Raw genomic sequence first — 115,343 nt, forward strand, 5'->3', positions numbered from 1 at the left:
TTGGCTAAGAAAATTTAACTCAAACAGCTTCTAAATTATTCTGGGGCGGCAGACAGGACCCGATACGGTTAAAAAATATTCTTAATGAAAATAAGAAAAGTGAAGCCCAAAACTTCACTTTTTTTGTAACATCTTCCCGAATTTTACAACTTATCGGTAAATCTCAGAAGTATGTTGAAAAAGTTACTTTTTCTTTCTGCCGTCGAAATTTCCACTGAAACCTATTTTCCATAGGACTTCAAATTTGAGTCGGCAAATATTACCGTTAAGTTCCTTTCTGAGAAAAAACATTTTATCATTGCGCAGGATAATTCAAAAGAGACTTTTATAAAAGAATAATACAATGAAATATTTAAAAATAAATACCGTGCAGGATGCCGATATGGAAGCACTGAAAAATGCCATCCTCCAGATGAAAGGCGTAGACTCTGTAGAAATAATCGACGACGAAAATCCGGAAAGCGAACTGAAAAAAGCTTTTGCCAAAACAAAGGAACAGTTTAAAAAAGGGGATTATGAAACATTGGTCAACGATATATTTGATATTCTAACAAAAAAATAAATTATAAAGTACATGAAAAAAGCCATTTTATCGATTGCTTTATTGGTTGGTATTTTCTTTTCCACAAATGCAGCGGCCCAAACCGAAACCTCAGGCAGGGAAAAAGTCTACCGGGCAACCCACACTAAAGTCACGGAGCTGAAGCATACAAAACTCAAGGTGAATTTCGACTATCAGAAAGAACAGATGAACGGGGAAGAGTGGCTTACGGCAGCTCCTTTCTTCTATCCGACCAACGAACTCACGCTGGATGCCAAAGGCATGCTGATTCACGAAGTGGCATTGGAGGCGAACGGTAAAAAATCGCCTTTAAAATATGATTATAAAGATGATGTTTTAAAAATTACACTGGATAAAACTTACCAGAAAAATCAGGACTATACGGTTTACATCAAATATACGGCGCGTCCCAACGAAGTAAAGCAGGAGGGGAGTGCAGCCATCAGCGATGCGAAAGGTCTTTATTTCATCAATGCGCAGGGAACGGATCCCGATAAGCCGACCCAGATCTGGACCCAGGGCGAAACGGAATCCTCATCTGCCTGGTTTCCGACCATCGATAAATCCAACCAGAAAACTACGGAAGAGATCTATATGACGGTTCCTGATAAATACGTTACCCTTTCCAACGGAATTTTAAAAGATTCCCAAAAAGAGGCAAACGGCCTGAGAACGGATCACTGGGTGATGGATAAAAGGCATTCCACATATCTTTTCTTCATGGGCGTAGGCGAATATGCCATTGTGAAAGACAAATGGAGAAATATTCCGGTGGATTATTATATGGAGAAGGAATATGAGCCGTATGCTAAGCAGATCTACGGAAATACGCCTGAAATGATCGAATTTTTCTCTAAAAAGCTGGGCTACGACTATCCGTGGGCAAAATATGCGCAGATCTCAGGAAGAGATTATGTGAGTGGTGCGATGGAAAATACAACGGCCACGCTTCACGGAAGCGGCGTTCTGCAGAAGCCGGGACAGCTTGTTGATGAAAATGCATGGGAAGATACCATTGCTCACGAGCTTTTCCACCACTGGTTCGGAGATCTCGTAACGGCAGAAAGCTGGAGCAATCTTACTGTAAACGAATCTTTTGCCAATTATTCCGAATACCTGTGGAACGAATATAAATACGGAAAAGACCAGGCTGATTACCATTTGATGAAAGATGTAAACATGTACCTCACAACACCCGGTAATTTCAGTAAAGACCTTGTAAGATTTAATTACGATTCCCGTGAGGATGTTTTCGACCTGGTAACCTATCAGAAAGGAGGCGGAATTCTTCACATGCTGAGAAACTATCTGGGCGATGATGCTTTTTTTGCCGGAATGAATGACTATCTGAAAACCTACGAATACGGAAATGCAGAAGCCCATCAGCTGAGGTTGTCGTTCGAGAAAGTTTCCGGAAAAGATTTAAACTGGTTTTTCAACCAATGGTATTTCGGAAGCGGTAACCCGAAGCTGAAATATTCCTACACCTTCGAGCCTGTAAAAAAACAGGTAGCTGTTATTATCGAGCAGACCCAGGAGCAGCCGTTCCAGTTTCCGCTGGCCATCGATGTATACGAAAACGGCAAGCCGAAAAGATACAACGTCTGGGTAAATGCGGAAGCGAAAAATACGTTTAATTTCGATGCTTCCAAAAATGCGGATCTGGTGAACATCAATGCAGACGGTGTTTTACTGGCTGAGATTACCGATGCTAAAACTCCTGAACAGAATCTGACGCAGTTTACAGGGTCAAAAGAATTCAAAGGCAGATATGAAGCATTAAACGGAATTAAAGATCAGGTAGGAAAAAATCCGGCAGCTACCAAACTTTTAGCAGCTGCTCTTAAAGATCCTTTCTTCAGAATAAGAATCAGGGCTTTAAAGCTGATGGACCTCTCCAACGCCGAACAGTTCAAGGCGATGGGAGCAGAGGTTGAAAAACTGGCAGCCAATGATCCTAAAACACTCGTGCAGGCAGCAGCTATTTCAGCTTTGGCAAAGACCAAAGACAGAAAATATCTCCCTATTTTTGAAAAAGGCATGAATGCGGTTTCTAATTCGGTAAGAGGAAGCTCCGTAAGTGCCATTATCGAAATTGATCCTTCAAAAGCGGCTTCGCTGGCAGAAAAAATCGACCTGAAAAATGCTTCGGAGGAACTTATGGGCAAATTACTTCCGGTAATTGTGAAGAATAAGGTGACTTCACAGATGGAGAATATTACCCAGCTGGTTGCTTTTTATCCTTTTATCAAATTTCAGAATCCCGAGTTGGGCAAGTCGGCAGAAGAGGGATATAACTGGATAATGAGTTCCGATAACCTGAAGGCCACGGAAAATATTACCAAAATGCTGGGCCAGGCAAAAGGGGAGATCGGAAATAACCCTCAGGTTAAAATGATGATAAGCCAGATGCTGAAAGAGGGGCTGAACAAAAAAATGGAACTGCTGAAACAGAATCCTCAAAGTGCAGCCAGCATCAATAAACAGATCGATGCTATTAATAAAGCCATCGAAGATTTTAAATAATAATATAAGATCGTACTATTTCAGTAAATATGATAACCGCTGTTCTCGGATAGCGGTTATTTTTATTTTTAGAGATTGTATTAAAATTAATTTAAATTTTTAACAAAATATTTCATTTATCTGTTTTTTTACCGTAGTTTTGCTGTCAAATTAATACCGATAATCATTGAAGTTAATACAGTGTGTCTGAGGACAGGATAAATTGATAATAATTTCAGTTTAAACGTATGAAAATCAATGATAATCATTATTCAGGATACACCACACAAATTACCTTATTACATTTAATTTTTATAGCTGCTGACCGGAATAATCATTAAATATTATAAGTTCAGGAAGGGTTATGGAAATAATAAATATTTTTATTTATAGCTGAACACAAATTTAATTAATAATTTACACCTTGGACATTTCCGTATGGAGATGTCCTTTTCATTAGCTGGAATATCCAATGGAAAATTCCTTCATTAGTTCCTCATCTGATAGAACGTATATTCAACAAAAATGAACAATCCGATAAAAATCATATATGATTAAACGTTTACATTTTTTAAATTCGTAGTAAAATAAATCATATGACTGTTGGAATTGAGGCGGCAAGCTACCATGTGCCTTCATTATATCTGGAAATTAGAGAACTCGCAGAAAAAAGGGGAATTGAACCTGCAAAACTGGAAAAAGGCCTTGGTCTTCACAAAATGGGCTTTCCCGATGTGCACGAAGATGCGGCTACGTTCGCGGCGGAAGCGTTGCTTAAACTGATCAGGGATTATGATCTTGATCCGAAAGAAATAGCAAGAATCTATCTCGGTACGGAAAGTGCCCTTGATGCGGCTAAACCTACTGCTTCATACGCCATGCAGATGGTGGAAGAAGTCCTGGAACCTGAATTCGGCGCAAGGGTGTTCAGAAACTGTGATGTGGTGGATATGACCTTTGCCTGTATCGGTGCTGTGGATGCGCTTCATAATTCACTGGATTTCGTACGCGTAAACCCTGATAAAAAAGCAGTAGTGATTGCCAGCGATTACGCAAAATATGAACTGGCTTCGTCCGGGGAATATACCCAGGGCGGTGGGGCAGTAGCCGTATTGGTTTCTTCAACACCGGACCTAATGGTAATTGAAAACAACTGGGGCGTTGCTACCGAAAGTGTCTTTGATTTCTTCAAACCGCGGCGGCATTTTCAAAAGAATGATTTAGCCGGTGCTCCCGAAAGTTTCCCCGATAAAATCGAAGTCTTTACCGACGAGCCGGTGTTCGACGGACAGTATTCCAATCAATGCTATCAGGACAGGATCAGGGAGGCCTACCAGCAGTACAAGGAAATCACAGGTCAGGAAAAACCTTATGAAAACTGGAAATATCTTATTTTCCACCTTCCGTATGCATTTCATGGAAAGCGGGTCTTTACCGAAATTTACAGCCTGGAAAACGGATTGCCTTACAATACACCCGAAGAACAGAAAGCAGTAGCAAAATCGGAGGAATATCTCCAGTTTATCAACGAAAAAATTGAGACCTCCCAAAGAGCTTCTTCACAAATCGGAAATATGTATACGGCTTCTATTTTTATGGCTTTGCTTTCCGCTTTGCAGACGGCATTTGACGAAAATGTAGAATTGGCCGGTCAGGAAATCGGATTTTTGGGATACGGAAGCGGCTCGAAATCCAAAGTGTTTGCCGGAAGAATTTCAGAAAACTGGAAAAAGGCCGCCGAAAAATGGAATATTTTTGAAGAGTTGAAAAAACGTTCACCTATAGACTTTGATACTTATGAAAAACTTCACCGGAAGCAAATGGAAGCATCCGTCAACACGAACTACCAAGGTTTCGGACTGAAATCCGTAGAACTTGAAAATCCGGTGCTGAAAGGAGCAAGATATTACGGTTTTCAGAAATAAAATTCAGCTTTAATACAGCCTCAACCGGAATTTCAATAAGTTCCGGTTTTTTTATTCAAACCAACTCTAACTTTATAATGAAGAATTACCGTCATTGTCATCGCCGGGTAAATTTTGAAATTAAATTTTTAAACCACATTTATACCGATTATACCATGGCTTAGAGAACCTCAGTCTGACACCGCATATATGCAATTTGATCTGAATTAAAATAGTTTTTTAAAGTGATATATAATTCCGTTTAGTATTAGCGCGATTTGATCCTGAGGCTCTCGAAGGATTTTATACGCCATCAGCCACCGGGAAAGATTCGTGTTTGGACTATTAAAACCACAAATCTGAACAGATTTTCACTGATGTTTGCGCATTTTTTTGTTTAAACCACTGTAAAATGACATTTAATTGTCCATCCCGTAGGGATCTCAACATAGTATTAGATAGTCCCAGGTAAAATTCGCGTTTACATGAAAATCTAGATTTTCTCTAATGTATTCTAAACTATTTTTAAATCTTTTCTCTGCCTCTCTGTGGCTTATGTGTAAAATCTCCCACAGATTACATAAGTTTTTTACAGATAGTTGTGTATGCTTTGTTTAGTAGGCTGGATGGGAGGAAGCTGGATATTTAGGAGCGCATATTTTTTTAACCACGGATTTGCACGGATGTATACAGATGATTATGCTTAAAATAATGCAGTGCAGATCCTTTTCAGGATGACAAACCGAGCGAATAAAGTAAGTACAGCCTCATGAAAATCTTTGATTTTCTTCTTCTGTGTTCTAAAATATGCACAATGTAAGCAACTAAAAATCTAATGTGCCTTACGTGTTAAAATCTTTTGCCTCTTTTCTGCCAGGAAAATGTAAATTGAATAACATTATTTTTTCCAGAATCCATTACGCTGTGCCCAGCTTTTAAATAATTGTGGCCATTGAGCAACCTCGTTTCCCGGTTTTCCCAACCCCCAGCCGTGGCCTCCGGTCCTGAAAATATGCATTTCAACAGGAACCCCGGCTGTTTCTAATGCAGCTTCCATAAGATAACTGTTGGCAACAGGGGAAATAGGATCATCTGCCGCCTGGGCCAGAAAAGTGGGCGGCGTATCTTGGGTAACCTGCTTTTCCACTGAAAAATCAGTTTCTTCTTTTATAGTCGGATTATTTCCTAAGATACTTTTCAGGGAGTGCGTTTTATTATTGGGGGGAAGCATGGAGATCACGGGATAAATCAGCCCTGTAAAATCCGGTCTTGACGATAATGAATCTATGGAATCCACCGGTTTATAAAATTTCTTATCGAAAAGAGTAGCGGTAATTCCTGCCAGATGTCCGCCTGCAGAAAAGCCTAAAACGCCGATTTTATGCGGATCTATTCCATATCTGCCGGCCCTGCTGCGGATGAGTCTTACCGCACGTTGCGCATCTTCAAAAGGGACATGGGTGGTGGGCCATCCTTCCTGCGGGAGTCTGTAAATCAATTCAAAAGCAGTGATCCCTTGGGATTGCAGCCAATCGGCAGCGGGCGTACTTTCTTTTCCCAGTTCGATATGGGCATAGCCACCGCCGCTTATGACCAGAATAGCCGTTCCGTTAGGATGTTCAGGCCGGTGGATGATGAGCCTTGGTGTTGAAATATGGATAACAGAACCTTTATCGCTGATGGTCTCAGATCCTGTTGATTCGCCTTCATCAGGCATCTTGTCGTTCCATATGTCGATCTGTTCCGAATCCTTGGGCGAAGTAAAGCTTTGTCCAAGGGAATGACTGACCGCCATAAAGGAAAACACGAAAATAAGAATAGGTTTCATTCAAAGAAAACCGTTTGGTCCTGATAGCTTTTCGGGGTAACGCCTACCAGCTGTTTAAAGACGCGCGTAAAATAATTCGTATCTGAAAATCCGGTCTGGAAAGCCGTTTCCTTAATGCTGTTCCTGCTGGCCAGCAGTTCCTTTGCCCTGCTGATTCTTTCCTGGAGAATGAAATCGTTCGGCGAAGTTCCCAGTTCTTCTTTAAACATTTTAAAGAAATTCGATTTGCTTACGTAAGCCATTTTAGCGATGCTCTCTACCGACAGCTTTTGATGCAGGTTTTTTTTGATGTAATCTGCGACGAATCCGATTCTGGATTTATTTTTGGCTATATTCTTTTCAACAATGCCTCTCGCCTGGGTCTGCATCAGCCGGATCAGCAGCTCTTTCAGTGCAAAATCCGCCATAATATCTTTCTGGGAATTATCATCCATGGCAATCCGCATAATATTATTCGTGGCGGAAGCAAGGGAAGTATTGTTGAAAAGGAAATATTCATCCAGTTCAATATTCCAGTGAGAAGTTTCATCCGCTTTCGGAAGGTGGTAATTCAGATAATTGAGAGAACTTTCTAAAAATTCGGGATTAAGGCTCAGCGAAATACACTGCGTAGGTGTTTCATCAGCTTCAGGAAAGTCGATGACCATGGTTTCTCCCGGTGATACAAGTACGCTTTCCCCGGGAAAATAATCGAAATAGCCCGTCTTGTCATCAAGCTTCATGTGCTTTTTTCCCCGAAGCATAGCCGTGAAAGCAATTGTTTCAAAATGCAGCTTTACTCCGAAAGCCGCCTGGTGCGTTTCATAGATGCTGAATTCGCAGTTGTTCAGATTGAAAGTAGTCCGATTTTCAACCAGGCTCAACAGCTGGTTTTCCCTTTGTAGTACAGGAGTTTCTAATAAAATCTTGTTACAGCTCATTTCTAAACGTTTTTCGGTGCCTGTTTACCCAAATATAGAAAATATCTGCACACCAATTTGTTAATGAAAGCATAAAAATAATTGTAGTGTACGATTTTGAAGTTTTTTTGTACGATTATGCTATCCGAATATCATGGGGAAGTGTAATTTGGTACACATAAAAATTAAAAATTGTACGAATTATGAGCACTACAACACAACAGCAATCCGGAACTTTATTGCAATGGCCGGAATTCAAAAGTAAATACGACAATTACATTAACGGCCAGTTTACCGCACCGGTGAACGGACAATATTTTGATGTGGTTTCTCCGGTAAACGGTAAAAATTTCACCCAGGCAGCGCATTCTTCCAAGGAAGACCTGGAACTTGCAGTCAATGCAGCAAACAAAGCTTTTGAAACATGGAAGGATACTTCTTCTACCGAGAGAAGCATCATTTTGAATAAAATAGCCGACCGGATCGAGCAGAATCTTGAATATATCGCCACTGTGGAAACCATCGATAATGGAAAGGCGGTACGGGAAACGTTGGCGGCAGATATTCCGCTGGCGATCGATCATTTCCGATATTTTGCCTCGGTAATCAGAGCAGAAGAAGGATCTCACAACGAACTGGATAAAGATACCGTTTCTCTTATTGTACACGAACCGCTGGGTGTGATCGCGCAGATCATCCCGTGGAATTTCCCGATCTTAATGGCCGTATGGAAACTGGCTCCGGCATTGGCAGCAGGAAACTGTGTTGTCTTGAAACCGGCAGAAAGCACGCCGATTTCCATTATGGTTTTAATGGAATTAATCGGTGACTTGCTTCCTCCGGGTGTTGTTAATATCGTAAACGGCTTCGGGGCAGAGCTGGGAAGAGCACTGGTAACCAATCCGAAAGTAGCGAAAGCTGCATTTACAGGATCTACGGCAACCGGTCGTCTCGTAATGCAGTATGCTACGGAAAACATCATTCCCGTAACCCTTGAGCTGGGTGGAAAATCACCGAATGTGTTCTTCAGTTCCGTGATGGATGCCGACGACGAATTTTTAGATAAAGCGATTGAGGGAGCTGTTCTTTTTGCCCTGAATCAGGGAGAAATCTGTACCTGTCCTTCAAGGCTGCTCGTGCAGGAAGATATTGCCGATGCTTTCATTGCTAAAGTCATTGAAAGGGTAAAAGCTATTAAAGTCGGAAATCCGCTGGACAAAACCGTAATGATGGGAGCGCAGGCTTCTCAGATTCAGAAAGATAAAATCCTTTCTTACATTAAATTAGGAAAAGAAGAAGGTGCGGAAGTATTGGTAGGTGGTGATGTGAATCATGTTGGGGAAGGCCTGGAAAACGGATATTACATTCAGCCGACGATCTTTAAAGGCTCCAACAGGATGAGAATTTTCCAGGAGGAAATCTTCGGCCCGGTACTGGCTTTCACCACGTTCAAAGATGAAGAAGAAGCCATAAAAATCGCTAACGATACCATTTATGGTTTAGGTGCAGGGGTCTGGACCAGGGATGCACACCAGCTGTACAATGTTCCGCGTCATATCCAAGCAGGAAGAGTGTGGGTAAACCAATACCATTCTTATCCTGCAGGTGCACCTTTCGGAGGATATAAGCAGTCCGGGATCGGGCGTGAAAACCATAAAATGATGCTCGACCATTACCGTCAGACCAAAAACATGCTGATTTCTTATAACAAGAACAAACTAGGTTTCTTTTAATTTTAATAAATGATGGCGTGCCCGTTTTCCCCGTCTTGCAACGGGGAAACGGTCGGGCTATCCAGGGCTCCACTTCGTTTCGGTGCTTTGCACGCCCGCCTTCGGCGTGCCCCCTTCCTATCCCTCACGCAATACGTTTTGTTCTGAAAAATACAGAGGTTTGGTATAAATCTCAGGCATATTTTGGTAAATGAAAAAGAAGATAATCCATTAGCCGACGAATGTAAGTTCGATGGAGTCAAACGTCTGCGAACTTGAAATATCCGGTGTTAATAAAAAACGGATGAGCCTCCTGCAAAAAAAACTAACTCAAACTAACTCAAATAATTTTATATGATCCCCAAAACAATGAAAGCGGCGGTGGTACAAGGGTACGGCCAGTCGTTAAAAATAGAAGAAGTTCCGGTAAGAGAACCCGGAAGATATGAAGTGCTGGTAAAAGTGATAGCCTGTGGTGTTTGCCATACGGACCTTCATGCGGTGGATGGCGACTGGCCTGCAAAACCCAAAATGCCGCTTATTCCGGGGCATGAAGGAGTGGGGATTGTAGTAGCCTGCGGACCTGAAGCTTATGTAAAAGAAGGAGATGCGGTAGGTGTACCGTGGCTGTATTCGGCCTGCGGATGCTGCGACTACTGTATTACCGGTTGGGAAACACTTTGTGAAGCTCAGAAAAATGGTGGTTACAGTGTAGACGGTGGCTTTGCAGAATATGTAATTGCAGATTCAAGATATGTGGGACACCTGAAAAATAATGTCAACTTTTTAGAAATTGCACCGATCCTTTGTGCTGGAGTTACCGTTTATAAAGGATTAAAAGAAACCGAAACAAAACCTGGAGAATGGGTGGCCATTTCTGGTATCGGCGGATTGGGGCATGTTGCGGTGCAGTATGCAAAAGCAATGGGAATGCATGTGGCAGCTATTGATGTTGCTGATGATAAGCTGGAACTCGCCAAGAAATTGGGTGCAGATTTGGTCGTCAATGCAAAAAATACTGATCCCGGGGAATACCTGCATAAAGAAGTTGGCGGGATGCACGGCGCCTTGATTACAGCTGTCTCTCCTATTGCTTTCAAACAGGGGATTGATGTTCTGAGGAGAAAAGGAACCATTGCACTAAACGGGCTTCCTCCTGGCTCATTTGAGCTTCCGATCTTCGAAACGGTACTTAAGCGGATTACAGTAAGAGGATCTATTGTAGGGACAAGAAAAGATCTTCAGGAAGCACTGGATTTTGCCAATGAAGGATTGGTGAAAGCAACGGTGACTGCTGCAAAATTAGAGGATATCAATGATGTTTTTGATAAAATGAAAAAAGGGCAGATCGATGGAAGGATTGTCCTGGATATTGCCGGAAGCGCAAAACAGTGATATAATATATGGTTCGGCAAATGAAATTTCGCCGAGCTTTTTTTTAATTTTATAAAGACTTATGAAACGAAGGTGTTAAAAAAATGATTTTAATGAACAAAAGGAAATTCTATTGTTTGTGTGCGACACAAATTTATTTGGAGTATCAATGCTCAATTCGCAAAGATTTTAGGATTTTTACAGAATAAAATTCATTTGTAGCCATAGTTTAAGGGTCTTCAACGTTTGTTTTTTGCCATAAAACAAAAGAATAGCAGAATATTAATACAAAAGAAATTATGAAAACTGAAATAGCAAGACTTTCCGTTACAGAAAAAGCATTGGAAGTAATCTGGGAACTCGAAAAAAAATATGGCGATCTGATGTTCTATCAGGCAGGAGGATGCTGTGAAGGGACCCAGCCGCAATGTTTTGAGAAAGGTGGCTTTTTCCCGAGAATGAACGATGCTATGATCGGAACGATCCATAACCACGAATTCTGGATCGACCGAGATCTCTTTGAATACTGGAAATATTCCCATTTTACCCTGGATGTGACCGACGGATTCGGACCCGGCGGATTTTCTCTTGAAACACCTCTTGGTAAAACATTTAAGGTTATTTACAGGCTCTTTACTCCCGAAGAACTCAAAAACCTGGAACCGGTGAAGCGGAGTGAATGATTTAAATGATTATTGGATACTCTTAAACTGATTGCTTTTCCGGGCAATGAAGTATAACTCCCTTTCAAAGTCATATTTGTCTTTTTTTATTGCTCTTTTTAATCCGAAATACTGAATTAATAAGAGAATAAATGGCAAAGCGGTAAGAATAAAATTTTCGTCCTCTTTAAAAAATTGTAGAGCAATAAAGATCATTGAAGGCATCATACAAATAAGCAAAAGAAAATAAGGCAGAAAAGGAACAAATTCTACAGTAATAACAGTTCTGTCATTTTCTTTTGATAGATTTCCTTTGATTACAGAATGAATTACATTAAAATCAAAAAAATAGACTCTTTTTTTAATCGTAAAATGATCCGGATTAACTATTCCACGGTATTCAAACCGTGTAGGAATTCCGTTATCCGAAATTAATGACAGGAAGGTCGTATTGGTTTTATAAGTGATTTTCCGAAGACTTTCTGTAAATTCAGATCCGTCCATCTCAATACTGAGATTTAAGCTGTCATAGAGTCCGATACTTTTGTAAAAAGAATTCATGGTAAATTAAATGAAATTAATATAAATAAGTAGATCACACCTCCACAAACCTACTCACAAACATCGAAGCGACCAATTGTCCCACCGCATTCAAAACTGTTGCTAAAGGATCTACCAATGTTCCGATGATCATCACGGCCGGAATGGCTTCCTGAGGCAGCTGGTACACCGAAATCATCAGCATCTCCCCGATGTAGCCGCCGTTCGGGATTCCACCTGCTACAATGCTTACAAAAACCGTAATCCCTAACGCAAGCAGCAAATTCATCGGATCAAAGAAATCCCTTCCAATAATCAGGAACGCAACATAAATTTTAATAATTGACGACATCGACGAACCGTTTTTATGCAAAGTCGTCCCGATCGGAATCACGATATTTGAAATCTGGCTCGGAATACCGATCTTTGAAGCAGCCTGTAAATTGGCGGGCATCGTCGCAAAGCTGCTGCAGGTACTCAAAGCGGTTAAAGTCGGAAACGGAGCGTTGGTCCAGAAGCTTTTTACTCCGTTTCTTCCATCGGCCAAAAACGCATACAGCGAAAAGAACACGAAGAAATAGACCACTCCCGCAATATAATACAGGCCAAGCGGTTTGGCATAAAACCCGAAAAGCTGAGGTCCCAGCGTAGCAACCTGATAGGCGAAATAAGCACCCAGCCCGATCGGAGCCACCTTCATAATCAGCAGGAGTAGCTCTTTCATAACTTCATATCCTGAAGCAATAAATGAACGGAAAACCTGGCCTTTTTCTCCCGCCTTGCGGGCAGAAAAACCTGTCATAAACGAAAAGATCAGTAATGCAAGCATATTTTGCCTGGAAAAAAGCTGCGTAAATTCGCCTACGGTAAAGAAACCGACAATCCTGCTGCCCCAACTCTCATCACGTACCGTTGCTTCTACAATCTCACTGCTGCCCATAATACCCGAAACCGGAAACAGATAGACGGCTCCAATCGTAAAAACAGCTGCGGTGAGAATGAAAAAAAGGAAAGTCAGTACCATCGTAAACATGATTTTTCCGAACTTTGATTGCTGCTCCAAAGAGGCAATCGAATTCGAAACGGCGAAAAATACCAGCGGGACAACGCTTACGAACAGCAGGTTCAGGAAAATATCGCCCAAAGGTTTCAGGTAAACCACAAGCCCGGGCGCAACGATTCCGATAATGCTGCCAATGGTAATTCCGAGAAGAAGAAATAAAATTCCGGAGTAATTTTTCAGAACATGGTTCATGGGTTGCTTTTTGATCAAAGATAGAAGTAATTTTTAATATTCCCGCAGCTGTTTTCGGTCTCAAATTTGTTAATTTTAAGAAAAAATTGTTTCTATGGCTTATATAGATTACTATAAAATTTTAGGCGTAGACAAGGGCGCAACACAGGAAGATATCAAGAAAGCATATCGCAAACTGGCGAGAAAACTCCATCCCGATCTTAATCCTGATGACAAGGAAGCGGAAAGAAAATTCAAGGAACTTAACGAGGCCAATGAAGTTCTCAGCAATCCCGAAAACCGGGCCAAGTACGATAAATACGGAGAGCACTGGAAGCATGGCGAGGAATATGAAAAAGCCCAGCAACAACAGCAGAGACAATATCAAAATCAGGGAGGAAACTTCGGAGGCGGATTTTCCGGTGCCGATTTTGGAGATGGAGAAGATTTTTCAGACTTTTTCCAAAGCATGTTTGGAGGAGCAGGCGGAGGTTTTGGACGAAGTTCACGGGGAAGCGCATCGGGGAAATTTAAAGGACAGGATGTTCAGGCGGAGCTGAATCTTAATTTAAGGGACGCAGCCACCACACATCCGCAGACCTTCGAGATCAACGGTAAAAAAGTAAGGATTACCATTCCGGCAGGTGTGTATGACGGTCAGCTGATCAAGCTGAAAGGCCATGGTGAACCTGGTTATAATGGAGGGCCAAATGGAGATTTGTATATTACTTTTAATATCCCGGCTGATCCGGATTTCGAAAGAATTGGTGATGATCTGAAAACAAAAGTTTCGATTGATCTCTACACAGCTGTTTTGGGGGGAGACGTAAAAGTGAATACCCTGAATGGAAGCGTCAACCTGAAAGTAAAACCGGAAACCCAGAACGGTATGACCGTACGGTTGAAAGGCAAAGGTTTCCCTGTATACAAGAAAGAAGGGCAGTCCGGTGATCTGTTCGTGACCTACGAAGTGAAATTGCCGACGAATCTTACGGATAAGCAGAAAGAACTTTTTGAACAACTTAAAAATTCCTAGGTTATGAATGAAAGAATATCACGGGAAGAACTCGTAAAAATATACAATATTGAAATCACTTTTTTTGATGAGCTGGTAGATTCCGGCCTGTTGAAGATACATACTGATAATGAGATCCGTTACCTGATGTATGAAGACCTTCCAGTCTTTGAAAAATTGACGAACTGGCATTACGATCTGGACATTAATCTTCCGGGACTGGAAGTGATCCACGGCATGCTTCAGAAAATGGAAGACCTGAGAAACAGGAACCGGGAGCTGATGAATAAGCTGTCTTTGATCAGCGGGAGATATGAGGAAGGGTAGTTTAAAGTTTAAAGTTTAAAGTTTAAGGTTTAGCGTTTAAAGTTTCTGTGTTTCATGAATTTATGGTAATCCTTTTGAATGGAAGAGGAAATTCTGAATTTTTCCGTTAGTTTTGTATTCAGAAATATCCATATGAGCGAAGAAAAAATAATTATTCTAAAACCGAAAAGACAGGATTTCGAGGAAATATATTTTAATGGTAACCAGGGAAGTTTATTTTTTTCGGCAACTACCAGGGGGAAAACCATTACAACCATTGTTATCGGAGCCATTTTGCTGATCGTATTTATTTTCAGGAACGATTTTACACAGGAAAAAGCAGGCATTTTATATTTTGTCAGCTTTCTGTTTTTATTGTGTGCCGTTTTCCTTTCGGTAAGCATCAATAAGGTGTCCCGGTGGAAAAAACAGGTAAACCATTATTTAACAAAGATTGAAAATTGTAACATCTACGAAATTTGTTTTGACGAAAATTTTTTCACGGTCAATATCGGCGGCGAAAAAGAAACCAGTGAATGGAAGGACTTTGAGTATTCCCAAAGCAATAATGAATGTATTATCCTTGAAGGAAAATACAGTTATATGTTTCCGAGGAAATCGATGAGCGAGAAAGATTACAGTTTTTTAAAGCAGATCCTAAAAAAGAATATAACTCAATAAAAAAACTCAGAGCAAATAGCTCTGAGTTTTTATGTATGATAGAATCTGATTAATTAATCCAGCCAGCCCATTTCCTTCATCCACTCGTCGTTGTAGATCTTTCCGACATAGCGGGAACCATGGTCGTGAAGGAGCACCACGATCACATCATCTTTGGTGAATTGGTCTTTCATCTGAACCATCGAAGCAATAGCACTTCCAGCTGAATACCCGCAGAAAATCCCTTCTTCCTTTGCCAGTTTTCTGGCGTAGATGGCACCGTCTTTATCCGTTACTTTTTCGAAATGATCGATCACCGACATATCGTAGTTTTCAGGAAGAATATCTTCTCCGATTCCTTCGGTAATATAGGTATAAGCGTTTTCTAATTTGATTTCCCCGGTTTCGTGAATCTCTTTCAGGATAGAGCCGTAAGTATCAACACCGATGATTTTGATGTTTTCATTTTTCTCCTTGAAAAATTTCCCGCAGCCTGTAATCGTACCTCCCGTACCGGCTCCGACTACAAAATGCGTTAGTTTCCCTTCCGTCTGTTCCCAGATTTCAGGAGCCGTAGATTCATAATGCGCTGCTCGGTTTGATAAATTGTCGTATTGATTCACATACCATCCGTTTTCGGTTTCTTTAGCCAGTCTTTTGGAAACGGAATAATAAGAACGGGGATCAGTAGGTTTTACATCTGTCGGACATACAATTACTTCAGCGCCTACGGCACGGAGTATATCACATTTTTCTTTTGACTGTTTCGAGTTGGTTACAAAGATACATTTGTAACCTTTGATGATTGCGGCCAGAGCCAACCCCATCCCTGTATTGCCGGATGTTCCTTCGATAATGGTTCCTCCGGGTTTCAATCTTCCATCTTTCTCGGCATCTTCGATCATTTTCAGGGCCATTCTGTCTTTCACAGAGTTCCCGGGATTGAACGTTTCCACCTTCGCCAAAACCAATGCAGGAAAATCTTCGCCTAAAACTTTATTAAGCTTTACCAATGGCGTATTTCCGATGGTTTCGAGGATGTTGTTTGCGTATTTCATAAATGTTTTTTAAAGCACATGCAAAGATACGGCTTTCGGATAATTAATCGTAACTGATATATCATTAAAAACACAAAGCAACTGTAAACCTGTAGGATAGATGCAAAACCTTCAGCGTATTATTTATGATAATGTTACGTAATTATGAGAGATAATGTAAGATTCATAATTTATTCCTTTTATTTCAATATCTCCATTCGAAAGTATCAATCAGCAAAAGTTAGCTTATTATCAATGGTCAATTTCTTCGGGTCAATAATCAATTTTTAATGACTCTAGAATTTAATTTTGGAGCAAAATTAACTATTCTCCTTTAATGTCATTAGTGAATTTCTTCGAATCAATGGCTAATTTTTCATGACTTTAAAATTAACTTGCGCATCAAAATTCACCATTGACGATTGATCATTAACTCTTCACCTTTAATTATATTTAATCGCTTTCACCGGAGATATCTTGCTGATCAGGTAGCTCGGAACTATGAGAGCAAGGCCGGAAATAAGAAGGATTCCGAGAGAAATGGAGATAATGGCAATCGGGTTGAGATCTACCGGAACGGTGCTGACATAATAATTTTCCGGATTCAGTTTGATGATTCCGAAAAACTTTTGGATCAGAATTAATCCTAAACCGATGGCATTTCCGTAGAGCAGTCCGGGAATCATGATAATCAGTGTATAATTAATAAATGTAGCTCTGATCTGTGCGTTGCTGGCACCCAGTGTTTTCAGTAAACCGATGGAATTTGTTCTTTCAATGATCAGGATTAAAAGAACCATAATAATATTGATGACAACCACAATCAGCATAATAATGATAATCAGGGCGATGTTGGTATCGAAAATGCTGATCCAGTCGGTAATCTGCGGGAATTTTTCCGTTGCTTTTTCCGCGTAGTTTTTATAGCCGATGAGTTTCTCGATTTCAGGCATATTGCGGTCGATATCGTTCACGTTTTTAAAGAAAATATCCAGTCCGCCGATCTCATCCGGCTTCATGTCCTGGATCTTCCGGACGTGGTTGATGCCGCCCAGTACAAACTGGTCATCGATCATTTTAATATCCGTTCTGTAAATCCCGACTACCTCAAACTTTCTGTAAATAGGTTTTTGATCGGCCTTTGAGAAAACGGTAACAATGCTGTCTTTTACTTTCAAATGAAGATCGTTGGCAATCTTCTGGGAAATGGTCACACCGTTATAATAGCCTTTTTCGGTAACTTTCGGTGAAGTTCCTGTTACTAAAAATTTCTTAAATCTCAGGCTGTCGAAATCTTTTCCGACACCTTTGAAGATAATGCCGGCGAAATTATGCTCATTTCTCATAATTCCCGTTACCGTAGCGTATTTCTGAACACTTTCCACATCCGGAAGTTCCTTGATTTTTTTCAGATCCAGCCCTTGGTTATCAAGGACGGAAGTGTTGTAGGAGGAATTGGATCGGGTAGAGCGGACGGTGATATGTCCGCTGAAATCTGCCAGTCTTTCCTTGATCGCCTTCTTGGATCCGAATCCGGTAGAAACGGTAATCAGTGAAACGATGATTCCCAGTGCCACGGAAAGCCTGCCGATGAAGATAATCACCCTTGACAGGTTATTTTTGTTATCTTTGGAAAACGCTATTTTTCTGGAAAAATATAAAGGAAAGTTCAAGACTATGAATTTAGATTTCAAAATTAAAAATTTACTTCTGATTTGCCTAATTTTTTTAGGAGTATTCAGCCAATATTATTCTCAGACACAGCATACGGCTGATTTTAAGACTGGCGCAGATCAGCCTGCGCTGTACCTGCCCCTTCTGAAAGGAAAAACAATCGGTGTGGTGACCAACCAGACCGGACTGATGAGCGACAGAACCCACGTTGTGGATTTCCTGGTGAAAAACGGTATTAAAATCAAATCTATTTTTGCTCCCGAGCATGGTTTCAGGGGAGATGCGGATGCCGGGGAAAAAGTAAAAAACGGAATGGATGTAAAAACCGGAATTCCTATTGTTTCCCTTTACGGTAACAACAAGAAGCCAAGCGCCGAACAGCTGAAAGGAATTGATGTAATACTTTTTGATATTCAGGATGTCGGGGTCCGTTTTTATACCTATATTTCTACATTGACGTATGTGATAGAAGCCGGGGCGGAAAATAAGGTGGAAGTCATAGTGCTGGATCGTCCGAATCCGCATGATGGATATACAGACGGACCTGTTTTAAAGAAGAACTGGACCAGCTTTGTCGGGATGCATGAAGTTCCGGTGGTGTATGGTTTAACGATCGGCGAATACGGAAAAATGGTAAACGGTGAAAGATGGCTTAAAAATAAAGTGCAGGTAAAATATACGTTAATTCCCATGAAAGATTATCATAAAACCAGGCGTTACCCTATGCTGGACCGCCCTTCGCCCAATCTGCCGAATGATAAATCAATCAATTTATATCCAAGCCTATGCTTTTTTGAAGGAACCCAGGTGTCGGTAGGACGCGGAACGGATCTTCCGTTTCAGGTTTACGGTTCTCCGTGGACGAAAAGCCTGCCTTACCAGTTTACGCCAAAGCCTACAGCGGGAGCAAAAGATCCATTCTTAAACGGAAAACTGTGCTACGGTGAAAATCTTTCGGGATACTCTGCTGATCTGATGAAGCTGAATCTGGAATGGCTGATCAAAGCCTACAAAAATTACACAAATCCGGAACTGGATTTTTTCCTGAAGCCGGCAGCCGGGAAAAATTTCTGGTTTGATACGTTGGCAGGAAGTGACCAATTGAGAAAACAAATCGTTGGAGGGAAGTCAATCTCCGAAATCAAAGCATCATGGAAATCCGATCTGGATCAGTTTGAAAAGATCCGGAAAAAGTATGTTGTTTACGAACAGTAAAAAGATGAATGGTCAATAGTTAATTTGGTATCGCCAGTCAATTTTAAGAAATTCACAAGCATTGGCAAATTCACCATTGACCATTCACTATATATCAGTCAAAATTCTGCGGCGGGGTCTTATCGTCTTTTCCTTTGTTCATAATGACCAGCCCGATGGAAAGTCCGATAACACCGGCACCGGCGATCATTAAAGCTCTTTCAAGTTTATCTGCCTGGTCGTTTCCAAGATAGTTCATGAGAAAAAGAATAACAAACGTAATAACGCAGATAATGATATGGTTCTTTCCTAATAATTTCATGAGATTATTTTAATTTGTAGGAGATCATGATACCGCCTCTGTAAGGTATGATTTCGCCGCTTTTGTTGAATTTTTCAGCTTTATCATAACGGTCGCCTCTCGTGCGGTCATACCCTTTATAAAAGTCCTGTGATGTTCCCACGGTTCCATAAATATCGACGTTCCAGCGATCCGAAACTTTAAATTGGTATCCTGCAGTAACACCGAGTATCACCGAATATCCTTTTTGGTAAAGATCAGATGTTTTTCGCGTAATTCCTGTTTCTTCATCGGTAACGAGGCCATCGTTCCAATAATTCCATTTTTGTAAGGTGAAGCGGGAGCCTGCAATATTGGCTCCAACGTACCAGTGCTTAAAAGCTTCGTTGAAATAATATCTACCTTCTAAAGAAATAGAATAGTACTGCAGCTCGTGTCCTGCAAAAGATTTCCATGGAGAGATCAGAACATCGCCCTGCACGGTAATTTTTTTGCTTATCTGATGTTCCAGTCCAAGGTTTACAATTCCAATGGGGATAAATAAAGCGTTTCCTTTTACATATACGCTTTTTTCAGAAGATAGCTCCTGTTCCTGAGCATGTAAATTTCCTAATAAAAACAGGGTAAGAAATCCTGTAATAAATTTAATTTTTGACATTCGTTATTTCAGTTGTTTCAGTAATTCATTAGCTAAGGTGGAATCTTTTTGTGACTGGGTGGCTATATTTTTAGACATTTCTGCATAGGTTTTTGCCATCTCTTTATTTCCTGTCAAAAAATAAAGTTTGGCAAGGATGTACGTGTTTTCGGAAGTTTCGCCACGCATAACAGATTTTTCTGCCCATTCCGCTGCTTTTTTTAGTGATGACGGGGTTTTGATGTGTTCGGAGAATATCCATGCAGCCTTCAAAAGCTCGTTGGGTTCAAAAGCTTCTGAATTTTTATAGTAGGAGAGAGCTACTTTTTCATATTCGGGGAAATTAGCGTTCTGTTCGTAGTAGCTTAATTTAGTCTGATTAAGTTTTATTTCTGCATCATGCTTCCCTACGAGAGGCCCCGCATTTTTCATGAAATATTCGTCATTGATTTTCTTATTTTGAGAATCGATAGATTGCTCCACAATTTTTCCCAATTTGATCTGGCTGTCGAATTCTTTATAGGTTTCTTCCGGTAGAAATTTAATGATATCAACTTTTCTGTCAACGAACGTCTGATAGTTTTTATCTTCTGTGGATTTTAGAAAGAATAACAGGAATCCAACCTCATCTTTTGTAAACTCCTCGGTTTTTTTCTTATTCTCGAAATATCTTTCGGAGGCCTGCTTGGCAAAAGGATAATCCGTGGAAGAATTCAGTTTCATGATGTTGATCAGAAATTCAGGATTTTTTTCACCTTGGGCAAAACGTTCCTTCAGTGAACCTTTTTTATTTTTGGGAGAATTCACGTCCTGTGCCATGGTAAGAAACATACTCTCTTCCATGTAGCCAAAATTCTGCGAAACCAGTTCGCCGTCGCCGTTCAGGAATAAATAGGTAGGATAGGAGCGGACCCCGTATTTTGCAGCAATATCCCTGCCTTCGCCCTTTTCCATATCGAATCTCGCGTTCACGAAGTTGGTGTTGAAATAATCCCCTACCGATTTCTGGGTGAAAACATTTCTTTCCATCATCTTGCATGGGCCGCACCATGAAGCATAAGCATCCAGGAAAACTATTTTCTTTTCCTTTTTTGCTTTGGCAATAAGATCTTTAAAGGGCAAGTCCTGAAATTGGATGGCTTCCTGGGCAAATGCTGCTATTGCAGAAAATAGAAATAAACCGGAGACAATCTTCTTCATTTTCAAATAAAAATTTCAAAAAGCGAAGATACTTAAATGAATTGGGATTGGTGTCAGATTAATTGTCATTTAACAAAAATTCAATTAAAAACAAAAAAGTCACCTCATATGAGGTGACTTTAAGTGGTTTCTCCAGGAATCGAACCAGGGACACATGGATTTTCAATCCATTGCTCTACCAACTGAGCTAAGAAACCATTTGGTGTACTTCGTTTTTGAAGTGGTGCAAAAGTAATAATAATTATTAAATTCTGCAAGGTTTATTTTAAAACAGTTTTGAAATAAAAACCACCTTTTTAAAGGTGGTTTTTATAAGTGGTTTCTCCAGGAATCGAACCAGGGACACATGGATTTTCAATCCATTGCTCTACCAACTGAGCTAAGAAACCATTCTTGTACTTCGTTGTTTTAAAGTGATGCAAAAGTAGTAAGTTTTCGTATATGAAGCAAGTATTAACAATACTTTTTTTAACAAAACTTAAAAAACTACTGATTTTCAACCGTATTATTTTCCTGCTCCCTTCTGATCTGCTCACTCATTTCCTCAAGTACGGGCTTAATCGTGCTTTCAGGAAGATCACTTATACGGATATACATCAGCCCATCGATCGCATCATTGAAATTCGGATCCACATTGAATGCGATTACTTTCGCATTCTGCTTGATGTACTTTTTGATTAAAACAGGCAGTCTTAGCTCCGGTTCAAGATCATCAATAATTTTATCAAGCTTATTCAGGTCGGATTCCATTTCTTCGAAGAAAAGGTGTTTATCCCTGTCCCTGAGCTTTACTTTATACTCATTTCGCGGAGTGATGTATTGTGCCACTGCAGAATCATAGTAATTTGAGCGCATGAACTCGATCATCAGGGATTTTGAGAATTCGGAAAATTTATTGGAAATACTTACACCGCCCATGAGGAACTTATGATCCGGATTTCTCAGGCATACATGTACAATACCTCTCCATAAAAGGAAAAGGGGAAGCGGTTTCTGCTGATATTCCCGGCAGATGTAGGCACGGCCCATTTCGATCACCTTTTTAAAGAACGGGTGGATGTCCTGCTCAAATTCAAATAAAGAACTCGTATAAAAGCCTCTGATTCCGGATTTTTTCATTACTTCTTTACCCAAAGCCATCCGGTAGGCGCCCACGAGTTTCTCTGCAGCACTGTCCCAAAGGAAAAGATGATGATAGTGTTTATCATATTCATCCAGATCGAAAGGCATGTTGCTTCCTTCACCTACCGCGCGGAACGTCAGCTCGCGCTGACGGCCGATTTCCCGCATGATGGAAGGGATTTCCTCATAATTGGTAAAATATACTTCGTAATTTCCGTTACTGAAAAACATTTTGTCCGTACCTTTCAGTTTGGAAATATCCTTTAAAATATCTTCCTTCGGCGTTTCATCGATGATATTCTGAACGATATTCTCTTCTTTCAATAAAGGAAACTTTACCGACAGGTTTTTAAGATTGATGCTTTGGGCCAGCGATTTCCTCTTTTCGTAATAAGATTTCATCATATACACCTTACGCTTCAGGAATTCGCCAAGCTCTTCGATGGTTTCCATATCATCCATAGCTTTTACCGTAATCGGCTTTCCGATCCTGATCCTTATCGGCTTTTCGCGGTCGTTCATCATTTCTGCGGGAAGCATCACGGTCTGTAAATTAGGATGAAGCTTTGCTACCTGGTAGAACATTCTGCTGTTTTTTGCGTGAAAATACATAGGAACTACCGGAACTTTGGCCATACGGATCAGCTTTAGCGCCGGTTTTTCCCAGTCTTTATCCAGTATTTCACCGTAGGGATTGTTTTTGTTTGAAACTTCTCCTGCAGGGAAAATTCCTACACAGCCTCCGTTTTGCAGATGCTTTAAGGTTTCCCGCATTCCGGAAGAACTGCTGTATGCATTTTTTCTGTTCTCAAAAGGGTTCACGGAAATTACGTAAGGCTCCATCGGCTTGATCTTTTCCAGCAGGAAATTTCCCATCACCTTAAAATCAGGACGTACTTCCGATAAGATCTTGCACATCAGGATTCCGTCAATCGCACCCAGCGGATGGTTTGAAACCAAGATAAACGGCCCTGTTTTCGGAATTTTTGCCAGATCCTCTTCAAAAGCGATATAGCTTAAATTACGCTCTCTCACAAATGAGTCGAAAAAATCTTTACCTTCCTTGTCTTTCAGTTTATCGTATAACTTATTTACTTCGTTTATTTTAGCAATGCTCATCACTGCAGATGCAACAGGATTCTTAAGAAATCCTATTTTATGTAAGCCGGAAGCCTTTATTAAATCGTTTTTCGAAATTAAACTCATGTGTGTTTAGTCGCAATTAGTTTTATTGTGTTACCATTTGAAGCGTATTCTTCGAAATCTGCTCCAATAATACACTTTTTTCCTGGTAAAATTGGTCTATGTTTTCGATCTTCGCATTTCTTACGGTAAATAAAGATACATTTTTTACCACTTCCGTCTTAAAGAATTTCTGAAGTTCTTCATTTAATTCATCAATGGTGTTGAATTTATCCTCCAGGCATAAAGCCAGTGAGATGGCAGAATTCTGCATCAGGGAAACTTTAATTTTATATTTGGATAAATATCCGAAAATCAGGCTCATGTGGTCTTCTGCAATAAATGAGAAGTCTCTTGTTGAAATTTTTAATAAGGTCTGGTTTTCTTTTAAAATATAAGATTCTTCGCTTTGGTTTTTTTCTGATGCACCGACTTTCGTTCCTGCTTTTGTAGGATCAACAAAAGATTTTACATAGAAAGGAATATTTTTCTGCTGAAGCGGCTGCAGTGTTTTCGGGTGGATGACACTGGCTCCGTAATAAGCCATCTCGATAGCTTCTTCATACGAAATATGGGAAAGAAGGGAAACATCCTTAAATTTTCTGGGATCTCCCGTCATTACTCCCGGCACATCTTTCCAGATCGTCATTGCTTCGGCATTCAGGCAGTACGCGAAAATCGCAGCGGAATAGTCAGATCCTTCTCTGCCTAAGGTTACGGTAAAATTGTTTTCATCGGAGCCGATAAAACCCTGGGTAACATAACAGATTTCTTTATTGAGGTTGGAAATGAATTCTTCGGTCTTTGTCCAGTCTACGACGCCCTCACGGTAAGAATTGTCGGTTTTAACATAATCCCTGGCATCCAGCCACTGATTGGTAAACTGGATTTCGTTCAGGTATTCGCTTACGATTTTTGTAGAAATCATTTCCCCGCAGCTCACAACCTGGTCATAGACAAAACTGTAATTCGGCGATTTGTTTCTCCGTAAAAAAGAATCGATATCGTCAAAAAATAAATTGATCTCCGCAAAGACAGCATGATGTTCCGGAAATAATCCTTCGGCAATCTCAATATGTTTCCGTTTTATCTTTTCAATTTCCGTTTGATAGTTATCCTTTTTGAAATAAAGCTCTACTACTTTTTCCAATTCATTCGTCGTCTTGCCCATCGCTGAAATCACCAGCAGACATTTGGCAAATCCCTGGCTTTTTAAAACCATAGATACGTTTTTTACGCTTTCAGCATCCTTCACCGATGCTCCACCAAACTTGAAAATGTTCATTAAATTGTTAATAATAAAATTGTTAGATAAAAATTACGGGAATATTTTACGGGCCTCAAAATTATAAATTTACAACGAGATATGAAAGAGCCTTTGAATTTCACCCCCCTTAAGATTTTATTAAAATCATTAAAACCGCCGGAATATTTTTACTGCAATCCTGAAACGGGAGCTTGTTTTTATGATAAGGCCGGTGTTTTTTCGGTAAAATAGCATTGTATATTGTTTACATACAATGGATTAAGTTCTTTTATTAATAATTATTTTACATTGTGATAAATTTTACGAAATTTGAGGAAATCGTAAAAAGAAAAATATGTCAGAGCAACCATTACAGACTTTAGGAGAGTTCCTTATCGAGAGGCAGGATGATTTCCAGTATTCCACCGGAGAATTTTCCCGCCTTCTAAGTGCGATAAGGCTGGCTTCCAAAGTAGTAAACAGAGAAGTGAATAAAGCAGGAATCGTAGACATCGCAGGTGCCGCCGGAAACCAGAACATTCAGGGAGAAGAGCAGCAGAAACTGGATGTGATCGCCAATGAAATTTTTATTACGGCTCTGTCTCAGCGTGAGGTTGTCTGCGGAATCGCTTCCGAGGAAAATGATGATTTTATTGATATTAAATGTGGAGAAAACGGCCATTTAAGCAAATATGTTGTATTGATCGACCCTTTGGATGGTTCTTCAAATATTGATGTGAATGTTTCCGTAGGAACCATTTTCTCTATTTTCAGAAGAGTAACCGAGCCGGGGACCCCGGTGCAGCTGGAGGATTTTTTACAAAAAGGAGTAAACCAGATTGCGGCAGGATATATCATTTACGGTTCGTCCACGATGATTGTTTATACTACAGGAAATGGAGTAAACGGATTTACGCTGGATCCTTCCCTCGGAACGTATTATCTTTCACATCCTAACATGACATTCCCGAAAACCGGGAAAATCTATTCTATTAATGAAGGAAACTACATTAAATTTCCTCAGGGCGTAAAAAATTATCTGAAGTACTGCCAGATGGAAGAAGGGGACAGGCCATATACTTCACGGTATATCGGCTCTCTTGTTGCCGATTTCCACAGAAATATGCTAAAGGGCGGAATTTATATCTATCCTTCCTATTCACAGGCCCCAAACGGGAAATTAAGATTGCTGTACGAATGTAACCCGATGGCTTTTATTGCAGAACAGGCCGGAGGAAAAGCAACAGACGGCTTTAGAAGGATTTTGGAAATTGAACCGACAGAACTGCACCAACGCATTCCGTTCTTCTGCGGAAGTGTCGGAATGGTAGAAAAAGCGGAAGAATTTATGCGAATCGACAGTGTAAAATAATGAAAGCAGAATATTCAAAATACCTATTAGAATTCAAGCGCCCGAGTGGAACATCTCGCGGCGTTTTGCTTGAAAAAGAAACATTTATCCTGCAAATTTCGGAAAACGGAAAAATAGGTACCGGAGAATGTGCCATCTTCAGGGGACTGAGCTTTGACGACCGGCCGGATTACGAGGAAAAACTTCAATGGCTGTGCGACAACATTCAGCAGGATGCAGAATTTTTAAAGAAGAATTTACAAGATTTCCCGTCCATCTGGTTCGGGTATGAACAGGCTGTGTTTAATTTAAAGCATAGCGGAAATGTTTACTTCCCCAGTGAATTTACTGAAGGAGCATCGCCAATCAGGATTAATGGGCTGATCTGGATGGGCAGTATCGATTATATGGAAGAGCAGATCCGCGATAAATTAAAACAGGGCTTCCGCTGCATTAAATTAAAAATTGGTGTCAACTGGAAATCCGAGCATGAAATTCTTCAGAAACTGAGAAAGAAATTTTCCGCTGAAATGCTGGAGCTCCGTGTGGATGCCAACGGAGGTTTCAGTAAAGAGGATGCGAAAATTGTTCTGAATCAGCTTGCTGAGTTGAAAATCCATTCTATTGAACAGCCGATAAAAGCAGGAAACATGGATAATATGGCTGAATTATGTGCTGAAACACCTACGCCGATTGCATTAGACGAAGAATTGATCGGAATTACCGATTTTGATGAAAAGAAAAAGCTGTTGGAAACCATAAAACCGCAGTACATTATTCTTAAGCCTGCTTTGGTGGGAGGTTTTGCAGGATCGGATGAGTGGATTTCTTTGGCTGAGGAGCAGAATATCGGATGGTGGATAACCTCCGCATTGGAAAGCAATATCGGCCTGAATGCCATTGCCCAGTATACTTTTACAAAAAAAAGCCCGATGCCGCAAGGATTGGGTACCGGAGCTTTATTTGTAAATAATTTCGAATCACATCTTGATCTTCAAGGTGAATTGCTATGGTTCAAAATATAAGCAAGATAAATGCATTAACAGACTGGTGCAGGTGAATCCGGACAGGTCTGCTGACCGCAATAGTCGGGAGCCCATGATCTGCAGCACATGGCCGTGGGATTCCAGCTGTTGCATCCCAAAGGAGGCTTTCCTCCTGTAATGGTTTTTAATACTTCCTTCGTGATTTTTTTTAGATTTTTCATAAAACATTGATTTATTGGATTGGTTCTGTAAATATGAAAATCTTTTTGGAAACGCGCAAAAAATTCAGCGTAATTAACAGATATTAAAGAATTTATTTCTTCTCAAATCTACTGATTACCCTGAAGCATGATTTACGAAAATTTTGTCTTGTACTCTAAATCTTAGACGCTTTATTTAAATCACGTCTTTTACGAAAATTGCTTTCTTAATGTATTCTAACAATACAGAAAACTTTGTTCTGAATTTTTCCATGATATAAGTTATATTTCCCCAATAGTTGTAATAATAATCGTGCAATCTCTATGCCAGACTGTACTATCATAATTTTTCAATAATGTGTGATATTTAGTGCTTGATTCAATAGGTTGGTTGATAGGTTATTGTAAATGTATTTTCGTTGTTTTTAATTCGATGGGTAATCAGATTCCGGTCAATTCCATTCAGATTCTGGAAGATGTCATTCTGTACCATCGAGCTGGATAGGTATCCCCAGTGATTTCCCACTTCAAATTTAAAAGAGTCCAGAATATCATCTTCCACGAAAGTACAGTCGATGATGGAAACGATATCTTTAAAATGTTCAATATCGCCCGGTCCGTTTTTTCCAAGCCTGGGGGTAAGAATATTTTTAGTGAACTGGGAAATGCCCAGAATCACATCTTTCCTGTTCAGGTAAATGGAAACACGGTTTGCCAGCAAAGGAAGCTTATTGAACGAATCTTCTGAGTCTTCAAAAACCCGGTAGCTGACATCTGAATTCAGCAATAAAACCTGATCGATTACCCGAAGAATATTTTCCTTTTTCAGGCTGTAAAGCATACTCTGCAAAACACGGTTACCCATCGAATGGGCCATGAGATGAATTCTCTGGTTGCATGGAGCCAGGTTGCGGTTTGAAAAAATATCCTTCAGGAACTGGGTGTAAAAGTAGAAAAGCCGTACCAGAGAAGTTCCTGAGTTGATACTCGCGGCTTTATCATCAAAATAGGTAAGCGGAACAATACTGCTCGAGGCCGGCCAACTGATAAACAGAATATGTTCGACAGGTGATAACGGATTATCGATAAAGATTTTTTTTAGATCGATAATGGCTTTCAGTTCATCATCAAAATCATAAGCATATCCATGGATGAAAATCATGACGTCACTCCGGTCTTTGGTGGACGACATATTTTTGTACAGTTCATAGAACATCCTTTGGGTTCCGCCAAGATTATCCGCGGTTAAAGGGGATTCTCGTATCCCTTTTTCCTTCAGTAGAACATCCAGCACTTCCTCATAGCCCTGCTTTTCAGGTTCTGAGAAAAGGGTGTAGTTTAAAATGTTACGGTTGGTGTAGTCCTTGTTATTTTGGGCCGCTTTTGTAGGCTCTATATAATTTTCAAAGTCACATTTGGCAATTCTGAAATTTGGGATTGAATATTCATCATTGGAAAAAGAGTCTGTTTTTTCTCCTTTATGACGAACGATTTTTCTATTGCTCAGGATGTAAACGGCCATGGTGGTATTAATTTGAATAACGGTCTTTTAGTCAGCCTAAATTAAGCAAAAATATGATATGCGGATCATGTATCGTTTGAAATTATCATTTGGGTAAACCCTTAAATTTCCCTAAATTTGCCAATTGTCGTATTATACGGCATCATAAAGCGAATTTTAATGGAAGAAGAAAAAAAATCACTCAATTTTATTGAGCAAATTATCGAAGATGATTTGGCAAACGGCCTGAAAAGAGATCAGATCCGTTTCCGTTTTCCGCCTGAACCAAACGGTTATCTGCATGTAGGTCACACTAAGGCGATCTGCATCAACTTCGGTTTGGGTGAAAAATACAATGCTCCCGTAAACCTTCGTTTCGACGATACGAACCCTGAAAAAGAAGAACAGGAATTTGTGGATTCTATTATGAAAGACGTTGAATGGCTAGGTTTCAAATGGGATAAAGTACTGTACGCTTCCGATTACTTCCAGCAGCTTTACGATTGGGCGGTCCAGCTTATCAAAGAAGGAAAAGCGTATGTAGATGAGCAGCCTTCCGAAATCATTACCGAACAGCGAAAAAACCCTACAGAACCGGGAGTGGAATCTCCATACAGAAACCGTCCGGTTGAAGAATCCCTGGATTTATTTGAAAGAATGAAGAACGGTGAATTTGAGGAAGGTGCAATGTCGCTTCGGGCCAAAATCGATATGACATCTCCCAACATGAACATGCGTGATCCGGTGATGTACAGAATCCTGAAAAGACCGCACCACAGAACGGGAACCGAATGGAAAATTTACCCGATGTACGACTGGGCGCATGGGGAATCCGATTATATCGAACAGATTTCGCACTCGCTGTGTTCCCTTGAGTTTGAAAACCACAGGCCATTGTACAACTGGTATCTGGATCAGGTTTATGAAGAAGGAAAGGTGAAAAACAAACAGCGGGAATTCGCGAGGATGAACGTTTCCTATATGATCACTTCGAAAAGAAAACTGCAGCGGCTGATCGCTGAAAAGGCAGTGAACGGTTGGGATGATCCGAGAATGCCTACCATTTCCGGGATGAGAAGAAAAGGGTTTACCCCGGCTTCCATCAGGAATTTTATTGAAAAAGTAGGGGTTGCCAAAAGAGAAAACCTGATTGAGCTTCAGCTGCTGGAATTCTGCGTCCGTGAAGACCTGAATAAAGTAGCCAAAAGAGTAATGACGGTCGTGGATCCTGTGAAATTAATCATTGAGAACTATCCTGAAGGTCAGGAAGAATGGCTGGAAACGGAAAACAACCCGGAGCAGGAACATGCAGGAACCAGGGAAATTCCGTTCTCCAGGGAATTGTATATTGAGCGTGAAGACTTCAAGGAAGAAGCCAACAATAAATTTTTCAGATTGAAATTAGGAGGCGAAGTACGTCTGAAATCTGCTTACATCATCAAAGGAGAAAGGGTAGAGAAGGACGAAAACGGAAACATCACAACCATTTATGCTACCTACGATGAAAAATCCAAATCCGGAAGCGGTACGGAGGAAAGTTTAAGAAAAGTAAAGGGAACCATCCACTGGGTATCTGCAAAACACGCCATTCCTGTTGAAATCAGAAACTATGACAAATTGTTTACGGTAGAGCAGCCGGACGCTGAAAAAGACGTGGACTTTCTGGATTTCATCAATCCGGATTCCGTAACAACCGTACAGGGATTTGCCGAGCCAAACTTAAAAGACGTAGCTGTAGGAGAACCGCTTCAGTTTCAGAGAATTGGCTATTTCACTAAAGATCAGGACTCTACGGATACAAATTTTGTATTCAACAGAACCGTAACCTTAAAAGACTCTTATAAGCCGGAGTAGAAATTATTTATACCATATAAATGAACAGGGCTTAATTTTTTAAGTCCTGTTTTTTATTTTAAACACTAATGACACGATTATGCTCAAAAGTATCACAAATATTATTAGTGGTCATTTATAAAAAATTAGTGCTGTCTGTGGTTAAAAATGAAGTGGGCGATAACTGACATGTAAGAATTAAAATATAAAAAATCAAAATTGTGAAACTATTAAAAATATACATCAACTCATTCAGAGGGCTGTCGGCGGAAAGCTGGATGCTGGCTTTGGTGATGCTGATCAACCGGTCAGGTTCGATGGTGCTGCCTTTCCTGGGTGTGTACATGACCGATCATTTAAAATTCGACATTAAGAGTGCCGGCATCGTGCTCAGCTTTTTCGGGATCGGCTCGGTAGTCGGTTCATGGATCGGTGGAATGATTACGGATAAAATCGGAGAATTCAGGGTACAGAGCATGAGCCTGTTTCTGAGTGTTCCCATGTTCTGTCTGATTCCCCTTTTTCATACTGAGGCGGGGCTTGCGGCGATTATTTTCATCCAAAGCTCCATTAGTGAAGCATTCCGGCCGGCGAATTCAGTCGCGGTTTCCAAATATGCCAAGCCCGGCAACATCACGCGGGCGTTTTCACTGAACCGGATGGCGGTAAACCTGGGATTTTCCGTCGGTCCTGCACTGGGAGGGATTTTAGCCGCGATTTCGTATGACTTCCTTTTTTATTCCAATGCCGCGGGAGCTTTACTCGCCGGACTAACTTACGTTTTCTTTTTCAGAAACCGAAGTTACAGAAATAAAGAAAAGTCTGATGTTGCTTCGTCTGATACAACGGTATCTCCTTATAAGGATTCAAGATTTATTCTTTTCGCAGCAGCCTGTTTCCTTTTTTCCGTATGTTTTTTCCAGATATTGAACACGCTCACTATCTTTTATAAGCAGGAAGCCCGTCTTTCTGCAGAGAAAATAGGCTATATTCTGGGCTTCAGCGGGGTGATTGTTGTAGTAATGGAAATGATCATGGTACAGATCGCAGAAAAATATTTAAAGCTGAAAACAACCATGCTGCTCGGGACGCTTTTCTGTGCCGTTTCCTTTGGGATGCTGGCAGCAGGAACTTCCTTATGGATCCTGGTGGTTTCTATTACCATTCTGAGTCTGGGTGAAATATGGGCGCTTCCGTTTATGGCCACCATTACGTCACTTCGCTCGGGAGCCCATAACAAAGGGGCTTATATGGGATTGCTGGGAATTGCTTTTTCACTTTCATTCATCATCACTCCTTCACTGGGAACTTTCGTAGCGGAACGTTTCGGTTTTACCTTCTTATGGTCAGCAACAGGAATTATTCTCGGAATAACAGCGGTTGCCTTCTACTATATTGTTCCGTGGATGATCGGTAACAGAAAAGAAACGCATGAATAAATTAAAAATAATGTTAGATGAAGGAACCTGTTGGGCAAACGGGTTCTTTCCTTATAGATCAGGTGATTCTGTCAGTGTTAAAAAGGCTGGAAGAAGGACGCCGGATTCCGGAAGATAAGATCTTCAATAGCGTCGGGCTTTAGCCCGATGTGATTATATCAGTTTAAAATCCGGCTTTAGCCAAAACTTATCATCAGTTTGGCTAAAGCTTATTTAAATCAGCCGGAAAACTCTGAGATACATACGCCATCTTTAATATTAATTGAAAACTTCCTTTTAATATATCCTGATTATAAACGAAAGTATGGTTTTTGCATAGCCTCAGGCAATGACAAAACTGTATTTTCTTCTTCCTATGTTTTCGGCTTCCCTGTTTCTGGCTCAGCAGAAAGATTCTGTAGGCCTGATTTCTGAAGTCTGTATTGACGCTTATAAAAAACCGACGGCTTTTATATCTTCCACGAAGTCTGTTTCCGTAGTTTCTCAAAACCTTCTTACCCAGAATCCACCGGAAAGGATGCTCGAATCCATCAACCAGGTTGCCGGCGCGAGAATGGAAGAGCGTTCACCGGGAAGCTACCGGATTTCATTACGTGGAAGTACGTTAAGATCACCTTTCGGGGTACGCAATGTCAAAGTGTACCTGGATGATTTTATCCTGTCCGATGCTTCTGGAAATACTTATTTCAATGTGATTTCACCTGAACTCATCGACCGCATGGAAATCTACAAAGGTTCCGAGAGCGGGGACTACGGAGCTGCCACGGGAGGAACCGTTCTTCTGAAGACAAAACGGTCAGATCAGATTTCGGCAAACCTTTCAGCCGGGAGCTACGGAACTTTCAATCAGAGTTTCGACCTTTCAAAGCAGCTGGGTAAGCATTTTGTTGAGGTCTTTCAGAATTATTACCAGACCGATTCTTACCGGGAGCAGGCTAAGGTTCAGCGGAAACAGGTTTTCCTTAAAGATCATTTCAAATATTCTGAGAAAGTTTTGCTGAAAGCCATGCTGATGTATTCCGATCTCGATTACCAGACGCCGGGCGGACTGACGCTGGAACAGATGAATGCCGACCGGAAACAGGCAAGACCGGCAACAAAAACATTGCCCGGAGCAAAAGAACAGGATGCCGGAATCCGCAATAAAATGATCCTGGCGGGACTTTCTCATGAATTCAACATCACTCCCGAATTTTCGCATTTTGTTATGGTTCAGGGCTCGTACGTCGATTTTGAGAATCCGTTCATTACCAATTTTGAGAACCGTTTTGAAAAGAATTTTGCGCTGAGAACCCATTTTAATTATGAAAAAAACTGGAATTCCGTTTCACTGGCTTACCGTCTGGGATTTGAAGGCGGGATCAATGATATTTTAGTTAAAAATTATGATAACATACTAGGAACAGAGGGGAACCCCCAGAATTTCGACCGGCTAAGAAACACTTCCGGATTTTATTTTTTATCCCAAAAGCTGAATGTCGACGAACGGCTGTTTACTGATATTTCCGTCAGTTTAAACTCAAATGCCTACGATTGGGAACGGCAGTATCCGCGGGAAGAAAATGGAAAAGTATGGTTTAAAAATCAATGGCTTCCGAATTTCGGCGCCGTTTATATTATAGGAAAAGGTTTTTCAATACGTGGGAAGATAGGAAAAGGGAATTCTGCTCCTACGAATGAAGAGATCCGCTCTTCAACCCAACAGTTCAATGCAGATCTAAAACCGGAATTCGGCTGGAACAAGGAAGCGGGAATAAGAAAACAGTTCGGAAATTCCATATTTCTTGAAGGCAGCTACTTCGATTTCCGGATGAAAGATGCGATTGTAAGAAGACAGAATGACGCCGGGCAGGAGTATTTTGTGAACTCGGGAGAAACGGTTCAGAAAGGAATAGAAGTGTTGATCGAATCTAAAAATTTTGATTTGAAAAATAATGTTCTGAGCCGGTTTAAATTCAGGTTCTCCGGGAGCTTTTATGATTTTAAATTTAAAGATTACCGACAGAATGAAAATGACTTTTCCGGAAATGATCTTACCGGAGTACCGAAAACCACCATCAACAGTTTGCTGAACTTTACTTTATTCAGGAAATTATTGGTTGATTATTCCCATTTTTACACTTCAAAAATCCCTTTGAATGATGCCAATTCGGTATGGTCGGAAGCCTGCCTGATCGGAAATGTCAGGTTTGGCCTTCCGGTAGACCTGGATAAAACAAGGCTGAACTTATTTCTTCAGATCCAGAATTTATACAATGAAGAGTACGTGCTGGGCTTTGATATCAACGCTTTCGGAAACCGGTATTACAATCCTGCCGCCAAAAGGAATTTTGTTTTTGGGGTGAAGGTTGATTTTTAAATTAGCATAAACCTGAAGTAGAAATAGCATTAACGGGCTGAAAGAGGGAAGCTGGATTCCAGAATTTTATTTTTGTCAACGTTATTTTCACGGGTACTACTTATCAATGAATCTTTGGTTATCATATCAATATGAACTCTGTTTAAATTCTGATTTACGCATCTGAATTCCAATCATAGGTTGTATTCCATTTTTATTATGGCTGATTAAGGATCTATATCTTATAATTTCAAAGCTTGCCATCAATATATCTGAATGCTGTATCCATATAGGATTCATTGGTTTTTGTTTTGTCATCTGCCTTTTCTATCCTGATGTCCGGAGCAATTCCTTCACCGATGATCCGGTATTCTTTTCCCGAACGGTCCACGATATTTCCGATGGTCAAAACGAGGAAAGACCCGTCGGAAAGTTTATATTCCTGGTTTCCGGAGGTTAACCCCTGTGTATTAACACCGATCAGTTTTACATTTTTCTGTCCTACGAAGGCAGCGGTAATGAATTCAGCTGAGCTGCCGGTGACTTTATTAATGAGTACGGCAATGGCCGCTTTTATTTGCGAGGGCTGCTTTTCCTTCAATGTGAAAAATTGGGTCGCTGCAGGGCCTTCGTAAAACTTCCCTCTTTTATAGTTGAAATATTCAATGGTTCCTTCGGCATCTTTTGTCCCTACAATATTTTTTCGGTCGAAAAACGGTGCGGCTGCGGCATACATGGGATAAAGCATTCCTCCGTAGTTGTCCCGCAGATCAACGATCCAGCCTTTGGGCTTCTGTTTCTGCAATTCATTTACTTTGGCGTAAAAAGTATTGATGTACAGGTTCCAGTCGTCTTTGTTGAAAGATCCGATATCAGGTAAACTTATGTAAGCATATTTGTTTTTCAGCAGCTTGCTTTCAATTACCGGAAACTCCTGTCCGGTGGCCTTGTAGCCTAATGTATATTGCCTTACTTCTTCCGCGGGATAAAATTTGGAATGTGAATCCCCCAGTGATTGTAATGCTTTTTCCAGAACAGGATAGGTTTCTTTAATCGTTCCTACCTTAGAGGTATTCTCAAGGGTTATACGGGACAATTCTTCCCAATTCACCTTTGATTTATTAACCGATTTATGCTTCATAATGTCCAGCGCTTTAGAAACATATTGCTGAATGCTGTCTTTCTGGGCCGAAATCCGGGTTGAAAAAAGGACTGCTGTCAGCGATGCGGCAACTAAGAATTTATTCATAGTCTATTTTTAATGGGATAGCGGTTTAAAGATAGCTTAAATAAATAACAATGCGGTCTTTAAAATAACAGAATATCAAGTTTTTGCAAGAATATTCCGAACAATCATTTCCGCATGGATCCTGGAGTTTTCAATAAACCACAGATGGGTATCTTTTCCTCCGCAGACAACACCTGCAAGATACAGATCCGGAACGTTGGTCTCCATGGTTTCGGGATGGTAAAAAGGGTTCAGGCATTCGCCCTGCAGTTCGATACCGGAATTTTTCAGGAAATCGAAATTCGGGAGGTAACCGGTCATGGCCAACACAAAGTCATTCTCAATTTCATTGATATCTCCGTTTTTATCTTTAAAAACAACGGCGTGTTCTTTAATTTCCAGTAATTCAGATCTGAAATGCGCAGTGATGCTTCCTTCTGCAATCCGGTTTTCGATATCCGGTTTTACCCAATATTTTACACTGGGCGAAATTTCATCATGACGGATGATCATGGTTACTTCAGCACCTTTCCGGTACGTCTCCAAAGCCGCATCTACCGCCGAGTTGCTGGAACCCACCACCACAATTTTCTGTCTGGCGTAAGGGTAAGGTTCGATATAGTAATGTTTTACTTTAGGTAAATGTTCACCCGGAATATTCATCAGATTAGGAATGTCATAAAATCCGGTAGAAATAATAACGTTTCGGGCAGCATAAGTTCTTTTCGTCGTTTCAATGGTAAACATTTCATTTTCTTTGGAAATTTTTTCCACTTTCTCATACAGGTTGATGTTGATATTTCGCTGCCGGGCAATGCCCTGGTAATATTCCAGTGCTTCCTGCCGTCCCGGTTTAGGAGCGGTAGAAATAAACGGAATGCCATCAATCTCCAGCTTTTCCGCGGTTGAGAAAAAACGCATGTATAAAGGATAGTTGTATAAGGAATTCACAATGGTTCCTTTTTCGATAATTAAATAGCTGAGGTTGTTTTTTCCGGCTTCCAGGGCACAGTTTAATCCGATAGGGCCGCCTCCGATAATAAGAATATCTAAAATGTCCATAAAACAAAATTACAAAAAACGATAAAGCAATAGGTTGTAAACCCAGCAAAAACCGTACAACATAAGATAACCTGTCAATTAAAAAAGAATAGAGTAAACACAGAGATTAAAAAATGTGGCATCTGTTTTGTTAAATAATAAGGTTAAATATTGTAAAAAATATGAAAAAAGTGGTACTCCTTTTATCTTTTTTAGCAGCAGTTTCCTGTAAAAAGAATCCTGAAAAATTTGTCAACGACAATCCTGAATCTGCCAAGCCTTTACAAACAGAGACTGTTCAGGAAAAGTCAGGGGCAATGGATAAGGAAACTGCGCTGAAAGCGGCTAATGAAGCAGTACTTCAGGCGCTACACGACAAAAATTATAAGAGATTTTCCGAATTTATCCATCCTGAAAAGGGCGTACGTTTTTCCATGTATGCCTTTGTAAGCCCTGAGGGCGATAAACTTTTTTCTAAATCTGATTTCATCAAATACCAGCCGACGAGAACTATTTTTACATGGGGCGCATTGGACGGTTCCGGAGATTCTTACAAGTCAACGATCACTGATTATTTGATAAAATGGGTTTATTCAAAAGATTTTGCAACGGGGCAGGTATCTATTAATGAATTTCAGGGAAGAGGAAATTCACTGAACAATTTAAAAGAAATTTATCCCAAAGCGGATTTCACGGAGAATTTTGTCAAAGGCACAGGAGAAAATGCAGAAATGGACTGGAAATGTCTTCGCTTGGTTTTTGAAGATTTTCAGGGAAAATATTATCTGGTAGGGGTGATTAATGATCAGTGGACGATTTAATCTCCCACTGATAATGGTATTTTATGTTTTAACACATTAGATAAAAGATCAAAGATTTTTTAAAACTTTTGTGCACTTTCGTCATTATTAAACATTCAACTTATGATACGGGATGAATGTCTTTTGTCACTTTTGCGGTAAAAAAAATCCATCTAAAATCTCAGCCAGCTTTTTCGTCAGGTTTCTTCTGGAAAACTGTTCGATGTTTTGGGTATTCTCTACCAATTGATTTTTCTTCCAAAGTTCAAATTTTTCAAGGATGAAATCTTTGATGGTTTCAGTATCCTGATAGCTGAAATGTTTTCCTGCCCAAGTGTCTTTAAGGATTTTGGCAACATCAGCCTGATCCGGCCCAAAAGAAAGAATCTGTTTTCCAGTGGCCAGATATTCGAAGATTTTTCCCGGAATAATACCTTTCGAGGACTCATTTGGGAAATTGGTGATCAGCAGAATATCCGAAGCATGCATTTCGTCAATGGCTTTGTCATGGGAAAGGTAACCCAGATTTGCAATATGGTTCTTTACAGCAGAAGTCTCAATCGAATTTAAAATTTTATCATCAATTCTTCCGGCGAATTTTAAAGTGAAATTTTCAGCAAATTCCGGATTTGTTTTTATCAGTTCATCTAACATCTTCCAGAGGTTTTCAGGATTTCTCAGCTGCTCCAGAACCCCGATATAACTAAGGGTAAACTTCCGTTGCTGATGATCGCCTGCTGTCGGCTTATGGGTTTGTGAACCGGCATCGGCCTCATCGAAGCCGTTGGTAATGCAAAGAGAATGTGCCCCGTTTTTTTTGAAGTTTTCAGCATCGGTGTAACTGGTGGCCAGGGTAATGTCGGCATTTCTGAAGACTTCACTTTCCAGCTGACGGTGCTTCCGGTCGGAACTTTTGGTAAGCTTTAAATGCTTGTAGTAAGAAATTTCCGTCCACGGATCTCGGAAATCAGCAATCCATTTCAGATCGGGAAACTTTTCTTTCAATGCCAAACCAATAAGGTGCAGCGAATGCGGCGGCCCCGAAGTAACCACAACATCGATCTTATTTTCTTTTAAATACTGTTCCAGAAATGTGACGGAAGGCTTCACCCAGAATACCCTTGCATCCGGAATGAAAAAATTTCCCCGTACCCAGATCGAAAGCCTGGATTTCCAGCTTTGGTTTTGGCCGACATCAAACTGTCCGGCTTTGAACTTTTTATTGCTTTTATTGAGTTTTTCAGCCAGTTGATAGGGTTCCCAGATTTTTGTTTTTACGATCTCAATATCTTTTGGAATATCCTTTAGCAGACTCTCATCCAGTAAAGGGTAGCTTGGATTTTCCGGGGTATAAATCACAGGAGTCCAGCCGTTCTCCGGCAGGTACTTGGCAAACTTCAGCCACCGCTGAACACCGGGACCTCCCGCAGGAGGCCAGTAATAGGTGATGATGAGTATTTTTTTTTGTGGAATCATTGGTTGTTATTTTTACCGCAAAAGATACAAAAGATGATTAGGGGTTTTTAGTTATTCAAAAGCAGACAAAATATAAATTTATATTTTAATCAAGTTGGTCAAAATACTTATTGATGAATGTTTCCTGACCAAAATGATAGATGTTTTTTACATTGAAATTTACCAGAATGCCTTTAGGAACTTTTAACAAATTTATGTAATTAATAACCTGTGATCTATGAATCTCCAGAATAGAAGCAACTGCTTTTATTTCCAAAACAATTAAATCTTCTATTAAAAAATCACACTTAAAATCACAATTCAAATGCTCATCTTTATAAATTACAGGAATCTGAAACTCATACTTATATTCTATATCTCTTAGTTTAAATTCTTTTTCTAAAGCTTTGTGATAAACGATTTCTGCCAATCCTGCACCCAAAATTTTATGAACTTCAATACAAGCCCCCATTAATACGATAGGTCAGGTCCGTTATATATTTTTGAGTAATCATTAATATATCGCTTTTTCAGACTTTTGAATTTCTATAATTCAGCAACTTTTCTTTTGTCTCTTTTGCGGTAGAAAAAGTAAATTCCCAGTCCGCTCAAAATAATAAACAGCCCGAAGCAGATCAGTGAAATCCATTTTCCTTTTTCGATCACTTCCGGTTCGAAAATCATTCTTACATGGTGGCTTCCTGCAGGAACATGCACGGCACGCAAAAGGTAGTCGGCTTTGATGTAAGGGACTTCTTTTTCATCCACAAGAACCTTCCATCCATGAGGGTAATAAATCTCCGAAAATACAGCCAGCTGCGGCGTTTTCGACTGGGATCTGAATTCCAGTTCGTTCGGTTGGTATTTCGTTAAATTGATAAATGCGGTGGAATCGGCCTGAACCGGTTTGCCTTCGAAATATTTTCTGTCGGAAGCAGCGATAACCGCTGTCTTTTTACTGTTGATGGTCCCGATCGCTTTGATTTCCTGGTTCGGGGAATCCACAAACTTAAGATCGCTGACAAACCATGCATTTCCGTTGGCCTTTGGATTAGGCATTGCCTGTGGCTGTTCCGGTCCGCCCAAAACGAGGTATTTGGCATTCAGGAGATTCAGGATATTTGGAACTTTTATCGAATCCATCACCTGGAAATATTCATTGATGACATCATCATATCTTCTCAGTTTTACCGCATGGTATCCTCCGATGGAAGATTTGAAATAAGAAGTATTGGTCTCGCTGAACGTTCCTAAAATATTATTGAAAATACGATAATGTGTTTTGTCTTTGTCGGCGATCGTTTCCAGGGTTTTATTGACATTTACGTTGGCCAGAATCGATTCAAGATTCGGATTTCCCTGTGCCTTTTCAGCCAGAAGATCCGAGCTTTCCGTCTGGAAAGGGTTTTCGGCAAAGATTTTATCCACGTAGTTTTCATCATTCAGATACCGTTTGTTTACCGTCCACAAGTCGAATAAACTGACTACCCCGATAATCACCAGAGCGATGTTCTGATTGAGCTTCTGTTTTAAAACCATGAATAAGACTGCAACGGTAATCGCTACATAAAAGAAGGCTTTAATGGCGTCAATCCGGAACATTTTAAATCTTTCGTCGACCAGGTAATCCAACAGGAAAGGAGGGAGGTAGGTCTTTTCATTTTCCGTCTGGAAACCTAATAAAGATTTTCCGAAGAGCAGTAAAATTAAAACAAAACCTAAGGTGCCTCCTCCGACATACAAAAGGATTTTCTGTTTGTATTCTTTGGTTAATTCATTATCTGTAAAGAACCGGTACAATCCGATAATGGCGATCAATGGGAATAATAATTCAACCACCACCAGGATGGAAGAAGGTGCCCTGAATTTATTATAAAAAGGAATAAAATCGATAAAAAAGTCGGAAAGTGCCATGAAGTTGCTTCCCCACGCTAAAAAGATGGTGAGAATAGAAGCGCCCAGGATCCAGTAGCGGTACTTTTTCCAGGCAAAGAAAAATCCTAAAAGTGCCAGGAAACATACAATCGCTCCCTGGTATGCAGGTCCGGAAGTTCCAGGTTGGTCGCCCCAGTACGTAAGGCTTCCGAAACCTTTGGAAATTCTGTCGTATTCAGCCTGTGAACTTACATTCTGCTGAACCATTTCCTGGATTTTTGCCATCATTTCCTTTCCTTCGGGTTCCTGGCTTCCACCGCCCATCAGTCTCGGGATAAAAAGATTCAGCGTTTCCAGTTTTCCGTAGCTCCACATCAGCATGCTTTCCTTATCCATCCCGGAATCTCCTCCGGTATGGCTTTCGTTGGTAAGGATCTGCTTTCCGCGGACAGTTTCCTTAATGTATTCGGAATTGGCCATGATCCGTTGGGAATTCATTCCTACCCCTATTAAACAAGACGCTGCAATAATACCTGAAGAGATCAGAAAGTGCTTCACCGGTATTTTTTTCTGAATGGTCCTGATCAATTCAGACAGGAATAAAAATCCTAATGCTAAGAAAAGGTAATAGGTCATCTGCGGGTGGTTCGCGGCAATCTGGAGCCCCATAAATAGGGTAGTGACAATAAATCCCCAAATGTATTGCCTCCGGATATACACCAGCAGGATCCCGGCTAAAAGCGGAGCAAAATATTCAATGGTATTGATTTTCCCGTTATGTCCGGCTGCAATGGCGATGTAAAAATAGGTAGAAAGGCTGAAGAAAGTGGCTCCCAAAAGGGCATACTTCCAGTTTCTCACCACCACCATTCCCAGCAGGAAAAAACCTGCCGCAAGCAGGAAAAGATAATTGACGGGCCGTGGGAAAAAGTTCAGCTTGGAGTCGATGTTTTTAATAATATCCCCTTCAAACCGGCTTCCCATCTGGTACGTCGGCATCCCACCGAACATGGAGTCGCTCCAGTAGGTTTCCTTGCCGGCAGCATCCCGGTAATCGAGGAGCTCTTTCGCGCCGCCGCGGTACTGTACGATGTCATGCTGGAAAAGCTGTTTTCCCGTAATAACGGGCGTGGAGTATAAAAATGCTAAAACGATAAATATCACTAATGAAATTGCAATATAAATCAGGTTTTTATTTTTCGCCATGTGATGGTTATGATCTTTACTTTTCGGAATGGTTATTTTTTGTCCTTGTTTTCTTTGACCTCTTCGTATTCTACGGTTTCCGCATCCCAGTTGAGGCCATGGTTATTCTTGTCAGAGTTTTGTAGATCCGGCTTGTTATTATTATTTTGGTTGTTGAACCGGTAACTGTAAAATGTCTTGAAGAACACCCTTTTCAGGATATTCCAGACGAAAAAGATAATAATCGCGCTGAGTACAAGCTCAAGAATATATTTCATAATTTTTATATAAGGTTTACGTTAAAGTCAGGTTTTGCAGACTGTTTTACAGACAGTCACATGTTCAAACTCTTCAACCCTAAAGTCTTGTATTATTTAGATGTCGGGTTTACCATTACAGAAGAGTTGGAAACGCTGGTCATCGACTGTGATTCTTTTCCTTTCGAAATGCTTTCAATCTGGGTGGTCTTTACGGAAATGTTCTGGTTCTTGATCCATCCCGTATTCTGGTCAAATTTAATGGTTCCGTTCTGAGTCAGTTCGCTGCTTAAGCTGTGGGTAACATCGCCCTGGTTCTGCTTTTCCACTTTTTTAGGAATTCCTCCTGTTACGGAAATTTCCACCACCCCGTTTCCTGCACTTTTCAGCGTATAATTTGAAGTTACTTTGATTCTTCCCTGGGCATCAGCATTTTCACTATTGGACCATTTTCCGCCGATCTTGGCTCCTTTTTTAGGAATGATCGTAAGGTTTTTGGTGAATTGGTCTTTCAGCACTTTTTCATTGAAGGATTCTTTCAGGCTGGCCACAATACTTTCTTTCTGGTTTTTTTCCTTGATCAGCGTTCCTACCGAATTGGCCACTTTGTTATAAACGGGATCGAAGCCGGTAATGGAGATTACGTTTCCTTTCGTATCCATTTTCATGTTCAGTTTATTTCCAGTCAGTGCCCGGTTGATGTTCCATATCATTTTCAGGTCGTCTTCTTTTGGAATCGGTAATTTGGTGTCCACCACGATGGTTTTTCCCTGAGACGTCTGCGAGTTTCTTTTGGCGATTAGGTTTAGGGTAATGTCGTACACATTTCCCTTCAAATCATTTACCGTGAAAGACATTTCGTCCGTAGATTCGCTGGTGGCGTTGATCGTTTTTCCGTTAGGATCCGTCATGGTTTTGGTATCCCTCTGATAGGTAGTCAGAGGATAGGTTTTCCCTTTTTCCAGTTTAAAAGTCTGGGTATAGACTCCTGCCGAATCTTTGATGGCCGGGTTTTCTTCCACTTTGGCCACGGAATCTGCCGGAACTTCCACCGTGATGGTTTTTCCGGTTTTAGGGTCTACTTTCGTAATTTTTGCTGTTTCTTTTTTATTGCAGGAAACTAAAGCTATGGTTGAGATCAGCGCGAATGCTGCTATATTTTTCATTTAAATTTTTTTAATGTTGTTGAATTAATTGGCTTTGGTGAATTTCTGCCGTACCGCTTCATATAAAATCGCTCCGCAGGCCACGGAAACGTTCAGAGACTGGGTTTTCCCTTCAATCGGAAGCTTGATTTTTTCGTCGGCATGGTGCAGGACTTCTTTGGAAATTCCCGTTTCCTCATTACCCATAACGATGGCTGAAGGCTCGGTAAAGTCAACGTCGTAAATCAGTTTTTCTGCTTTTTCGCTGGCGGCATACACGGAAATTCCGCTCTGCTGCAGGAAATCCACGACATGAGCCAGATTTGGGGCCTTACATATTTTTACGTTATATAAAGCACCTGCCGAAGTTTTAATGGCGTCTGAATTTATCGGCGCCGCTCCTTTTTCGGGGATGATCACAGCATCCACGCCTACACATTCAGCGGTTCTGCAGATCGCTCCGAAATTTCTGACGTCGGTCAACCGGTCTAAAATCAATAGGAAAGGCGTCTTTCCTTCTTCAAAAAGTTGAGGCACAATATCCTCCACTTTATGAAAAGGAACGTCCGAAATAAAGGCAACCACCCCTTGGTGGTTCTTCTTTGTAAAACGGTTCAGTTTTTCAACCGGCACATAGTTGGGACGGATTTTATTTTGAGCTAAAATAGCTTTAAGTTCAGCATAAATCGGTCCCTGCAGCGCATTCTGCACAAAGACCTTGTCAATTGTTTTTCCCGCTTCAATCGCTTCAATCACGGGACGTAATCCAAAGATGAAATCGTCTTTCATTAAGTAAATTTTATGTTTAAGGTTCAAAGTTTAAAGTTTAATGCTTTTTAAGACTTATACTTTGTTCCTCTTAAATCGGTCATTTTTAAATATTTAATAAATGAGCTTATTTTTCTGCTCAATATCTCAGTCTGTTCTCTTAAAATTTTAAATGTTTCTTCAGAAATAAAATTTCTGTCAAAAACTCGATATAGCTGTGATCTGGTTTCGCCGCATGAGGCTTTTGCAATGGAAAGAAATTGTACAAACTCCTTGTTGCCATTTCTTTCAAACCCTTCGGCAATATTATCCATTATCGATCCTGACGAACCGTCAATCTGATTACTGAGTTTAAAATTATTTTTAAGGTTTGTATGTTCAATAATGCGGTAAATTTCTCTGCATAGTTCCCTGTCCAGTTGCCAAATTTCCAAATCTTCAAATTTATTGATCGTCGCCATAAACCTTAAACTTTAAACCCAAAACCTTGAACAGTTAATATTTTTCTCCTAAAATGGCTCTTTTCTGTGCCAGCGCATATCCATAGTGCAGTCCTTCATGCATGTTATTGAAGATAATCGCATCCTGGATGCTTTTCAGGTCCATTCCGAAACTGGTGGTGTAAGGCGTGTAATCTGAAAACAGATCGCTGTCATAATCCTTCATCAGGATTTTTGAAGTTTCCGTCAGCAGGAACTCGAGGTCTTCCACTTCCGATTTCTGGACATCCAGATTCGGCAGTGTGCCTTTTTTGTAGGTCTCGATCCAGTATTTATCTATTCTGAAAGGATTTCCGCTCAGATAATAATGCAGGAGCTGCTGCGTGGCAACCGTATGGGCAATATTCCAGTACAGGTTGTTATTGAAACCGTCCGGGATCAGCAAAAGGTCTTCGTGCGAAGTATTCTGTAAAATATCGAGAAGGTTCTTCCGCACCTGTCGGTGCGCTTGAAAATGATAATTCATTTTGCAAATTTTTAATCACCAAAAATAGTTTAATAAACTGGAAATGACAATTTTTGAACGGAGCATTAAAGTGAAATTTATATATTTTTATGAAAAATGGAAAGCACGGTCCTGAATTCTAAGGGATACACCCGTTTGGAATCTCACACTAAAGACGGAATATTTAACAAACTTTAACTCAAAGATGGCATTTTTTGTGTTGATTAATGCAAGTATTTATTAGAAATTTACCAATTATTTTAAATAAGACTATGTCAGATACATATCAGGCGGATGATATTCGTCAGCTCACAGAACAGGTAAAGGAAGCCAACTTCTATTTTTCCCGTCTTCGCGAAGAAATCAACAAAGTAATTATCGGTCAGGAATATATGATCGACCGTCTTTTAATAGGACTTTTAGGGAATGGACACGTTCTGCTGGAAGGCGTTCCGGGACTGGCAAAAACCCTGGCCATCAAAACTTTGGCAGATGCGGTTCATGGACAGTTCTCGAGAATCCAGTTTACACCGGATTTGTTGCCTGCCGACGTTGTAGGAACTATGATCTACAATGTGAAAGACAACGATTTTTCTATTAAAAGAGGTCCTGTTTTTGCCAACTTTGTACTGGCGGATGAGATCAACCGGGCTCCGGCCAAAGTGCAGTCAGCACTGTTGGAGGTCATGCAGGAAAAGCAGGTAACGATTGGTGATGAAACCATGAAACTGCCAAAGCCTTTCCTTGTATTAGCTACCCAGAACCCGATCGATCAGGAAGGAACCTATCTGCTTCCGGAAGCACAAAGCGACCGTTTTATGCTGAAGTGCACCATCGATTATCCTAAGTTTGAAGATGAAAGGCTGGTGATGCGGATGGTTTCCACTTCACATCAGCCGACGGTAAAACCGGTGATTTCCCTGGAGCATATTGTTGCAGCGAAAGAGCTGATCAATCAGATCTATCTTGACGAAAAAATTGAGAAATACATCCTGGATATGGTTTTTGCTACCCGTTTTCCTGAAAATTACGGATTAGCCGAACTGAAAAATTACATCGTTTTCGGAGCTTCTCCAAGGGCATCCATTAACCTGGCGATAGCTTCCAGAGCGTATGCATTCCTGAAAGGAAGGGCTTTTGTCATTCCTGAAGATGTGAAAGCACTGGCTAAAGATGTATTGAGACATAGGATTGGTTTAACCTTCGAGGCGGAAGCGGAAGAAATTTCATCAGAAGAAATCATCAACAGAATTTTAGCGAAAATCCAGGCTCCGTAATGGATGAAGTAACGATAAGAAAGGCAGTCCGCGAAGACTGTGCGCCAATGCTGGATCTGATTAAGGAACTGGCTGAATACGAAAAGGCGTTGCATGAAGTGACCCTGACTCTCGAGCAGTTTATGGAAGACGGATTCGGCAACGCTCCGGTTTGGGGCGCTTTTGTGGCGGAAACGGCCGGTGAGATTGTCGGGATTTCATTGTTTTATGATCGGTATTCAACCTGGAAAGGCAGAAGGCTGTATCTTGAAGATCTGGTAGTGACGGAAGAAATGAGAGGAAAACAGATTGGCAAAAAGCTATTTGAGGCAACGACGGATTATGGAAAATCAAATAATTATAGCGGCATGGTTTTCCAGGTACTTAACTGGAATGAGCCGGCTATTAATTTCTATAAAAAATACAGTCCGAAATTTGATGATAAATGGTTGAATGTTTCAGTCGAATTTAAAAATTAATGTGTGAACTGGAAATATTTAAAAGACAATATTTATTTTTCGGATGGCTCTTTAAGAGATATTTACGTTCTAAATACTTCAAGAGTTGACTGGGAAAATTGGATTGGTTTTGTTAACCAAAACTATAAGATTGAGTTTAAATATTATGATCGTGAAGGCGAATTTGTTTCAAATGATACAATTATTTTTGAACCTATTTTCAAACGTTGGGACGGAATAAACGATTTGATAATTGACGCTACTATTGATATCGGTGGAATTCTGGTAAAATGCTATTTTTTTTCAGAAGATGCAATAGAGAATGATATAACACCGCTCGAAGTTAAAAGTTTGGAACATCATCATCGATTAATGGAGTATTTATCATGTGTTTCCAAAATTTTAAATAAAGAAGTTTTATTAACTATTGAAAATTATTCTTCATTACCAGAAAAATTAATTACAGTAAATAATGATCATGTCTTAATATCATAAATATGCAGATAAAAGATATTGTAAAAAAAGTAAAGCAAATTGAGATCCGTACCCGAAAGAAGACGGAAGCTACTTTGATGGGGCAATATCACAGTGCTTTTAAAGGACAGGGAATGACTTTCTCGGAAGTCCGCCCGTACCAGTTCGGTGACGAGATCCGGAGAATCGACTGGAACAAGACCGCCCGTTTCCGCGAACCTTTCGTAAAAGTAATGGAAGAAGAGCGGGAACTGACCATGATGCTGCTCGTTGATATTTCGGCATCAATGGATTACGGAACCAAAACCCAGCTGAAAAGGGAATATGTAGCAGAAATTGCTGCAAGCCTGGGTTTTTCAGCAGCGGGGAACAATGATAAAGTCGGACTTATCCTGTTTGCAGATAAAGTATACAAAGTGGTTCCCCCACAAAAAGGAAGAAAGCATATCCTGTCGATTATCAGCATGATCCTGACAGCGGATTATGTGCCTGCAGTTTCTAAGATCGACAAGGCCATGGAATATATGATGGGCATTTTCAAAAGAAAATCACTCGTCTTCCTGTTTTCGGATTTTGAAGACGAATATGATTCCAAAATGCTGAGGGTAGCTTCCAAAAAGCACCAGCTGCTGGGGATGAGAATCTACGATGAAAAAGATAATGAGATTCCGGATGTAGGCTATACATTACTGTATGATGCGGAAACCGGAAAGCAGGTTTGGGCAAACACTTCAAATGCAAGATGGAGGTACAATTTTGCGGAAGCGCAAAAACAGAAACTGAAAGCACTGGAAGAAGATTTTGCCAACAGTTCCGCCAGTTTTATGAATGTGAACACTGGAGCCGATTATTCTAAACTGCTGTACGGTTATTTTCAGAAAAAATAAATTCAAAGGAATGAGCACTGCTCATTTTAAAATGTATTGAAATTGAAAAAATTAATAGTATTATTCTGTTTTTTAGTCTGTGCAAATGCTTTTTCACAGATCCTTTCTTCCAGCGTTGAAAAAAAGACCATCGCTTTGGGAGAAGTAAACCATATTGTCGTAACGATCAATAATCTTCATAACGAAAAGGTTTCCGCCGCTCCTAAAAATGAATTGCTTCCTTTTCATTTCGAGGAAATTAAAGACAGTATTGCCCAGACACAGGATGTCTATTACCGGAGGATTGAGTTTGCCGTTTTTGATGAAGGGAAATTTACGATTCCCGAACTGGAATTTAAAGTAGGAGGGAAGGTTCTGAAGACCATTCCTTATGAAATCGATGTGATCAATACGGCTCAGAAATCGGATCCGATCAATGACATCATGAACAACAAAGACGTAAAACTTGAAGTAACCGATTACTGGCAACTGTACAAGTTGTATATACTGGCAGCGATTGCATTGATTTGCCTGATTGTTGCGATCATCATGTTTGTGAAATACGGACGAAAGAAAAAAAGTTCACCGGTAGTTGCGACTAACCAGACCCTGAAAGAACTGGATTCGCTAAAGAAAAAAAAATATGTGGAAACAGGAAACTACCGTTCATTCTATGTGGAACTGATTGATATTTCAAGAAAATTTATCACAACCCAGTACCGCCTGCCTGCGGATGTATTGTTAACGGACGACCTTGTTGATCTGATGAAGAAAAACAATACGATTTCCCAGGAAAATGAACGTGTGGTGGAAGACGTATTTGTAAGGGGCGACCTTGTAAAATTTGCCAAAACATTCCCTGATCAGCAGACTATGGAAAAAGATCTGGCAGATATCACGGCGTTTGTAAAGCGGTCATCAAAAGATTTGGAATTCGAAAACCTGAGGAAAGATGTTTAATTTTGAATTTTACAGTCCGTGGTTCTTACTGTTGTTTGTGCTTTTTATCCCCCTTCTGCTCAGGGATATCAGCAAACAGAAAAGAAAAGGAATCAAAGTCCCGACGGTTAAGAATATGGGCGACAGCGGCGGAATCCGTATCGTGATGTTTTTCCTGAAGATTTCGAAATACCTGATCCTGTCGGCTCTGATCATTGCCATGGCAAGACCGAGGACTTTCACGATTTCCCAAGACCGCGATGACACCAAAGGAATCGATATCATGCTTTCTGTGGATGTTTCCTTGAGTATGCTGGCCAAAGACCTTACCCCTGACCGTTTGACCGCATTAAAAGATATTGCCATTAAATTCGTAAATAAAAGACCGAATGACAGGATCGGACTGGTAGCCTATTCAGGAGAAGCTTTTACGAAAGTTCCTGTAACTTCCGATCATCAGGTGGTCGTGGATGAATTAAACAGCCTGAATCCGCTGGAATTACAGCCGGGAACGGCGATCGGCGAAGGGCTTTCCGTAGCCGTTAACCATTTGAAGAACAGCAAAGCGAAAAGCAAGATCATCATCCTGATGACGGATGGGGTCAATACGATAGAAAATGCGATGCCTCCTGCGATTGCCGCGGAGCTTGCCAAAAATAACGGAATTAAAGTATATTCCATCGGGATCGGAACCAACGGATATGCATTAATGCCTACCCAGCAGGATATTTTCGGAGACTTGGTCTTTACGGAAACAGAAGTGAAAATTGATGAACCGGTTTTAAAAGAAGTTGCCCAGATGACAGGGGGAAAATATTTCAGGGCTACCTCAAACAGCAGTCTTGAGGAAGTATATGACGAAATCAACCAACTGGAGAAATCCGATGTAAAAGTTGCCAAACTCTTTAATTATCAGGAATATTTCAAAATTTTCCTGTGGGTGGCTTTGGGCTTGCTTTTCGTGGATGCTTTGCTGAGATGGGTGTTTTATAAAATTTTAAGCTGATGGACTGGTATTTAGGGAATTATTGGTATTTATTATTGCTGTTGCTTTTGCCGCTGTTAGCTGCTTTTCTGATCCGTTACCTGAAATGGAAGAAAAACAAAAGGGCGCTCTTTGCAGACAGCCATTTTCATGAGCATTTATTTGAGAAAAGATCGGGATTCACTAAATTTTTTCCGGCTCTTTATTTACTGGCTATCTTATTTTTGATTTTTTCGATCATCGATCTCCTGAATGGTTCGGAAGAAATTAAAACCAGCCAGAAACTGAATAACGTTATTTTCGTGATGGACGTCTCCAATTCGATGAATGCGGAAGATATTAATCCGAGCCGTCTTACAGAAGCGAAAAACCTGATGCTCCAGACCATGCAGAAAATGAAAAACGATAAAGTCGGAATCGTCATCTTTGCGGGGCAGGCAACCTCGATTATGCCGCTAACGACTGATTACGGTTCAGCGGAAACCTATATCGGCGGCATTGAAACCAATTCGATGCAGATCCAGGGAACAGACTTTTTAAACGCGATGAAAATAGCCGTCGAGAAATTTAAAAATGTAAGCAAAGACGGGCGGAAAGTCGTTTTGTTAAGCGACGGTGAAGATAACGAAGGAAATGATGATGCCGCGATTCGATTAGCCAGGAAAGAAGGAATCATGATCACTTCCGTTGGAATCGGAACAGAAGAGGGGGCTCCGGTACCGGAATATGTTTTCGGCCAGCTGATGGGATATAAAAGCGATATGAATGGGCAGACCGTGATTTCCAAAAGACAGACGGAAGCCCTTAGAAAAATGGCAGATGCCACCGGCGGAACGTATATCGACGGAAATAACATTAACGAAGCCCCGGATCGGATTCTGGATGCCCTGAAAAAGAAGTCGGGATCCTCGGAGACCATGGTGAAATCACAGAATGCCAACCATTATTATCAGTATTTCCTGGCGGTATCATTGTTTTTCTTTTTCCTGATCTATATTTTTAATCCCAAAAGAGATTTCAATCTTTAGAAATGAGGAGTCATTGTCTCAGTTTCAGTCAATTACTTTAACCCAATTTTAACAAATAAAACGCTGTTTATTAACATATAAAGGAATAATTTTGCACGTAATGAATACTAAAATCATTTTTTTGTCGTTTATTGTTGTTTTCCTTTTCTCAGGTTTCCTTTTCGGCCAGGAGAACTATCGCACGCTCGTGTATGAAGGGAACGAAAAGTTCAACGGCAAAGATTATGACGGTGCATCTGTAAAGTACCTGGAAGCCATCCGGAAAAACAGCAAAGAATTTACAGGGCATTACAATTTAGGAAATGCATTGTACAAAAGCAAAAAATACGAAGAGGCCAAAGCGGAATTCGAGACAGCACAAAAGCTGGCTCAGACACTTCCGGACAAAGCGGCGGCACTCCATAATCTGGGAAACACTTATATGCAGATGAAGAAGCCGGAAAAAGCGGCAGAGATATACAGGCAGTCCCTGAAACAAAATCCCTACAGTGAAGCAACACGTAAGAATTACGAAATTGCCAAACTGAAAGAAAAAGAAAACCAGCAAAAACAACAGCAGAAGAATAACTCCGGTAAAGGAGGCGGCGGCGGAAAAGACCAGCAACAGAATGATGATCAGAAAGGAGGCCCTAAAGACCAGAAACAGGATCAGGGCCAGGGACAGCAGAATCAGGGGAAAGGGCAGGGCAACGATCCTAACAGGAACCAGAACAATGAAGGAAAGATCCCGAAAGGCCTCGAAAATGAGATACTCAATAAAGTAAGCGATAAAGAAAAAGAAACCGCCAGAAGAATTTTAAACAAAAATTCTTATTCGATGCCCGAGAGCAACGAGAAAGATTGGTGATGCAGAATAGAATAATTTACATACTAGTCCTTTTGATTTCCGTAATTTCTTACGGACAGGTAAACCTTACTGTAACGCCGGATAAGACGACCTACAATGGGAAAGATGTTGTAAATCTGAGTATTGTTCTGGAAATTTCAGGAAGCGAATACAATCCTCAGACAAAACTCCGCCTGCCGGATTTTTCCAAATTCAACCTTATCGGAACAGGTTCTGTAAACAATGCGTTTATGGATCCGGAAACCAATACCGTAGTTTCACAGTCCGTTACCAGGCTTGCCCTTGAGCCAAAGCAGAATGGAAAGCTGAAAATAGGATCGTTCCTGATTACCATCAATAATAAAATTTATAAAACCGAGCCTTTCGAAATCCTTGTAAAAGATGTTGAAAGGAAAACGTCGGTTGCTGCAAATACTTCAAAGGATGTGTACCTGAATATGGAAATCGAAGACCGCGAAGTATATCAGGATCAGCCTACTGTTGCAGTATTGAAGGTGTATTCCAGGAACATGGATAATTTCAGGAAAATAAGAAATATCCATCTTCCGGAGCAGGAAAATCTTGATGTATTCCCAATCAGTTTTGCCAAATCCGAAATCGATCCTTCAGATAACGGAAGCATGGCTTCACAGATCCTGGCTGTTTTCATGGTATTCCCCAATGAAGCCGGTTATGTGGATATTCCGGGTGTTTCTGCGTCCCTTAATTCTTATGCCCATAAAGACCATCTTGTTTCCAATAAGGTAAAGATCAATGTCAAAAAGCTTCCTGAAGGCTCACCGGAATGTTTTAAAAATGCAGTCGGGAACTTTAATGTAAGCGTGGCCAATATTTCAAAAGAAAAAGTTGAGGTTAAGAAACCCATGAATGTATTGGTAAAAGTTACCGGGGAAGGTAACCTGAAAAGCATGGAGCTTCCGAAAATCGCCGCATCTCCCGATTATGAAGTGTTTGCCCCCAAGATTACTTCCAGGGTTATGGTAGGTACCGAAGGCATGAAAGGGGAAGTACTGGCCAATTATCTGGTGATTCCTAAAAAAGCAGGGGAAATTACGATTAAGACTGAGCATTTTGCATTTTTTGATCCGTTAAATAAAGAATATGTGGATCTTGGCGAACAGTCTCTGGCAGTAAATGCTTTTTCACATGATCAGATTCTTGAATCCCGTACGACTGTTGAAAAGGTAAATGAATACACCAATACTTTTCTGGAAACGGTAAATACACCGGTCCTGAAAACGACTTCATTTAAGGTAAAGGAAAAAAACAAATTCCACTGGAACATCCTTTTTACGAATATAGCTATTTTATTAGCGCTTTTTATCGCTTATCTCGGATTTAAAACATGGCAAAGAAAAAAACGATCTGTTAAGGAAACAGCAATTCCTCAGTCTATCGGATCAATTGCAGAAACCGAGCAGGAAATCAGGGAAAACCTGAAAACAGACGTTAATGATTATTTCAGCTATCTGGAAAATCTAAAGGATAATTCGGATTACGAAAAGTTTTTTCAGACCTTTGAAGAGCTTGACCGGGAAGTAAGGAAACAGTATTCAGAAGACGCTTCGGCAGATTTTGGTAAAGCTCTTGAATATCAAAACGGGCCTGCTGTTACTGAAGAATACCGCAGCCTCATCCAGCGGGTACAGATCGAAAAGTATGCACCGGTAAAATCGTTGGACGCAATAGATGAGCTGTTGATAGCCATTGTTAATTTATATTCACGAATTAGCAAATAATCAATTTATTTTCATATTTTTGCGAAATATTTAATTGTGAATAGATGGAAGTTTTTAATGATTTTTCTATTAAAGAGATCGTAACCTGTTTTATGGTTCTTTTTGCCGTAATCGATATTATTGGCTCTATTCCCATTGTAGTAAGCCTTCAGCAGAAATATGGACAGATTGAAGCCGAAAAAGCTACACTTACTGCGGGAGCTATTATGCTGGTATTCCTTTTCGTTGGAAATAAAATCCTGAAATTTATCGGGGTAGATGTCAATTCATTTGCCATCGCCGGTGCTTTTGTGATTTTTATCATAGCCTTGGAAATGATCCTGGGGATTGAGATCAACAAAACCTCTGAAGTAAAGGCGGCTTCCATCGTACCGATTGCATTTCCCCTGGTGGCAGGTGCGGGAACCTTAACGACCACGCTGTCCCTGAAAGCTGAATTTCATGATATTAATATTATTTTTGGAATTATACTCAATACAATTTTCGTATATTTGGTGCTGAAATCTGCCACATGGCTGGAAAGGAAAATGGGTGATGCGACATTGGCTATTTTACAGAAGGTTTTCGGGATTATCCTGCTGGCGATTTCTATTAAATTATTTACCGCAAACTTTGCACAGTTGGTGCAGAATTATATTAATTTTTAAGATCATGCAGAAGTTTTATAAAGTATTTTTGGTAGTGTTTATCGTATTTATCGCGATTAATGTGTATGCCCTGGACTGGCAGTCTGATATGCTGTCTGAAGATAACTCGAAGTTTGTATTTTCTATTGCCTCGGCGGTTATCGGCCTGATGTTGCTTTTCGTAATGAATACCTGGAGCAAGGTCGGTGTAAAGAAATAAGTTTAAAATCATAGATTATTATAGGCCTCTTTCAGTTTTGAAAGAGGTTTTTTGTTGGCCACAGATTAGTGGATTAGTGAAGATGATTATCTAACAGGATGGAAGCTGGGAGTCTGTGAGCGTATATTATTAACTGTGGATTACATAAATTTTCACGGGTACCTCAGTTACCTGATGTCATTCGTTATATGTTGAAGCACAGTTTAAGCACTCCGCTTGACATCCTCGCAGTGGATCTCAACGTAATATTAGAGAATCGCCTGGAAAGATTCGAGCTTAGATTCCTCCGGAATGACGAAGATGTTGGTAAACGTTGGTTAAAAAATTCAACAATTTCCCAAGAATCAGAATTATAAAACAACGAGATTTTTCACCACCGCTTCGGATTTAAGCTCGGTTTCGGTCCATTCTTTTTCCGGATTACTTTGTGCGGTAATCCCGCCGCCTACAAATACATGAACGGCATTTTGATAAAGCTTCGCACACCGGAGGTTGACGAAGTAATGGACTGTGTCTTCAGTCTCAATTTTGATGTAACCGGCATAGAGTTCTCGCGGGAATTTTTCAAGCTTCTGGATGCTTTCCTTACAGAATTCTTTTGGCATGCCGCAAACTGCCGGCGTAGGATGCAGCTCCTGAATGATGGCATCGAGATCTTCCGTCCGTATCTTTGCCTTAAAATCGGTACGGAGATGTTTGATATTGCCGGAAATATGATCGTAAGTTCCGGATTCATCAATGTTTTCAGAGTAATTTTTTAAAATATTCCTGATATAGCGGGTTACAGGCTTCTGCTCTTCGATTTCCTTTTCCGACCAGCTTTCTGAAACGGGGAGCGTTCCGGCAAGGCTCATAGTTTCAAATTCGTGTGTCTTTTTGCTGAATTTTCCCAGCACTTCGGAAAAAGCCCCCATCCAGGATTGTCGGTCATTTATAAAAATATACCTGAAAGCATTCGGATAGGATTGGCAAAGGTTTTCAAAGCTTTTTTTCAAATCAATTTCCTGAAAATCCCTGAAAATTTTTCTGCGTGAGTAAACAAGCTTTGGGAGTTTATGTTCTCTGATCACAGCCATGACCTTTTCCAGCTGATGCAGGTATTCTGTTTTGGTTTCGGCAGTAAATCCGCTCTTATCTTCAGGTAATGATCTACTTGAAATATTTTTCTGAGCGAAATCTCCGGTGTTTACTTCAATCATATTTCCGGTAAAATCGATTTTGCCTGATCCGTCAAAAGTATGAAAGCAGATATTTTGCTGTACTGAACTTTCGTCAGTGGCGTAAAGTTTTTCGTTAAAAGGAAATTTGAAGTAAATCATTACACGGGTATTTACTGAAATCAGAGCTTTGAAAGGATGTAGGAAATTCCAACGCTTATTTTTCTTTCTGCAAAGGTATTATTCGTCTTAAAAATCTCAAAATTAAAGTCCGGATTTTTTAATGAAAGATTCTTCAGCATATATTGCTGATATTCGGCGGAGAGCAGAAAACGTCTGAAAACCCGGTATTGGATTCCTAACGAAAAGCCGATGTTAGTCTGATCGGTTTTAAAATCGTCAAGCCGGTTCATAACATTGTTTTCCGGAACCATGAACTGCATTTTATAGGTATTCCGGTCGGCGAGGATTCCGACAAACGGGCGGACATTCTTCCAGTCGTACAAAAACTTCAGCTGTAAAGCATACTCAAAGTGTTTATTATTGAACCGTTGAAACAAAAGCGGCTGACTGTCTTTCGTAAAATAATATCCATTGAGAAAAGTCTCTTCTTTATTGGCATCCAGGTCAAAAGAAGAATTCCAATGGGATACATCCGCTGAAAGCATCACTGAAAGTCGATTATTAAAAAAACTTCTGGAGGCCCAGAGTCCGAGATATTCTCCGAACTGGCTGTTATTCCCGGAATCTTTTGTTGTCCAGTTTGTGTTTTTTAAACCTGCACCGCCTTCAATTCCATATAGAAAAGCAGCCGGCCGGCGTAATCTGGCTCTTCTCGAAGCTCTTTCCCTGTCGACGCCTTCCTGGTAAACATCCCTGACGAATTTGGTTTCTTCAACGGTCAGCCTTGGAAGTATCAGGTCCTTTTGCCTGGATGGCATAGGTTTGAACCGATAAACCGTGTCGTAAACGGTTACTTTTTCATAGACATAAACGGTGTCCACTTTCTTTTTACGGGTCTGGGCAAAAGATGCAGTTACCGGTATAAGTGATAATAGCAATACGATTTTTCTGGGGATCATGGTCTTTCGGCAGTTTATTTTTCTACAAAGATCGTGTCTCTTTTAATGATTTTTTTGACGACCACCACTTTCTGCGGAACTTCTGTCAGTGAATCTTTTGAGATGAACTTATTTAAATGTTGTTTTTCTTTTAATTTTACTTCGGGCGTTTCCGTTTCTAGCTTATTATTGTGTACGGAGGCTTGGAAAGTAGCTTCTTTTGCAGATAATCCCTGTGAATTTTGTAAACGTTCCATACCTGATACAGCTTCTTCTTTATGAGTTGGACCGTCTTTAATTTTGTCAGGATTTTCATCTGAAACAACAGGCATTGTAGAAAAAACATTTCCCGGACGTGATAAGACCACCGAGATTGTAATTATGACAAGAACGGTTCCTGTAACAATTGCTTTCTTTTTCAGGCTGCCGTTTGAAGAAGGTAAAATCGAAACTTTAGAAATAATATCGGAAGGGACATCCAGTTTTTTAGAAGGGGAAATCTTAAAATCGACAAATGCGTTCTGAAAGGTCTGTGCCCAGAGCAGTCCGCCAAGACCGAAGATGACGAAGAGCTGTGCCAGTTTCTTTTTCGGAGTATCCTTTTGCAGGACATTGTTTAGTAAATATTGCTGTACGGATTTTTTAGCCCTTAATAAATGGGATTTTGAAGTGTTTACCGTAATGCCCAGCAGCCCGGAAATTTCTGCGTGGGAATGGTTTTCCATAAAATACAGATTGAAAACCGATCTGTGATGGGACGGAAGACTGTCGATCGAAGACAACAGTTCCTCACGGGTAAAGTCGTAAATGAAGATGTTTTTTTCTTCGTGAAAAGAATGGTCCATTTCTGAATAGGTATCTGGGATTTCTGAAGGTTCCGTGGTGACGAAAGTATCTTTGCTGTGTTTGCGGAGGTGTTGCAAGGCATTGTTGACCACAATTTTTTTCAGCCAGGCGAACAATGCTTTTTCGTTATTCAGCTGGCCGTTTTTCTGAATGGCCGTAATAAAGCTGTCCTGTACAATATCTTCTGCTGTATAAATATCCGGTATATATCTACGGCAAATCCCCAGAAGTTTTGGGGAGTAGTCAAGGTAAATCTTTTGCCAGTTGAATGTATTTTGCATTTAATTTTGTACTGCGAAAATTGAAGTAAAAATACCATTTACGGTGTTAATATGCATAACTTCGGTATTGTTAATATAAACTTTATAAGAATCTTTTTGGTCGTTGACAGATTGGGATCTTATCTGATAAACATTTTGATCAAGTGCTGATAAATCTTCAATTCCAGTAAATCCTGGCGCATAAAATGATGGAGTATTAATGTCATTTTTAAAGTAGTTTTGCCCGTTGCTAAAATCATAAATATCATTTCCATCAAGAATAAAACTCATTTTTACTGTTTGAGAAATATAACTATCGGTATTTGTTGTAAGGTTCTTATAGTATGTATTATTTGTACTACCGTCATACATCGATAAATATACACCATTTGAACCCTGAGAAATATGTCTGAAACTTTTGTGTTCAGAATATGTTGAAATAGTGTAATAAGTGCTGTTCTTAAAATAACCTACCTGATTTGGAGAATCAACAAAACGATCAGCTCTTTTATTTACGGGGATATATACATCTCCATTATGAATAGTAAAATTTCTTGTGGTGACGTAAGGTGACGAAAAAGAAGAATTCGCAGTAAATAGTACTGTTTTTACTCCATTTTTCCAGTAACAGAGATCGTCTGCATATGCTCCCGAAATGACAGGACTTCCGATACTTCCCAAAAGATAAATATTTCCTTGATCGATCAGCATATCATCAATTTTATGACGGTATTCTGCTGGATTTAAGTTGTTTAAATTCATTCCTATATACTGATTAATGTTTGTTTTAACATTGTTTTTCCAGAGGTAAAAATTAAAGGGAGATATATCACTGATTCCGAGAACATACACATTATTGTTTTCAACTATAATTTTTGTCGGTGTTATTCCAGTTCCATCAGTTAAGTTTGTTTTAATATTGTTTTTCCAATAACAGGCAATACCACTTTCTTTTCCTGCCACATAGACATCGTATGAAGCGACATTTTTTTTAAGAGTCTCTTCGTTGTCAGTTGAACATGAAATACAGAATATAAGCAAAATTATAAAAGGTAAGAAAAGAGTCTTCATGGTTATTAATTTCTTATAGGATGAAAAAAAATGAAAAGGTTGCAGTGTTTTTGAAAATATTTTAATTCGCGACAACAAATACTGAGTTGAAAGCATTTATAACAGTATTAGCAGGATTGGTAATACTTTGTGTCTCATTATTGTTTATGTATACTTTACTTGCGAAAGGTGTACTTTTTTGCTTTATTACATATACATTCCCATCAAGCACAAACAAATCCTGAATAGTTTCATAGTCCGGGTCCAAAGGGAATGTCGTCTCGATATTGTTTTTATAATAAAAGTTATTCATCAGCATTCTTCCTATTATATAATAGTTAGCAGAAGTTTTTTCGCCGGAAATTTTACCAAAGGTAAAAGCTGGATGTGAAAAGTTCGCAGCAAGAATCTCTGTATTGGTTGATAATTGCATGAAATAGTAATTGTAATTTTTAGTATAAAGAAACTGGATTCCGGATAAGGTTTCTGCAAAATTACATACGCGGATGATTCCGGGAACTGTGTGAAATACGGAATTTACATAATACCCGGACTCAATTGTACCTGCGTTAAGTATTGTTGCAGAAATATAGGACTGATGATTAAAAACACTAATTTTCGAATCGTCATAGATAATATTGTCAGATGTATTAAGCTCTGTCTTTATCCCGTTTTTCCAAAGACAAAAAGCATATTTTTGAACAGCAACCGGTGAAAGCGTATCATAATATCCGATAAAATACGTGTCATTACCATCAACTGCCATATCTAGGATTTTATAGTAATGCCCGGCTGGAATACCCAGATATTGTTCTAAGTTCAAACGTACATTATTTTTCCAGTAGTAATAACTGCCGTTGAAGTTTGCTTGGGTTTTTCCCAGAACATGTACATCGTTATTTTCTATAAGGATTTTATTGGCAGTTGTGCTGTCCGGAGAAAAAAGGTTTATTTTAATATTGTTTTTCCAGTAACACGCTTTATAATTTTCCATCCCTGCTACGTATACATCATATGAAACGACATTTTTTTCAAGAATTTCATCATTGTCATTCGGTGTACAGGAAAAAATAAGAGTTAATAGAAATAAAAAAGGTAAAATTAAAGTCTTCATGGTTACTAATTTCTTATAAGATGAAAAAAAATGAAAAGGTTGCAGTATTTTTGAAAATATTTTTAATTCGCTACGATAAAACTGAGATGAAAGCATTTACTAATGTATTGGCAGATTGGTAATGTTCTCTATTTCAATATTATTTTTAATTAAATATGCATTTGTTGCTTTATTATATTGAAGAAGAAATGCATACTGAACAACAGCGTAATTTTGATCTAAAGAAGATGTTTTTAGATCGCTGTCTCAAAGGTAAGAATTGCTTACCAAAATTCCTGTTATATGTTCATTGGAAGGTAATAAACATGGAATGCCGAATATCAACAAAATTATAAAATATAAAATAGGAGTCTTCATGGTTGTTAGTTTCTTATAGGATGCAGAAAAACAAAAAGGTTGCAGCCAGTAAACAAAAAAAGCTCAAAAATTTTTGAGCTTTGTATTTTAGTCCGTTATATTTTACTTACGGATGATGGTGTTCGTCATGGTGGTATGGCTGATCAGCGTATCTTTTTCATCGCGGATTTCTATTTCCGAGACGTGCATGGTTTTTCCTTTCCGGATAAACCGCGCTACGGCCTTTACCGTTCCGTCTTTTTTGCTTTTCAGGTGATTGGTATTGATGTTGGTTCCTACGCCGAAGTATTTTTCGCCGTCGATAAAGATGTTGGACAAGCTTGAACCCATCGTTTCAGCCAATACACAGCTCGCCCCGCCGTGCATGATCCCGAAAGGCTGATGAATCCTTGGAAGAACAGGCATAGTAGCGGTTAAGGTTTCATTTTCAACATCAATATCCGTAAAACGGATCTCCAGGGTTTTGGCGAAAGTCTCACCGCCCCAGCTGTTGATGAATGTCAGTATTTCTTCCTTCGGTTGATCTTTAATGTACATCTTTTATGAGTAATAAGTAGTGGGTAATAAGTAATGAATAATTTTGCCAGTAGCCAGTAGCCAGTAGCCAGTAGCCAGTAGCTAGTTGGCGGATGTTGTTTCGGAATCGGTACCCATGATATTCGGGTTCCAGTTTTCCGGAATTTTCGGGCCGATATCGTTTTTAACGTAGTAGTCCTGGATTTCCCGCATGATTTCCGTAAAAGGTACTGAAGCAAGCCTTTCGTAAGGGATCGTATACCCCAGGAAAATAGTATTCCTTTTGAAATCTCCTGCGGCCAGAACGATGGGGACTTTTGCTGCCAGTGCCATATGGTAGAATCCTTTTCTCCATTTCGGAACCCAGCTTCGGGTGCCCTCGGGAGTGATCACCAGGCTGAAATCATCTTTTGCAAACTGTTCTGCTACGAAATTGATCAGGTCGTTTTTCCGGCTGCGGTCGATCCCGATTCCGCCGAGCGCTCTCACGATCCCGCCGTACCAGGCTTTGGTATGGGCATCTTTGATGATGATTTTCAACGGTTTTCCCAAAGACCAATAGGCAAGATTTCCCAGGATGTATTCCATATTGTGGGTGTGCGGTGCCACAACCAGGATACAGCGGTCCAGGCTGCTTGCATCGCCCTGCAGGACGACTTTCCAGCCCATTAATTTTAAGATCAGTCTGCCAATCAGCTTTTTCATAATATTTCGGTTAAAAACAAAAAAGTACAACCAAAGTGGTTATACTTTACAAATATATTGAAATATTATCGCTCTTAAAACAGACTGCTGATTAAATCAACAATTTTCATTACAATTTCTAATGCCAGTTGTACCATAATTGTTTAATATTTTTAATGAGTGTTTCGGTTATCATTTTTTGTTATACAAATGTAAATATTTTTCCTGAAATGAAGAATTAAATTTTTACATTTTTTTATTTTCTCTGAGAGAAGAAGAGTGTGAATTTCAAACGGTTGGGTTATCTATCCACACCTTCTGCCACTCTCTGGATTTTGGTTATTTGGTTTTTATCGAAATTTCGTTTTTATCCTTATCTACTTTGAAGTCGATGTTGGCGCCTTTCATCTTTTTGATGCTGTGTTTCATCGAGTCGATCACCTGATCTGCTTTGTCGCTGGCTACCTTTTTCCCGTTCACAATAATGCTGTCTTCGTCATCAGAATTGTATTCTATAGTAGAACCGTTTACTGTGATCTTATTCTTTTCGATCTTGATATTTCCGTCTTCGTCTTTTTCCTGGTCGTTATCGTTGATGCCGTCTGCATTGAGATCTCCGTCGAAACTGATACCGTCCTGTTTTACCGGGATCACTACGGTTTTCAGAGGAAGTACCAGCTCATAATCTACGCTGTAATCCCTGAACCGGTGCTCGTAAGGATATTTGATGTAATTCGGGAAGATTACCTTATTACCTATAATATCCACGGGAACGTTTACATTTAAAGGAAGATTGTATCCTTTTGCTTCTTTTTTGATGATCAGATAAGGCGTCTTTACATCGGCTTTTCTTGTCACATCCACATGGATCCAGTCTTTGTGGTAAACCGAAACCTTATCAGAATAAAGATCGTCGTCATACGCAGTGAAATTCTGGGGAATGGTTACCTGTTTAAAATCTGCATAGATCGTATCGGATTTGGTGTTGATTGAAATTTCTTCCGTATCTTCTTTATGACCTTTGAAGAACATTTCCCTTTTCGCCATGCTTATTCCAAAATAAGCGCCGAGTCCTACTACAGTAAGGAAAAGAGCTCCCAATACCCATCCGATATTTCTCAGTTTTGTTTTCGGAGAGAAAATTTTGATGCTTAATACACTAAACAATACGGCAGGAATTAAAGAACCAATGATGATCAGTGCTGAAAATACGGTATAAAGTCCGTCATCATCAAAAAGAAATTTCATTTCATTGGCCCCCGGAAAATTGGAATCGATCCCGAATAAACCGAACAGAACAAATACCCCGATGATGCTTCCGAAAGCCATGAGGGCAAAGAACACTCCCACGATGTATTTTAGGATATTCCAAACACCGCTGCTTGCGTTATTAATGTACGGTTTGTTTTCGATATAGATTTCGCCCGCTCTTGTCGTGGTTTCATTCGCAAACTGGACCAGTTTGCTGGATTCTTCCTTTAGGTTATCGAAGTTCAGCGGTTTTCCTTTCATTTTCAGGAAGTCGGATGCCGTTTCAGCTTTCGGAAGCACTGCCCAAAGGATAAAATAAAGAAGGATTACAAGAAAAGATGATCCTGGCGCTACCCAAAGGAATAGAAATGCACCTACCCAGATCAGCCTCATTACCGTGATATCCATCCCGAAGTAAGCTGCCAGACCGGCGCAGACCCCTGCAATCTTCTGCTTTTCAGGGTCACGGAACAGCTGCTTTTTATCGGAATATTCCGTTCCCGTGCTGTTTGTTCTTTTTGTATTTTTTTCAGAATAATAGGCTTCTTCCTGTTCTTCAATCTTTTCCGGGCTTCCGATCTGTGCGATTACCCTTTCTACATCGGAGTCGTTGATCACTTCACGTTTTGCCATGGAATCCCTGAAGATTTCCACCATTCTGATTTCTATATCGTGCATTACTTCATCCGCCTCTGAAGCATCCAGTGAGCTTCTCAACGCATTCAGGTAATCGCTCAGTTTTATATATGCGTGTTCTTCTATGGTGAAAGAAAAACCGGCAAGTCCTATTGAGAGTGTTTTGTTCATAGCTTTGTTTTTAATGTTTTTGAGTGATTTGGTTAACTGAATCTGTCAAATCGTTCCAGGTATTTTGAAGTTCGTTCAGGAACAGTTTCCCTTTTTCCGTGATCTGGTAATACTTCCTTGGGGGACCGCCCGTGGATTCTTCCCATCGGTACGAAAGAAACTCTCCGTTTTTTAATCTTGTTAAAAGAGGGTAGAGGGTTCCTTCCACGACATCCAGCTTTCCTTTTTTCAGTTCGTCGATCAGATCGGAAACATACATTTCGCGGTGATTGATGAGACTTAAAATACAGAATTCCAGAATCCCTTTCCGCATTTGCGCTTTGGTATTTTCGGTATTCATCTTTAATAAGTTTTGTTAATTAGTTATATAATCTTCGAATCGGGAACCCGGCCAGCAGAACCTTCTTCGATTTTACATTACAAAGATATGTAATTAAAATGGTATTATGCAATACAAAGTAGTGAAAAAATAATTATTTATTATGTAAGATATTGAAAATCAAAGTAATTATTTTTGTATTGAAAGTTAAGTCTATGGGGAGTTCTTATAAAACGGGATTAAATTTTAATGATTTTGCCTCGCAGGCTGGTCGTTCTTAAAGTAACCAATGCCTTTTTCTCCAAAGTTTCCTGATGGGAACGAAAGTGAAATTTTTTATAGAACTTACGGACAATCAGCGCCATTTCCATCATGGCAAAATGTTCGCCAATGCAGAGGCGCGGCCCGGCTCCAAAAGGGTAATAGGCAAAATTCCGGGCATTTTCATCGTCAAAACGTTCCGGAATAAAATCATCAGGACGGTCCCAGTACTTAGGGTTCCGGTGAAGTCCTGAAATATAAAGGATGATCAGTGTCCCTTTCTCCCATGAATAATCTTTGAACCGGTCGTCTTCCAGTGCCTGGCGATCCATTGCCCACGCCGGAGAATGCAGCCGCATGGCTTCTTTAATGACATTGGTGGTAAAAGATTTCTTCATCAGGCTTTCTGTCGTAAAAGCATGTTCACCTGATTCCTCAATTTCCAGCCGTAATTTCTTTTCCGTATCCGGATGTTGGCTGATCTCAAAAAAAATAAAGCTTAATGCATTGGCGGTAGTTTCATGCCCGGCAATAAAAAGAATCAGCATTTCATCCACCAACTGCTGATCAGACATAGGAAGTCCTGTATCTTCATATCTGGAATGGATGAGCATATCCAGCAGGTCATTTTTTTCCTCACCTGAATTTCGGCGTTTATCCAGAACATTCTGAATAATGGCCTTTGACCTTTCGCTTTTTTGAATGGTCTTTTTAATAACGCCCAATGCCTGCAGAACCTGGGTATAAAAAGGCAGCCGGACTTCTTTTGCAAAAACTTCCTGTACTTCGGTAATGATCTTTCCCAGTTCTTTCACCTCGTTTTCCTCAATATCCGAACTGAAAAGGGTTTTCGCCACGATATTAAACGCCAGCGTATGGAAAAGATCATATAAATCCACTTCAGGTTCCCGATCAAATGGCTGAAATACTTTATCGATTTCCTCATCCATAATGGAAACCAGATTAGCGATTTTGGCTTTGCTGAAGCCGGGCTGGATCAGTCGCCTCTGCTGGAGCCAGTCTTTTCCGTTGTTGGTAAGCAGTCCGTTACCAAGGTATTTCCCCAGTGTGATGGATTGTATTTCCGATTTGAAATAATTTTTATGATTCTGCTTTAAAATATATTCGATGAATTCCTTATCCTGTGTGAAGATGAATTTTTTGTCCGTAAAAGAAGCTTTCAGATAATAGCTGTCTCCGAAGATGGCGTGATTTCCGCTGATAACGCCCAGCGGATCCTTTACTCCGTTTAAAAGGGCATATAATTTTCTTTTTCCTGTAATTTCCGGAGGATAACTGAATTGAGAAGCCATACTGAATATTTACCTTAAAAATACAACTAATCTCTCATAGTGATTGTATGGAATTTAAAAAGTTGATGTTGGGAATCGCAAGCACACAAGGAAATTTTGTATTCATAGTGCAGGAAGGTGCAAGATTATTTTTGATAAAATGTAATGCCGCTTATTTTTATGTATAATCAGATGTACGGTATAAAAATTTGAAACGGTCATATTTATTGCGACTGATACAGCTAATTAAAGAAAAGGAATCAATAAAAAAGGTATTGCTGAATCAATAGAAATGGGCTTCAGCCCATTTATTTGATAATGTGCGATAATTGGCTTTTAGCCAAATTAACCACAATAAAAACATTAAGTTTTTACCAGATGCAATTGATCGCAAATGTAGCATTTTAGATGTCGATAAGTTCAACCATTTGTTATACCGTACTCACATTAAATAAAATTATCTTCAAAAGCCGTATTTTTGCAAAAAATTACCATCACTTAAACAAAACAGCAATGAAGATCCAGAAAGAAATCGACTTTATCCTGGCGGTGGACGCCCTGAAAAATGTACAGCGGAGAAATTACAATGCCGACGATTCAAGAAGGGAAAATACAGCAGAACATTCCTGGCAGATTATTATTTTGGCCCAAATTCTTTTTCCGTATGCTAAAAACCGAGCAGATATCGATTTGCTGAGGGTGATCCGCATGCTGTCCATTCATGACCTGGTGGAAATTGAAGCAGGGGATACTTTTATATTTGACGAAGCGGCGATGGTCGGGAAATTTGAACGGGAAAAAATTTCAGCCCAGAAGATTTTCGGTATTCTGGATGAACCGTTGCGGTCCGAATTTTTTAACCTTTGGCTTGAATTTGAAGAAGAGCAGACGCCGGATGCCATTTTTGCCTGTGCGATCGACCGCATTATGCCTTTTATCCTGAATTCGCATACCTCGGGAAAGAGCTGGACTGAAGCGGGTATAACGGAAAAACAGATCCGGAATATGCTGGAAAATGCCATTAGCCGGGCATCTGATGAATTGGGAGAAGCGTTCCAGCTGCTACTGATTAAAAACCTGGAAACAGAGAAGGTGCTGAAATAAAGTAAACCTGAAATAGAAGCCTGTTTAAAAGGTTGGACGATGGAAGCTGGAGGCTGGAGGTTTTTTCAATTGGCATATCGATAACAGTCTGAAATATCAAATGATCTGCGTAAGGGATAAAATTAGTTAAAATCCTGATCATTTTTTTTCTTTTTTAAATCAGTGAAAATAAATTATATATTATCGAATTTACATTGAAATATCCAGGTTTTGCAGATTCATAAAATAAAAATCGGCGGGCAAAGCCCGCCGAAACTGATTAAAAAAACAATGAGAAGTATGAGTTCCGGCGAACTTTGGTCGCCGGAACCTGTTTATAGGATTTGGATCGGTTTCTTGAATTCATCAATGGCGACAAAAGTAAAATCACCTACGATGGCCTTTTCCCTTTCGTAGGAATACATCTGCTCGGTATAGATTTCCACATTTACTTTCAGGCTGGTTTTTCCTACATGAACTACCTTTCCGATCAGTTCCACAATGGTCCCGGCAGGAATCGACCTTTTGAAATCGATCTTGTCACTGCTTACGGTCACCACGCGTTTTCTGGCAAAGCGGGTGGCTGCAATAAAGGCTACTTCGTCCATCAGCTGCATGGCCGTACCTCCGAAAAGCGTATCGTAATGATTGGTTGTATTGGGAAAAACCGCTTTGAAAATTCGGGTTTCGGACTTTTCAATTCTTTCTTCTGTCGTCATATTTCATTATTAATTAAAGCGAAATGAAATAGATAACATAACAGCAGAGCAGAGATGGGAATCTCCGTTGTCCGTCTGGTCAATAAACTTCAAATCGCGAAAGTTTTATGGTAAAGAAAAGGCAGGTCTCCTGACTTGTAACATCTTTATTTCCTTCCCATCCGTTGCTCCGGACAGTGGATCATTAATAAAGACTGCAGTTACTTACAGTTGCGCGACAGTTCGTGATTTTCACACGATTCCCTTTTAATCTGCGGTTAAGCAGAACCGGTTTCCTGGAAAGTTCAAAATACAGCTATTAGGCCGATAGAAAGACTTTCCGATGACAAAAGTAATGATTATTGATGAATTATTCAGGATTTTTGAAAATGATCTGGCTTTCGGCCTTTCCCTGCTTAATGGTCCAGATCGTGGTATAACGGTTCTGTCCGGAACCATTGATCATATAAAGGAAAATATGGTCGTTGTCGATGGCCGTTACGCCCACATTATTGAAATCCATGGTTGGCTGGAACATATTCTTGATGGCATCCCTTACGAAAACGGAGCCCCGTCCCGGCTGCTGAACCCGTACGGATTTAATTTCGGTTAGGTCTTCAGGAAGTTCTTTTCCTACGCCCCATGCTTTTACCTTATCCACTTTAAGGATATTTCCTTCCGCATCTTTCTCCTGCTTTTTTATCTTTGCATAAGAAGGGTAGACATCGATAATAACTTTGGTCCGTTGATTTCCCGGAATTTTCGGATTGGAATCATCGGTAAAGATCAGAGATTTCCCGTTCTTGGATTTGGAGGGGGTAAATTGTGGAAGCTTGTCTACGAAAACCACCCGGTTTTTATTCACCATGCCTTCTTTGGTAATGCTGTCATACCGTACGAAAGGTTTTTCGGTGTCTTCTCTTTCAGGATATTTGATCCAGATCCACTCGGTTTCTCCCGGAGCCGGCTTTTCGTAAATAAACACATCACCCGTCTTCATGCGGATCTTATCGACGATTTTCCGGTAATCATCTTTATGGACCCGTACCATAGCATAGCCTTCTTCAGCTTTTACCACCCCGAAAGGAACTTTGTTCTGGCCTTTGGCAAAAGCCACGGAAAAAATACTGAAAACGGATATATACAATGCTTTAGATACGGAAATCATCATGAAATTTTTTAATAGTCCAAATATATAAATTAAACTTGTTTAAACTTTTTATTCCACCACAAAAGTCACAAAAGATTTAGATTTTATTTGAAATTAAATGCTGCAAAGGATTAAAAAAATATGCAGCCGTTTGAAAATTTTTGATTTTTAATGATGAGAATACTATTCAAAAGTCTGCGTTTTGTTATTTTAATAAAAAAGCTAGATCATTCGATATCCAGGAACGTCAGCCAGTATGCTGACCAGATCAGCTTCCGGTATCCCGCATTCTTCCAGCCTGTTACCTGATTCCCACCGCAGATTTATTTTACTTGAATACTACTTTCGGGCAGATAATAATGCCGCTGTAATTCATTTAAGTCTTTAATTCGCTTCAAAGAGCCATCGTGAAGAACGTAAATGTCGTCTGAAATCTCTATCAAATTCTGCACATCAAAATCTGAAATGATAAATCCTTTTTCTTTGGATCTTTCTTTTATCATTTTCATTACTTTTTCGGTGAAGATGGGAGAGAGGCCGCTGTAGGGCTGGTCCAGCAGGATAAATTCGGCTTCGGAATGGATGACCGTCATTACTTCCGCCAGTTTTCTTTCGCCACCGGAAAGATTTCTTACGGTCCTGTTCAGGAATGGCCGGAGGAGATCATCACTAAAAAGTTTTCTGGTATTTTCCGGGTTACAGAACAAAGGAATCAGTTCTTTAATTTTAATATGCTTCGGGAACATTGGGCTTTGTGGAAGATAGGCGATCTTATTTCGTCTGTCCGATTGCTTCGTCAGCACCTGTTCGTTGTATTTGATAAATTGAGAATCTCCTTTCATAGTTCCGAAAATAATTTGAAGTAAAGTGGATTTCCCCGAACCGATTCGTCCCAATAAGGCCGTAATATTTCCTGTTTCACAACTTAGGCAGACATCCTGTAAAATTTTCTTTGAACCAAAGGATTTTGTAATTCTGTCGATATGTAATTTATTCATAAAAATTTAGAGATCAGATTAATAACAAAACCGATTGAAACGGTAGTGATCCAAAGAAACGATTTTGAAAAACCGAAATTGGCAAAGAACACGTACTCATTTCTAAATCTCAGTTCATAAATTAAAAAATGAAAAACAGGGAAAATAATAAGGAAGCAGAATCCGAAATTACCGATGTTGAACCCCGTCTGAAAAGCTAAAAGCAATGAAAACAATACGGCCGGAATGAGCAATTTTATATAAAAGATCCAAAGGATTTTTAGCATTTTAATCATATTTCAAATATAATAAAGATAAGTTTTTGATTTAATTCATTATCTTTAGCTTACTTAATAACTTTTGAAAACAATCTTAACCATTAAATATGATAAAACAATTACTTTTTTTCTTTATTTTTCTCTCAGGAATTTCATTTTTTCAAAGCAAAAATGTACCGGCGCGAGATCCCGGCTACTGCTATCTTTGTGATACGGTGCCCGCGAATGTACAGGTTTCCAATATCACCATGACTTCCGGAACGGTAACCTGGACCACCGATCTGACTGCAACTTCTTATATGATAAGATTCAGGATGTATCCGGCTTCTCCGTGGGTCAACGTTGCGCAGATTTTTGTTAACTCCTTTACAATAACCGCTTTATCACCGTGTACTACCTATGAAGTGCAGGTAGCAAAAGTATGCTCCGGTTCTCCCACGACAAGTGCGTGGTCCGAATCCGTATTTTTTACCACTTTATACATGAATTATTGCGCCGCATCTTCATTAAATGCTAATGTAGCTTATATTTCAAATGTAACGGTAACCCCTGCAGGAAGCGGTCTTTCTCCGATGGTAAGCAGTTCCGGGACTTCAAATTATACGGATTACCGGCCCGATCCTACTCGAAAAGTGCGGCTGATGATCGGCAGTACGGGAAACCAGATTTCCGTTTCCAAAACGTGGATAGGATCTCCGAATCCTGTTTACGTAAGGGCGTGGATCGATTTTAACGGTGATGGGGTGTTTGATTCATCGGAAATGATGCTTTCTTCGGGTTCTTCCGCTTCATCTACCGCAACGTCAACATTTGCCGTTCCTGCAACGGCTTATCAGACAGGAACAACCTGCGGGGTAGACATGAGGGTAATGATCAGTGAAACCCTGACAAGCTCTGCCTGCGGAACATTCACTTATGGTGAAGTAGAGGATTACAGCGTTTATCTGTTAACGCCTGCGAATCTTTCAACCAATGAAATTACTCAACAGAAGGACATCAGAATTTATCCCAACCCAGCCTCCGATGTTTTAAATATTTCAGGATTTGAAGGAACTGAATTTGAAATTAACAATGCAGCCGGACAGCTGGTAAGTAAAGGGAAAATTTCCGATCAGATGGTGCCGGTGCGCGATCTGTTAAAAGGGATTTATTTTATCCGGATTAAAGACAAGGAGAATATGACCCAACTGAAATTTATTAAAAAGTAAAAAGTTCTGCATTCAATAACAATTAACAGAAAGAGCGTACCATTAGTGATACGCTCTTTTTTTATACATTAATCATTTCTGAGCTTCGCTTTTATCTTATGGGTTTGAATAATTTTTCTCAGCTCTGAAATCTGATTTTTAGTAAAGGACTTTTTCGGAACCATATTCATGATCTTCGCACTTTGATAGATCAGGAACCAGTCTTTATTTTCCTTGACCTTATAAACGGAACTCCAGGCCATTTCTCCGTCAAAAGTCTCTCCCTGAATCCGGATTTTTTCTTCTGCAAAAGTATAGGCAATGCTTTCCCGGATATTCTGGTTTCCATTAAAAGCATATCTTACGCTGAAAAAAGAACGCACCAACATAAACAAAAGCAAAATAGCATACCACATCGAAGCCGATTGCAGAAGATCCCTTTCCGTAATGCCATCCACCGATTCTTTTATGATAAAAAATACCAGAAGCACTGATGGAAAGACAAGCAGCCGTATTAAAGAGCTTTTTACATGGAAAATCAGGAAATCCCTGAAACGGATCTGTGTTTTTACCGTTATCATAACGGATCAAATTCTTTCCAGCTCATCTGCATCAATCGTTGTCTTAAAGGTTCCGTAATTCACAATGACCTTATTTCTCGAAATCTTTTCAATGGTTCCGACGCTGGTGCTTCCGGTAATCCGTACACGCTGGCCTTCTTTCAGCCAGAGCGCGCGGTCGGTTTTTCGTTTCTCCTCCAGCTTTTCATTGGTTTCGGCGATTTTTTCGATCACTTCCTCTTTTTTCAGCTGCTGGGTGATTTTGCGTTTTACCACCTGCAGGCGTTTGCTCTCATCCTTATCGGCTCCGATCTTCCTGAATTTTTCCTGCTCCAGGATCTTCACGAAATCCTTTACGACATCTTTCCGGGATTTTCCCTTCACATAACTGTCGATAAAAGCTTCGATCTTGTTTCCGAACTGCAGTTTGCGGTGCTCCTCTTCATACAGCTTCTGGAAATTGTACAGCTTCTGCTGAAGCTGGTCGTTCAGCTTCTGAAGATTATCCCGCTTGTCTTCTACGGATTCTTTCCGTTCGGCGAGATCGGTTTTCAGCTTTTCCACTTCATATTTTTCCTGCTGGAGCTTAACGATGGTTTTATCCAGGTTGACGATATCATGTTCCACTTTTTTCTTTGCAGAATGGATGATGAATCTCGGAATCTTATTCTTCTCCGCTACCTCAAAAGTAAAAGAACTTCCTGCCTGTCCTACTTCAAGTTTGTACATCGGTTCCAGCGTTTCCTCGTTGAACAGCATAGCTGCATTCTCAGCATTCGGAAGCTGTTCTACCACCAGTTTAATGTTGGTGTAGTGGGTGGTAATGATCGCAAAGCTTTTTTTATCGTAGAAAAACTCAAGGAAACTTTCTGCCAAAGCGCCACCCAGCTCAGGATCGGAACCCGTCCCGAACTCGTCGATCAGCAGAAGCGTATTCGCATCGGCTTCACGAATGATCCCACCCATTTTCTTCAGTCTGGAAGAATAGGTGGAAAGGTGGTTTTCGATAGACTGGTTGTCGCCGATATCCGTCATGATCTTATCGAAGAAAAACATCTCCGATTTCGGATGGGTGGGAACCAGGATCCCGCTCTGGATCATCAGCTGGAGCAGGCCGACGGTTTTCAGCGTGATTGATTTTCCTCCCGCGTTCGGTCCGGAAATACAGATGATCCGGTTATGGTCCGTCAAGGAAAGTGTCTGAGGGAAAATTGTTTTATTTTCCGCTTTATTTCTAAGGAATAAAAGCGGATGGAAAGCTTCCCGCAGCCGCAGGGTCTTATGACGGTTGATTTTTGGCAATACTCCGTTGATCAGTTCGGCAAATTTTGCTTTGGCCCTCGTTAAATCCAGGTCGAAAATATATTTCTGGTATCTCCACAACTGAGGCTGGAACTCGGCCAGCTCTGCGGTCAGCTTTCTAAGGATCTTATCAATTTCCTTTTTCTCTTCCTCTTCGCTTTCTTTCAGTTTGAAATAATGCTTTACTACTGAATCCGGCTGGATGTAAGTGATGGAACCGGTTTTAGACAATCCTAAAACCCTTCCCGGAACCCTTTTCTTGAATCCCGATTTTACGGCCAATACCCTCTGGTCATCAATAATCGTCTCACGGATGTCGTCCAGGAATTCACTTTGCCCGTAATTGAATAAGGCCCGGTTGAAATTTTCCTGGATCGCTTTTTTAGCAACCTGAATTTCCGTTCGTAACCCTTTTAAAACCGGTGAAGCTTCACTTTTTACCTCTCCGAACCGGTTAAAAACTTTATCTACCTTGTCAATGATTTCTTTTTTGAATTCCAGTACCAGCACGTCTTCCATTAGACTAGGGAAGGTTTCAGGCATGGTCGGGAAGAATTTCTGCAGTTTTCCGATCTGTTCCGTCAGCGTTTTGATTTTCATGAAAGCACTGTTTTCCAGACGGTAATTCTCGATCAGCATCAGTTTCAGTTCGTTTTCAATATCTTCGTATTCATCAAAAGGTACTGCATTCGAACTTTCAAAACTCGACAGGTATTCAGACGTTTTTTTCAGGGAAATTTCTGCCTCGTCAATTTCCATCGGACGGAGCTGAAGAATTTTTTCCTTTGTCTTTGGGGAATATGCAAAAGGAGAGATCTCCGCGAGCAATTGCGGAAACTCTAATTCGTTTAAATCTTCTTTATTTATATACACAGTGCAAATTTAGTGAGAAAATGTGAATGTATTTTGAAAATGATTAATTAGGGGAATTTGAAAATATCTATTAATCAGGTTTTACTACATTTGAAATATGAAACTGGAAACCCAAAGATTAGTCCTGAAAGAAATCAACGAAAGTCATGTTGAAGATATTCTGAAAATCAGGAGCAATGAAATCATCAATCGGTTTGTGCGCAGAAACTCGCCCAAAAACAATTACGACGCACTGCAATTTATCCTGACCATTAAAGAACGGACTAAAAATAACCAAACCTGTTATTGGGGAATTTCTTTAAAAGATCAGCCGGATCTGATCGGAACCATCTGTCTCTGGAATTTTTCTGAAGACCGGAAAGTGGCTGAGGTGGGGTATGAGTTATTGCCGGAGTATCACAGAAAAGGCATCATGTCGGAAGCTTTGGCTACGGTGGTGAATTTTGCCTTTCAGGAACTGAATCTCGGTGAAATTGTAGCGATGACGCATCAGGGCAATGAGAATTCAAAAAATCTTCTTTTGAAAAATCATTTCGTGCTGGAAGAGGAAAGAAAGGATGAAGGATTTCCGGAAAATCTGGTTTTTAGCCTGAAAACATCTTTACAGTAGTTTTGAAAATCATTACATTTGTATCAATAAACCGAAACACAATGAATCTGGCAGCCGAAAAAAGGGAACTTATCAAATGGATCAACTCTCTTGAAAATCCTTTCATTATTGCAGAACTCAACAAAATCCGCAAAAGAGAAAACTTTAAATTTGAAAAAGAATGGGAACGGGGGGGCCAGGAGAGGAAATAAAAAAAATACCACAGATTTTCTTGAAACATTACCTTGGAAAAAGTAAATATTATTCTTCGGAAAAATGTTGCCGATTTTCTGAATGAATTGGTTTTTAATCTTTTTGAAAATGATTATTTCAGCAATGAAGAGTCTGCATTACATTATGTGAAGAAAATATATGATTTTATAGAATCCAGACTGCCTTTATTTACGCATAAAATACACCTGAAAAATTAATAAAACTTGGATCCAAGTACACATTCTATAAAATTAATCAGCATACTACGGGGTGTATTTTTTTCGAAAGTTATGAGAACCAATATCTCATTACTTACATTACCAATAATCATTCGGAAATCATCAATCTTCTTTAAAAATTGATCTCGAATACTAATGAATAACAAAGGCAAGAAAATTGATATAATTCCACAAAACCTGACGTATTCAGCAGGAAGGAGGTTTCTCCATGAATATTCTAGATTAATAAAAACCATTGAGAGAAATTATTTCCGAATTAATTCATTCTCAAATTTTTAAATTAAAATCATGACCTGGACCGAAGTTTTAGCCCCGATAAAAAATACCCCATACTTTACTAATCTTTGGGAAAAAGTAAAGCAGGAATATGCCACAACCAAAGTTTTTCCGCCGAAAAGCCAGATTTTCAGGGCGCTGGAAATTACCCCTTTTGATGATATTGAAGTGGTGATCCTCGGTCAGGATCCTTACCATAACGATTACCAGGCGAACGGTCTTTGTTTTTCCGTTTCCGAACAGGTGACATCGCCGCCATCGCTGAAAAATATTTTTATTGAATTAAAGGATGACGTCGGCGTAATAAGAACTTCAAAAGAACTGGACGACTGGGGCAAGCAAGGGGTTCTATTATTAAATGCTACTTTAACAGTGCGTGCCCATTCCCCGAATTCCCACAAAGATCTGGGCTGGGAAAAATTCACTGATTTTATCATTAAAGAAATTTCGGACAAAAAAGAAAATGTCGTGTTTGTATTATGGGGCGCTTTTGCACAAAAAAAAGCCGAACTCATTGATCCGGCGAAGCATTTTATCTTAAAATCTGCACACCCTTCACCTTTTTCGGTGCACAGAGGTTTTTTCGGAAGCCGGCCTTTTTCCAAAATTAACGAATATCTGGTTTCAAAAGGGAAAAAACCTATTTCATGGTAGCAGTGTCGACTCCTTTTGTAATTATAATTCCGATTCTGTATCTTCCCTTTAAATCTTTTGCTCCGTCAACGGCACCGGGATATGGCTGAACATCCGCCAGAGAAATCGTATAGCCGTTAAATACAGCCGATGCACTGTAATTTCTGGCTTTGTTATCGATGGTTGCAATCTCCAATGTCATCGGCCGGGTTGCGGTTCCCATAACTTCAATCTGTGCCACGGCAACGCCCGCCCAAATGCAGTTGACGTCTTTCGGACAGCGGCTGTCTTCGGAAATTCCTTTGAAAGTAACATTCATTTGGTATTCTTTTAGGAAGCGGTTTTCACCTTCGTTGAGGTAAAGGATGGTTTTGTCTGATTTACTCACTTGATTCATCTTGGCTTTATCAGTATCCACTTTGATCTTATTATTCTTTTTTTGAGCATTGCAGTTCATTAAAAACAGTGAACCCAGGCTTAGAAGTAAGGCTTTATGCGGTATCATAATTTCTTTTTTTTAAATAATATTGAGCATATTGAAAAGTACTACCAAAAACATGGCCACTCCTACGACAAGACTGAATCCCGTTCCGTAAATAAATCCGATGAATGCCCCTTTTGTTGATTTCCATGCTTTTGTCATATCCTTGCTGTCATGAAGAAGCTCCCCGATGAAAACCCCGGCAAACATCCCCACAAGAAATCCCAGGGGAATAGGCAAAAACATACCGACAATGGTTCCGACAATGGATCCGATGCTTCCCCAGCGCGTTCCGCCGTACTTTTGGTTGGTCTTCGCCGGAATAATGTAATTTAAAACCACCGAAGCTGCGGTAAGGATTACAAATACCCAGACATAGATCATCGATAAGTTCGCATCGGTCCCGAATTTATAGATCAGCAGTCCGCAAATGCTTAATAAGAGCCCCGGCAGTACGGGGAGGAAAGTTCCTAAAATGCCAAGAAACAGTAAAACCAGGCAGAGAATTTCAATTAATACGACGTCCATGAGATTTGATTATAGTATGCAAGATATAAAAAAAGCGGCTCTCAGAAAAGCCGCTTTTGCATTTAAAATAAAATTATTAAAGGTTCAAAATAACATACTGCAGGATCACTCCGGCGTTTCCGATGTTTCCGGTCGCATGATTGTGGAAAGTCGTGTAATAAATATATCCGCTGTTCGCCGATCCCGAGCATGGTCCTACGGTAGCGCCCAATGCAACCAGATAAGGTACGATAGCCTGAGGAACGGAAAGACTGATCTGGATATTTCCGGGAAGGGTAATGCAAATCGTTGTGAAAGTAGTAGTGGGTGCATTACCGATCGGCGTTGTCGGAAGCCCGGTGGCGGAAAAATGATTGGTCCGGATCATCAGGGCATCATTGCTGGAGGTTTCTTTCACCAAAACTTCCCAGTAAGCCGGATCGTAACTGATGATTTTCTGCCATGTACCCAGATCGTAATTGATGTTCAGCGTATTGAAGCCTAAAGCGGTGGTAAGACCGGCGTTGGTTACGGTAGCTCCTACATTGCCTGAATTTCCGATGTTTTTCGAACATAACTTCGAATCGGGAACAAATCCTCCTGCCGGAGCACATGCACTGGTATTACTGGTTCCGCCTACGAGATAGGAAACATCCCAGTCGGAAGCATAGATACTTCCCCCGTTGGCCACAAAAATAGCCAGATTGGCTTCAGCGGCAGCGTAAAGTCCCGGATTGGATGAATAATTGTTCCGTGAACCGCAGTTAAGGAAAATAATATCATACTGAGCAATTGTGGTGAGGTTGGTAAGGTCGTTATTGGTGATTTCCGTTGCAGTGTATCCCAGGCTTAGAATAATATCCTCGATTTTATCATAACTTCCCTTTACATAAGCAATTTTTGCTACCTGGTTCAGCTTGGTCTGTCCGGCATCCAGGCTCAGGGTTTCGTTATTTTTTACCGTAGCATTAATTTCTGTCCGGAAATTACTTCCGTTACCCGTCTGGATGTAAAACGTATGGTTTCCCACTGGTGCTTCAAGTGCGAAATTACCGTCGGCATCAGTTGCGGTATAATAAATCTTATACTTTTCGTCAAAGGTAAAAACCGACGCGCCTCCGATGGGCTTCACTCCGTTTTGCGACATGACTTTCCCGGTAACTTTTCCTGTTTTTACGGTATTGTCAATCGTGATTTCGGCAGGGGTTTCAGATTCCGAACGGCAAGCCCCTAATGATAAGAGAATAATGAAAATGAATAGAAGATTAAACTTTTTCATAAGCTTTAGTTTTTTGAATTAGGATACTAATTTAGTTATTTTATTGTTAAATGTTTTATAATTTTAAAATAATTTTAAATAATCCGTAAATTTTGGAATAGATTATGATAAGAAATCCTGTTTTTAAAAGGGTTTTGTGATTCTAATTTTAGTAAATTTGTTCTGATGAAAAACCAGTTAGAAGAAACCAAAGATTTAATACAGGAACTGAGTGAGCCTCTGTATGTTTATATAAATAAAATTTCGCCGGCCGGGCTGGAATGGGTATTCCACATCATTGTAAAGCTGGCATTGCTGTGTGCCGTCTTCTTCATAATCGACTTTATCCTGAAGATTATCATCAACAGTATTTTCGGAATTTTCCGTAATCAGGAGAAATACCCGATTGTGAATTCGGTATACGCGTCAAAGATTACCAATTCCCTGGCGCATCTGATCGCCCTGCTGATCATCGGTGGGATCCATGAATCGATTTTTGCAGGAGCTCTTACCAGGACAACAAAATTTATTGTTAGATCTGTAAACCTGGGAATCGTAATGATTTTCGCAGGAATGTTGTACCGCGGATTGGCGGCTTTCAGGAATTATTTCGTGATCAAGCAGGATTATTACAAGATTATGGCGCTGAATGCCATTTCCGAAACCATGAAGATTCTGGGGATCTTTATCTTTTCCGTAGTTGGCATCTGTGTAGTGTTCGGCATCAAAGGAACCACCATTGTCGGAAGTCTCGGTGCAATTACTGCGGTGCTGGTTCTGGTTTTCAGGGATACCATTCTCGGTTTTGTAACAGGCCTTCACGTGGCTACCTCCAAAAACCTGAAAGTAGGGGATTGGGTAAGCATTCCTAAATATAATGTCGAAGGAAATATTGCAGAAATCAATCTTTTAACTACCAGAATCAATAATTTTGACAAGACCTTTTCCACGATTCCTACGTATGATTTACTGACTACGGAAATCAAAAACCTGCAGGTAATCTCGGAGAAAAATACGCGAAGAATTAAAAAATCAATTTATTTCAACATCAATTCATTTAAATTCCTGACGGATCAGGAGATTGAACGATTGAAAAACATTAACCTTATTTCAGAATACCTGGCCGAAAGTTCCATCAACCTGAAGAAAGAGAAGGAGAACATGGCGCATAAGGAAGAAATCATTAACGGAAGGCAGCTCACAAACATTGGGGTTTTCAGGATTTATGCGCAGAAGTATATCGAAAGAATCCCTGAGCTGGATAAAGAAGGTCCGATCATGGTCCGACAGCTGAATATTACGCCGCAGGGGCTTCCGCTGGAGATCTACTCTTTCACCAATGATACGGAATGGGTTAGATTCGAGCAGATCCAGGCAGACATATTCGATCATTTACTGGTTGCCTCAAAAGCCTTTGATCTTGAAGTGATGCAGGTAAAGATGTAGCATCATAGCAATATATAAATAAAAAAAGAAAGACCGTTTTATGCGAAATCTCATCAGGGAAAATCCTGTTTTTGGTTTTCGGGAATCTGTATTTTATCATAGCTTTGCAGCTGTATAATTATAAAATGAGGAGAATACCGGTATCTGATAGGTTTTAAATAACTGCATTTTACCGTATCCGTCAAATCATATTCAAAAATTTATCATTAGAAATGACAAAACTAAGCGTAAACATCAATAAAATTGCCACTCTTCGAAATGCAAGAGGCGGTGAGACTCCAAGCGTAACAGAAGCGGCGATAAAGATCCAGGAATTTGGCGGACAGGGAATTACCATCCATCCCCGACCGGACGAAAGGCACATTACCAGGAAAGATGTTTATGATCTGAAACCGCTGGTAGCGACGGAATTTAATATTGAAGGAAATCCTCACCGCTCATTCATCGATATGGTGCTTGAGGTAAGGCCGGAACAGGTAACACTGGTTCCCGATGCCGACGATGCCATTACTTCCAATGCAGGCTGGGATACAAGAAAACACCTGGATTTCCTGACCGAAATTATTGTCGAGTTCAGAAATGCAGGCATCCGTACCTCTATTTTCCTGGATCCGGATCCGGAATTGGTAGAATATGCCGCCAAAACAGGAACAGACCGTATCGAGCTGTATACTGAAGCCTATGCAAAACATTATACCCAAAATAAGGAAGCCGCCATCAAACCATATTACGATACAGCGGTAGTTGCTGCCGATTTCGGGCTGGGCGTAAATGCCGGCCATGATTTGAGCCTGGACAATTTAAAATATTTTGCCGATCATATTCCGAACCTTCTGGAAGTTTCCATCGGCCACGCATTGATTTCCGAAGCGTTGTACATGGGACTTGAAAATACCGTTCAGGCCTATCTGAAAAGACTGGCGAAGTGGTAATAAGGCTGGGTGATGGATGCTGGAAGCTTGAGGGTAATGAGCACAAAGTTTAGAATGATGTTAGTTACTGTTAAAGTAAAAAAGGAAGAAATTAGAATTTCACCTCCCCAAACCTCCATCATTCCGCACCGATCATCCATCTAACAGATTAACAGTAAATGGGAAAGCCAAAGGCTGCAATTTTAATTCCGCAACCTTCCAGCTTCCAACATTCATCTTCCATCCAAAAAACAAACCTATGCAAATCTTAAATTCAAAAATATTCGGCGAAAGCCTTTCTTCCACACCTCTGCTTGTATTTCACGGCTTATTCGGAATGCTTGACAACTGGGGAACCTTCGGAAAAGATTTCGGGGAATTGATGCCGACTCATCTTATTGATCTCCGTAACCATGGACGAAGCTTTCATTCGGAAGAGATGTCCCACGACGATCTTGCGGACGATATTCTCCGGTACATGGAACATTATGGAATGGAAAAATCCCATATTTTAGGACATTCCCTGGGAGGAAAAGCAGTGATGCAGTTTGCCATTAAATATCCTGAAAGAGTTGATAAATTAATTGTTGTCGATATTTCCCCAAAAGCTTATCCGCCGCACCATCAGGGAATTATTAAAGCTTTGGAGACCGTGGATTTCGATACGGTAAATTCCAGAAATGAAGTAGAGGCGGTTTTAAGCCAGTATATTCCGGAAAGATCGACCATTCAGTTTTTAACGAAAAATCTGTATTGGGATGAAAATAAAAAGCTAAACTGGAGGTTTAACCTGAGAACATTGTCGGAAAAATACAACCAGTTTGTATCGAATGCCATAAAATACGGGGTTTTTGATGGAGAAAGTTTATTCATCGCCGGGAAAAAATCCAATTATATCCTTCCGCAGGACGAGTTTTCTATCAGGCAACAGTTTCCGAAAGCGAAATTCATTACGATAAAAAATGCCGGGCACTGGGTACAGGCTGAAAATCCGGTTGATTTTGCAAATGCGGTTAAAGCATTTTTATCAATCCCATAAACTGCATAATACCTGAATCTGAATTGTTAAAATTTTCTTAAAATATATATTTATTCTTTCTGGAGTGAATTTTTTTAATACTTTAGTGACTCATAAATCACTAAATATTAATACTATGGAAAATAAAAAGTCTAAAAAGCCTTTTTTCGCTTCTTTCCTTGAAAAGCAGATTCAGGATCCTGAAAAGATCAAGGGAGGATCCGAAACTTCCACCGGAGTGCTTAAAGATGCCGTAACCGCACCTGTGGCCGACAGCCTTACCAAACCGGGAGAAGATACGGTAAGTATGAAATATCCGTCCGACAGTGATGAGGGTGGAAACGAATTATAAAAGCTAATCCAAACAAAACATTCAAATTACAAACATTATGAAAAAGAAAGACAAAAAACCGTTTTTCGCTTCTTTTCTGGAGAAACAAATTGAGCATCCTGAAGGCATTCAGGGTGGGGCAACAACTCCAAATACCGATCTTATCACCATTCCGGAAAGAGATGGAATAACATCCCCTTCGGTAGATGGGCCGATCACTTTGAAATATCCGTCCGACAGCGATGAAGGCGGGTTCGATCCGGTGCCGCCTGGCGATGATCCTCATACTCCGGCCCCTTAATAGTAAAAGTACAATCAAAATTAAATTATATGAAAAACAAGAATTCAAAAAAGAAACCTTTTTTCGCATCGTTTTTAGAAAAACAAATTCAGGATCCTGAAAAAATCAAAGGCGGAGGAGATGTTACCTTAGCGACACAGGATAATGTTATTACTTCAAAAGCTGCAGATACGGTAACGAAACCTACGCAGGATATGATGCATACCATGAAATATCCGTCGGACGGAGACGATGATTCTCAGACTGTGTAATAAATTGTTACAGGGTACTTTGACAAAAAATACAAGGAAACTTAGAGCATAAGTTTCCTTTTTTAATAAAACAGGCTATATGATTCTCTGCATTACCCACTCAAAGGATTTTTATAATATCGATATCTTTTTCGACTATCTGAAAGCCAAAGGTATTCCGTATTTCAGGCTTAATTCCGACCGGTTGAATCATTCCCAGAGAATCAGCATTCACGAAGATTTTTTTGAATTGACCGATGAATATGGAAACACGCTTGATTCAAAAACAATACAGGCGGTCTGGCACCGGAAGTCCTGGCGTATTTCCATTCCTGAAGAGCTGGATAAAACTTATGCTCAGATTTTCCTGAAGGAATATGCAAGCCTCCAGTACAATCTTTTAACCTTGCTGGAAGAGGTGCCGTGGATCAATCCGCTTCAGAATGAGAATAAAATAGACGGCAATAAAATCCATCAGTTAAAGCTGGCAAAAAAGAATAACCTGACCGTCCCCGAAACTATTTTCTCCAATGATCCTGAGAAAATCACCGGATTTTTCCATGAAAAGTGCAACGGAAAAATGATTGCCAAACTTCATGGCGTTATTTCAAAATCGATGGGAGGGGAAAACTTGATTTCTACCCAGATCATTGATGAAAATTCCCTGGAAAACATTGAGGATATCGAATATTGTCCGATGATCTTCCAGCCTTATATTGAAAAAGAATATGAATTGAGGATTGTTTATCTCGACGGAGAATTTTTTACCGGAAAAATCAACAACAGTGAATATACGGATTGGCGGATCGCTAATGGAGATTACTTCTGGTCCGAATATCTTCTGCCTGAACATATCAGAACAAACCTTACGGCCATGATGAAAGAAATAGGACTCTACATTGGTGCCATCGATATGATCAGAGGACAAGACGGGAACTATTATTTCTTGGAAGTGAATCCGCAGGGAGAGTGGGGCATGCTCCAAAAAGAACTGAATTTCCCGATTGCGGAAAGGATAGCCGATAACCTTATAAAAAGAATGAAAACCAATGAATAAAATCTTAATCATCACGCATACAGGGGATAACTTTTCCATCGAAAAAGTAACGGAATACATCGGTAAAAACGGATGTGAGGTCATTCGTTTCGACGTTGATCTCTATCCTCTTAAAAATAAACTGTCAACCCGTTTTGAAGATGGAAACTGGATGACCATACTTGAAACACCGGAAAAAAAATACCGGCTGGATGATATTTCAGCGATTTGGTACAGAAGGGCTTACAATATGGCAAACGGGCTGAAAGAAGAAATCGACGGGAAATTTCTGGGTGCTGCATTGGGAGAAATTCGCAACACGCTCTTTGGATTTTTCGAATCGGCAGATGTGTATTCTTTGGGAAAACCAAGCGTGTACCGAAGGCTGGACAGTAAAGAAGAACAGCTGAAGATTGCAGACAAGATCGGACTTAAAATTCCGGAAACCTGCATCACCAATAATCCTGAAGAAGCCAAAAACTTTGTACTGAAGCATCAGAATGTAATCGCCAAAATGCAGACCGGTTTTGCGATTTACGAAGACGGTGTGGAAAACGTGGTGTTTACCAACGTCATCACTGCTGAAAAGCTTGAAGAACTGGATACGCTCCTGTATTGCCCGATGCAGTTCCAGAAAAAGATAGAAAAGAAAAAAGAACTCCGCGTGACCATCGTCGGACGTGATGTTTATGCATTTGAGATCGATTCCCAGCAATCGGAAAGGGCAAAGATCGACTGGCGAAAAGACGGTGTTAATCTCATCGACAAATGGATTCCAACCGAGCTTCCTGCTGATATTGAAGCGAAACTATTGGAGCTTTTAGATGTTTACCACGTCGATTATGGAGCCATCGATATGATCGTTTCACCGGAAGACGAATACTATTTTATCGAAATCAACGCGGCCGGAGAATTCTTCTGGCTGGATAACCTTACGGAAGACAACCGGATTTCAAAAAGCATTGCCGATGTGCTTTGCGATAAAGCTCTGAGAAGGAACAATAGGGTACTCGTATAAATTTTATTTCCCTAAACCTTCAAGGTTTCAAAACCTTGAAGGTTTACATAAACTGCCGGTTTTACTGAATTCTGTTTCTTAAAAAAATTAGCCGTTTTCATTATTTTTTCCATGGAATATGTATGATAATCTAAAAATAAACTTAATTTTATCATCTAAATTGTGGCAGTGTCGAAATTCTTTTCTATAATTTTTATCTTATCAGGCGTTCTTGTCTTTGCGGGAACCGGAAATCCGGAAAAGAGCCAGCTCTTCAAAAAAGCGGGCAGCGAAATCGTGTTGTCGCCGGAACGTTCGGTAGAGGTGCTGGATTATATTGAAAAAAACTTTCCACTGGATAAAGAAGAAGAAAAAAGGCTGTTGTATCTTAAAGTAAAATCACTTTATTTTCAGAACAATCTTACTGATGTTTTAAAAATCATATCGAAAGAAGATAAACACTACTCACCTGAACTGATGATTCTGAAACGGAATATACTGTATTCATTTAATATCACCGATGCCGCTCTTTTTAAAAATACGCCTGCTGATAATGATTACGGATTTTCTGAAAAAATATGGGGTATGCTTAACCGTTTAATGGTCAGGAGAAAATTCCCAACTCCGGCAGAATTGCTGCCAATCCTGAAAGAAATAGGGTCTCATCACCCGGAAGTACAACGGGAAAGCATGCTCAACCTTTCCGATTACCTGGCTCAGAATGATTCGCAGCTTCTGTACCAGCCTTTTCTGAATGAAATCAGCACGGTATATAAAAATGATCCGGCCTTTAACATCCTATACGCCAAGTACCTGCTGAAAAACAACCGGAATGAAGAGGCCGCAGCATTGATATCGGAACTACCCGAAGAATCTCTGGAACAGAGCACGAATTTAAATTTAAAATACCGGTATTACGATCTGCTGGTTAATTTTTACTCGAAAACCGGTCAATATCAGGAGTATAGAGAAGCGGTCCGGAAAAAAGAGGCCTTGTTCAATACGATCGACCGGGCGGCTTTTTCGGCGAAGAACAAATGGTTTGACAGCCTGGAAGAGAATTACAGGAATGAACTGGATTCTTCCATTACCCATAAACGGTATTTTTTATTTTCTGCTTTAGTAATTGCCGTATTGTTCATTGGTTTTATTTCGGTGCGGCTTTCCCGGATAAAATCGCAGATCGAGGAATATGAAAATTTCACAGCTCAATTACGGCTGAATAAAGATAAAAAGACAGTTCAGCCTCAGGCAATCTCTGAGAAAACCGAGAACCTGCTGCTGCAAAAATTACAGGATTTTGAAAAAACTACGGATTATACCCGGCCCGATATTTCCCTCCAGAGCCTTGCCAAAAAACTGGATACCAATACCAAATATCTATCGGAGATCATCAACAAGCATAAACAGAAAAATTTTAATGCCTACATCAACGAGTTGAGAATCAATTATATTACCGGTAAATTAAAGGAGAATACCGTATATAGGAATTACAAAATAAAGTATCTTGCAGAAGAAAGCGGATTTTCCACGCACAGCGCTTTTGCTGCAGCATTTAAGATGGTGAACGGCATATCACCGGCCCATTATATCCAATTGTTAAATCATAAAGAAGAATGAAGGTACCGGTCTTTATCGTATTGTTGTTTTTATGCTTTGCCTGCAGGACGCATGATCCGGCAGAGGATAGGATGGTGGGCAACGCTGAAAAAGCGATGCTATCGGATCCTCGGAAATCTTTTGATCTTGCCCAGGATCTGCTGAATAATCATTCCTTGACTCATAAGAATAAGGTGCGCAGCCTGTTTGTTCTGGCGAATACCTCCAATGTGATGGGAAAGCCGCTGGACGTTATAAAATATGGTAATCTTACTGTGGAGAATGCCACGGAAGAAAGTGATATGATTACGAAAATCAAAGCCCTGACGTTAATTGGAAATACCTACCAGTCCATACAGCTGAATGAAAAATTACGTACGAACCTGGATCAGGCCGAGCAGCTCCTGTCTTCGCCGGCAGTCCCCGATTCAATGAACGTTATCCGCGGAAATATATTCTACCTTAAAGCAATGAATTACTTCAGCAATATGGACGGAAATATTGCCCTGTCTTACTTTGATAAAGCCATTCACCAGTACCTGATCTCCAAAGAGCCGGTGGCACGGATCAATCTTAAATTTGCCTATATCAATAAAGGGTGGGCACTTATTGACCAGAAGCGTTTTGACGTGGCAAGACAGAATTTTGCACTGGCAAAGGCAGATCCGGGAACAGATTCTAACAACTATCCGCCCTTATTTATGGAAAGGCTGGAGACCACCTGCGCACTTGCCGAAGCCAAGATGTGCGCTGTGCAGAATGATCCCGAACGCTCAAATACCATTCTCTTCGGCATATTAAATGATCAGAAAAATATTCAGGTAAGAAAGGAGTTCGAAAATGATATTTACAAGCTTTTAGCAGACAATTTCTTGAAAAAGAACGAAGTGGCAAAATATGACTATTATCAGAATCTGTATCTCAGCCGTGCCAGCCAATACAATCAGGTTGCGGCAGATCTGGTAAACAAACTGATCCGGCAGGAAGGAGAAGAATATGCCCTGAAGAAAAAAGAAATTGACCGTAAATATTTTTTATTAACAGCTATTCTGTTGCTGCTTACCGTGCCTGTTATCATATTTCTGGTGAAAAAATCCATAAAACTGGGCAAAAAGTGCAGAAGCTTACGGACTGAAGTGTATAATGTTTTACCTTATGAAAATCAAATGGTTAAATAGATGAAATGCCTGTCGGAATCATGAATATTCTGTAAAACCGGTATGGCTTTTTTTTGGTTTTGTAAAATTGATAGTTATTTTCGTAGAATTAAACATCTACGAAAAATGAAGAAACTCTATCCCTTTAACCAAGCGTTAAAACTGAGTACAATTGAAAGAGATCCCGGAAAGAAAACCAGGCTTTCCTTCTTTAAATTTCTGACAGCTTTGGCTGCTTTTGTACTATCGCCGAATCAAAACTGTAAGGCACAAATTATCGCGTATACCTTTTCGCAATCAAGTTCTGTGTATACTCCTGTTGCCAACGAAACGGTATTGGCTGCCGCGACAGATAATACCGCCACATTGAATCTCAACAGTGTGGTTTCTGCAGTTAATATACCATTTGCTTTCAGCTTCAACGGGACTTCTTATACTTCTCTTAATGTTTCTTCCAACGGATTTATCACTTTTGGTTCCGTTGCGCCATCTCCCTTTTATACCAGTCCTATTTCAGGGACTACCTCTTATCAGGGTGCAATATCTGCATGGGGGCGTGATATTTCCAGTTTTTATAACATAGGTGGAAAAACAGGAAAAATTTCATATGGGGTTACTGGGAATGCTCCCAACAGGGAATTTATTATCCAGTGGACCAATTTCAGGCCTAATGCTTCAACAGTAAGCACCATCGTCTATTCATTTTCTTTCCAGATCAGATTAAAAGAAACCTCTAATATTATCCAGATGGCGTATGATCAGGGATCGTATCTGGCCGGAAGCACGACGGTAAACGGTACCGCCGAAATAGGAATAAGAGGAGCTTCCAATGCCGAATTCAACAACCGGCTGAATCCAACGACTGCCGTATTCTCCGCTTCCGGAGCCGGAACCGCCGGCAATTCAGCCCAGGCTTTTAACACCGTAGGTACGGTGCCCGGAATGCCGCCGGCAGATCTTGTCTACACCTGGACGCCGCCAAGCTGTTATACCCCAACCGGTATTTCCGTAAATAATCTTACCTCGGTTTCTGCAATTTTGTCGTGGAATGCCTCCGCGTCATTGCCGGGAGGATACGATATTTATTACAGTACCAGTTCTGCGGCACCAACGTCTTCGACAGCTCCTACCGTTTCGAATGTTCCGGGAACTTCCTATCAGATAAACAATTTGAATCCGTTAACCACTTATTATGCATGGGTACGCTCAAACTGCGGCAGCGGAAATGTGAGTGTATGGTCACTTGATCCTATGATATTCACGACAAAATGCAGCAATCCTCCTGCGGCACCTACAGTGAATGGAGCGACGATTTATCCGAACCATCAGGCCATTCTCACGGCTAATCCTTCATCATCCGCCAATTACAGCTGGTACGATGCACCGAACGGGGGCAACCTGATGTATACGGGAAATCCTTTTACGACACCTGCATTAACGGCCACGACCAATTATTATGTGAGTACGTTTACGGGAACTTCCGGAATCCCGACAGGGAGACCGATCTATACCAACGGAGGTGCTTTTACGGGTTTTGGAACGACGAACTTCGGGTTGGTTTTCGATGTTTTGAGTTATATGGTTTTAGAGAGCATAACCGTATATCCTCTCAGTACGACCAGTTCCCAGGGAACTTTAACCATTGACGTTATCGATTCCAACGGGGTTATCGTTAATACGAAAACGGTGAGTGTGACAGGTGCTCCGGTTTCCGCACCCGTAGCACAGGTCATCAACCTTGATTTCCCGATTTTCCCGGGAACCAATTACAAATTACGTCCCCGCGGCTATACAGGTATAGACGGATTGCTATACGAATCGAATACGACTGCAGGCTATTTCGGATACCCTTTAAATGTCCAGAATTTAGTAGATATAAAATACAGTACCCTAACCGCTGCTCCGACCAATACTCCCAATACAGGTCTTTATTACTATTTTTATGATTGGAAGGTTGGAAATAAATGCGAATCGGCCAGAAGCCCGGTTACGGTAACGGTGGATTCCACGCTTTCAACATCGGAAGCAGACACAAAAAATACGGTAAAAATTTATCCGAATCCTTTTTCCGATGCCATAACGATCGACAGGCCTGAATTGATTGGCTCACTGGGTATTTTCGATGCTTCCGGAAAATTGGTAATGCGGAATGTGAAAGCGGAGCAGAAGCTTATCCTGAGCCATCTGGTACCCGGAGCATACATTGTACAGATTCTCATGAAAGACGGTACCCGCCAGTCTGTAAAACTTATTAAAAAATAAAAGCAAATTATATTGGGAAAAGGCCGTCTGGATTTTATTCGGACGGCTTTTTTATATTAACCGTTATGAATTCGGACAACGATCGGAAAATTAAAAGTTTTTTCCAATCTGTGTTTAGATAATGGCCAACTGAAATTTTATGGTTTTTAATATTTTAAAACCGAATTCTCCTTTAAAAGTCGCAAATTTGCATAAGGTAGAATATTATCATAATTTAGTCAGCAATCAAGTAAAAATAATTGATGGTTTTTGTAACGGGCGCAACCGGGATTTTAGGCAGGGTCGTGGTTTTGGAACTTCTGAAAAAGGGAAAAAACGTACGGGCTGCCAAAAGGCCGGCAAGCAATTTAAACGACGTAAGGCATTCCTATACATTTTACACGAAAGATCCCGACGGCTTTTTCAACAGGATTGAATGGGTGGATGTGGATTTTGATGATATTAATTCTTTACAGGATGCTTTGGAAGGGGTAGAAGAAGTATATCATTGCGCAGCAAAAGTAAGCTTTGATCCAAATGATGAAAAAGAAATGTACCATACGAACATCAAGGGTACGGAAAACCTCCTGCATGCCTGTGAAGGTTCGGGTGTTAAAAAATTTCTTCATGTAAGCTCAATTGCCGTACTTGATACCCTGAATGAACAGGGTGAAATGGATGAAGATTCCAGCTTCAACCCTAAACTTGAACATTCTGCCTATGCCTTATCCAAGCATCTTTCTGAAATGGAGGCTTGGAGAGCTTCCGCGGAAGGGCTGAATGTCATCATCATCAACCCCGGAATGATCATCGGCAGCGGAAACTGGGGGGAAAGTAGTGGAGATATTTTTCCGACTTTTGAAAAAAACAGCTTTACCTTTTCCGGCGGATCCAATTATGTCGACGTAAGGGATGTTGCCCGGATCGCGGTAGAACTGATGGAAAAAAACTGCTTCGGAGAACGGTTCATTATCGTTGCTGAAGGTAGGAGATATACCGAACTGGCAAAGCAGATCAGATCAAAACTGGGATTGAAAGACGCTAAAGTACTCTCGGAATTCCAGCTGAATGTGGGAAGATGGGCCAATATTCTTTTCGGATGGCTGATCCCTAAGCTCAGGATGATCACCAAATCCAATATTGAAGCCGTCAGTTCGCTTAATACGGTATCTAATTCCAAAATTAAAAAAAGACTCGATAATCAGTTTATTTCCCTTTCGGAAAGCATTGATTTTCATTTAAATAATTATATGAACGATAAAAAGATGAAGCCATGAATCTTGCTGAGGCCATTATCCTGAAAAATACAGAAAAGCATCCTCTGAAATCAGCCATCGGCTTTAAGAAGAAAGATGCAGGCTGGAAAGAGCTGAGCTGGAAAAGATTCGGCGAAATTGTTTTTAAAACGGCAAATGCCCTCAAAGATGCGGGCATCCGGGAAAACGATACCGTAGCCATCTATGCCGACAACTCCTCGGAATGGATGATCTTCGATCTGGCGGCTATGGCTCTAGGTGCCGTAACTGTTCCTATATATGCCACCAATAACGCCGAACAGGCAGAATATATCATCAACGATTCTGAGGCTAAAATAATCCTTGTCGGAGATCAGGCCCAGTATGATGCGGCATTGCAGATTCTGCAAAAGGAAAACAGCTTAGAAACGATTATCATTTCCAAAAAAGCCGTCTGGATCAAGAAAGAATTCAGCAGCTTTTATCTGGAAGACTTTATTGCCAAAGCTTCACCTGAGTTTGAATACTGTACTAAGGAAAACGAAGATACCGCCACGATTATTTATACCTCCGGAACCACCGGAAGCCCGAAAGGTGTGATGCTTACCCATGGAAATTTCATCAAGGCATTTGACGCACATTTTGAATTTTTCAAGTTTAAAAATTTTGAAGAAGAGCTTTCACTGGCATTCTTACCCCTGACCCATGTTTTCGAAAGAAGCTGGAGCTTATTGTGTCTTTACGGAGGAGCCAGAGTTTACTTCCTGGAAGATCCTAAAAACATATCAAAGGCTTTGGAAGAAGTAAAACCCACTATGATGTGTGCTGTTCCGAGATTTTTCCAGAAAGTATACGCCGGAGTACTGGAAAAAGCGGAGGAAGGTTCGGGTGTAAAGAAAAAGATCTTTAAATGGGCTTTACAAACAGGCTGGCAAACGGCTGAATTGAAAAGAAATGAAAAATCCATTCCTTTGGATTTAAAAATAAAGCAAACCATTGCCGATACTTTGGTATTCAGCAAAATCAAAGACCGGATGGGCGGAAGGCTTTGGTTTCTGCCTTGTGGAGGTGCTTCCTTATCACCGGAAATTACCCGTTTCTTTGAATCGGTTGGTATCCATGTCACGGTAGGGTACGGGCTGACAGAAACGACGGCTACTTTGACGTTGTTTCCACTGACCCGTTTCGAGCACGGAAGCAGCGGTAGGCCGTTGCCGGGTGTAGAAATCAGGATCGGGGAAAATGATGAGATCCAGGCACGTGGAAATGGCATTATGAAAGGATATTACGGTAAACCTGAAGAAACGCAGAAAGTATTTACCGGAGACGGATGGTTTAAAACCGGGGACGCCGGGAAAATCGATGACAACGGAAATCTGATCATCACCGACCGCCTGAAAGACCTGATGAAAACGTCCAATGGAAAGTACATTGCGCCGCAGCCGGTAGAAAATCTTCTCACCAATAATAATTTTATTCAGCAGATTGTCCTGATTGCAGAGGGACGACAGTTCGTTTCGGCCCTTATCGTTCCGAATTTTGAATTTTTACGCGATTATCTCAGGAAAAATAATATTGCATTTACCACTTGGGAAGACATCGTGAAAAATGAGAAAGTAAACGATTTCTACAAAAAGAAAATCAAAGAACTGCAAAGCGATTTGTCCGATTATGAAAAGGTGAAAAAGTTTACTTTGATGCCTTCGGAATTCGATATCAGTACAGGGGAAATTACCCCTACCCTTAAGGTGAAAAGAGGAGTCGTCCTTAAGAAATATGCAGCGCTGATCGAAGAAATGTATTAAATTTAAGGCTAAGTTTGAGATAAAGCTAAAAGCTTCAAAAAGTAATAGATAATAAATCCGGTTTCTATCCGGGAAAAAATATTCCATCATGATGATGACAACACAGGAATTTTTAGGAGAAAAAGAATTTACGATACATAATCAGACGGTTTCGGAAAGCTGCCCGTCGAATATTGCCCTGATTAAATACTGGGGAAAATACGACAACCAGATTCCGGCGAATCCAAGCATCAGTTTTACGTTAAACCACTGTAAAACCAATACGGATATGGAATTCATAGCGGATGAACTTTTCTCCGTTAAAACATTCCTGGCGGGAAACGAAGAGGAGAAATTTGGCGAAAAGATCGAAAAATACTTCAGGAATATCGAACAGTATCTTCCATGGATTCTGCAGGGAAAATACATCATCAGAACGGAAAATACCTTTCCGCACAGTTCGGGAATTGCGAGCTCGGCTTCCGGTTTCGGAGCTATTGCCAAATGCCTGATGAGTCTGGATGAATCTTTCTCAGGGAAACTGCCAGAAGAGGAGTCATTGCGAAAAGCTTCTTTCCTCGCAAGGTTAGGAAGCGGAAGTGCCTGCAGAAGCCTTTATAACGGGTTGGTAGTATGGGGAGAATCCCAGGTAAGAGGCAGTTCGGATCTCTTTGCCGCTCCGTATCCCAAAGATGAAATCCATGAGATATTCAGAAATTTTAACGACTGGGTGCTGCTGATTCATGAAGGTCAGAAAAGCGTTTCCTCTACCGTAGGCCATGGTTTGATGAATACCAATCCTTACGCCGACCGCAGGTTCCAGGAAGCCCGGGAAAATTTCGGTCCGATGAAAGAGATTCTGGTAGCCGGAGATATGGAAAAATTTATCAGGCTGGTAGAGCATGAAGCACTAACGCTCCATGCTATGATGATGATGAGCGACCCGGCATTTATTTTAATGAAAACAGGTACATTGGACGTCATCAATAAAGTTTGGGATTTCAGGAAAGAAACAGGCTTGTCTTTGTTTTTTACATTGGATGCAGGGGCCAACGTCCACCTTTTATTTCCGAACGACGGTTCCGAAGAAACCGTCAAATCCTTTATCGGAGCCGAATTGCTGCAGCATACCCAGAATAACGGGGTGGTGAAGGATGTGATGCGGTTTTAATTTAAGAAAACATTCTAAAAAGATATAGCCTTTCCAAAACCGGGAAGGCTTTTGCCTGCTATGAATGACCATTGAAATGTATAAAAATATGCAGGATTTCGTTCTTTAGGAATTCAGGCGCGAATCTTTCTATAAGTTTTCTAATACGATGTTTAGATTCCTATCTGCCTGACAGTGTGTGTATGCATTTTGATTAGAATTGAAATGGTTATTGTTTTAAAGCAACATAATTCAGGTAGTATTAATGGTGTGTCATCCTGAGGTTCTCGAAGGATTTTAGTATGCCCTTAGTAAAGGCTGCGAGTGGCCTCAGCCTGACAGTGCGTATATGCAGTTTAGTGTGAATTAAAATCTTTGTTGATCTAAATGAATATAATTTCGGTTGGTATTAGTGGTGTGTCATCCTGAGGTTCTCGAAGGAATTCGCATGACATCAGTAAGGGCTTCGAGAGCCTCCTTTAGATTCTTACGGAACGACAAAGACTATAAAGTTAAGAGTATGAGAAATCAAAGTATTCGATAAAACTCAGAAAATTTACCTTTACCCCTCCGTAACCACCGCATCTCTTTGCCCATCCTCCATTTTACCTTCTTCAATCATTTCTTCGGCTTCGGCTTTTTCTTCTTCGGTGGCGTAATCGATTTTTTCCTCCTGCTTTTCCTCCTGCTCGTGGTCAATAAAAAATTCACAGTATACCGGGAGATGATCGGAACCGAAATTTTCAAGGGTTTTCAGATCATCAATAAATATTTCCTCGCTGTGGAACATCAGGTCAATCGGAAACCGAAGCAGTTTGTATTTGGCATGGAAAGTAGAAACAAAGGAACGTCCGATCCGCGGATCGATGAGATGACTTGTTTTCCTGAATAAGATGGAGGATTTGGACCAGGCCACATTGTTGAAGTCGCCGACTACAATGACGGGCTTTTTAATTTCGATTACTCTTTTTGCCGTACTCAGCAGGTCACCGTCTCTTTCTTTGGATGTTTCTTCTTCCGTCGGACTTGGCGGCGGCGGATGCACTCCGAAAAAGACAAACGAAAAGCCGTCTTCCGTTTTCAGATGCGCTTCAATACTTGGGATATCATCGGCTACAAAATAATGCGTCCGCGATTCTTCCATTCTGATTTTTGAGTAAAAATGCATCCCGTAGGTGTTTTCTAATGTTACCTTATGCTGGTAGGGATAATCTTTTTCCAGTTTCCGTAAGGCCTGCTCCCAGTCTCCGTTGCTTTCCATCGTCAGAAACATCTCGGGTCTGTATTTTTCAATCAGCTGAATGAAACGGTCATATTCTCTGTTAAACTGGTACACATTGGCGGATATAAAATGAATCCTGTCCGAAGACTGATATTTCTGAGTGAATTTTTTAACGGGATACAGCGGAGTATATTTTATTAAAATAACACTGTGATGGATAAAAATCAGTACCAAAAGTCCCTGGTAATACCATAAATATTCTGAAGAACCGACAAAAAATCCCAGGATTATTGTAAAAAGTGTAAAAAAGGTAATCTGTATCTTACCGAATTCCGGCACACGGAAAACCCAGTGCGAATGCTGGATTTTAGGCAGTAAGGTAAGAATTAGCAATAAAACGGTCAGACTCAGGTAAAGGATCCACATATTTTTTTAATCAACGGATAAATTTAATTCAAATTTATAAGTTTTCAAACCGATTGGTGTTTAAAGTTAATGAATTAAATAAGAATCTACCGATTAATTCACTATTTTTATCCGATCACAAACCTGTAATCTCATGAATATATTATCTGCCGTTGCCCTACTGCTTGTAAAACAGCACGGCGAATGGAAAATACAGTATCTGATCGATACAAGGATAGAATTGTAATGAAATTAAATTAAATAGAACCCAGTGAAAATCCATCATATTGCCATCATCTGCTCAGATTACCATGTTTCAAAGAAATTTTATACTGAAATATTAGGGCTGAATATCATCCGTGAAGTTTACCGTGAAGAAAGAAGATCTTACAAACTCGATCTTGCCATCGGAGCACATTATGTTATTGAACTGTTTTCATTTCCTGATCCTCCTCAACGCCCTTCCAGGCCGGAAGCCTGCGGATTGAGACATTTGGCTTTTTCAGTGGAAAATGTGAATGAAAAACGTGAAGAATTAATCAGGAAAGGATTATCCTGCGAAGATATCAGAATCGACGAGTTTACCGGGAAAGCATTCTTCTTCACCCAAGATCCGGACGGTTTGCCATTGGAATTTTATGAGATATAAATCATCGATGAAAAATTTAGATTAAAATGAAAAAATACTTTCTGTTAGCTGCTTTAACATGGGCGGTTCAGTTTTTTGCACAAGCGGTTCATGAACCTAAAAACCATCCCAAAGAGTGGTCGAAACCTTATGAACCGTTCAGGATTGCCGGGAATCTGTATTATGTGGGAACATACGATCTCGCCTCTTATTTGATTGTTACAGAAAAGGGGAATATCCTGATCAATACGGGACTTGCTGATTCACTTCCGATCATTAAAAACAATATTAAAAAGCTTGGCTTTACATACGGCGATATCAAAATACTGCTGCTTAATCAGGCACACTATGACCATTTAGGAGCAATGGCCGATATCAAAAAAGAAACCGGGGCAAAACTTTATGTTGACTATGCCGACGCTGATGTCATGACAAGCGGCGGGAAATCGGATTATGAGATGGGAAAGTACGGTGTTACCTTTAAGCCCGTTAATCCCGATTTTATCTTAAAAGACAGGCAGTGGGTAACATTGGGAAATACAAAGCTGATGATGCTTCACCATCCCGGCCATACAAAGGGCTCATGCAGCTATCTGTTTGAAACCAGAGATAAAAGCAGAAGTTACAAAGTTCTTATTGCCAATATGCCGAGCATCATCATTGATCATAAATTCTCTGAAGTTTCCACATATCCGGACATCGCGAAAGATTATGCCTATACTTTCACAGAAATGAAAAAGCTGGATTTTGATATTTGGGTAGCGGCCCATGCCAGTCAGTTCAGTCTTCATGAAAAGCATAAACCGACAGATTCCTACAATCCGAAAGCCTTCATGGATAAAAAAGAATACTTCGATGAACTTAATGATCTCGAAAAAGAATATCTTGAAAAAAAATCAGCGGAATAGATATTAATGTGCGTAACCCGTAAAAAAGCTGATCGCCATAATCGCCAGCACAATCGAAGAGATAACCACATAAACGTAATCTTTTTCTTTTAAATAGCCGATCAGGGCAAAAATAATCCTCATCAGCGGAGTGAAGATAAGCAGCAGGATTCCCAGCTGGATGATAGCCATGCCTTCGCCTTTGCAGAGGGTGGTCCAGAAATGGCTCCATACTTTCTCGGAAGATTCGCCCATCTCAAGAAGCCTGTATTTTTTCGGCATCTGGAAACCTTCCGTAAAAAGTTTTACAAAACCGACCAGTGATGTGGTAACCGATAAAATAACACCCAGGCGTAAAAGATTACCTACCGAGCGGTTAAGATCGGTGTCCGTGAAATTCTTACTCATGAGAAGTTGCTTTTTATTCCGTTATACATCATATATACTGAAAGGATCGTGATCACGATTGCGAAAAATGTTTTCAGCTTTTTTGTCTTGGAAACCATCAGGGTTTTGGAGCCGATAAAGCTTCCTACCACAACGCCTACCAAAACCGGTGCAACGATTACAGGGATAATTTCACCTCTCTGGAAATAGATCAGTGAGCTTGCTACGGCAGTCACCCCGATCATAAAATTACTGGTGGTTGTGGAAACCTTAAACGGCAGTCTCATCATATTGTCCATCGCCAGAACTTTTAAAGCACCGGAACCGATTCCCAATAATCCGGACATGGCTCCCGCGAACATCATCATGAAAAATCCGGGAACGGTATTTCTTGCCGAGTAACTTTTTAAAACACCTTTATCCGGAAACGTACCGTGTAATTTCAGTTTGTCTTCGAGGCTTCCCTTGATCACAGGTTCCTGATGATCCGGTTTGCCTTTTAAATTTAAAACAACGGTCAAAAGAAGGATGCTGGCAAAAATAATCCCGATCGTATTCGGATTCAGCATTCCCGAAACCAGAGCCCCGACAATAGCCCCCGCAGTGGTTGCGATCTCCAGAAACATACCGATCCTCATATTGGTAAAACCTTCCTTAACGAAAGCTACGGCTGCACCGGAGGAAGTACCGATTACGGAAATAAGAGAAGCGCCGATGGCGTAATGCATTGGAACACCGAAGCCCAGCGTCAATAAAGGAATAATGATAACGCCTCCTCCTAAACCGGTCAGTGAACCCAGAAGTCCTGCCGAAATTGCTCCAAGGAAGAGAATGATGATTTCTGACATGGTACAAATATAAAACTATTGTAACAGTCTGCCAAACGTTTAAAAAAGATAAATTTGATGTATTTTTGCATAAACAGAATTTTATATGAAACTATTTTATGTCATCCTAGGAGCTACACCGCCCGGCAGAAATATTGAGCAGCACGATGTCTTCTTTGGGATTGCCGAAAACCTGAAAGATCTTGTGGAAGATATGAAAGCATTCTGGAAGGAAGCCAAAGGGAAAATCCATATCGACTGCTATCAGGAGGTAAAGTTCGTGGACGGATATGAGGTACGGATTGTAGAAAGGGGAGTGCAGACTTCTGAAGAACAGCTGTATTTCATCAATCTCGGAGGATATAAAAAAGGGTTTTTTGAAGAATTCCATGAGCAGCATCTGGTGGTTGGGAATTCTATGAGTGATGCCGTAAAGAAAGCAAAGTCTACGGAATTTTATAAAACCATGGGCTTTAAAGGAGCAACCAGCCATATTGATGAAAAACTTGGTGTAGACATCGATGATATTTTTCCGGTGAAGGAAATCCTGCCTTCCGATATGAAAAAGAAATATTCGATTTCACTGGTAAAATCCGATGCAGAGTATCAGGAGAATTTTGTGAGCCTGGGATATTTAAAAATTGACAAGGTTCAGTAATTAAACAGCGTGCTGCATAAAAAGCACTAATCTGTTAAAGTGGTTTCAGGCAACATTGATGCTTCGCTATTATTTTAACACAATATCTTTTGCTGAGTGAATAGTTTATACTGAGCTCTTCGGAGCACCTCTGCAAACTTAAAAACATAAAATAGTAAAAAAAATCTTTGTGAACTCTGTGTTCAGAAAGCAATAGATAACCGAATATTTGAAATTTAAATCTAACAGAAATAAAATAAAGTAAAAAAATGAAAATTGGAATTTTAGGAGGCGGACAGCTCGGAAGGATGCTGATTCAGGAAGCGTTGAAATACGATGATGAATTTTATACCCTCGACCCGGCTTCCGATGCACCCTGCCACAATATTTCTTATTTCACCCAGGGCAGTTTCAATGATTATGAAACCGTTCTTGCCTTCGGGAAAGACAAAGATGTGGTAACCATTGAAATTGAACACGTAAATGCTGATGCACTGGCCGAACTGGAACATCAGGGCGTAAAAGTGGTTCCGAATTCCAACATCATTAAAACGATCCAGCAGAAAATTCTTCAGAAACAGTTTTATAAAGCTCACGATATTCCGAGCCCGGAATTTGAAGTGATGGACGGAAGCTCTGACGAAATAACAATGCCGTTGCCTTTCGTTCAGAAAATGAATACCGGAGGATACGACGGAAAAGGGGTGCAGGTAATCCGTACCTCAGAGGATATGAAAAATCTCTGGGTGGAAGATTCGGTGATCGAAAAGCTGGTGGACATCGATAAAGAACTTTCCGTGATCGTAGCCAGAAATGAAAATGGTGAAACGCAGACTTTCCCCGTAACGGAAATGGTTGCTGATCCTAAACTGAATCTGCTGGATTTCAACATCTGCCCGGTTCTCCTTTCGGAAGAGATTGAAGAACAGATCGACGCAATTACAGAGAAGTTTCTGAATGCTATCCAATCACCCGGGCTTTTTGCCATCGAGCTGTTTCTTGATAAAGAAGGAAAGGTTTGGGTCAATGAAACGGCACCGAGGCTTCATAATTCCGGGCACCAGAGCCAGGAAGGAAATGCAAACTCCCAGTTTGAGCAGATGTACCGTGTAGTGAAAAATTTACCGTTGGCGGATACGGATGCCATTATTTACAGCGGGATGCTGAATCTGGTAGGTGCAGAAGGCTATTCCGGAAAAGTGGTTTACGAAGGGATGGAAGAAGTCCTGAAACTTCCTGAAACCTATATTCACCTTTACGGAAAAACAGAAACCAAGCCCGGAAGAAAAATGGGTCACATCAATGTACTGGCCGAATCCCGCGAAGAGCTGATGGAAAAGCTGATCATGGTGAAAGCCATGGTAAGGGTCATTGCTTAATAATTTGACCTTATTATAATAAAGAAGACTGCCGAAAAGGCAGTCTTTCTGTTTAGTTACATTGATATTCCGCAAACTTTGGATATCCGTTTTCATTATATTCGTAACCGCTTATTTCACTGGTTTCATACGTTCTGGTTGGATAACTGTTTGAGTAGGTAATTTTACTGTATTTTCTATAATTATTTTTAGAAAGCCTTAAAAAGAAAGCATCCTCAAAAGGAACATTTACGTTGGCATAAGGATTTTTATATGAGTCGTAATTATCGTATTTAATTTCTACTTTATAGTTAGGATTAGATGCTGCGATTTGTTCAATCAACCTTAAATTTCCATCTGAATCATAAGTAAGCGTTTTAGTAGCTTCTCCATAAACATCTCCGAAGCTATCGGTCGTTTTTTCTTGGATCAATATTATCTTATTATTGGAATTATAGGAATATTTGAAGTTTCTTGTATCGCTGCTGCCGTCAGTAAAGTTGGTAGAAACCCTGTTTTTTTCCGATAGTCTGCCTTGGCTGTCATAAATAAGATAATCAACAGATTGAATATTAGAAGTATTTATCGGTTCAATAATTTTTATGGGTTGAAATAAAGTATTGTACTGAACCTCAGTTGTTTTGTCCAGCTGAAGCACATAATTTGAATTTGGCTGGCTGGGAGAACTGTTGTCAATTAGCTTATAATCGAGCTTTTTAGTAATCCGGTTACCGTCATAAACGTACTCAGACAGATAAAATTGTTGTGCGCTATTTTTGATATTGGTTTTATTAAATTTTGTAATATAACACTGATGTTGCTATACAGATTGATCATCGTTTGTGCATGAGAACATGAAAATCAGCGAAATAATTGCAAAAAAATTTTTCATTTAAAAATGGTTATTGATTTTAAGCTGCAAATATAATTAAATTGAATTTGAAAATAGAAGTGTTCAATCTCTTTACTTGTAAATTTCAGGAAAATCCATTTTCCACTGCCTGTTTGTTGATTTCCATAAAAGATACGGACCGTCAAAACCTTCTAAATAAGCAAGTTCAAAATTCCTTTTATGATCTGTTGCATAATCAAGATAAATTCTTGGGTCTTTAAAAGAAAGTCCTAGCTTCTCCAGTATTTTGTAATCTGATCTTTCTGGAAGCCTTCCGTATTTTTTCTGATAACCTTCGATATTCTGGATAATTTTATTTTCAAATTCTATATCCGATTTTCTTGTGATTTCAAACGGCAACTTCCAGTAAATAATGATCGAAATAATAATACAAAAAATGAGGTTATAAACAAGGCTGCTTTTTTCATCATTCTATTTTAATTTCTATGATGTAAGCCTACATTATCTTCTCTTACGGCTATCCAGATAATTATTAACATAACCTTCGTAAACACTTCTCAGAATTTCGCTTTCTTTTTCAAAATGGTTTTCTGCATCTCCGGCTATTTTCTTATACTTTTTTAGCTTGGTATTGAAATCCCAGAATTTGTAAGTAAGAAAAAGAGAAAAAAGAAATACCAATATAACATTCGCAAAAATTAATTCCTTGTTTTCATTAAAATAATTTTTTACAGTTATCAATCTAAAAATGGTAACGGTTGAAAACACAGCGATGATAATATTTGAAAAAGCGATCATATAATTTAGGATTTCATTTTTCTGAATGGCTGCAAAATCTTTTTTCAATTCTCTGAATTTCTGACTGTGGGTATTTGCTCTCTGAATCTTAAACAATTTATACTGTCTTAGATCTTCATCTATTCTTTCGGTTTCATTCATGGTATTAGTTTTATAAAGGAAATTTAATTATTATTTTGTTTAAATGATAATATTTATTTAAAAATCTTCTTAATCACATTCCCGATCTCCATAAAATCCCCATGATTTCCGACGGAGCGTTTCTCAGGGTTGTTTTCATCAGATTCCGAAAATGGGAAAATCAACAGGTAATTGTTTTTGCCCAGGTTTCTGTTTAACAGTTCCGGAATAAGTCTCATGGCAGGCATATATGATGTCATACCTCTTTTTGCCATAAAAATGATAAGGGCTTCATCGTCTTTCAATTGGGCTGCTGTTTTTTCACCGTCTTTCCATGAATTCATGATGATAAATTCGGCTTCAATATTCGCTTTCTTAATGATTCTCTGAAGAATGTCGAGAATCTTTTCTGAAGCATAAAATACCAATGTAGCTCCGGAGTTTCTTGCAATATTCCAAACCCTGAGCAGTGCATGGAAGAAGCCGGCTTCCTGATGGGCGTTCTCCGGAATCATTACGGCGTATTTCTTTACGGTTGATAAGGGCTGGGCTGCATGATAAACAAGAACATTGACGTCTTCATTCTGCAGATAACCATTATAAAGGTTATAGACAAAAGAAGGAGAAAAGCCTTTTTCATCATTAACAGCAACGATCAGGTCAGTAATTTTCTGCTCTTTAATCACATTGCCAACCCCGTTGATCACATCATTATCATACCTCTTCAGAGACTGTATTTTTACATCGGCCGCGGCTGCCGCATCGGTAGCGGTGTGGAGTAGCTTTTCTGCATTTTTTACTGAAGATTCGTTTTTATCTTCATTGATGATATTCAGGGCGTACATATTTTCCGTATTGGAATGCGCTTTAATCAGAATTCCCAGATTTACCATCCGTTCTACCGTTGCTTCATAATTGAGCGCCAGAAGAATATTTTCTTCTTCATGGCTGTTGCCGGAAACGGTATCTTCATTATCCTGTTCGGAAATCTTCTGGGCACTAGACATCGATACGAATGATGAAATGGTACAGGAAATCAGGATCAGAAGAATACTGCCATTGAGGACATGCTCGTTCAATAAACGGATCGGTTCTCCGGTTTCGGTTTCAGAAAGAATGATGTTGTAGCCAACCATTACAGAAGCCAGCGTTGCCGCCGCAGAAGCTGAACTCAGCCCGAAAATCAGCTTGCCTTCTTCTTTGGAAAGTCTGAAAGTCTTTTGGGTAGCTACGGCTGACAGATATTTCCCACCGATAGAAGCAATCAGCATAATTCCGGCCACTTCCAGGGTTTCCCAGCTTTTGAAAAATACTTTAAAATCAATCAGCATTCCTACACTGATCAGGAAGAATGGGATAAAAATGGCGTTTCCGACAAACTCCACCCGGTTCATCAGTGATGAGGTATGCGGAATCAGCCTGTTCAGGGCAAGTCCGGCAAAGAATGCTCCGATAATGGCTTCCACCCCAGCGAGTTCTGCCAGTAAAGCAGCCAGGTAGATCATCACCAGAACGAAAATATATTGTGAAATTTTATCATTCACCTTTTTGAAAAACCAACGGCCGATGATCGGAAATACAAACAGAACAATCAGTCCGAAAATGATGAATGAAACTGAAAGTTTTACCCAGAATCCGGTTCCAACATCTCCCTGGGACATGCCTACAATCACAGCAAGGACCAGTAACGCCAGAATATCCGTAATCATGGTTCCACCGACAGTAATATTAACAGCCGGATTTTTGGCGATCCCCAGCTTGCTTACCAATGGATAGGCAATCAGCGTGTGCGATGAAAACAGACTGGCAAAAAGAACGGAAGTAAGCACAGAAAAGTGCAAAATATAGTATGCTCCCAAATATCCCAGAACAAAAGGAACCATGAAGGTATAAATTCCGAAAGTAAGGCTTTTCCATTTATTCTTTTTAAAATCACCCATGTCGATTTCCAGTCCTGCCAGGAACATGATGTAGAGAAGTCCGGTGGTTCCGGTAACTACAATGCTGCTGTCCCGCGCTAGGACATTAAAGCCGTTTGGGCCGATGACGGCACCGGCAATAATCAATCCCAGCAAATGGGGAACCTTAATTTTATTTAAAAGTAGCGGAGCGGCAAGAATGATGATTAAAACCAACAGGAATTTCAGTACCGGGTCTTCGATCGGAAGACTCAGGTTGTGGATGCTCAGTAAGTTCATGATGTGCTTATTTTGTGGAACGGACCAATTCTACGGAGAATTTAGCCATACAGTTATTATCCGTTGTAATGGTGCGGGTTCCTCTCATTTTATTGGAGGAAAAATCGTTGAGGAGAACATTCATTTCAACCTTCTTTTTCGAAGTGGAATCGGTTTTAAAATTCAGCTTTACCTCATTGTTCTCAAATTTTCCTGAATACAGCCTAACCAGATTGTTGTTGTTGATGATCTTTGTAACCAGCTGGATGGAATCGCTGTCGAATTCCCAGGTGTCAGTCCGCTGGTCGCCCACTACATAGTCGCTGCAGTTGGATTCCGTGCAGATCACTTTCCCGGTCCACAATCCGGCTATCTGAGCAGGCCAGATGTTAATTTTTACAGAATCCTTTTTGGTGGCAAAAATACTGTCCCTCATCTTTAACAAAGACTGGTATTCGGATTCTTTCTGGGCAAATGCTTTTTCCTTTTCCAGCAGCTGCTGTTCTCTCGTCGTAAGGTCATTTTCCTTTTTTCTGTTGTCGCAGCTTATTAAGATAAATGCAACGGCAAGAAAAGCAAATAAAGTGTTTTTTATCATATCAAATAAGGCTTGGTGAAAACAATATAAGAAAAAATATGGAAAAATAAAAGTTTTCTCTTTACAGAACGATCAGTAAGCCCTGTCTTGATCTTTTTCAATTTTCTGTCTTTTAAACATTTCGCGATTATAATTTATAATAAAAACTCCAAGAATAATCAGTGCCGCAGCAATAATAAATTTAGCGGAGATTTCCTCATTTAAAATCAGCCAGCTCAGGAAGATTGAAATGACGGTGTTGATGTAAGCGAGAATGGAAACCTGTACCGGCGAAACTTTCGTTAAAGCGTAATGATACGCAAAAAATGCCGCTACGGAGCCGAACATAGCAAGATACAGCATGGCTGAAACACTTTTTGCAGACCAGTTTTCAAAATGATAGTTTTCCGTAAAAATACATGCGAAGATAATCTGTACAATCCCCGCAAAAGCAAACTGGTAAAAGAGATTCAGTGAAATATTTTTGCTTTGAATATTCATTTTTTTCGTGAAAATAGTACCGGATGCCCAGCCCAGAATTCCGCAGAACAGGAGGAATATGCCGAACCGGTAGTCAGGATTGGCCAGGTCTCTGATTCCGTCCCAGAAAATAAAGGCAATTCCGCTGAAACAAGTTAAGACGCCAACTAACGCTTTAAATGTAAATTTCTGTAGACGTAAGGCTACGCTTCCCAAAAATACGATAATAGGAGAGGTGGCACTAATGAGTGAAGTGAGGCTGCTGGTGATGGTTTCTTCGGCAACCGTCGTTAATCCGTTCGCAATGATGAGCATCAGTGAGGAAAATACAAGCTGGTAGCCCAGATTTTTCCAGCCGATCCATTGAAACTGCCGGCGGTACAAAAGGATCATCAGCACAATCAAGGCGGCCAGAAACTGCCGGATTCCTGCGACAAACCAGGCCGGTATTGTTTCTACCGCAATCCGTATGGAAAGGAAGGTGGTTCCCCAGACAACAGCAACGGTAAGGATGGCGAAGGTGAGCTTGTAATCTTTCAAAACAATAGTATTTTGTAAAAATATTTAATTTAAAATATTTAACGGGTACGATTTCCCGGATTTCGGGGTAACAGAACAAGTTTTACGCCTTTTTGGAAGAACCTTATTAATTTTTTATCTTTGGGCATCTAATAAATTGAAGAATGGTAGGAATTATAATGGGAAGTCAGAGCGACTTACCGATCATGGAACAGGCAGCCAACTTTTTAAAATCGCTGGATATTCAGTATGAACTGACAGTAGTTTCCGCGCACAGAACTCCGGAGAGAATGTTCGATTATGCGAAAACCGCTAAAGAAAGAGGCCTGAAAGTTATTATTGCGGGTGCAGGCGGTGCCGCACACCTGCCGGGCATGGTAGCCAGCTGTACAACATTATCTGTAATCGGTGTTCCGATTTTATCAAGCAATTCCATCGACGGCTGGGATTCGGTACTGTCTATTCTTCAGATGCCGGGCGGAATACCAGTTGCTACTGTAGCCTTAAACGGTGCCCTGAACGCAGGTATTTTAGCAGCAAAAATTATCGCAACCTCGGATGATCATATAGCTGAAAACCTTCAGAAATACCAGGATGCTCTAAAAGATAAGGTGTTGGGAACCGTTGACGATATCAAGGCAAAACATCCCAACCATTTCGATCAGTAATTTTTTTAATTGAATGATAGAAACCGGGGCTCACGAATTTCGTCAGCCCCGGTTGTTTTTACTGTTTGATGAATTTTAAATTCCGGCTGTTTTTATCGGAAATAAGCTGCAGGATATAGTTTCCTGAAACCAGATTCCGGATATCGATTTTCCCGTCGTTCAACATTCCTTTTAAAACCGTTCTTCCGCTTTGGTCGAAGATCGTAAAATTTTTCGTCTCACTGTTTCTTACAAAGATAAAATCGGTGGCAGGATTCGGATAGATCGTTTCTTCTGATTGGGTTATTGCATCAGAAGTTCCCAATACAGTATGGCATTCGCCATTGTAAATGTCTCCGGAGATGGTCCAGTTTTTAACGGTAATCAGATAGTTTCTTGCAGATATGGCAGCAGGGTCCGAATATGCCAGCGGAGCTACAGGCGAAAGAAAAATAGAGTTGGGTGTAGAAGGTTTCTGGCTCCATCCGATCAACGTATTGTCATAGTTCTGACAGTTCATCCCCGAATTGGAAAACATTCCGGAGGCCAATGTAAGATCATTTAGGTTCCAGTTTCCCAGGTTCTGATTGAAAGCGGACGCATTACTGAACATATTGCCCATTGATGAAACATGGGAAGTATTCCAGTTACCGATATTCTGGTTGAAAGATGTTGCATTGCTGAACATCTGGTTCATGGAAGTAACCTTAGAAGTATTCCAGTTCCCGATGTTCTGGTTAAAGGCGGTTGCGTTGAAAAACATATTTTGCATATAAAGTACCTCTGAAGTATTCCAGCTTCCGATATTCTGGTTGAAGACCTTCGCATTACTGAACATACTATTCATTTCAACAACTTTGGAGGTGTTCCAATTGCCGATAGGCTGATTGAACTTCCAGGCATTTGAAAACATAAATTCACAGTCCAGGTTTTCAGATAAATCCCAGTTTCCGATGGGCTGATTGAACTCGCGGGCATTATTAAACATAGCGGTCATGGTTTCCACATTGGAAGTATTCCAGCCTGCAAGCGGCTGATTGAATTTCTGTGCCATCAGAAAAGTGGTACCCATATTCACAACATTGGAGGTATCCCAGTTTCCAACAGGCTGATTGAAAAGAAAGCATCCCTGAAATGTGCTCTGAAGATTGGTTACAGAAGATATGTTCCAATCGTTAATCGTAGGGTTTCCGGTAAGACTGGAACAATTGGTAAACATAAAAGAGAAATCGCTTACTGATGCCAGACGCGGAAGATCGGTGGCGGTAATGTTCATCAGGTTACATCCCTGAAAAGCCTGACGCATGCTGGACCACTGAGTCTCTCCCCATTGTTCAACCAGCAGGATCTTGTGCGAATCACCGATGATCCCGTTTCCCACGGGAAAAAGGTCCCAATCTGTAAATCTTATTCTGTGGAAACTTCCGCTTCCGCTTTCAACCTTTACCCTGTAAGTGGCATTTGCCGGATCAGGATTCAGGGAAGTTCCGAAATCAACCAGGATGTGGTAACCTGAAATAACCCCGGATAGTATTCCGGTATGGGACGGATATCCTATTTCTTCCCAGGTAATCTGGTAATTTATACCTTCGGTCGGAAGCCATATCTGGTTTCCTGTGGAATTCACAGGAATCCCATCATACGCGTAGGGCTGTACATTGCCGGGTTTCCAGACGGTAATGAACTCATTTTGGGCTTTCGTAACCTGAATGGTTACAATAAATAAAAGTAAGGCTATTAGTTTTCTACACATATCAGTATTTTTGTGATTAGGTATCGTAAAAATACTGAAATATTTAAAAGTATTAATTATTTAAAGGTTTTAAATGATTTTTTTTAACATAAATAATTATTTTATGAAGATTTATTAATGAAAAAACCCTCCAAAGTGGAGAGTTTCGTTTTTTATTCCTGAAGCATATTGTCCCGGGTATTTTTCTGTACCGCAATGGCCCCGAAGAGTGCCAGCAAAAAGGCAAATCCGTAGAAACCCTTTTCACTTGGAAGAATGGTCGCATTCCAGAGCCCGATGGCCAGCAGCACAATAGACGAAAGGGTTGCAAACCAGCAGATCCCGTAATAGATATCCGTTACCTTGATATTTTCCAGCCGGTCTCTTACGGCTTTCTGTAAAGATACTACGGCAAAAAGACCGTATAAAAGGATGGTAAAATAGTAGCCTTTTTCATTAAGCTGCATTTCCGCTCTTGCAAGGCCGACAATAAAACCGATCATCCCTGCTCCTAAAGCGATCCATGATGCCGCTACGAAAGCGGTTGACACATTTTGTTTTTTCATGTAAATGTATTAGTAAAGATTCCAAAGATATTAATTTAAATTAAATATGAACAGCAACTGGATTTTTAAAATTTTATTGTGCAGATGAGAGCGGGGTGAATGGTGATTGGTCAATGGTGAATTCACTACGCTTGTCAATAGTCGATTCGCTTCGTTTGTCAATTTTTAACGCGGTGTCCACCAAGTTTTTGATAAGGATTCTGAACATTTTCCGTTCGCAAAGGTACTTCGACAAGCTCAGCATAAACTATTCACTCAGCAAATGATAGCGGTGAATGGTCAATCCGCTTCGTTCGCAATATAAAATTGACCATTCACTTGCGTAGCAAAATTCACTATTGACTTCACCCAACAAAAAAACTCCCCAAATGAATGGAGAGTCTTTATTTTTGCTAGAAGCTAGAAGCTAGAAGCTAGAAGCTAGAAGCTAGAAGCTCTTAGTATCTGTAATATTCCGGTTTGAACGGTCCTTCAACATTTACTCCGATATAATCGGCTTGTTCTTTTGAAAGAGTTTCCAGTTCCACGCTTAATTTTTTAAGGTGAAGAGCTGCTACTTTTTCATCAAGGTGCTTAGGAAGCATATATACTTCGTTTCCGTAGGCTTCGGAATTGTTCCAAAGTTCGATCTGAGCCAACGTCTGGTTAGAGAAAGAGTTGGACATTACGAAAGACGGGTGACCTGTTGCACATCCAAGGTTTACCAATCTACCTTCTGCAAGGATGATAACTTCTTTACCGTGGATGGTATAGATATCAACCTGAGGTTTTACTTCAGATTTTGTAGAACCGTAGTTTTCGTTCAGCCAGGCCATATCGATTTCATTATCGAAGTGTCCGATGTTACAAACGATCGCCTTATCTTTCATTTTAAGGAAATGCTCACCTCTTACGATGTTGAAGTTACCGGTAGTCGTGATGATAATATCAGCATTATCAACCACTGTATCCAGTCTTTTCACTTCATAACCGTCCATTGCAGCCTGAAGCGCACAGATTGGGTCGATCTCAGTTACGGTAACGATAGAACCTGCTCCTCTGAAAGAAGCGGCTGTTCCTTTACCTACGTCTCCGTATCCGCAAACCACCACTCTTTTTCCGGCCAACATTACGTCTGTCGCTCTTCTTACAGCGTCCACAGCAGATTCCTTACATCCGTATTTGTTGTCGAATTTGGATTTGGTTACTGAATCGTTTACATTGATGGCAGGCATTACCAGCGTACCGTTCTTCATTCTTTCGTACAGTCTGTGTACACCGGTAGTGGTTTCTTCAGAAAGACCTTTAATATCTTTTGTTAGTTCCGGGTATTTGTCGAAAACCATATTGGTTAAATCTCCACCGTCATCAAGGATCATGTTCAACGGCTTTCTGTCTTCCCCGAAGAATAACGTCTGCTCGATACACCAGTCGAATTCTTCTTCATTAAGACCTTTCCATGCATATACAGGGATTCCCGCAGCAGCGATGGCGGCGGCAGCATGATCCTGGGTAGAGAAGATATTACAGGAAGACCACGTAACTTCAGCACCTAATGCTACCAAAGTCTCAATAAGCACGGCAGTCTGGATCGTCATGTGAAGACATCCTGCGATTCTTGCCCCCTTTAAAGGCTGAGACGGTCCGTATTCTTCACGGATCGCCATAAGACCCGGCATTTCTGCTTCTGCAAGGGTAATTTCTTTTCTTCCCCATTCTGCAAGGGCGATATCCTTAACTTTATAAGGAAGGTATTGTGTTGTAGTACTCATATGTAATGAATAAATTTAAATTCAATGATAATAATATGCAAAATTACGACTAATAATTAAGATAAAAAAACGCTGATATGTATAGAATTACGGAAACTGATTTATAACAGGATTTGTTTGAATTGTCTGAATTTTCTTCAGGAAAAATTTCATTAATTTTGTCCGATAAAACAACGAAATGCCACTGTACCGCGATTTTTCCGACAACAACGCCACCATTCTCGTCTGGAAGTACGATGAAGCCGATGAACTGAATGCTGACCTGCTGCTGGAGCCGGAAAATGCAGAGAAGGTAAAGGATTATCATCCGAAAAAACTGTTGGAAGTTCTGATGATACGGAAGTTACTGAAAGGCTTAAAACCGAATTCCAAAATTTTATACAGGGAGCGGGAACCTTATCTGTTTCCGAAAGATGCCGAAATCTCAATTACCCATTCTTTTCCTTTTGCAGCAATTGCGGTTTCAAGGAACAAAATCGGAATCGATATTGAAAAATTCAATCCTAAAATTTTAAGGGTTATTGATAAGTTCACATACGAAGATGAACGCGGATTTATTCCTTTTGACCATGAAGTTACATTTTATACCATCATCTGGAGTGTAAAGGAGAGCATGTACAAAATTCACCATTCCAAACACTGGTCGCTGAAAAAACATTATGAAGTGCGGCCTTTCGAGCTGAAACATCTTCATCACATCAAATGCAGAGTGCACGACGATCAGATCTCGGATGAATTCAGGGCAAGGGTTGAATTTTTCGACGATTACTGCTTTACGATCGTTGAAGAGTAGACTTTGCAGCTTCCGGCTGCTCGTGGGATTCGTTTTTATAGGTTTCGATCACTTTGCGCTGTTCTTTGGCGACATCAAAGATCAGTTCAAGCACATCATGGATATTTTTAAGCTCGGTCAGCCTTGAGATTTTATCAGGATCGCGGAGATCATAGGCTTCATTTTCGGCAAGCTCGGCTTTTCTTTTGAGAATAAGGTCATCCAGCGATGAATCTTCCGGCTCGATACGGCTTTCCATATTCAGGCTTTCGGTAATTTTTTCGCCGTTTAAGAGGTTGAATACTTTCTGCATTTCCGCTTCAATTTTACGGCTCCAGCCTTCTGCATCGATTTCCGGGTATTTTTCATCATCTTTAACATATTGTGACAGGGAAGCGGTGTATGCGGTAATCAGGTGGGAAGTAGCCACAAACTGGTGTACGACCTCCAGTTTTTTCTGCTGGTTTTTAGGATCGGAAATCATGCGCTGGAAATTATCGGAAAGGTTGGCCAGAGAAATGATTGCGTTCTTGCGTTTTACTTTATAATCTTCAATACTGAAACTTTCACCGATAAACTTTGAAATGACACTCTGGAAATAAATGAGGTTGGCCTGAGCCGATTTTTTCATCAGATCCAGGTTCTGCGTATGTTCCCATACCGGCAATACGACATACGCTACCAGAGAAGTAATGATGGCGGCAATAATGGTATCTACAATCCTGTCCCTGAAGATAATATCCACTTTTCCGGGGCTGAGGAAGTTAAAGCTGAGGAATACATAAATCGTCATAAAGAGTACCGCCCAGAAATATTTCCCTTTCAGAAAGCTGAAACACATGATCATGCTTAAAAGAAGGATGGTAAACAGGATCTCATTAATATGGATGTAATGAAGGATTCCATAAGCAATAACGGCTCCCGCAACGGTTCCGTAAAGACGCAGGAGGTTCCGCTGTTTGGTAATGGAGTAGGCGGGTTTCAGGATGGCCACAGTGGTAATGAGGATCCAGTAGGTATGCCCGATACCCAGAAACTGAAACAGGGAAAATAGATAACCTACCAGCAGCGCAATCGTAATTCGCAGTGCATGGCGGAAATGGGAGGACGAAAGCGAGATGTTGTTTTTCAGTACTTTAAAGTTAAGTTTCTCCTCATTAGGCATAAATTTCCTGAGGTCTAATCCGGTGGAAAGACTTTTGGCAAGTTTTACGTTCTGAGAAAAAACTTTGTAGATCTCATTGATTTCCTTGGTGATTTCATTAATGCGCATGAGGATCTGGCGCAGTACCATAAAGTTTTCGAAATTGTCGGGAGAGATGTTCCTGTTTCTCAGCTCGAAATAATCATGGTTGAGATTCTGCAACTCCGTATCGAGGTTGAATATTGGTTTTGCACGGGTACCGATCTGGAGGGAAATTCCGATGTTGGTAATTTCTTCAGCCAGCAGGTTAAGATAGTCATGAATGCTGACAAGAATGGTTGTGCTGCCAAAACTTTTCTGAAGCTTCTCATAATCGCTTTCGGAGGTCATCAGCTTCTCGTGGAGGTCCATGGAATTAAGGAGCATCAGCATAAGCAGACGGCTTGTCGTGGTGGATTCGTTAACAATTACCCGTGTTTTGAAAACGGTTTCCCGTGTTTCTTCCTGCAGGTTTTTAATCTCGATCTGCTTGGCGATCACCTGCGTGGTCAGTTTATTGAAATCCGGATTTTTCTGGTAATGGTTGGCTTTAATTTTCAGGAATTCCGCGAGCTGGAGGTAATTTTCCCCGATCATCTGGCTGGCCAGTTTGTATGGCTGGATGGTGGTGACAATTAAAAAGATGAGTAAAAACCAGGTACAGCCGGAAGCGAAGATCAACAGGCTTTTAAAAATATTATCTCCGGTGAGATGCCCGTCGATGAAGATGGCCATTACGACGAGCGATAAGGAACCGACGGCAGCCAGGCGCTGTCCGTATACTCCAATGAGGGAAAAGAACATCCCGAATACGATGATCTCTGCAAAGACGAGAATTTTGATGTGCATAACCACACTTGCAACCAGTGCCACAACTACGAAGCAGACAATGGCGAAGGTTAATGCGTTTCTTCTCCGGATGAAAGGCCCCGGCTGATCGGTAAGGGCTACAAAGCTTGTCCCGAGCGGGAAAAGAAAATATTCTTTGAGGATTCCGAAGTGGGCGAGCACTACGCATGGCAGAACGGTAGCCAGGGTAATCCTGATGGCAGAATACACATATTGGCTGGTCACAAATTTTTTGAGTTCCGCGGAGTAGTTCATGCTGCAAAAATAAGGGTTAAATGTGAATTACGGATTTACTAATGGTGAATTTTCCCTGCCAGTGCCTGATGATTGTATTTTTAAATGCACAGGAAACCGGATTGAGAAATCAGTATCAAATTTTAAACCATGCTGTAGGAGAGGGGTTGGGAGTTTTAGGGTTCGAGTGTTTCAGTGTTTAAAAGGTTGATATTGGAAGCTGAACCCATGAAAAGATGGATTTTTTTATTATTTTTTGAAAATCCTTTAGATTCTACGCATTCCAAAAATAGCCCGGATAGTAACGGTTACCCCACAGCAGGGTCGGAGAGTTTGGGGAGTACATGGGTTTGGTGGTGGGGCGCACGGGAAGGCATCGGCGCGAGGAGTAAAAGTGGATAGCCGGATAAAGCTCCTGAAAAAATAAATGGGGAATAGTGAATTTCATTTTGCAAGTGAATGGTGAATTTCAATATACTCAAAATTGAGAAGCGAGGCGGATAAACCTTTGCTCTAAAGGAATTGACCGTTGCTCCAAATAAAACAGGCCGTCTCAATTGAAGCGGCCTGTTTATTTATTAACTTTAGATATTGTTTCTTAATAATCTACGTTGGATGTATCGTCGCCGATGTTCCAGGTAAGCCCGAAACGAAGGGTGTTATCCAAAGCCGTATTGATTTTTGACATGTTGATCAGGTAAGAGACATCCAGCCCGAAAGAACGGTATTTCAATCCGATACCGGCTGTTGCAAACTGTCTTGCTCCCTGCTGCTCACTTTCGTGGAAGTAACCGCCTCTTACAGAGAATGCGTTATCATAAGAATATTCCAGAGCGCCACTGTACATGATGGATTTTTCGTTTTTGAAAGATTTCCCGATTCCTGCCATTACACCTACATTCGGTACTGCGTAGATCGGCTGTCTCGTATTAGGGTCGATGCCTACAAATTCGGAACCCGGAACCAGGATTTTGGAACCTTCGACGCTTAAGCCCACACGGTTCATATCATCAAGGTACATATCATATCCAACTCCTAATCTTGCCATGGTTGGAAGGTAAGATCTGGATTCTTCGTTTCCTGTATAGTCTAATTTCGGACCTAGGTTCTGAATGGCAAAACCTCCGTTAATTTTACTTTCCATTCCGCCGAAACCTGAAAATCTCGGAGAAGTATAATATCCGGAAACGTCTACGGCAAAGCTGTTGGCCGGTTTCAGGGTCGTATCGGTGTTGAAGCCTCCGGCTAAGTCTGAACGGATGAATCTACCGGTAACGGCCATGGAATACGAATCGGATAGTTTCAGACCGTATGCAACGTCGATGGAAAATTCATTTGGTTTTGAGGTACCCATGGAAGTTACTTCATTTCCTACTAACTGCGTTAAATCCACCTGTCCCATATTGAAATAATAAATACTTGCGGAGATGGTAGATCTTTCTTCCTGACCTAAGAATTTGTGAAAAGCTCCGTATAATAAAAACACATCATTGGTAAGTTTCCCCATGTATGGTGTATAGTTAATTCCTACGGAAGAACTTGTTCTGCTAAAAGGGTATTTCGCAGCATTCCAGAATTGTGAAAAAGCGTCCGGAGAGGTTACCACACCCTGGTCTCCCATACCTCCAGCTCTTGCATCCGGTGCGATTCTTAAGAAAGGAGCTCCGGTTAATACAGGTCTTACAAGGCTTAAATCCTGAGAGTAGCCTAAAAAACCGGCACTTAACCCAATTCCTAAAAGCAGTTTAGTAGTTAAATTCATATGTTGTCTTTTATATATTATCAGTTTTTCGTTAATATGTTTACTGTAATCGTTTTAAATTTATTTCAAAAGTACCATTTTTTCTACAGCTGTAGCACTTCCTTTGCATTTTTCTTGATTCTGACTTTTTGCAAATATCTTAAAAATATACGTACCTTTTGCAACAGTTGCCCCAAAATCGTCTCTTCCGTCCCATTCGATGGCCTGACGTGGCGTTCTGAAGCCCTGCAGGAACGGTTCTGCCACTACCGGCTGCGATAAAGTTCTTACCAGTTTTCCGGTAATGGTATAAATCTGAACATTCACATCCAGGATATCATCACAGTTATGCTCAAACTGGATATACGTTTTATTGGTAAACGGGTTCGGCCAGTTCAGTGGTCGGTTGATCACCAGGTGCTGATCGGCCTCATCCTTAACTTCAAAGTTTAACGTAGACGTTGTGGAATTATTGTTTATATCCCAAACTTTAAATGTTAATTGATGCTGTCCGATAGCCAGGTTTCTGAAAGGGTATGTTACATTTCCCTTTTGATAATCTGCAAGCCCAGGGCTCAAGCATCCGTTTCCTTCTCCTGAGGCATAAAAATCATTCAGCACTACGGTATTGATGATTTGCCCGTCCAAATATACTGTAATATCATGACCGATCCCAGACCCTGTGGAATTAATTCCGGT

The 115,343-nt window shown here is 40.4% G+C and carries 110 protein-coding genes, 2 tRNA genes and 1 riboswitch (1 of these 113 running past the window's edge); of the genes, 54 read left to right on the plus strand and 58 right to left on the minus strand.

Features of this window, described 5'->3' with window-relative positions; translation table 11 throughout:
* The first annotated feature begins 343 nt into the window (after positions 1-343).
* From ACED20_RS12375 to ACED20_RS12385, 3 genes are all read left to right on the plus strand, one after another.
* Positions 344-562: a hypothetical protein gene (locus tag ACED20_RS12375; protein ID WP_294241813.1), complete on the plus strand. Its 219-nt coding sequence runs from the start codon at positions 344-346 to the stop codon at positions 560-562.
* 12 nt (positions 563-574) lie between these two features.
* On the plus strand, positions 575-3,088 hold the full coding sequence (locus ACED20_RS12380) for a M1 family metallopeptidase (RefSeq protein ID WP_378104859.1): 2,514 nt from the start codon (positions 575-577) through the stop codon (positions 3,086-3,088).
* 575 nt (positions 3,089-3,663) lie between these two features.
* On the plus strand, positions 3,664-4,992 hold the full coding sequence (locus ACED20_RS12385; protein WP_294199484.1) for a hydroxymethylglutaryl-CoA synthase family protein: 1,329 nt from the start codon (positions 3,664-3,666) through the stop codon (positions 4,990-4,992).
* A gap of 877 nt (positions 4,993-5,869) precedes the next feature.
* Here ACED20_RS12385 and ACED20_RS12390 read toward each other — a convergent pair.
* Together ACED20_RS12390 and ACED20_RS12395 are read right to left on the minus strand one after the other, a co-directional pair.
* Positions 5,870-6,799: an alpha/beta hydrolase gene (locus ACED20_RS12390; RefSeq protein ID WP_294241804.1), complete on the minus strand. Its 930-nt coding sequence runs from the start codon at positions 6,797-6,799 to the stop codon at positions 5,870-5,872.
* Positions 6,796-7,719: an AraC family transcriptional regulator gene (locus tag ACED20_RS12395; protein WP_294199486.1), complete on the minus strand. Its 924-nt coding sequence runs from the start codon at positions 7,717-7,719 to the stop codon at positions 6,796-6,798. Before ACED20_RS12395 ends, ACED20_RS12390 begins: the two co-directional genes overlap by 4 nt.
* 182 nt (positions 7,720-7,901) lie before the next feature.
* Between ACED20_RS12395 and ACED20_RS12400 the strand changes: the two genes are divergently transcribed.
* From ACED20_RS12400 to ACED20_RS12410, 3 genes are all read left to right on the plus strand, one after another.
* Positions 7,902-9,431: an aldehyde dehydrogenase family protein gene (locus ACED20_RS12400; protein ID WP_378104864.1), complete on the plus strand. Its 1,530-nt coding sequence runs from the start codon at positions 7,902-7,904 to the stop codon at positions 9,429-9,431.
* 333 nt (positions 9,432-9,764) lie between these two features.
* On the plus strand, positions 9,765-10,805 hold the full coding sequence (gene adhP / locus ACED20_RS12405; protein WP_378104867.1) for an alcohol dehydrogenase AdhP: 1,041 nt from the start codon (positions 9,765-9,767) through the stop codon (positions 10,803-10,805).
* Positions 10,806-11,083: 278 nt separating this feature from the next.
* Positions 11,084-11,467 (plus strand): DUF779 domain-containing protein, encoded by a 384-nt coding sequence (locus ACED20_RS12410; protein WP_294199489.1) that lies wholly within the window; start codon positions 11,084-11,086, stop codon positions 11,465-11,467.
* 9 nt (positions 11,468-11,476) lie between these two features.
* On the opposite strand, the gene ACED20_RS12415 is transcribed toward ACED20_RS12410, so the two are convergent.
* Positions 11,477-12,007 (minus strand): hypothetical protein, encoded by a 531-nt coding sequence (locus ACED20_RS12415; RefSeq protein ID WP_294324740.1) that lies wholly within the window; start codon positions 12,005-12,007, stop codon positions 11,477-11,479.
* Positions 12,008-12,041: 34 nt separating this feature from the next.
* Positions 12,042-13,241, minus strand: a complete 1,200-nt coding sequence (locus ACED20_RS12420) for a dicarboxylate/amino acid:cation symporter (RefSeq protein WP_378104870.1) — start codon at positions 13,239-13,241, stop codon at positions 12,042-12,044.
* Positions 13,242-13,335: 94 nt separating this feature from the next.
* Between ACED20_RS12420 and ACED20_RS12425 the strand changes: the two genes are divergently transcribed.
* The 3 genes from ACED20_RS12425 (at position 13,336) to ACED20_RS12435 (ending at position 15,222) form a co-directional block, all read left to right on the plus strand.
* The gene (locus ACED20_RS12425) at positions 13,336-14,256 is read left to right on the plus strand and encodes a DnaJ C-terminal domain-containing protein (RefSeq protein ID WP_378104873.1); all 921 of its coding nucleotides are present in this window, start codon (positions 13,336-13,338) and stop codon (positions 14,254-14,256) included.
* A 3-nt stretch (positions 14,257-14,259) separates the two neighbouring features.
* Complete coding sequence (locus tag ACED20_RS12430) at positions 14,260-14,562, plus strand: chaperone modulator CbpM (protein ID WP_294199493.1); 303 nt, start codon at positions 14,260-14,262, stop codon at positions 14,560-14,562.
* A gap of 78 nt (positions 14,563-14,640) precedes the next feature.
* Positions 14,641-15,222, plus strand: a complete 582-nt coding sequence (locus ACED20_RS12435) for a YcxB family protein (protein ID WP_294263507.1) — start codon at positions 14,641-14,643, stop codon at positions 15,220-15,222.
* Positions 15,223-15,275: 53 nt separating this feature from the next.
* Here ACED20_RS12435 and ACED20_RS12440 read toward each other — a convergent pair whose 3' ends face one another.
* Both ACED20_RS12440 and ACED20_RS12445 read right to left on the minus strand, forming a co-directional pair.
* On the minus strand, positions 15,276-16,259 hold the full coding sequence (locus ACED20_RS12440) for a PLP-dependent cysteine synthase family protein (protein WP_294199495.1): 984 nt from the start codon (positions 16,257-16,259) through the stop codon (positions 15,276-15,278).
* A gap of 422 nt (positions 16,260-16,681) precedes the next feature.
* A complete protein-coding gene (locus ACED20_RS12445; protein WP_378104878.1) occupies positions 16,682-17,911 on the minus strand; it encodes an ABC transporter permease in 1,230 nt (409 codons plus the stop codon).
* Positions 17,912-17,915: 4 nt separating this feature from the next.
* On the opposite strand from ACED20_RS12445, the gene ACED20_RS12450 reads away from it, so the two are divergent.
* On the plus strand, positions 17,916-19,127 hold the full coding sequence (locus ACED20_RS12450) for an exo-beta-N-acetylmuramidase NamZ domain-containing protein (protein ID WP_378104880.1): 1,212 nt from the start codon (positions 17,916-17,918) through the stop codon (positions 19,125-19,127).
* Positions 19,128-19,221: 94 nt separating this feature from the next.
* Here the strand turns inward: ACED20_RS12450 and ACED20_RS12455 are convergent, their stop codons facing one another.
* The 7 genes from ACED20_RS12455 to ACED20_RS12485 all read right to left on the minus strand — a co-directional run bounded on the left by ACED20_RS12455 (position 19,222) and on the right by ACED20_RS12485 (position 24,833).
* Positions 19,222-19,428, minus strand: coding sequence for a hypothetical protein (locus ACED20_RS12455; protein ID WP_294199498.1), 207 nt, complete (start codon positions 19,426-19,428; stop codon positions 19,222-19,224).
* 4 nt (positions 19,429-19,432) lie between these two features.
* Complete coding sequence (locus ACED20_RS12460; RefSeq protein WP_294241790.1) at positions 19,433-20,065, minus strand: DUF3575 domain-containing protein; 633 nt, start codon at positions 20,063-20,065, stop codon at positions 19,433-19,435.
* A 3-nt stretch (positions 20,066-20,068) separates the two neighbouring features.
* On the minus strand, positions 20,069-21,244 hold the full coding sequence (locus ACED20_RS12465; RefSeq protein WP_378104883.1) for a thioredoxin family protein: 1,176 nt from the start codon (positions 21,242-21,244) through the stop codon (positions 20,069-20,071).
* 124 nt (positions 21,245-21,368) lie between these two features.
* Positions 21,369-21,441: transfer RNA gene (locus ACED20_RS12470), tRNA-Phe, on the minus strand.
* Between the two features lie 119 nt (positions 21,442-21,560).
* Positions 21,561-21,633: transfer RNA gene (locus ACED20_RS12475), tRNA-Phe, on the minus strand.
* A 97-nt stretch (positions 21,634-21,730) separates the two neighbouring features.
* Positions 21,731-23,572 carry a lysophospholipid acyltransferase family protein gene (locus tag ACED20_RS12480; RefSeq protein ID WP_294199501.1) on the minus strand — a complete coding sequence of 614 codons (1,842 nt, stop codon included), beginning with the start codon at positions 23,570-23,572 and terminating at the stop codon, positions 21,731-21,733.
* Between the two features lie 22 nt (positions 23,573-23,594).
* Positions 23,595-24,833 carry an aspartate kinase gene (locus tag ACED20_RS12485; RefSeq protein ID WP_378104885.1) on the minus strand — a complete coding sequence of 413 codons (1,239 nt, stop codon included), beginning with the start codon at positions 24,831-24,833 and terminating at the stop codon, positions 23,595-23,597.
* Positions 24,834-25,149: 316 nt separating this feature from the next.
* Between ACED20_RS12485 and fbp the strand changes: the two genes are divergently transcribed.
* Positions 25,150-26,166: a class 1 fructose-bisphosphatase gene (fbp, locus tag ACED20_RS12490; protein WP_294199503.1), complete on the plus strand. Its 1,017-nt coding sequence runs from the start codon at positions 25,150-25,152 to the stop codon at positions 26,164-26,166.
* On the plus strand, positions 26,166-27,170 hold the full coding sequence (locus ACED20_RS12495) for an o-succinylbenzoate synthase (protein ID WP_294241780.1): 1,005 nt from the start codon (positions 26,166-26,168) through the stop codon (positions 27,168-27,170). The genes fbp and ACED20_RS12495 overlap by 1 nt, the downstream gene beginning before the upstream one ends.
* Before the next feature lie 14 nt (positions 27,171-27,184).
* Here ACED20_RS12495 and ACED20_RS12500 read toward each other — a convergent pair whose 3' ends face one another.
* The gene (locus ACED20_RS12500) at positions 27,185-27,352 is read right to left on the minus strand and encodes a hypothetical protein (protein WP_294228705.1); all 168 of its coding nucleotides are present in this window, start codon (positions 27,350-27,352) and stop codon (positions 27,185-27,187) included.
* A gap of 358 nt (positions 27,353-27,710) precedes the next feature.
* The gene (locus ACED20_RS12505) at positions 27,711-28,853 is read right to left on the minus strand and encodes an alpha/beta hydrolase (protein ID WP_378104889.1); all 1,143 of its coding nucleotides are present in this window, start codon (positions 28,851-28,853) and stop codon (positions 27,711-27,713) included.
* A 159-nt stretch (positions 28,854-29,012) separates the two neighbouring features.
* On the opposite strand from ACED20_RS12505, the gene ACED20_RS12510 reads away from it, so the two are divergent.
* From ACED20_RS12510 to ACED20_RS12525, 4 genes are all read left to right on the plus strand, one after another.
* A complete protein-coding gene (locus tag ACED20_RS12510; protein ID WP_294226231.1) occupies positions 29,013-30,686 on the plus strand; it encodes a glutamine--tRNA ligase/YqeY domain fusion protein in 1,674 nt (557 codons plus the stop codon).
* A gap of 200 nt (positions 30,687-30,886) precedes the next feature.
* A complete protein-coding gene (locus ACED20_RS12515) occupies positions 30,887-32,104 on the plus strand; it encodes an MFS transporter (protein WP_294241777.1) in 1,218 nt (405 codons plus the stop codon).
* Positions 32,105-32,121: 17 nt separating this feature from the next.
* Positions 32,122-32,247, plus strand: coding sequence for a hypothetical protein (locus ACED20_RS12520; protein WP_345766221.1), 126 nt, complete (start codon positions 32,122-32,124; stop codon positions 32,245-32,247).
* Positions 32,248-32,432: 185 nt separating this feature from the next.
* Positions 32,433-34,463, plus strand: coding sequence for a TonB-dependent receptor (locus ACED20_RS12525; protein WP_294241775.1), 2,031 nt, complete (start codon positions 32,433-32,435; stop codon positions 34,461-34,463).
* 229 nt (positions 34,464-34,692) lie between these two features.
* Here ACED20_RS12525 and ACED20_RS12530 read toward each other — a convergent pair whose 3' ends face one another.
* Positions 34,693-35,691, minus strand: coding sequence for a S41 family peptidase (locus ACED20_RS12530; RefSeq protein WP_294311892.1), 999 nt, complete (start codon positions 35,689-35,691; stop codon positions 34,693-34,695).
* A gap of 75 nt (positions 35,692-35,766) precedes the next feature.
* Complete coding sequence (locus ACED20_RS12535; RefSeq protein ID WP_294226217.1) at positions 35,767-36,732, minus strand: YpdA family putative bacillithiol disulfide reductase; 966 nt, start codon at positions 36,730-36,732, stop codon at positions 35,767-35,769.
* Positions 36,733-36,893: 161 nt separating this feature from the next.
* On the opposite strand from ACED20_RS12535, the gene ACED20_RS12540 reads away from it, so the two are divergent.
* Positions 36,894-37,532: a hypothetical protein gene (locus tag ACED20_RS12540; protein ID WP_378104893.1), complete on the plus strand. Its 639-nt coding sequence runs from the start codon at positions 36,894-36,896 to the stop codon at positions 37,530-37,532.
* Between the two features lie 126 nt (positions 37,533-37,658).
* Here the strand turns inward: ACED20_RS12540 and ACED20_RS12545 are convergent, their stop codons facing one another.
* The 8 genes from ACED20_RS12545 to ACED20_RS12580 form a co-directional block, all read right to left on the minus strand.
* Complete coding sequence (locus ACED20_RS12545; protein ID WP_294241832.1) at positions 37,659-38,984, minus strand: glycosyl transferase family 1; 1,326 nt, start codon at positions 38,982-38,984, stop codon at positions 37,659-37,661.
* Between the two features lie 88 nt (positions 38,985-39,072).
* Positions 39,073-39,408 carry a GxxExxY protein gene (locus ACED20_RS12550; protein ID WP_294241767.1) on the minus strand — a complete coding sequence of 112 codons (336 nt, stop codon included), beginning with the start codon at positions 39,406-39,408 and terminating at the stop codon, positions 39,073-39,075.
* A gap of 104 nt (positions 39,409-39,512) precedes the next feature.
* Positions 39,513-42,047 carry a YfhO family protein gene (locus tag ACED20_RS12555; protein WP_378104896.1) on the minus strand — a complete coding sequence of 845 codons (2,535 nt, stop codon included), beginning with the start codon at positions 42,045-42,047 and terminating at the stop codon, positions 39,513-39,515.
* 32 nt (positions 42,048-42,079) lie between these two features.
* Entirely contained in the window at positions 42,080-42,304 is a 225-nt protein-coding gene (locus ACED20_RS12560) for a hypothetical protein (RefSeq protein ID WP_378104899.1), read from the minus strand.
* A 92-nt stretch (positions 42,305-42,396) separates the two neighbouring features.
* Positions 42,397-43,449, minus strand: coding sequence for a DUF6263 family protein (locus tag ACED20_RS12565; protein ID WP_378104902.1), 1,053 nt, complete (start codon positions 43,447-43,449; stop codon positions 42,397-42,399).
* 24 nt (positions 43,450-43,473) lie between these two features.
* Positions 43,474-44,217 carry a 23S rRNA (guanosine(2251)-2'-O)-methyltransferase RlmB gene (rlmB, locus tag ACED20_RS12570; RefSeq protein WP_378104905.1) on the minus strand — a complete coding sequence of 248 codons (744 nt, stop codon included), beginning with the start codon at positions 44,215-44,217 and terminating at the stop codon, positions 43,474-43,476.
* Positions 44,218-44,264: 47 nt separating this feature from the next.
* The gene (locus ACED20_RS12575) at positions 44,265-44,657 is read right to left on the minus strand and encodes a four helix bundle protein (RefSeq protein WP_378104907.1); all 393 of its coding nucleotides are present in this window, start codon (positions 44,655-44,657) and stop codon (positions 44,265-44,267) included.
* 34 nt (positions 44,658-44,691) lie between these two features.
* Positions 44,692-45,162, minus strand: a complete 471-nt coding sequence (locus tag ACED20_RS12580) for a DinB family protein (RefSeq protein ID WP_149247197.1) — start codon at positions 45,160-45,162, stop codon at positions 44,692-44,694.
* Positions 45,163-45,413: 251 nt separating this feature from the next.
* Here ACED20_RS12580 and ACED20_RS12585 point away from each other — a divergent pair, with 251 nt between their 5' ends.
* From ACED20_RS12585 to ACED20_RS12635, 11 genes are all read left to right on the plus strand, one after another.
* A complete protein-coding gene (locus tag ACED20_RS12585; RefSeq protein WP_378104910.1) occupies positions 45,414-46,418 on the plus strand; it encodes an AAA family ATPase in 1,005 nt (334 codons plus the stop codon).
* On the plus strand, positions 46,418-46,876 hold the full coding sequence (locus ACED20_RS12590) for a GNAT family N-acetyltransferase (RefSeq protein WP_378104912.1): 459 nt from the start codon (positions 46,418-46,420) through the stop codon (positions 46,874-46,876). The genes ACED20_RS12585 and ACED20_RS12590 overlap by 1 nt, the downstream gene beginning before the upstream one ends.
* A 3-nt stretch (positions 46,877-46,879) precedes the next feature.
* Entirely contained in the window at positions 46,880-47,350 is a 471-nt protein-coding gene (locus ACED20_RS12595; RefSeq protein WP_378104914.1) for a hypothetical protein, read from the plus strand.
* Positions 47,351-47,352: 2 nt separating this feature from the next.
* Entirely contained in the window at positions 47,353-48,216 is an 864-nt protein-coding gene (locus tag ACED20_RS12600) for a DUF58 domain-containing protein (RefSeq protein WP_294199091.1), read from the plus strand.
* A gap of 42 nt (positions 48,217-48,258) precedes the next feature.
* Positions 48,259-49,155: a BatD family protein gene (locus ACED20_RS12605; protein ID WP_294199090.1), complete on the plus strand. Its 897-nt coding sequence runs from the start codon at positions 48,259-48,261 to the stop codon at positions 49,153-49,155.
* Positions 49,148-50,140 carry a VWA domain-containing protein gene (locus ACED20_RS12610; RefSeq protein WP_294199089.1) on the plus strand — a complete coding sequence of 331 codons (993 nt, stop codon included), beginning with the start codon at positions 49,148-49,150 and terminating at the stop codon, positions 50,138-50,140. Before ACED20_RS12605 ends, ACED20_RS12610 begins: the two co-directional genes overlap by 8 nt.
* Positions 50,140-51,147 carry a VWA domain-containing protein gene (locus ACED20_RS12615; protein ID WP_378104919.1) on the plus strand — a complete coding sequence of 336 codons (1,008 nt, stop codon included), beginning with the start codon at positions 50,140-50,142 and terminating at the stop codon, positions 51,145-51,147. Before ACED20_RS12610 ends, ACED20_RS12615 begins: the two co-directional genes overlap by 1 nt.
* 100 nt (positions 51,148-51,247) lie before the next feature.
* Positions 51,248-51,994: a tetratricopeptide repeat protein gene (locus ACED20_RS12620; RefSeq protein ID WP_294228672.1), complete on the plus strand. Its 747-nt coding sequence runs from the start codon at positions 51,248-51,250 to the stop codon at positions 51,992-51,994.
* A complete protein-coding gene (locus tag ACED20_RS12625) occupies positions 51,994-53,733 on the plus strand; it encodes a BatD family protein (protein WP_378104922.1) in 1,740 nt (579 codons plus the stop codon). The genes ACED20_RS12620 and ACED20_RS12625 overlap by 1 nt, the downstream gene beginning before the upstream one ends.
* A gap of 44 nt (positions 53,734-53,777) precedes the next feature.
* Complete coding sequence (locus ACED20_RS12630) at positions 53,778-54,380, plus strand: MarC family protein (RefSeq protein WP_294220030.1); 603 nt, start codon at positions 53,778-53,780, stop codon at positions 54,378-54,380.
* A gap of 4 nt (positions 54,381-54,384) precedes the next feature.
* Positions 54,385-54,579, plus strand: a complete 195-nt coding sequence (locus ACED20_RS12635; protein ID WP_294199084.1) for a hypothetical protein — start codon at positions 54,385-54,387, stop codon at positions 54,577-54,579.
* 350 nt (positions 54,580-54,929) lie between these two features.
* Here ACED20_RS12635 and ACED20_RS12640 read toward each other — a convergent pair whose 3' ends face one another.
* From ACED20_RS12640 to ACED20_RS12685, 10 genes are all read right to left on the minus strand, one after another.
* Positions 54,930-55,898, minus strand: a complete 969-nt coding sequence (locus ACED20_RS12640; protein WP_294199083.1) for a chorismate-binding protein — start codon at positions 55,896-55,898, stop codon at positions 54,930-54,932.
* 20 nt (positions 55,899-55,918) lie between these two features.
* Positions 55,919-56,818: a hypothetical protein gene (locus tag ACED20_RS12645; protein WP_378104926.1), complete on the minus strand. Its 900-nt coding sequence runs from the start codon at positions 56,816-56,818 to the stop codon at positions 55,919-55,921.
* Between the two features lie 14 nt (positions 56,819-56,832).
* Positions 56,833-57,924 (minus strand): RNA polymerase sigma factor, encoded by a 1,092-nt coding sequence (locus ACED20_RS12650; RefSeq protein ID WP_294220028.1) that lies wholly within the window; start codon positions 57,922-57,924, stop codon positions 56,833-56,835.
* Positions 57,925-58,974, minus strand: a complete 1,050-nt coding sequence (locus ACED20_RS12655) for a hypothetical protein (protein ID WP_294220027.1) — start codon at positions 58,972-58,974, stop codon at positions 57,925-57,927.
* 61 nt (positions 58,975-59,035) lie between these two features.
* Positions 59,036-60,067, minus strand: a complete 1,032-nt coding sequence (locus tag ACED20_RS12660; RefSeq protein ID WP_345766206.1) for a hypothetical protein — start codon at positions 60,065-60,067, stop codon at positions 59,036-59,038.
* 459 nt (positions 60,068-60,526) lie between these two features.
* Positions 60,527-60,961, minus strand: a complete 435-nt coding sequence (locus tag ACED20_RS12665; protein WP_378104929.1) for a PaaI family thioesterase — start codon at positions 60,959-60,961, stop codon at positions 60,527-60,529.
* Between the two features lie 81 nt (positions 60,962-61,042).
* The gene (locus ACED20_RS12670; protein ID WP_294203275.1) at positions 61,043-61,645 is read right to left on the minus strand and encodes a 1-acyl-sn-glycerol-3-phosphate acyltransferase; all 603 of its coding nucleotides are present in this window, start codon (positions 61,643-61,645) and stop codon (positions 61,043-61,045) included.
* Positions 61,646-61,963: 318 nt separating this feature from the next.
* Positions 61,964-63,682, minus strand: coding sequence for a PspC domain-containing protein (locus ACED20_RS12675; RefSeq protein ID WP_294203277.1), 1,719 nt, complete (start codon positions 63,680-63,682; stop codon positions 61,964-61,966).
* Between the two features lie 10 nt (positions 63,683-63,692).
* A complete protein-coding gene (locus ACED20_RS12680; protein WP_292010356.1) occupies positions 63,693-64,022 on the minus strand; it encodes a PadR family transcriptional regulator in 330 nt (109 codons plus the stop codon).
* 218 nt (positions 64,023-64,240) lie between these two features.
* Positions 64,241-65,575 (minus strand): cytochrome P450, encoded by a 1,335-nt coding sequence (locus tag ACED20_RS12685; protein ID WP_294263458.1) that lies wholly within the window; start codon positions 65,573-65,575, stop codon positions 64,241-64,243.
* Positions 65,576-66,067: 492 nt separating this feature from the next.
* Here ACED20_RS12685 and ACED20_RS12690 point away from each other — a divergent pair, with 492 nt between their 5' ends.
* Positions 66,068-66,658 carry an HD family hydrolase gene (locus tag ACED20_RS12690; RefSeq protein WP_294311883.1) on the plus strand — a complete coding sequence of 197 codons (591 nt, stop codon included), beginning with the start codon at positions 66,068-66,070 and terminating at the stop codon, positions 66,656-66,658.
* A 314-nt stretch (positions 66,659-66,972) separates the two neighbouring features.
* Here the strand turns inward: ACED20_RS12690 and ACED20_RS12695 are convergent, their stop codons facing one another.
* The 3 genes from ACED20_RS12695 to ACED20_RS12705 all read right to left on the minus strand — a co-directional run bounded on the left by ACED20_RS12695 (position 66,973) and on the right by ACED20_RS12705 (position 69,483).
* Positions 66,973-67,356, minus strand: a complete 384-nt coding sequence (locus tag ACED20_RS12695; RefSeq protein WP_149247180.1) for an acyl-CoA thioesterase — start codon at positions 67,354-67,356, stop codon at positions 66,973-66,975.
* Between the two features lie 102 nt (positions 67,357-67,458).
* Positions 67,459-67,643, minus strand: a riboswitch (cobalamin riboswitch).
* Positions 67,644-67,705: 62 nt separating this feature from the next.
* A complete protein-coding gene (locus ACED20_RS12700) occupies positions 67,706-68,506 on the minus strand; it encodes a hypothetical protein (protein WP_294220025.1) in 801 nt (266 codons plus the stop codon).
* A gap of 302 nt (positions 68,507-68,808) precedes the next feature.
* A complete protein-coding gene (locus tag ACED20_RS12705; protein ID WP_378104935.1) occupies positions 68,809-69,483 on the minus strand; it encodes an ATP-binding cassette domain-containing protein in 675 nt (224 codons plus the stop codon).
* A gap of 364 nt (positions 69,484-69,847) precedes the next feature.
* Here ACED20_RS12705 and ACED20_RS12710 point away from each other — a divergent pair, with 364 nt between their 5' ends.
* Complete coding sequence (locus ACED20_RS12710) at positions 69,848-70,948, plus strand: GEVED domain-containing protein (RefSeq protein ID WP_378104937.1); 1,101 nt, start codon at positions 69,848-69,850, stop codon at positions 70,946-70,948.
* A gap of 68 nt (positions 70,949-71,016) precedes the next feature.
* On the opposite strand, the gene ACED20_RS12715 is transcribed toward ACED20_RS12710, so the two are convergent.
* Positions 71,017-71,508 (minus strand): YcxB family protein, encoded by a 492-nt coding sequence (locus tag ACED20_RS12715; protein ID WP_378104939.1) that lies wholly within the window; start codon positions 71,506-71,508, stop codon positions 71,017-71,019.
* 6 nt (positions 71,509-71,514) lie between these two features.
* Positions 71,515-73,662, minus strand: coding sequence for a DNA mismatch repair protein MutS (locus ACED20_RS12720; RefSeq protein ID WP_378104941.1), 2,148 nt, complete (start codon positions 73,660-73,662; stop codon positions 71,515-71,517).
* Positions 73,663-73,759: 97 nt separating this feature from the next.
* On the opposite strand from ACED20_RS12720, the gene ACED20_RS12725 reads away from it, so the two are divergent.
* From ACED20_RS12725 to ACED20_RS12740, 4 genes are all read left to right on the plus strand, one after another.
* A complete protein-coding gene (locus ACED20_RS12725) occupies positions 73,760-74,272 on the plus strand; it encodes a GNAT family N-acetyltransferase (RefSeq protein ID WP_294311410.1) in 513 nt (170 codons plus the stop codon).
* Between the two features lie 41 nt (positions 74,273-74,313).
* Positions 74,314-74,463: a hypothetical protein gene (locus ACED20_RS12730; protein ID WP_294220022.1), complete on the plus strand. Its 150-nt coding sequence runs from the start codon at positions 74,314-74,316 to the stop codon at positions 74,461-74,463.
* 33 nt (positions 74,464-74,496) lie between these two features.
* Positions 74,497-74,682, plus strand: coding sequence for a hypothetical protein (locus ACED20_RS12735; protein ID WP_294233005.1), 186 nt, complete (start codon positions 74,497-74,499; stop codon positions 74,680-74,682).
* 309 nt (positions 74,683-74,991) lie between these two features.
* Positions 74,992-75,633, plus strand: coding sequence for a uracil-DNA glycosylase (locus tag ACED20_RS12740; RefSeq protein ID WP_294233003.1), 642 nt, complete (start codon positions 74,992-74,994; stop codon positions 75,631-75,633).
* Here the strand turns inward: ACED20_RS12740 and ACED20_RS12745 are convergent.
* From ACED20_RS12745 to ACED20_RS12755, 3 genes are all read right to left on the minus strand, one after another.
* On the minus strand, positions 75,620-76,117 hold the full coding sequence (locus ACED20_RS12745) for a hypothetical protein (RefSeq protein WP_378104945.1): 498 nt from the start codon (positions 76,115-76,117) through the stop codon (positions 75,620-75,622). The genes ACED20_RS12740 and ACED20_RS12745 overlap by 14 nt on opposite strands.
* A 12-nt stretch (positions 76,118-76,129) precedes the next feature.
* On the minus strand, positions 76,130-76,621 hold the full coding sequence (locus tag ACED20_RS12750) for a DUF456 domain-containing protein (protein WP_378104947.1): 492 nt from the start codon (positions 76,619-76,621) through the stop codon (positions 76,130-76,132).
* Positions 76,622-76,697: 76 nt separating this feature from the next.
* Positions 76,698-77,879: a hypothetical protein gene (locus ACED20_RS12755; RefSeq protein ID WP_294240977.1), complete on the minus strand. Its 1,182-nt coding sequence runs from the start codon at positions 77,877-77,879 to the stop codon at positions 76,698-76,700.
* Between the two features lie 165 nt (positions 77,880-78,044).
* Here ACED20_RS12755 and ACED20_RS12760 point away from each other — a divergent pair, with 165 nt between their 5' ends.
* The 14 genes from ACED20_RS12760 to ACED20_RS12825 all read left to right on the plus strand — a co-directional run bounded on the left by ACED20_RS12760 (position 78,045) and on the right by ACED20_RS12825 (position 93,315).
* A complete protein-coding gene (locus ACED20_RS12760) occupies positions 78,045-79,304 on the plus strand; it encodes a mechanosensitive ion channel family protein (RefSeq protein ID WP_294234262.1) in 1,260 nt (419 codons plus the stop codon).
* A gap of 212 nt (positions 79,305-79,516) precedes the next feature.
* Entirely contained in the window at positions 79,517-80,236 is a 720-nt protein-coding gene (locus ACED20_RS12765; protein WP_294203310.1) for a pyridoxine 5'-phosphate synthase, read from the plus strand.
* Positions 80,237-80,474: 238 nt separating this feature from the next.
* Positions 80,475-81,254: an alpha/beta fold hydrolase gene (locus ACED20_RS12770; protein ID WP_378104952.1), complete on the plus strand. Its 780-nt coding sequence runs from the start codon at positions 80,475-80,477 to the stop codon at positions 81,252-81,254.
* 115 nt (positions 81,255-81,369) lie between these two features.
* Positions 81,370-81,585 carry a microviridin/marinostatin family tricyclic proteinase inhibitor gene (locus tag ACED20_RS12775; protein ID WP_378104955.1) on the plus strand — a complete coding sequence of 72 codons (216 nt, stop codon included), beginning with the start codon at positions 81,370-81,372 and terminating at the stop codon, positions 81,583-81,585.
* A 37-nt stretch (positions 81,586-81,622) separates the two neighbouring features.
* Positions 81,623-81,865 (plus strand): microviridin/marinostatin family tricyclic proteinase inhibitor, encoded by a 243-nt coding sequence (locus ACED20_RS12780; RefSeq protein WP_294203314.1) that lies wholly within the window; start codon positions 81,623-81,625, stop codon positions 81,863-81,865.
* 29 nt (positions 81,866-81,894) lie between these two features.
* The gene (locus ACED20_RS12785) at positions 81,895-82,116 is read left to right on the plus strand and encodes a microviridin/marinostatin family tricyclic proteinase inhibitor (protein WP_294203316.1); all 222 of its coding nucleotides are present in this window, start codon (positions 81,895-81,897) and stop codon (positions 82,114-82,116) included.
* Between the two features lie 79 nt (positions 82,117-82,195).
* Entirely contained in the window at positions 82,196-83,152 is a 957-nt protein-coding gene (locus tag ACED20_RS12790) for an MvdC/MvdD family ATP grasp protein (RefSeq protein WP_378104959.1), read from the plus strand.
* Entirely contained in the window at positions 83,145-84,149 is a 1,005-nt protein-coding gene (locus tag ACED20_RS12795; protein WP_294234267.1) for an MvdC/MvdD family ATP grasp protein, read from the plus strand. Before ACED20_RS12790 ends, ACED20_RS12795 begins: the two co-directional genes overlap by 8 nt.
* A gap of 168 nt (positions 84,150-84,317) precedes the next feature.
* Complete coding sequence (locus ACED20_RS12800) at positions 84,318-85,748, plus strand: helix-turn-helix domain-containing protein (RefSeq protein ID WP_378104963.1); 1,431 nt, start codon at positions 84,318-84,320, stop codon at positions 85,746-85,748.
* Positions 85,745-86,905 carry a hypothetical protein gene (locus ACED20_RS12805; RefSeq protein ID WP_378104965.1) on the plus strand — a complete coding sequence of 387 codons (1,161 nt, stop codon included), beginning with the start codon at positions 85,745-85,747 and terminating at the stop codon, positions 86,903-86,905. Before ACED20_RS12800 ends, ACED20_RS12805 begins: the two co-directional genes overlap by 4 nt.
* 105 nt (positions 86,906-87,010) lie before the next feature.
* Complete coding sequence (locus ACED20_RS12810) at positions 87,011-89,146, plus strand: T9SS type A sorting domain-containing protein (RefSeq protein ID WP_294240985.1); 2,136 nt, start codon at positions 87,011-87,013, stop codon at positions 89,144-89,146.
* Positions 89,147-89,388: 242 nt separating this feature from the next.
* Entirely contained in the window at positions 89,389-90,402 is a 1,014-nt protein-coding gene (locus ACED20_RS12815; protein ID WP_378104967.1) for an NAD-dependent epimerase/dehydratase family protein, read from the plus strand.
* Positions 90,399-92,165, plus strand: a complete 1,767-nt coding sequence (locus ACED20_RS12820) for an AMP-dependent synthetase/ligase (RefSeq protein WP_378104969.1) — start codon at positions 90,399-90,401, stop codon at positions 92,163-92,165. Before ACED20_RS12815 ends, ACED20_RS12820 begins: the two co-directional genes overlap by 4 nt.
* A 94-nt stretch (positions 92,166-92,259) precedes the next feature.
* Positions 92,260-93,315, plus strand: coding sequence for a diphosphomevalonate/mevalonate 3,5-bisphosphate decarboxylase family protein (locus ACED20_RS12825; protein WP_378105058.1), 1,056 nt, complete (start codon positions 92,260-92,262; stop codon positions 93,313-93,315).
* 541 nt (positions 93,316-93,856) lie between these two features.
* On the opposite strand, the gene ACED20_RS12830 is transcribed toward ACED20_RS12825, so the two are convergent.
* On the minus strand, positions 93,857-94,942 hold the full coding sequence (locus ACED20_RS12830; protein WP_378104971.1) for an endonuclease/exonuclease/phosphatase family protein: 1,086 nt from the start codon (positions 94,940-94,942) through the stop codon (positions 93,857-93,859).
* Between the two features lie 250 nt (positions 94,943-95,192).
* Here ACED20_RS12830 and ACED20_RS12835 point away from each other — a divergent pair, with 250 nt between their 5' ends.
* Together ACED20_RS12835 and bla are read left to right on the plus strand one after the other, a co-directional pair.
* Positions 95,193-95,570: a VOC family protein gene (locus ACED20_RS12835; RefSeq protein WP_294203328.1), complete on the plus strand. Its 378-nt coding sequence runs from the start codon at positions 95,193-95,195 to the stop codon at positions 95,568-95,570.
* A 26-nt stretch (positions 95,571-95,596) separates the two neighbouring features.
* Positions 95,597-96,457 (plus strand): subclass B3 metallo-beta-lactamase, encoded by an 861-nt coding sequence (gene bla, locus ACED20_RS12840; protein ID WP_378104974.1) that lies wholly within the window; start codon positions 95,597-95,599, stop codon positions 96,455-96,457.
* 3 nt (positions 96,458-96,460) lie between these two features.
* Here the strand turns inward: bla and ACED20_RS12845 are convergent, their stop codons facing one another.
* Entirely contained in the window at positions 96,461-96,844 is a 384-nt protein-coding gene (locus ACED20_RS12845) for a DUF1634 domain-containing protein (RefSeq protein ID WP_294203332.1), read from the minus strand.
* Positions 96,841-97,671, minus strand: coding sequence for a sulfite exporter TauE/SafE family protein (locus ACED20_RS12850; protein WP_378104976.1), 831 nt, complete (start codon positions 97,669-97,671; stop codon positions 96,841-96,843). The genes ACED20_RS12845 and ACED20_RS12850 overlap by 4 nt, the downstream gene beginning before the upstream one ends.
* 85 nt (positions 97,672-97,756) lie before the next feature.
* Here ACED20_RS12850 and ACED20_RS12855 point away from each other — a divergent pair, with 85 nt between their 5' ends.
* Both ACED20_RS12855 and ACED20_RS12860 read left to right on the plus strand, forming a co-directional pair.
* Positions 97,757-98,308, plus strand: a complete 552-nt coding sequence (locus ACED20_RS12855; protein WP_378104978.1) for a DUF1543 domain-containing protein — start codon at positions 97,757-97,759, stop codon at positions 98,306-98,308.
* A gap of 248 nt (positions 98,309-98,556) precedes the next feature.
* Positions 98,557-99,666 (plus strand): 5-(carboxyamino)imidazole ribonucleotide synthase, encoded by a 1,110-nt coding sequence (locus tag ACED20_RS12860; protein ID WP_294220090.1) that lies wholly within the window; start codon positions 98,557-98,559, stop codon positions 99,664-99,666.
* Between the two features lie 52 nt (positions 99,667-99,718).
* On the opposite strand, the gene ACED20_RS12865 is transcribed toward ACED20_RS12860, so the two are convergent.
* From ACED20_RS12865 to ACED20_RS12890, 6 genes are all read right to left on the minus strand, one after another.
* Positions 99,719-100,303 carry a hypothetical protein gene (locus ACED20_RS12865; RefSeq protein ID WP_378104980.1) on the minus strand — a complete coding sequence of 195 codons (585 nt, stop codon included), beginning with the start codon at positions 100,301-100,303 and terminating at the stop codon, positions 99,719-99,721.
* Between the two features lie 306 nt (positions 100,304-100,609).
* Positions 100,610-100,897, minus strand: coding sequence for a hypothetical protein (locus tag ACED20_RS12870; RefSeq protein WP_294294353.1), 288 nt, complete (start codon positions 100,895-100,897; stop codon positions 100,610-100,612).
* Between the two features lie 102 nt (positions 100,898-100,999).
* A complete protein-coding gene (locus ACED20_RS12875; RefSeq protein WP_378104982.1) occupies positions 101,000-101,437 on the minus strand; it encodes a hypothetical protein in 438 nt (145 codons plus the stop codon).
* A 53-nt stretch (positions 101,438-101,490) separates the two neighbouring features.
* Positions 101,491-103,614, minus strand: coding sequence for a cation:proton antiporter (locus ACED20_RS12880; protein WP_378104984.1), 2,124 nt, complete (start codon positions 103,612-103,614; stop codon positions 101,491-101,493).
* Between the two features lie 7 nt (positions 103,615-103,621).
* Complete coding sequence (locus ACED20_RS12885) at positions 103,622-104,191, minus strand: hypothetical protein (protein WP_294234305.1); 570 nt, start codon at positions 104,189-104,191, stop codon at positions 103,622-103,624.
* A gap of 72 nt (positions 104,192-104,263) precedes the next feature.
* Entirely contained in the window at positions 104,264-105,190 is a 927-nt protein-coding gene (locus ACED20_RS12890; RefSeq protein WP_378104987.1) for a DMT family transporter, read from the minus strand.
* A 143-nt stretch (positions 105,191-105,333) separates the two neighbouring features.
* On the opposite strand from ACED20_RS12890, the gene purE reads away from it, so the two are divergent.
* Positions 105,334-105,837 (plus strand): 5-(carboxyamino)imidazole ribonucleotide mutase, encoded by a 504-nt coding sequence (gene purE, locus ACED20_RS12895; protein ID WP_294241005.1) that lies wholly within the window; start codon positions 105,334-105,336, stop codon positions 105,835-105,837.
* A gap of 58 nt (positions 105,838-105,895) precedes the next feature.
* Here purE and ACED20_RS12900 read toward each other — a convergent pair whose 3' ends face one another.
* From ACED20_RS12900 to ahcY, 3 genes are all read right to left on the minus strand, one after another.
* The gene (locus ACED20_RS12900) at positions 105,896-107,569 is read right to left on the minus strand and encodes a BspA family leucine-rich repeat surface protein (protein ID WP_378104991.1); all 1,674 of its coding nucleotides are present in this window, start codon (positions 107,567-107,569) and stop codon (positions 105,896-105,898) included.
* 152 nt (positions 107,570-107,721) lie between these two features.
* The gene (gene yiaA, locus ACED20_RS12905) at positions 107,722-108,114 is read right to left on the minus strand and encodes an inner membrane protein YiaA (RefSeq protein WP_072952793.1); all 393 of its coding nucleotides are present in this window, start codon (positions 108,112-108,114) and stop codon (positions 107,722-107,724) included.
* Positions 108,115-108,551: 437 nt separating this feature from the next.
* The gene (gene ahcY / locus ACED20_RS12910; protein WP_294241008.1) at positions 108,552-109,865 is read right to left on the minus strand and encodes an adenosylhomocysteinase; all 1,314 of its coding nucleotides are present in this window, start codon (positions 109,863-109,865) and stop codon (positions 108,552-108,554) included.
* 178 nt (positions 109,866-110,043) lie between these two features.
* Here ahcY and ACED20_RS12915 point away from each other — a divergent pair, with 178 nt between their 5' ends.
* The gene (locus ACED20_RS12915) at positions 110,044-110,658 is read left to right on the plus strand and encodes a 4'-phosphopantetheinyl transferase superfamily protein (protein ID WP_294232748.1); all 615 of its coding nucleotides are present in this window, start codon (positions 110,044-110,046) and stop codon (positions 110,656-110,658) included.
* Here the strand turns inward: ACED20_RS12915 and ACED20_RS12920 are convergent.
* From ACED20_RS12920 to porU, 3 genes are all read right to left on the minus strand, one after another.
* A complete protein-coding gene (locus ACED20_RS12920) occupies positions 110,639-112,924 on the minus strand; it encodes an FUSC family membrane protein (RefSeq protein WP_294241010.1) in 2,286 nt (761 codons plus the stop codon). The genes ACED20_RS12915 and ACED20_RS12920 overlap by 20 nt on opposite strands.
* Positions 112,925-113,501: 577 nt before the next feature.
* Positions 113,502-114,665 (minus strand): type IX secretion system outer membrane channel protein PorV, encoded by a 1,164-nt coding sequence (gene porV, locus ACED20_RS12925; RefSeq protein WP_294203362.1) that lies wholly within the window; start codon positions 114,663-114,665, stop codon positions 113,502-113,504.
* Positions 114,666-114,725: 60 nt separating this feature from the next.
* Positions 114,726-115,343 carry the 3' portion of a type IX secretion system sortase PorU gene (gene porU / locus ACED20_RS12930; protein WP_378104997.1) on the minus strand. Its footprint extends 3,288 nt past the window's final position, so the window shows 618 of its 3,906 coding nt (coding positions 3,289-3,906); its start codon lies off the right edge, out of view — the gene reads right to left on this strand; the stop codon is at positions 114,726-114,728.

Source organism: Chryseobacterium sp. sg2396 (assembly GCF_042610505.1).
Lineage (GTDB): Bacteria > Bacteroidota > Bacteroidia > Flavobacteriales > Weeksellaceae > Chryseobacterium.

Excerpts from the sequence above, each read along its gene's own strand:
- ACED20_RS12375 (WP_294241813.1), top strand. The coding sequence starts at position 344 with ATGAAATATTTAAAAATAAATACCGTGCAGGATGCCGATATGGAAGCA.
- ACED20_RS12380 (WP_378104859.1), top strand. The coding sequence starts at position 575 with ATGAAAAAAGCCATTTTATCGATTGCTTTATTGGTTGGTATTTTCTTT.
- ACED20_RS12385 (WP_294199484.1), top strand. The coding sequence starts at position 3,664 with ATGACTGTTGGAATTGAGGCGGCAAGCTACCATGTGCCTTCATTATAT.
- ACED20_RS12390 (WP_294241804.1), bottom strand. The coding sequence starts at position 6,799 with ATGAAACCTATTCTTATTTTCGTGTTTTCCTTTATGGCGGTCAGTCAT.
- ACED20_RS12395 (WP_294199486.1), bottom strand. The coding sequence starts at position 7,719 with ATGAGCTGTAACAAGATTTTATTAGAAACTCCTGTACTACAAAGGGAA.
- ACED20_RS12400 (WP_378104864.1), top strand. The coding sequence starts at position 7,902 with ATGAGCACTACAACACAACAGCAATCCGGAACTTTATTGCAATGGCCG.
- adhP (WP_378104867.1), top strand. The coding sequence starts at position 9,765 with ATGATCCCCAAAACAATGAAAGCGGCGGTGGTACAAGGGTACGGCCAG.
- ACED20_RS12410 (WP_294199489.1), top strand. The coding sequence starts at position 11,084 with ATGAAAACTGAAATAGCAAGACTTTCCGTTACAGAAAAAGCATTGGAA.
- ACED20_RS12415 (WP_294324740.1), bottom strand. The coding sequence starts at position 12,007 with ATGAATTCTTTTTACAAAAGTATCGGACTCTATGACAGCTTAAATCTC.
- ACED20_RS12420 (WP_378104870.1), bottom strand. The coding sequence starts at position 13,241 with ATGAACCATGTTCTGAAAAATTACTCCGGAATTTTATTTCTTCTTCTC.
- ACED20_RS12425 (WP_378104873.1), top strand. The coding sequence starts at position 13,336 with ATGGCTTATATAGATTACTATAAAATTTTAGGCGTAGACAAGGGCGCA.
- ACED20_RS12430 (WP_294199493.1), top strand. The coding sequence starts at position 14,260 with ATGAATGAAAGAATATCACGGGAAGAACTCGTAAAAATATACAATATT.
- ACED20_RS12435 (WP_294263507.1), top strand. The coding sequence starts at position 14,641 with ATGGAAGAGGAAATTCTGAATTTTTCCGTTAGTTTTGTATTCAGAAAT.
- ACED20_RS12440 (WP_294199495.1), bottom strand. The coding sequence starts at position 16,259 with ATGAAATACGCAAACAACATCCTCGAAACCATCGGAAATACGCCATTG.
- ACED20_RS12450 (WP_378104880.1), top strand. The coding sequence starts at position 17,916 with ATGAATTTAGATTTCAAAATTAAAAATTTACTTCTGATTTGCCTAATT.
- ACED20_RS12455 (WP_294199498.1), bottom strand. The coding sequence starts at position 19,428 with ATGAAATTATTAGGAAAGAACCATATCATTATCTGCGTTATTACGTTT.
- ACED20_RS12460 (WP_294241790.1), bottom strand. The coding sequence starts at position 20,065 with ATGTCAAAAATTAAATTTATTACAGGATTTCTTACCCTGTTTTTATTA.
- ACED20_RS12465 (WP_378104883.1), bottom strand. The coding sequence starts at position 21,244 with ATGAAGAAGATTGTCTCCGGTTTATTTCTATTTTCTGCAATAGCAGCA.
- ACED20_RS12480 (WP_294199501.1), bottom strand. The coding sequence starts at position 23,572 with ATGAGTTTAATTTCGAAAAACGATTTAATAAAGGCTTCCGGCTTACAT.
- ACED20_RS12485 (WP_378104885.1), bottom strand. The coding sequence starts at position 24,833 with ATGAACATTTTCAAGTTTGGTGGAGCATCGGTGAAGGATGCTGAAAGC.
- fbp (WP_294199503.1), top strand. The coding sequence starts at position 25,150 with ATGTCAGAGCAACCATTACAGACTTTAGGAGAGTTCCTTATCGAGAGG.
- ACED20_RS12495 (WP_294241780.1), top strand. The coding sequence starts at position 26,166 with ATGAAAGCAGAATATTCAAAATACCTATTAGAATTCAAGCGCCCGAGT.
- ACED20_RS12500 (WP_294228705.1), bottom strand. The coding sequence starts at position 27,352 with ATGAAAAATCTAAAAAAAATCACGAAGGAAGTATTAAAAACCATTACA.
- ACED20_RS12505 (WP_378104889.1), bottom strand. The coding sequence starts at position 28,853 with ATGGCCGTTTACATCCTGAGCAATAGAAAAATCGTTCGTCATAAAGGA.
- ACED20_RS12510 (WP_294226231.1), top strand. The coding sequence starts at position 29,013 with ATGGAAGAAGAAAAAAAATCACTCAATTTTATTGAGCAAATTATCGAA.
- ACED20_RS12520 (WP_345766221.1), top strand. The coding sequence starts at position 32,122 with ATGAAGGAACCTGTTGGGCAAACGGGTTCTTTCCTTATAGATCAGGTG.
- ACED20_RS12525 (WP_294241775.1), top strand. The coding sequence starts at position 32,433 with ATGACAAAACTGTATTTTCTTCTTCCTATGTTTTCGGCTTCCCTGTTT.
- ACED20_RS12530 (WP_294311892.1), bottom strand. The coding sequence starts at position 35,691 with ATGAATAAATTCTTAGTTGCCGCATCGCTGACAGCAGTCCTTTTTTCA.
- ACED20_RS12535 (WP_294226217.1), bottom strand. The coding sequence starts at position 36,732 with ATGGACATTTTAGATATTCTTATTATCGGAGGCGGCCCTATCGGATTA.
- ACED20_RS12540 (WP_378104893.1), top strand. The coding sequence starts at position 36,894 with ATGAAAAAAGTGGTACTCCTTTTATCTTTTTTAGCAGCAGTTTCCTGT.
- ACED20_RS12555 (WP_378104896.1), bottom strand. The coding sequence starts at position 42,047 with ATGGCGAAAAATAAAAACCTGATTTATATTGCAATTTCATTAGTGATA.
- ACED20_RS12560 (WP_378104899.1), bottom strand. The coding sequence starts at position 42,304 with ATGAAATATATTCTTGAGCTTGTACTCAGCGCGATTATTATCTTTTTC.
- ACED20_RS12565 (WP_378104902.1), bottom strand. The coding sequence starts at position 43,449 with ATGAAAAATATAGCAGCATTCGCGCTGATCTCAACCATAGCTTTAGTT.
- rlmB (WP_378104905.1), bottom strand. The coding sequence starts at position 44,217 with ATGAAAGACGATTTCATCTTTGGATTACGTCCCGTGATTGAAGCGATT.
- ACED20_RS12575 (WP_378104907.1), bottom strand. The coding sequence starts at position 44,657 with ATGGCGACGATCAATAAATTTGAAGATTTGGAAATTTGGCAACTGGAC.
- ACED20_RS12580 (WP_149247197.1), bottom strand. The coding sequence starts at position 45,162 with ATGAATTATCATTTTCAAGCGCACCGACAGGTGCGGAAGAACCTTCTC.
- ACED20_RS12585 (WP_378104910.1), top strand. The coding sequence starts at position 45,414 with ATGTCAGATACATATCAGGCGGATGATATTCGTCAGCTCACAGAACAG.
- ACED20_RS12590 (WP_378104912.1), top strand. The coding sequence starts at position 46,418 with ATGGATGAAGTAACGATAAGAAAGGCAGTCCGCGAAGACTGTGCGCCA.
- ACED20_RS12600 (WP_294199091.1), top strand. The coding sequence starts at position 47,353 with ATGCAGATAAAAGATATTGTAAAAAAAGTAAAGCAAATTGAGATCCGT.
- ACED20_RS12610 (WP_294199089.1), top strand. The coding sequence starts at position 49,148 with ATGTTTAATTTTGAATTTTACAGTCCGTGGTTCTTACTGTTGTTTGTG.
- ACED20_RS12615 (WP_378104919.1), top strand. The coding sequence starts at position 50,140 with ATGGACTGGTATTTAGGGAATTATTGGTATTTATTATTGCTGTTGCTT.
- ACED20_RS12620 (WP_294228672.1), top strand. The coding sequence starts at position 51,248 with ATGAATACTAAAATCATTTTTTTGTCGTTTATTGTTGTTTTCCTTTTC.
- ACED20_RS12625 (WP_378104922.1), top strand. The coding sequence starts at position 51,994 with ATGCAGAATAGAATAATTTACATACTAGTCCTTTTGATTTCCGTAATT.
- ACED20_RS12630 (WP_294220030.1), top strand. The coding sequence starts at position 53,778 with ATGGAAGTTTTTAATGATTTTTCTATTAAAGAGATCGTAACCTGTTTT.
- ACED20_RS12635 (WP_294199084.1), top strand. The coding sequence starts at position 54,385 with ATGCAGAAGTTTTATAAAGTATTTTTGGTAGTGTTTATCGTATTTATC.
- ACED20_RS12640 (WP_294199083.1), bottom strand. The coding sequence starts at position 55,898 with ATGATTTACTTCAAATTTCCTTTTAACGAAAAACTTTACGCCACTGAC.
- ACED20_RS12645 (WP_378104926.1), bottom strand. The coding sequence starts at position 56,818 with ATGATCCCCAGAAAAATCGTATTGCTATTATCACTTATACCGGTAACT.
- ACED20_RS12650 (WP_294220028.1), bottom strand. The coding sequence starts at position 57,924 with ATGCAAAATACATTCAACTGGCAAAAGATTTACCTTGACTACTCCCCA.
- ACED20_RS12655 (WP_294220027.1), bottom strand. The coding sequence starts at position 58,974 with ATGAAGACTCTTTTCTTACCTTTTATAATTTTGCTTATATTCTGTATT.
- ACED20_RS12660 (WP_345766206.1), bottom strand. The coding sequence starts at position 60,067 with ATGAAGACTTTAATTTTACCTTTTTTATTTCTATTAACTCTTATTTTT.
- ACED20_RS12665 (WP_378104929.1), bottom strand. The coding sequence starts at position 60,961 with ATGTACATTAAAGATCAACCGAAGGAAGAAATACTGACATTCATCAAC.
- ACED20_RS12670 (WP_294203275.1), bottom strand. The coding sequence starts at position 61,645 with ATGAAAAAGCTGATTGGCAGACTGATCTTAAAATTAATGGGCTGGAAA.
- ACED20_RS12675 (WP_294203277.1), bottom strand. The coding sequence starts at position 63,682 with ATGAACAAAACACTCTCAATAGGACTTGCCGGTTTTTCTTTCACCATA.
- ACED20_RS12680 (WP_292010356.1), bottom strand. The coding sequence starts at position 64,022 with ATGAATACCGAAAATACCAAAGCGCAAATGCGGAAAGGGATTCTGGAA.
- ACED20_RS12685 (WP_294263458.1), bottom strand. The coding sequence starts at position 65,575 with ATGGCTTCTCAATTCAGTTATCCTCCGGAAATTACAGGAAAAAGAAAA.
- ACED20_RS12690 (WP_294311883.1), top strand. The coding sequence starts at position 66,068 with ATGAAGATCCAGAAAGAAATCGACTTTATCCTGGCGGTGGACGCCCTG.
- ACED20_RS12695 (WP_149247180.1), bottom strand. The coding sequence starts at position 67,356 with ATGACGACAGAAGAAAGAATTGAAAAGTCCGAAACCCGAATTTTCAAA.
- ACED20_RS12700 (WP_294220025.1), bottom strand. The coding sequence starts at position 68,506 with ATGATGATTTCCGTATCTAAAGCATTGTATATATCCGTTTTCAGTATT.
- ACED20_RS12705 (WP_378104935.1), bottom strand. The coding sequence starts at position 69,483 with ATGAATAAATTACATATCGACAGAATTACAAAATCCTTTGGTTCAAAG.
- ACED20_RS12710 (WP_378104937.1), top strand. The coding sequence starts at position 69,848 with ATGATAAAACAATTACTTTTTTTCTTTATTTTTCTCTCAGGAATTTCA.
- ACED20_RS12715 (WP_378104939.1), bottom strand. The coding sequence starts at position 71,508 with ATGATAACGGTAAAAACACAGATCCGTTTCAGGGATTTCCTGATTTTC.
- ACED20_RS12725 (WP_294311410.1), top strand. The coding sequence starts at position 73,760 with ATGAAACTGGAAACCCAAAGATTAGTCCTGAAAGAAATCAACGAAAGT.
- ACED20_RS12730 (WP_294220022.1), top strand. The coding sequence starts at position 74,314 with ATGAATCTGGCAGCCGAAAAAAGGGAACTTATCAAATGGATCAACTCT.
- ACED20_RS12740 (WP_294233003.1), top strand. The coding sequence starts at position 74,992 with ATGACCTGGACCGAAGTTTTAGCCCCGATAAAAAATACCCCATACTTT.
- ACED20_RS12745 (WP_378104945.1), bottom strand. The coding sequence starts at position 76,117 with ATGATACCGCATAAAGCCTTACTTCTAAGCCTGGGTTCACTGTTTTTA.
- ACED20_RS12750 (WP_378104947.1), bottom strand. The coding sequence starts at position 76,621 with ATGGACGTCGTATTAATTGAAATTCTCTGCCTGGTTTTACTGTTTCTT.
- ACED20_RS12755 (WP_294240977.1), bottom strand. The coding sequence starts at position 77,879 with ATGAAAAAGTTTAATCTTCTATTCATTTTCATTATTCTCTTATCATTA.
- ACED20_RS12760 (WP_294234262.1), top strand. The coding sequence starts at position 78,045 with ATGAAAAACCAGTTAGAAGAAACCAAAGATTTAATACAGGAACTGAGT.
- ACED20_RS12765 (WP_294203310.1), top strand. The coding sequence starts at position 79,517 with ATGACAAAACTAAGCGTAAACATCAATAAAATTGCCACTCTTCGAAAT.
- ACED20_RS12770 (WP_378104952.1), top strand. The coding sequence starts at position 80,475 with ATGCAAATCTTAAATTCAAAAATATTCGGCGAAAGCCTTTCTTCCACA.
- ACED20_RS12775 (WP_378104955.1), top strand. The coding sequence starts at position 81,370 with ATGGAAAATAAAAAGTCTAAAAAGCCTTTTTTCGCTTCTTTCCTTGAA.
- ACED20_RS12780 (WP_294203314.1), top strand. The coding sequence starts at position 81,623 with ATGAAAAAGAAAGACAAAAAACCGTTTTTCGCTTCTTTTCTGGAGAAA.
- ACED20_RS12785 (WP_294203316.1), top strand. The coding sequence starts at position 81,895 with ATGAAAAACAAGAATTCAAAAAAGAAACCTTTTTTCGCATCGTTTTTA.
- ACED20_RS12790 (WP_378104959.1), top strand. The coding sequence starts at position 82,196 with ATGATTCTCTGCATTACCCACTCAAAGGATTTTTATAATATCGATATC.
- ACED20_RS12795 (WP_294234267.1), top strand. The coding sequence starts at position 83,145 with ATGAATAAAATCTTAATCATCACGCATACAGGGGATAACTTTTCCATC.
- ACED20_RS12805 (WP_378104965.1), top strand. The coding sequence starts at position 85,745 with ATGAAGGTACCGGTCTTTATCGTATTGTTGTTTTTATGCTTTGCCTGC.
- ACED20_RS12810 (WP_294240985.1), top strand. The coding sequence starts at position 87,011 with ATGAAGAAACTCTATCCCTTTAACCAAGCGTTAAAACTGAGTACAATT.
- ACED20_RS12815 (WP_378104967.1), top strand. The coding sequence starts at position 89,389 with ATGGTTTTTGTAACGGGCGCAACCGGGATTTTAGGCAGGGTCGTGGTT.
- ACED20_RS12820 (WP_378104969.1), top strand. The coding sequence starts at position 90,399 with ATGAATCTTGCTGAGGCCATTATCCTGAAAAATACAGAAAAGCATCCT.
- ACED20_RS12825 (WP_378105058.1), top strand. The coding sequence starts at position 92,260 with ATGACAACACAGGAATTTTTAGGAGAAAAAGAATTTACGATACATAAT.
- ACED20_RS12830 (WP_378104971.1), bottom strand. The coding sequence starts at position 94,942 with ATGTGGATCCTTTACCTGAGTCTGACCGTTTTATTGCTAATTCTTACC.
- bla (WP_378104974.1), top strand. The coding sequence starts at position 95,597 with ATGAAAAAATACTTTCTGTTAGCTGCTTTAACATGGGCGGTTCAGTTT.
- ACED20_RS12845 (WP_294203332.1), bottom strand. The coding sequence starts at position 96,844 with ATGAGTAAGAATTTCACGGACACCGATCTTAACCGCTCGGTAGGTAAT.
- ACED20_RS12850 (WP_378104976.1), bottom strand. The coding sequence starts at position 97,671 with ATGTCAGAAATCATCATTCTCTTCCTTGGAGCAATTTCGGCAGGACTT.
- ACED20_RS12855 (WP_378104978.1), top strand. The coding sequence starts at position 97,757 with ATGAAACTATTTTATGTCATCCTAGGAGCTACACCGCCCGGCAGAAAT.
- ACED20_RS12860 (WP_294220090.1), top strand. The coding sequence starts at position 98,557 with ATGAAAATTGGAATTTTAGGAGGCGGACAGCTCGGAAGGATGCTGATT.
- ACED20_RS12875 (WP_378104982.1), bottom strand. The coding sequence starts at position 101,437 with ATGAATGAAACCGAAAGAATAGATGAAGATCTAAGACAGTATAAATTG.
- ACED20_RS12880 (WP_378104984.1), bottom strand. The coding sequence starts at position 103,614 with ATGAACTTACTGAGCATCCACAACCTGAGTCTTCCGATCGAAGACCCG.
- ACED20_RS12885 (WP_294234305.1), bottom strand. The coding sequence starts at position 104,191 with ATGATAAAAAACACTTTATTTGCTTTTCTTGCCGTTGCATTTATCTTA.
- purE (WP_294241005.1), top strand. The coding sequence starts at position 105,334 with ATGGTAGGAATTATAATGGGAAGTCAGAGCGACTTACCGATCATGGAA.
- ACED20_RS12900 (WP_378104991.1), bottom strand. The coding sequence starts at position 107,569 with ATGTGTAGAAAACTAATAGCCTTACTTTTATTTATTGTAACCATTCAG.
- yiaA (WP_072952793.1), bottom strand. The coding sequence starts at position 108,114 with ATGAAAAAACAAAATGTGTCAACCGCTTTCGTAGCGGCATCATGGATC.
- ahcY (WP_294241008.1), bottom strand. The coding sequence starts at position 109,865 with ATGAGTACTACAACACAATACCTTCCTTATAAAGTTAAGGATATCGCC.
- ACED20_RS12915 (WP_294232748.1), top strand. The coding sequence starts at position 110,044 with ATGCCACTGTACCGCGATTTTTCCGACAACAACGCCACCATTCTCGTC.
- ACED20_RS12920 (WP_294241010.1), bottom strand. The coding sequence starts at position 112,924 with ATGAACTACTCCGCGGAACTCAAAAAATTTGTGACCAGCCAATATGTG.
- porV (WP_294203362.1), bottom strand. The coding sequence starts at position 114,665 with ATGAATTTAACTACTAAACTGCTTTTAGGAATTGGGTTAAGTGCCGGT.